Here is a 115,343-nt window from a genome sequence, read left to right as displayed (position 1 = left end):
TCGGCCGCGCCGGCTTGCAGCTTGCCGCATCCGGTCCCCATTTGCCCTCGGTCTCCAGCGGATAACCCGCGCGCAACGATGCAACGAAGCCGGCAGCGGTGAAATCCGCGCTGCCATTGCAGATGAATTGCGACAGCATGCGCCCGCCGCCGGAATACCCGGAACCGTAAAAGCGCTCCTCATCCACGCAGAACTTGCCTTTCACCATGGCAATTGCATCGCGAATGAAGCTCACCTCATCCAGCCCGTCGGGACGGGTGGTAACACCAGGAACATTCCAGGCATGGGTGCCGGGCAATTCGCCATTGAGGCTGCCCGCCAGCGCCACCACCATCAGGCCGTCGCGCTCGGCAAGCTTGTCCCAGCCGCTGCGGTTCAGCTGTCCGTGCGGATTGCTGTTGGAGCCGTGGAAATCGAACACCACAGGCACCGGTTTTTTTCCGTCATAGGCGGATGGAACGAAATAAACGCCTTCGCGTTTCTGACCACTGGAAAGAATGGAAAAATCATGCCTGCCCGGTTCCACGCCGGGTTGAGCAAGCTGACCGCAGGTCGAGGCCGACGCTGCGACACTCGCGCTCGCGCAGATCGCAAGACCCAGAAACAGGGTACGGGCGGAGCGGAACAGCCGGGCAGCCCGGCCAAGGGCAAAGTCTTGATGCATTGACACGCCTTTATTGGGCACGGTTTCCCCGACGATACGTCGGACGCGCGTGGAATGTAAGGGATCAACTGTCGCGGCGTGCGAATAGACTTCGTCTGTGTCTCGCATGCAGCATTTTCGCTGCCAATATCACAGGCGTTTATTCAATGAAATGCTAAAATTGCGCATAAAAGCCATGCAGACACGCATAGACTTTCAAAATATTAATCGGCCGTTTGCACACCGTGATCGGCGTGCGTGGCTTCTAGTCTCGATTTATACTGTCAGATGGCGACGCGCCTCGGGCGTATCCAGCGTTTCGGCAAGCCCCTCATGCACAATTTCGCCCCGGTCCATGATGTAGACATAGTCGGCAAGCTCACGGCAGAAATCCAGATATTGCTCGACCAGCAGGATCGCCATACCGGTTGAATCCCTGAGATATTTGATTGCGCGGCCAATATCCTTGATGATCGACGGCTGAATGCCTTCGGTCGGCTCATCGAGAACGAGGATTTTCGGCCTCGCCACCAGCGCCCGGCCGATGGCGAGCTGCTGCTGCTGGCCACCGGACAGGTCGCCGCCGCGTCTGCCCAGCATGGATTGCAGCACAGGAAACAGGCTGAAAATATCGTCGGGAATGAAACGCTCCTTGCGCGGGAGCGGCGCATAACCGCTTTCAAGGTTTTCCTGCACGCTGAGCAGCGGAAAGATTTCACGCCCCTGTGGCACGTAGCCGACACCGCGCTTGGCCCGGTGGTAAGGTGCCAGCCCATCCAGTGCTGCCCCTTCAAAGCTGATCGACCCGCCACTGATGGCATGCTGGCCGGTGACCGCGCGCAACAACGAGCTTTTGCCTACGCCGTTTCGGCCGAGAACACAGGTGATCTTGCCCATCTCCGCTTTCAGAGACACGCCCCGCAGGGCTTGGGCTGCGCCATAGTGGAGGTTGATGTTTTCGACGTTCAGCATGGTGCAACTCCATTGATGCTTTGGTGGGCGGCGCTACCCCCTCTGCCCTGCCGGGCATCTCCCCCACACGGAGGGAAATCAGATGCCGTTCCCGCTCGTCCCATCGCCTACTGGTCTTGGGGCAGGGTGTTAGCCGCTTGCCGATCTCCCCCCTTGTGGGGGAGATGCCCGGCAGGGCAGAGGGGGGTGAAGCCGCAGACGCTTCCATCACCGCCCCAGATAATTCTCGATCACCTTCGGATCGCTGGACACAAAATCGATCGACCCTTCGGCCAGCACCGAGCCCTCGGCAAGACACGTCACCTTCACGCCCAGCTCGCGGATGAAGCCCATGTCGTGCTCCACCACCACGACCGAGCGGGTCTTGGCGATTTCCTTCAGGAGTACGGCAGTTTCCGCCGTCTCCGCATCCGTCATGCCCGCCACCGGCTCGTCCACCAGAAGCAGCTTCGGCTCCTGCGCGAGCAGCATGCCGATTTCCAGCCACTGTTTCTGGCCGTGCGAGAGGTTGGCCGCGAGATCGCCGCGGCGGTGGCTGAGACGCACGGTGGCGAGGATTTCCTCGATACGCGCCTTGTCCTCCGCTGTCAGCCTGTAGAACAGCGTGGCGAAGACGCCGCGTTTGCGGTTCAACGCCAGTTCCAGATTGTCCCAGACGGTATGGCTTTCAAACACCGTTGGCTTCTGGAATTTACGCCCGATGCCCAGCTGGGCAATGTCCGCCTCGTCCTTTTTCGTGAGGTCGATGCTGTCTTCGAACAGCACCGTGCCCGTATCCGGCCGGGTCTTGCCGGTGATGATATCCATCATCGTCGTCTTGCCGGCGCCATTCGGACCGATGATGGCCCGCAGCTCGCCCGGCTCCACCACGAAGGACAGGGAATTGAGCGCCCTGAACCCGTCGAAGGAAACGGAAACACCGTCGAGATAAAGCAGGCTTTTGGTTCTGTTTTCGGAAACCGTGTTCATATCAGCCTCACTCCGCCGCCTGTTGCGCCGCTGTTGCAGCACTGTCATTGCCCGGTTGTCCGGCCGCACTTGCCGCCCGCGCAACACGCTTTTCGCGCCGGCCGACCAGATAATGCTGCACGGTGCCAACGATGCCCTTGGGGAAGAACAGCGTCACCGCGATGAACAGCCCACCCAGCGCAAACAGCCAGAATTCGGGGAAAGCGCCAGTGAAATAGCTCTTGCCGCCATTGACCAGCAGCGCGCCGATGATCGGCCCGATCAGCGTGCCGCGCCCGCCGACTGCGGTCCAAACCACCACCTCGATGGAGTTGGCGGGGGAGAATTCGCCGGGATTGATGATGCCCACCTGCGGCACGAACAGCGCACCGGCAATGCCCGCCATCATGGCCGAGACGACGAAGGTAAAGAGCTTGATGTTTTCCACCCGGAAACCGAGGAAGCGCACCCGGCTTTCGGCATCGCGCACGCCCACCAGCACCTTGCCGAATTTGGAATTGACGATGCCGGATGCAATCAGCAGCGAAAGCGCCAGCATCACGGCCGTCATCGCAAACAGCACGGCACGGGTGCCATCCGCCTGCACGGAAAAGCCGAGAATATCCTTGAAATCGGTGAGACCATTGTTGCCGCCAAAACCCATGTCATTGCGGAAGAAGGCAAGCAGCAGGGCGTAGGTCATGGCCTGCGTGATGATGGAGAGGTAGACGCCGTTGACGCGAGAGCGGAAGGCGAACCAGCCGAACACGAAGGCGAGCAGGCCGGGCACCACCAGCACCATCAGTGCTGCAAACCAGAACATGTCGAAGCCGTGCCAGAACCACGGCAGTTCCTTCCAGTTGAGGAACACCATGAAGTCAGGCAGCACAGGATGGCCGTAAACACCGCGCGTGCCGATCTGCCGCATCAGATACATGCCCATGGCATAACCGCCGAGCGCGAAGAAGGCGGCGTGGCCGAGCGAGAGAATGCCGCAATATCCCCAGACCAGATCAAGCGCCAGCGCCAGCAGCGCATAGGCCAGATATTTGCCGAGCATCGACATGATGTAGGTCGGGATGCGGAACGCGCTGTCAGCCGGCAACAGCAGATTGGAGGCGGGCACCAGCACGGCGATGGCCAGGATGATGCCGATGGCGATGGAAATGCGGCGATCGAGCGCGCGCAGGAGGAAGCCGGTAATCATGCTTCGATCGCCCTTCCCTTGAGTGCGAAGAGACCACGCGGCCGCTTCTGGATGAACAGGATGATGAGAACGAGCACGAGGATCTTGCCGAGCACGGCGCCCACCGTCGGCTCAAGGAACTTGTTGAGCACGCCGAGCGACAGCGCACCCACGAGCGTTCCCCAGAGATTGCCGACCCCGCCGAACACCACCACCATGAAACTGTCGATGATGTAGCTCTGGCCGAGATTGGGCGAGACATTGTCGATCTGCGACAGCGCTACCCCGGCAAGGCCGGCAACGCCGGAACCGAGCGCGAAGGTGAAGGCATCCACCCAGGGCGTGCGGATGCCCATGGAAGAGGCCATGCGGCGGTTCTGGGTCACAGCGCGCATCTGCAAGCCGAAGGCGGAGCGCTTCAAAAGCACCAGCAGCGCGAAGAAGACGGAAAGCGAGAAGCAGACGATCCACACGCGGTTCCAGGTGAAGTTGAGGTAACCAACGCTGAACGAGCCGGACATCCAGCTCGGGCTGCCGACCTCACGGTTGGTCGGGCCGAAGATGGAACGCACGCCCTGTTGCAGGATCAGCGAGATACCCCAGGTGGCGAGCAGCGTTTCCAGCGGTCGCCCGTAGAGATAGCGGATGACGCCGCGCTCCATGATGAGGCCGACGCAGGCTGTGACCAGAAAGGCGGCCGGCAGGGCAATCGCCAGTGACCAGTCGAACAGGCCGGGGAAATGGCTGCGGATCAACTCCTGCACCATGAAGGTGGAATAGGCGCCGATCATCACCATCTCGCCATGCGCCATATTGATGATGCCCATGACGCCGAAGGTGATGGCAAGACCGATGGCGGCCAGCAGCAGCACCGAGCCGAGCGACAGGCCGTACCAGACATTCTGTGCGTAATCCCAGAAGGCAAGGGAACTCTCGATGCTGGAAATCGCCTCGTCCACATCCGGCTTCAGGCTCGGATCAACCGTGGGCGTCGCCGCCATCAGAATGCTGATCGCATCGCGCCCGCCAAGCGCCTTGATGGTGGCGATCGCTTCTTTCTTCACCTCAAGGGGGCGGTCGGAGGAAAGCAGCGAGACAGCCCGCGCCTCCTCCATCCGCGTCCGCACCTCTTTGTCGGTTTCCTTGGATATGGCCGCTTCCAGCAATTCCAGATTTTCGGCACTGGGGGCTTTCAGAACCGCATCGGCGGCGGAAAGCCGCACCGAGCGTTCCGGACTGAGCAACGTCAGGCCGCCCATCGCGGCGCGGATGACGCGACGCAGATTGTTGTTGACCCTGATCTTGGTAACCGCCGCCTTCGGCGCTTCGCCAGCACTTTCGCCGGTCAGCGGATCGATGAGTGTGAAATTGGAACCCGACGGCTTGGTCATGAACACCAGATTGTCGGCCTTGCGCACGTAAAGATCGCCTGATGCAAAAGCCTCAAGCGCCGGCACCACCCGCGCGTCGCCGGTGGCAGCAATCTGGCCGATCAATGTTTCGGCCTGCTTGAAGTCAGCCGTGCCGAGCTGGTCGATCAGCGCCTTCGGATCGCTCTGCGCGAGGGACTGGGCGGCGATCCCCAGGGTGAGCCAGAGGAAGATGGCTCCGAGAAAAGATCGGATCGTCATGTCGGGTTCCTTGGAGCGGCGGTGTATTTTATCTGGCGATGAGTAAGTGGCTTACCCCCCTCTTCCCTGCCGGGCATCTCCCCCACAAGGAGGGAGATCGGCAAGACGCGCCTGCGTCGCTCTGTCTCTACAGATGAGAAAGGGCGGAGCCTTGCCGCGAGTCGATCTCCCCACCTGTGGGGGAGATGCCCGGCGGGGCAGAGGGGGGCATGCTTGTTCAGTTTCGAATGATAAAACCGCCCCCAACGAGGGGGCGGAAACCACTAACCCCTATCAGCTACCCTTGCCGCCGCACTTGCCCGTGGCGACGTTGAAGTTGCCGCAGGACATCGGCTTGCGCCAATCCGAAATCAGATCCTTCGAGTCAGGGAGATAATCCGACCATTCGTCACCCACGACCTGTGGCGTCTGCTGCACGATTTCGAACTGCCCATCGGCCTGGATTTCACCGATCAGCACCGGCTTGGTGATGTGATGGTTCGGCATGACGGTGGAGTAACCGCCAGAAAGGTTCGGCACGGAAACGCCGATGATGCTGTCAAGAACCGCGTCCGTATCGGTCGTGCCTGCGGTTTCGACGGCCTTAACCCAGGCGTTGAAACCGATATAGGCGGCTTCCATCGGGTCGTTCGTCACGCGCTTGTCGTTCTTGGTAAACGCATGCCAGGTTTTGATGAATTCGGCGTTGACCTCGGTATCGACAGACTGGAAGTAGTTCCAGGCGGCAAGGTGGCCGACCAGCGGCGCGGTATCGAGACCGGCAAGCTCTTCTTCACCGACCGAGAAGGCGACGACCGGAATGTCCTCAGCCTTGATACCCTGGTTCGCCAGCTCCTTGTAGAAGGGCACGTTGGCGTCACCATTGATGGTGGAGACAACGGCGGTCTTCTTGCCGGCCGAGCCGAACTTCTTGATGTCGGACACGATCGTCTGCCAGTCGGACTGGCCGAACGGGGTGTAGTTGATCATGATGTCGTCTTCCTTGACGCCCTTCGACATCAGGTAGGCCTTCAGGATCTTGTTTGTGGTCTGCGGGTAGACATAGTCGGTACCGGCCAGAACCCAGCGCTCGACGCCTTCGGTCTTGGCGAGATAATCGACGGCCGGAATGGCCTGCTGGTTAGGCGCTGCACCCGTGTAGACGATGTTGCGGGAGGATTCTTCACCCTCATACTGCACCGGGTAGAACAGCAGGGAATTCAGCTCTTCGAAAACCGGCAGCACGGATTTGCGCGACGAAGATGTCCAGCAACCGAAAACGGCGGCGACCTTGTCCTGCGAAATCAGCTGGCGGGCCTTTTCGGCAAACAGCGGCCAGTCGGAGGCCGGGTCGACCACGACGGCTTCGAGCTTCTTGCCGAGAACGCCGCCCTTCTTGTTCTGCTCGTCGATGAGCATCAGCATGGCGTCCTTCAGCGTCGTCTCTGAAATCGCCATGGTGCCGGAAAGAGAATGCAGCACGCCTACCTTGATCGTATCGTCGGCGGCAAATGCGCCATGGAAGGCGGTGGTGGACATGATTGCGCCGAGCAGCGCGGCGCTAAGCGTCTTGCGGAATGTCATCGGAAGAACCCCTCTCCTTGTTTAGCCCTCACGGGGCTTCAGCGGCATCGTTGACCGCTGCTGGAAGGGACTATCGATCTCGCGGGCAAGAAACCGTATACGTCAATTGACGTAGGCGGGGTGGCGAAAGCTGCAGGGGGTGTTGGGGAGAGGGAAATCCCGGCCGGGGCAACCGATGTGAAACCTGGCGTTTCAACTTGCTTCTTCTCCGGCAGGCAAGACGAGAGCAGCAGCGGGTCGAGGGTGCGAGGTCGGAGGCAGACTGAGAAGTCGTCCCTTAATCCGGCGCTTCGCGCCACCTTCTCCCCGGCAGGGGAGAAGAAACGATCAGCAACGCTTCACATCAGGCGTGCGGCTTGTCGTCCCGCTCTTCGTCGCGGATCGCATCGTCATGATACCAGGAGCCGAAATCGACATGCGGCTGACGTGCCTCGCGCTCCAGATCGCTCAGCCCGATGTTACGGAACTTTGAGAGCCCCGCGCGTCCGCCGACCGGAAATTGAAAGATCGTTGCCGTTTCACGATAAAAGCCAGTTGCCATATCGAACATCTCACTTTGTTTGCATCGAAGCACTTTGATTGTGAAGCAAACCCGTTAGCTCTGGTTTAGCTCCATCTGATTAAAAAAAAATCACGTTGCGAAAAATATAGGCATTAAATGGTCATTCAGCAAGAAAAACCATTCCGGAAGCGCCGGTTTTTGGGGCAAATGCCGATCCGTCGTTCGCAATCGAAAACATTGCACCGCAACAGGGCATTTTGAGCCATGCCACCCGCTATCTGTTAGGAATCACTGACGAAACATTAGGGTTCGATTTATTTGCCGCAGTGCAGCATGAGCGGTTAATGGCCATAGCAGCCCCCTCGGCCCTGAGCATGCCTGAAAGATTTTTCGAAGAATTCGCAAAACATCGCCAATCTGGCACGCGGCATGCATCTATATGGCCAGCCCTTGAACGCGAATGTGCTTCCGGTGGCGAAAGCCACGGCAAGCCTCAAGGCTTCGCATTGTTACCTATGAGAGGTTCGTAATGACTAAGTTCAAACTCGAGTACATCTGGCTTGACGGTTATAAGCCGGTCCCCAACCTGCGCGGCAAGACACAGGTCAAGGAATTCGATGAATTCCCGACGCTCGAGCAGCTGCCGCTTTGGGGTTTTGATGGCTCGTCCACGCAGCAGGCCGAAGGCCACTCTTCGGATTGCGTGCTGAAGCCCGTCGCGATCTATCCCGATCCGGCCCGCACCAACGGCGTACTGGTCATGTGCGAAGTCATGATGCCTGACGGCGTCACCCCGCATGCATCGAACAGCCGCGCGACCATCCTCGACGACGAGGACGCATGGTTCGGCTTCGAACAGGAATATTTCTTCTACCAGGACGGCCGCCCGCTCGGCTTCCCCGAGCAGGGTTACCCGGCTCCGCAGGGTCCGTATTACACCGGCGTCGGCTTCAAGAACGTCGGCTCGGTTGCCCGCGAAATCGTTGAAGAACATCTCGACCTCTGCCTCGAAGCCGGCATCAACCACGAAGGCATCAATGCCGAAGTGGCCAAGGGCCAGTGGGAATTCCAGGTATTCGGCAAGGGCTCCAAGCGCGCCGCCGACCAGATCTGGATCGCCCGTTACCTGCTGCTGCGTCTTTGCGAACAGTACGGCATCGACGTCGAATTCCATTGCAAGCCGCTCGGCGATACCGACTGGAACGGTTCGGGCATGCATTGCAACTTCTCCACCAAGTTCATGCGTGAAGTTGGCGGCAAGGAGTATTTCGAAGCCCTCATGGCCGCTTTCGCCAAGAACTGGCAGGAGCACATCGACGTTTACGGTCCGGACAACCACCTGCGCCTGACCGGCAAGCACGAAACCGCTCCGTGGAACAAGTTCTCCTACGGCGTTGCCGACCGTGGCGCCTCGATCCGCGTTCCGCACTCCTTCGTCAACAACGGTTACCGTGGTTACCTCGAAGACCGTCGTCCGAACTCGCAGGGCTGCCCTTACCAGATCGCTTCCGTCGTTCTGAAGACGATTGCAGAAGTGCCGCTCGCAAAGTCGGCTGCTGCCTGATAACCCAAGAAATGGCGTCGCCCGCAACCGGGCGACGCCATTTTTATGTCCACCGAACGGCCGGACCGGACAGGCGACTTTTCGCCCTCTGCCCTGCGTGGAATATTCTTGCCTATGCGCAAACTCGAAGACGTTGCGTGGCTTTGACCAACCGCATCGGCTTTTCCGAAACCGCGACACGGTTTTCGGTCCGATGCTCTAAAGCAAGAAGGTGAGCGATGGGCATTCTCAAAAAATTCTCTCTCGAAAACCGCATCGCCATCATCACGGGCAGCGGCCGCGGCCTCGGTTTCGAAATCGCCAGGGCCTTTGCCGAGGCTGGCGCCCATGTGTGGCTGACCGGCCGTAACGCCGAGGCGCTGAAACAGGCAGCAGGCACACTTCGGCAAGCCGGCGGAAAAGCCGATTATGCCGCTTTCGACATTGCCGATACCGCCGCCGGAACTGCCCTCGTCCACCGCATCATGGACGAATTCGGCCATCTCGATATCCTCGTCAACAATGTCGGCGCACGCGACCGCCGCCCGCTTTCCGAATTCAGCGACGAGGACGTGCTGGAGCTTATCCGCACCGACCTCACCTCCTCTGTCTCGCTGTCGCGAGATGCCGCGCAAGCCATGAATTCCAACGGTTACGGCCGCATCATCACCATCACCTCCATTCTCGGCCACATCGTCAGGCCGGGCGATGCGATCTATCCCGTTGCCAAGCAGGGGCTGACCGGGCTGATGCGCGCAATCGCTGTCGAATATGGCGCGCGCGGCATCACCAGCAACGCCATTGCACCCGGCATGTTCGCCACGGAAACCAATGCGGCCCTTGCCGAAAACCCTGACATGGTCGCATTCGCCAAACTGCGCGTGCCGCTGGAACGCTGGGGCAGACCGGATGAAATCGCCGGTGCAGCCCTGTTTCTGGCCAGCGACGCCTCCTCCTTCGTCAACGGCCATGTGCTGACGGTGGATGGCGGCATGTCGGTGCGGCTGTGAGAATGGCAAAACACCTTTTGCGGAAAGGGGCTGGATCCTAGGCATGGCCGCACGGCAACGCATCATCCCCGTCAGGCGCGAATATAACCGCTGGGTCGCCAACCAGACGCTGGAAGATTATGCGCTGCGCTTCACCGCCAAAAGCGCCCGGCAATTTTCGTCCAACCGCATCTCCCACACCGCCATCGGCGCTATTTCCTTTCTGGCGCTGGAAGCGATCGGCGGCGCGATCACGCTGTCATACGGCACCACCAACGCCTTTTACGCCATCATCGTCGCGGCCATTGCCATGCTTGCCGTCGGCCTGCCGATCAGCCGTTACGCCATCCGTCACGGCGTCGATATCGATCTCCTGACACGCGGCGCGAGCTTCGGTTACATCGGCTCCACCATCACCTCGCTGATCTACGCCGCCTTCACCTTCATGCTCTTCGCCATCGAGGCGTCGATCATGTCCGGCGCGCTGGAGCTGGCGCTCGGCATTCCGCTGTGGATCGGCTACATCATCTCCGCCGTCATGGTCATTCCGCTCGTCACCCATGGCGTGCGCCTCATCAGCCGTTTCCAGATCATCACCCAGCCCTTCTGGATCGTGCTGAACGTATTGCCCTTCATCTTCATCGCTTTGATGGACTGGGAAAAATACGACCTGTGGCGGGCGTTTTCCGGCATTCATCACGCCTCCGGTCCGCCGGGCACCGTGGCCCATTTCAATCTGGTGGAATTCGGCGCGGCGTCTGCCGTCATCCTCGCGCTGATGTCGCAGATCGGCGAACAGGTGGATTTCCTGCGCTTCCTGCCCGCCGAGGGACAGAGCCGCCTGCGCCATCGCATCGCGGTCTTTCTGGCCGGTGCTGGCTGGGTCGTCGTCGGCGTGCCGAAGCTGCTGGCCGGTTCCTTCCTCGTGGTCTTGACCTTCAGTTCCGGCGTCTCGGTGGACCGCGCCGCCGATCCGGCCCAGATGTACCTGACCGCCTTCGGCTACATGATCCCCAACCATACGGCGGCCATGCTGCTGATGGTCGCCTTCGTGGTGGTCTCGCAGTTGAAGATCAACGTCATGAACGCCTATGCGGGCTCGCTCGCCTGGTCCAACTTCTTTTCCCGCCTCACCCACAGCCACCCCGGCCGCGTGGTCTGGCTGGTCTTCAACGTAGTGATCGCGCTGCTGTTGATGGAACTCGGCATCTATCGCCTGCTGGAAGAAACGCTCGGCATTTTTTCCATCGTTGCCATGGCCTGGCTCTGCACCATCTCGGCCGATCTGTTCATCAACAAGCCGCTCGGCCTTGCCCCACCGGGCATCGAGTTCAAGCGCGCCCATCTCTACGATATCAATCCCGTCGGCGTCGGCTCCATGGCGCTTTCGGCCACCATTGCGCTGATGGCGCATTTCGGCACCTTCGGCGCACTCGCTGCCTCGCTTGCGCCCTATCTCACCCTCATCGTCGCCTTCATCGCCTCGCCGCTGATCGCCTGGGGCACGAAGGGCAAATTCTATCTGGCCCGCAAGCCGCGCCAGAAATGGCGCGAGCTGAGCGCCATCACCTGCTCCATCTGCGAACACCCGTTCGAGCCGGAAGACATGGCATGGTGTCCAGCCTATGCGGCGCCGATCTGTTCGCTCTGCTGCTCGCTGGACAGCCGCTGCCATGACATGTGCAAGCCGAAGGCCAAACTCAACTATCAGGTCGCGACGGTCGCAAAATCTTTCCTGCCCCACCAACTGGTGGCAAAACTCGCCACACGGCTCGGACGTTATGGCATGGCGGCGGCCATCGCCGTCACCGCCATTGGCGGCATATTGGCGCTCATCGCCCATCAGGTCGGCACCGCCTCGCCGGCAACGGCTGACGTGGTCAACCGCACCATCCTCATCGTATTTTTCGTCTTTGCCGTCATTGCCGGCATCGTCTGCTGGTTTCTGGTTCTTGCCCATGACAGCCGGGTGGTCGCGGAAGAGGAATCCTCACGCCAGAACACGCTGCTGTTGAAGGAAATCGCCGCACACAAGAAGACTGACGCCGCCCTTCAGGACGCCAAGGAAACGGCTGAGGCCGCCAACCGCGCCAAGAGCCGCTACGTGGTCGGCCTCAGCCACGAATTGCGCACGCCGCTCAACGCTGTTTTGGGCTACGCCCAGATCCTCGAACGCGATGAGACCATTCCCGCGCCGCGGCAATCGGCCATCAAGGTCATTCGCCGTTCCGCCGACCATCTCTCCGGCCTGATCGACGGGCTTCTGGATATTTCCAAGATCGAGGCTGGCCGCCTGCAGGTCTATTCCAACGAGATCAATATTCAGGATTTCCTCGACCAGATCGTCGATATGTTTCGCCCGCAGGCGCAGGCCAAGGGTCTGGAATTCCGGCATGAACGCGCCCATTCCCTGCCGCAATATGTCCGCACGGATGAAAAGCGTCTGCGCCAGATCCTCGTCAACCTGCTCTCCAACGCCATCAAGTTCACCGACGAGGGCAGCGTCACCTTCGATGTCGCCTATCGCAGCCAGGTGGCGAGCTTCACGGTGTCGGATACCGGGCGCGGCATTGCCGAAAAAGATCTTGCCCGCATCTACGAGCCTTTTCAGCGCGGCGAGGCCGAAAGCGTGCGCCCCATGCCGGGCCTTGGCCTCGGCCTCACCATCACGAGGCTTCTGACCAACACGCTGGGCGGCGAGATTTCCGTCTCCAGCGAAAAGGACAACGGCTCCACCTTCCGCGTCCGTCTCATGCTATCGGCCGTGCACCGGCCAAGTACCGCACCTGCGCCGGAAAAAACCATTCGCTCCTATTCCGGCCCACGCCGCACCATCGTGGTGGTTGATGATAACGAGGATCACCGCGAGCTGATGCGGCAGGTGCTTTCGCCGCTCGATTTCGTGGTGCTGACCGCCCAGAGCGGACCGGAATGCCTGACACTCATCGAAGGCGTGCAGCCCGACCTCTTTCTCATCGATATCTCCATGCCCGGAATGTCCGGCTGGCAGCTTGTGACGAAGTTGCGTGAAGCAGGCCAGACGGCTCCGCTCATCATGCTCTCGGCCAATATCGGTGACGGCACCGTAGCGGGTGCCGGAGAAGACAATCACAACGACGCCATCGCCAAGCCGGTCGACATCCGCCACCTGTGCGACAGGCTTGCGGTGCATCTCGGCCTGAAATGGATTTACGATACCGACCTTCCCCCGGCACCCATCCCCCAGCCGCCGGCGCAGATCGTTCATCCCGGCGCAATTCATATCAAGGATTTGCAGAGGCTCGGCGAAATAGGCTACATACGCGGCATAGAGGCGAAACTCGCCGATCTCGCCCGCAACACGGACAACCTGCCCTTCACGCAAGAGCTTGGCACCTATGTGCAGGCCTTCGATCTGGCCGGTTACGCCCATTTTCTAAAGCGGTTTGAAGAGAACGACAGGGGAGACGGCAAGGCATGAGCGGGCAAGGCGCAGCACTGCCGAGAGACATTGTATTGCTGGTGGATGACAGCCCGGAAGCGCTGGGGTTCCTCACCGATGCGCTGGAACAGTCAGGCTTTTCGGCGCTGATCGCCACATCCGGTCAGGCCGCGCTCAACATTGCCGAACGCATCACGCCCGATATCATCCTGCTCGATGCGGTCATGCCGGCCATGGACGGTTTCGAAACCTGCCGCCGCCTGAAGGCCAACGCCGCCGTGGCCCAGGTGCCTGTCATCTTCATGACCGGGCTGACGGAAACCGAACATGTGGTGCGGGCGCTCGAATCCGGCGGTGTCGACTATCTGACCAAGCCGATCAACATCGATGAGCTGCGCGCCCGTATCCGTGTGCATCTCTCCAATGCCCGCTCGGCGCAGAGCGCCCGCGTGGCGCTTGATGCCGCCGGACGCCACCTGCTTGCCGTGCGCGCCAACGGCGCGATCCACTGGTCCACACCACAGGCAACCCGGCTGGTCAACGCCGCCACCGGCCGTGATGATGGGCTGGAGATTGTCGTTACCCATATTTCCGGCTGGCTGGCCGACAGGACAACAGTGGATTCCGCCCGCGATGCACCGCTGACGATCACCGAGGCCGGGCGGCCCGCTTTGCAGCTCTCCTTCCTCGGCGCAATGGGACCGGACGAATATCTCTTCCGTCTGACAGCCGCCAACGAGAAATCCGACGACCACCTGCTAAAGGACCACTTTGCCCTGACAACGCGGGAATCGGAAGTTCTGCTGTGGATTGCCAAAGGCAAATCCAACCGCGATATCGGCGATATTCTCGGCCTTTCCGCCAGAACCGTAAACAAACATCTGGAACAGATCTACGTCAAACTCGGTGTCGAAAACCGCGCCTCCGCCGCCGTCAAGGCCGCGCATATTTTGCATCAGGGGTGACGGCTGCATCTGATGTGACACGGTTGGATAAACATATATTTTCCGCTTAAGCGTAGAGCATCGACTTATTCGCCGAGCGAGTGCAGCATATTTCTTCTCCCCTCGAGGAAAGAAACAAGCGGCAACGCCGCAATACAGTCCCCCCAAAAAACATCACCTTCCATCCAACCCAAACCCCGCGCAGGGAGGTTCCCATGGACCATTTCATTATTCTCTCCGGCTGCTCCGGCGGCGGCAAATCAACCCTGCTTGCCGAGCTTGCTCACCGTGGTTTCGCGACCGTCGAGGAACCGGGGCGGCGCATCGTGATTGAGGAAACGAGAAATAACGGCACCGCCCTCCCCTGGATCGACCTGGAAGCCTTTGCCCGCCGGGCGATCGCCATGGCGCTGGAGGACCGGCAAAAGGCGCCAACGGAAGGCTTCGTCTTCTTCGACCGCGGCCTGATCGACGCCGGCTCAGCACTTCATCATATTAGCGGCGATGGCTTCATCGAAACGCTGCGGCGCACGCACCGCTATAACCCGCTGGTCTTCCTCACCCCGCCCTGGCCGGAGATCTACCGAGGCGACAGCGAGCGCAAGCACGGTTTCGAGGCGGCAGTGGAGGAATATCAACGCCTGCTGCACGACTATGCCCGTCTGGATTATGAGACGATTGTGTTGCCGAAAGCCCCCGTCACGGAACGTGCCGATATCGTGCTGGAGAGGCTGGCGGCTGAAGCTGGCTGAAGGGGCGATCGGAGCCAAGTGTTTCGAGCCTTTCCCATCACCGTCACTCCGTCTTTGAGACGGAATCCGTCTGACGTGCGGCTCGGAAAGTATTGTAGCCCAAGGACTTGGGCTGGCTGGGTGCTGACGCCGGAAATGCCCCGCACCAGAAAGCAGAAAGCCCGGTCTTGCGACCGGGCCTCCATATTGCAGTCCAGTAGGACTTACGTCCCCTGCTGGATGTAGGTGAACTTGCCGTCCGGGCCCTTCTTCCACTCGTACATGACGTAACCGGGAAGCTTCGGGTCGCCCTTCTCGTCGAAGGAGATATCGCCGAGTGCGGTCGGGAAGGTGCCCTTCTTCAGAGCTTCGGCAACCTTTTCCGGCTCAACGGAACCGGCAGCCTTGGCAGCACCGGCAATCGCCTGCAGGGCGGCGTAGGAGTAGAGCGTGTAGGCTTCCGGGTTGAAGCCGGCGGCCTTGAACTTCTCTACCAGTTCCTTGTTTTCAGGACGCAGCGTCGGATCGGGACCGAAGGTGTTCAGCGTGCCTTCGACGGCGTCGCCGGCGATGGAGGCAAGTTCGTTCGAGACGATACCGTCGCCCGAGATGAGCTTCGCCTTCAGACCCTGGTCAGCCGACTGGCGGATGATCAGACCGGCTTCGGTGTGCAGGCCACCCCAGTAGATAACGGAAACGCCGGCTTCCTTCATCTTGGAGATCAGTGCGGAGAAGTCCTTGTCGCCGACATTGACGCCTTCATACATGGCTTCCGTCAGGCCGGCCGCATTGGCTGCCTTCTTGGTTTCGTCGGCAAGGCCCTGACCATAGGGGGTCTTGTCGTGAATGATGGCGATCTTGGCGTCCTTGTAGTGGTCGGCCAGATATTTGCCGGCAATGCCACCCTGCTGGTCGTCACGACCGCAGGTGCGGAAGGTGTTCCACAGGCCACGCTCGGTGAAAACGGGGTTGGTCGCAGCAGGCGTTACTTCGAGAATGCCGTTTTCGGCATAAACTTCGGAAGCCGGAATGGAGACGCCGGAGTTGAAGTGACCGACGACGAACTTCACGCCATCAGCAACGAATTTGTTGGCAACCGAGATACCCTGCTTCGGGTCGGAAACGTCATCGCCGAGAACGATCTTGATCTGCTCGCCGTTGATGCCGCCTGCAGCATTGATATCCTTCGCAGCCTGTTCAGCACCCTTCTGAAGCTGAGCGCCAAATGCGGCGTTCGGGCCTGTCAGCGGGCCGCCGACAGCGATCACGATATCGGCCCAGGCCGAACCGCTGAAGGCGACCATGGCGGTCAGCGCAACGGCGGAAAGAAGAGACTTCTTCATTACTATACTCCCAGTTCCTTTGGATGGGTTGACTACCAGGACCTGTTCAGTACCCACCTTAACCGAACAGGAAACGTTCCACTCACGCGAGTATCGTGCAGCCGGAGGAATCCGGCTGTCAATCTTTCTTTTTATATGAAAATGCCGACGTCCGATCGTAGAGCCAATAGTAGTTATTGACCATCTGGCTCGTCCTGCGCATGCGGAAACCGATGCTGGAAAAAGCCAGAAGAAGAACGACGTCAAACACGTAGTAGAAGCCGTTGATGAACGGCCCGTTGAAAAGCGCGAAATGCAGAAACCGCATCACGAGCCCCAAAGCCAGCGTATAGATCACCACACGCGGGAAATCGCCCCAGCCATCGGCGACGGATCTGCCCGTGCGCCACGCCGTCCAGAAACCAAGAAGAACAACCAGTGCGCGCAGAATATAACGCACGCCGCTATCGGTCTCGAATAAAAGGCCCTGCATCTTCTTTCCCCATCAGCGCCGGGATGCAAATGTCCGGCCCTGCCTTGTTTGTCGTCCCGCCGTTTTTCCGGCAGGCATTTTATTGTTTGCCACCGGCCATTTCCCCTTCGAAAACGGCCGGGCGCTGTTCGTTATCTTGCGCCGCAAAATTTCCGGCGCAAGTAAAATCTTTCAGTGCCGGCCGCCTTCGAGATAGGCCGCGCGTACCTGCGGATCAGCCAGCAATTCCCTGCCCGAACCGCTCATCGTCACCTTGCCGTTGACCATCACATAGGCGCGGTCGGAAAGCTTCAGTGCCGCAAAGGCGTTCTGCTCCACGAGGAAGACGGTCAGGCCCTCTTCCTGGTTGAGCTTCTTGATGGCCTCGAAGATGCCCTTGACGATCAGCGGGGCAAGGCCCAGCGACGGTTCGTCCAGAAGCAGCAGTTTCGGCCGTGCCATCAGCGCGCGGCCGATGGAGAGCATCTGCTGCTCGCCGCCGGAAAGCGTACCGCCACGCTGGCTCTGACGTTCTTTCAGCCGCGGGAACATGACGAAAATCTTCTCGACGTCCTCTTTGAAATATTTGAGGTTGTCGAGATTGGCGCCCATCTGCAGGTTTTCCAGCACCGTCATGCGCGGGAAAATCCGGCGGCCCTCGGGTGACTGGGCAATACGCTTGCGGGCGATGAGGTGCGTCGGCAGGCGGGTAATGTCTTCGCCGTCGAACGTCACCTGGCCAGTGCGCGCCTGCGGGCTGCCGCAGATGGTCATCATCAGTGTCGATTTGCCGGCGCCGTTGGCGCCGATAAGGCTGACGATCTCGCCCTTGTTGACCTCGACATCGACACCGGCCAATGCCCGGATGTTACCGTAATAGGTTTCGACACCCTGTACTTTGAGAAGCGGTTCACCGGACATCAGGCCACTCCTCCGTCGAGTTCTTCCGCAATCACGTCTTCCACTTCATCATCCTCGACACCCAGATAGGCGGCGATGACCTTCGGGTCGTTCTTCACATGGTCCGGCGAACCGTCGGAAATCTTCTGGCCGTATTCGAGAACCACGACGTGATCGGAAATCTGCATCACCACCGACATGTCGTGCTCGATCAGAAGCAGCGACGTGCCTTCGTCGCGGATACCGCGCAGCAGCGCATTGAGCGCCAGCGATTCCTTCGGGTTGAGACCGGCCGCCGGTTCATCGAGGCACAGAAGTTCCGGCCCCGTGCACATGGCGCGGGCAATTTCCAGACGGCGCTGCGCGCCATAGGGCAAATCGCCGGCCGGGTCGTCGGCGCGGTCGGTCAGATCGGCCTTGTCCAGCCAGTATTTGGCCTTATCGATCGAACTGTTGACCGCCCTCTTGTAGGCGGGCAGGCCGAGAAGACCGAGAATGGTGTAGCCCGATGCCTTCATAAGCGCATTATGCTGCGCCACCAGCAGGTTTTCCAGAACCGTCAGACCCGAAAACAGGCGGATGTTCTGGAAGGTACGCGCCACCTTCGCCTTCTTGGTGATCTCGAAATCCGGCAGGCGCTCCAGAAGATGCGCCTCGCCGTTTTGCTGACGCATGGTGATCATGCCCATCGTCGGCTTGTAGAAGCCGGTGATGCAGTTGAAAACCGTGGTCTTTCCAGCACCGTTCGGGCCGATCAGCGCCGTGATCTCGCCACGCTTCGCCTCAAAGGAGAAGTCATTGATGGCCATCAGGCCGCCAAACCGCATCGAGAGATGTTCGACCTTGAGGATCGTGTCGCCAGTTAGATTGGGTGTCATGTTTGTCGTTCCGGAAGCCATCAACCGTGACCTTCCTTGGTAAAGCTGCCCGAGACGGCCTTGCGTTCCCTGAGGAAGGCCGTCGGTTCTCGTGAGCCGACAAAGCCGCGCGGCTTGAACAGCATGACGATGACCATGGCGAGACCGAACAGCAGCATGCGGTAGAGTTCCGGCGTGAAATCAGGCCCGAAGACATGCTTCAGGAATTCCATTTCGCGCAGCAGCTCCGTGCCGCCGACCATGACGAGGGCGGCAATGGCGATGCCCGTGAGCGAACCCATGCCGCCGAGAACGACAATGGCGAGGATGACGGCCGATTCCAGGAAGACGAAGCTTTCCGGCGATACGAAACCCTGACGGGCGGCGAAGAACGAACCGGCGAAACCGCCAAACATCGCGCCTGTCGCAAAAGCGGTAAGCTTGGTGATAACGGTATCGATGCCGAGCGAGCGGCAGGCGATTTCGTCTTCACGCAACGCTTCCCACGCCCGGCCGATCGGCATGCGGCGCAGCTTGATGGTGACGTAAGCCGTCAGCATGCACAGAAGCAGGATCACGTAGAACAGGAAGATCTTGTAATAGGCCGACGACATCGTCAGGCCGAAGGCCTTGGCGAAATTGTTCGGCGCGCCGACATCGAAGGACCAGATGCCGAAGATAGACGCCTTGGCGATGCCGGAAATGCCGAAGGTGCCCTTGGTCACATCCGTCCAGTTCAACAGCACGAGACGGATGATTTCACCGAAGGCGAGCGTGACGATGGCAAGATAGTCGCCACGAAGTCTGAGCACCGGGAAGCCGAGAATGATGCCCCAGAAGCCTGCGAGAATGCCGGCCACCGGCAGAAGCACCCAGAAGGACAGGCCGAGATGGCTTGACAGCAGCGCGTAGGAATAGGCGCCCACCGCATAGAAGGCCACATAACCGAGATCGAGCAGGCCCGCGAGGCCGACGACGATGTTGAGGCCCCAGGCCAGCATCACATAGATCAGGATCTGGATGCCGAAATTGTCGACGAATTTCAGCGAGCCCTGAAAACCGAACAGCTGCACGGCGACGACGGGGTAAAGCAGCAGCAGGACAAGCGCGAGCTTCAGGAAGTGCTTGTGGAAAAAGCCTTTTTCCTCGGAGATTTCCAGAATGCCGCTTTTGGCCTTGGCAAGCTTGCGGCGATCCATCGACGGCCGGATGAAGCCGACCATCAGGAAACGGCCGATGGCGGCGACGCCGACGAAGATCGACAGAAGCCCCCAGCGGGTGCCCCAGATAAGCTGGTTGTTGATGTCCTGATAGGTGACGATACCGACGTATAGAATGAACATGCCGAGCGAGACGATGCCCGCAAAGATGCCTTCCTTCACCGCCGTTGCCATCAGGCTCGGGCTGGAAGTGTCGTTTTCGGAAGCGATATTGGTCATGGGATCACACCTTCTCGACTTCCGGACGACCGAGAATGCCGGTCGGCTTGAAGATCAGCACGAAAGCCAGGATGCCGAATGCCGCGACGTCCTTGTAGGCAATGGAGAAATAGGCGGACCAGAGAGATTCGATGAGGCCGATCAGGAGACCGCCGAGAACGGCACCCGGAAGCGAACCGATACCGCCGAGAACCGCTGCGGTAAACGCCTTGACACCCGGAATGAAGCCATCGTTGAACGATGCGACACCGTAATACATCAGATACATCGTACCGGCGACCGCCGCGAGTGCGGCACCCATGATGAAGGTGATCGAGATCGTCTTGTCGACATCCACACCCAGAAGGGCCGCCATCTTGCGGTCCTGTTCCGTGGCGCGCTGCGCCCGGCCGAGCGGAGTCTTGTTGACGATGTACCAGAAGGCGAACAGCAGCACCGACGTCACCGCCATGATGATGAACTGCTTCAGCGAGACGGTGATGGAGCCGAAATGGTAGCTGTCCGTCACCATTGACGGGATCGGCTTGTTACGCGGACCCTGTGTCACCTGGATGAAGTTGGACAGCGCGATCGACATGCCGATGGCGGTGATCAGCGGCGCAAGGCGGAACGAGCCTCTGAGCGGACGGTAGGCCACGCGCTCGATCACCCAGTTCCACAGGCCGGTCATCAGCATGGCGACGACCATCATCAAAATCAGAAGAAGCGCCACCGGAATACCGGCAAAAAACGATGTTGCGATCAGAAAAACGATCAGCGCGGCGAAACCGCCAAGCATGAAAATATCGCCATGAGCGAAGTTGATCATGCCGATGATGCCGTAGACCATCGTATAGCCAATTGCGATGAGGCCGTAGATCGATCCAAGAGTCAGCCCGTTGATGAGCTGCTGGATAAAATACTCCATGTCTTTCCCCTGGGCATGACCTCTAATGAGCCACGCCTCGTTTATGTTAATTATAGGGAGAACCTTTTCGATTAGCCCCCACCTGCAAAATGCATATCGTGTTCGCTAAAAATGTGAAGTCAAAAACGGGCGATCCTGCACAAAATTTGGAATTTCCACATTCGTTGCCGTTTTCCCGATCAGAATAGCCAGGATTTCGGCAGTAAGTGCTAAAAAATTGGCGTTCGAATGCTTATTTCAGTGTTGCCTGACGCATTGTTTGACGGGTGGCGGGCAAAAGAGTAGCGAAATAGAGGGGTAAAGGATCCCCGGCACGAAATGGCAACGGCAACAAGATGATCGACATATTGACGAAAGCGGCGCTGGACGCCGGGCAGGCAATCATGGCGGTCCATCGCGCCGGGCCACACGTATCGTACAAGGACGATTGCTCGCCCGTGACCGAGGCAGACCAGCGGGCGGAGGTGATCATTCTGCAGGCACTGGCTGCGCATTTTCCCCAAATCCCGGTCATTGCCGAAGAAGCGGTCTCGAACGGCATTCTGCCGGAGACAGGCACGGAATTTTTTCTGGTCGATCCGCTGGATGGGACCAAGGAATTCATTTCCGGCAAGGATGATTTTACCGTCAATATCGCCCTGATCAGAAACGGCGTGCCGGTTGCAGGCGTGGTTTATGCCCCCTGCCGCGGCCAGGCCTGGACCGGCAAGGACAACAGCGCCGAAAAGCTCGCAATATCAGGCGAAGGAGCGATCCTCGCGCGCCACCCCATCCGGGCACGCCAGCGCGGCGCCTCCCCCGTGGCGCTGATCAGCCGCTCGCACTGTACCGCGAAAACGGAAGCCTTCGTGGCCGAACACGGCCTGAAAGACTGCATTTCCGTCGGTTCCTCACTGAAATTCTGCATGCTGGCGGAAGGTGCTGCCGATATCTATCCCCGCTTCAGCCGCACCATGATGTGGGATACGGCGGCAGGCGACGCCGTACTGCGCGCCGCCGGTGGCAGAACGCTGGATTGCGAGGGCCGGCTGCTTGCCTATGAGGTGAGAGGCGATGGTGAGGATGCACTCGCCAACCCGGATTTCATTGCCGAGGGCGCAATGGCAGCGACGGTGGAAATTGCGACATAAGCCTGCGAGGAGACCGCTAGACCTCCTTCGGTGATCAGGCGTTTTTAGGCGTTCGCTTCGGTGTCTGCGGCTTACCCCCCTTTGCCCTGCCGGGCATCTCTCCCACAGGTGGGGAGATCGACTCGTGGCAAGGTCTCGCAGATCTCAATGTTTGAGAATGAAGCGACGGTAAAGCCGCTTGCCGATCTCCACCCTTGTGGGGGAGATGCCCGGCAGGGCAGAGGGGGGTAAGCCGCATACGCCGAGCCCCAAAATCAGTTCCTCTATATCGATCATACCGGCGTTGAACCGGTATCTCGGAAAATAATTTCATCCCCGCTCATCCCCGCCCCGCCCCGCCGCATCACAATCGCCGGCGAACAGCCACGGAGCGCGGAAGAGACATCATGACTGAACAGACGGCGAGACTTAGACTTCCTTATATCCTGCCCTCGCAGGCACAGAAACACGTCACCCACAACGAGGCGCTGCAGCGGCTGGACGCGATCGTCCAGCTGGTCGTCAAGGACGTGGTCGCCGCCCCGCCCGACAATGCGCCGGAGGGAGACTGCTTCCTGCTCTCGCTTGACGCCGCTGGCGACTGGGCGGGCAAGGGCGGGAAGCTTGCCTTCCGGCAGGACGGTGCATGGCTGCTGATAGCGCCGCAACCCGGCTGGACGGCATGGTTTGCCAGCGAGGGTAAACATCGCGTCCTACGGGACAGCGCATGGCGGGACGTGCCGCTGCCTGCCGCGGCGACCCTCGAAAGGCTTGGCATTGGCACACAGGCCGATACCACCAACCGTCTGGCGCTTGCCGCCCCCGCCAGCCTCTTCACCCACACAGAAGAGAACGGCGACCACCGCATGGCGATCAACAAGGCGGCAAAGGCCGATACCGCCTCGCTGCTGTTCCAGTCCGGCTGGAGCGGCCGGGCGGAAATGGGCCTTGCAGGCAATGACGGTTTTTCGATCAAGACCAGCGCCGACGGCATTTCCTGGCACACGGCCCTTTTGTGCAGCGGCGACGGCAGGGTCACGATGCCGAACCGGCCCGTGGTTCTGGCCAGCCTGCCTTCGGGCACGACGAGGCCGGTCAACGGCTCGGCTTCAGGGTTTTCCATGCTCTTCATCGACGAGGGTGGTTTCGTTCTCGGCGACGCGGTCGGCACAGGCGGCGGAAGGGAACTCGTCGTTCCCGTGAAAGGTCTCTATCTGGCCACCCTGTCGCTTGCCGTGGTGTCCTCCTCCGGGCACCGGGTTTCGCTTGCCGTCAACGGAGCGGCTGGCGGCCTCACTGTAGCGGGCAACGCCTCCAATGCCGGCACCTCGCAGTCGACGACCCTTATCCTCCCCCTCAATGCCGGCGATCGCCTGCGGCTGTTGCATGAGGGAGCCGCGGAATTCGCCCACGGCAGCGGGAAAACGTGCCTTTCGCTTGCGGCGTTGTGAGGAAAACAACCGATGGACGATAAAAAACACGATTTTTGGAAAAATTTTTTCCCGACAAAATAAGGCGACTCGAACAGATCGGGCGAAACCGTTCAAATTCTTAATAAATTGTCACGAACTGCTTAGGCAATTTTTAAAGGTACGGGGCTAAAGTTCCCGTCATATGGTCTTGAGTTTGTATAGAGTGTCCAATGACCGAAATGATACGCCCACGAGTTAAATATGTCATCGGCCCCGATGGCAGCCCTCTGACGATTGCGGATCTTCCGCCGTCAAATACCCGTCGATGGGTTATTCGCAGAAAGGCAGAGGTCGTCGCCGCCGTGCGCGGAGGACTGCTGAGCCTTGAGGAAGCCTGCGAGCGTTATACGCTCACCGTCGAAGAATTCCTGTCCTGGCAGTCGTCGATTGCCGATCACGGCCTTGCAGGCCTGCGCACCACGCGCATTCAGCAATATCGCCACTAAACCAGTGCGCCGGCGCGGCAACGCGCCCAAACCGAACTTCCAAAACGCCCCGTCGCATCGACGGGGCTTTCGGTTTGATTTTGGATTTCCCCTGAAAATTGCCAGACACAGCCGGTGACTGTCACCGGTTTGTGTCCACTGCGTTCGCTATCCCGCTGTTTCAATTCAGGCGCAGGCAGTTACAGTGGAAAAAACGAAAAGCAATGCGAAGGCAGAGATCATGGATATCAAGACAACCGAAACCGGATCGCGCGGCGAATATTCGGCAACCATCGACGGCCACAAGGCCGAGATGACCTATTCGCGCACCTCCCCTTCCCTCATCATCATCGACCATACCGGCGTGCCCGATGCACTGCGGGGCAAGGGTGTCGGCCAGGCGCTCGCCGCCCATGCCATCGATGAAGCGCGCAAGGGCGGCTGGAAAATCATTCCGCTCTGCCCTTTCTTCAAGGCTCAGACGCTACGCCACCCTGACTGGGCAGATGTTATCAAGGGGTAACTAGCCAGACCGGCTGAGGCTCGGGACAAAACCTCAAGTTTGTTTTTTAGCGAAAGCGGAGCCCACACGCTCCGTCACCCCGGCCAAGAGCCGGGGTCCAGCCAGCTCAAATCCTTGAGCTTAAGGGAATCTTCCGCCGCGCAGACGCGCGTCGGCTGGATGCCGGATCAGGCCCGGCATGTCGAAGGATAGGTTTCAGGCTGCCAGCAATCACGCCACCTTCAGCGGCGGTGTTCCTGCATGTATGCTCCTTCGAACTTCGGCCCGAAATTCCGGCGTATCCTCGGCGCCATGCACTGCCACGGCATGTTGAACCGCCGCTTCCATGAGCTCCTCCGGCGTATCGGCTGAGATGGCGATCGAGCATTTGCTGTCGCTCGGGAATTCGCGGCAATCGATATATTGGCGGGCCATTTGTTTCCTCCCCGCTTCTGGCCCACCCGCGTCCGCGCAGGGCGCGCGTGGGACAAGCCTCCGGCTCTTGGTCGGAACTTCACCAAATTACGCCTTTCCCCGGCCCCGGACAATCGAAAACGCAGGGATTCCCTGCGTCCCTGCCCCGCAAGAAACCGACCGGGCAAGGCGCTGCGGTGCGCCAAAGCAAAAGGCCGCCAACGAGGGGCGGCCTTCCAGAAAAAAGCATGGGCATCCCGTCATTGAAAGCCGCCTCCTGATCCACCGGCAGCCGTCAATGAGGACGATCCTTATATGATCTTGCGCCAATACCTAGGCGCGGGCGCGGATCGCTCCGTCGCGGTTTTCCAGTGCCGCCGCCTTTTCATATTCGGCCTGCACCTCTTCCAGAGAAGCCTCTGCGGCTTCCTGCTGGGTCTTCAGCTCCCGGATAGAGACCTGAAGATTGTCCGCACGCTGACGCGCGGCCTTGGCGAAGGTCGGATATGCGAAGTGGGTCGGATCGGTAATGCCGGACTTGCTCTCTTCCAGCGATATCTGATGCACCAGTTCCTTTGCCATCCGCTCAAACTCGGACATCATCTGCTGCAACTGGCTAAGTTGCCGGCGTTTTTCGTTAACCTGAAATTCTTTCAGGCGAACCAGGCTGTCACGCGACTTCATACGCAATACTCCATGGATAGCGAGACCCGGATCAAAAAGGCACTATGCCCCCTCGATCGGCCCGTTTAACCCGCCCGCTCAACCGGCCCGGTTAACCCGTTGTGCCGGAATGATTCCCAAAAGTTACCCGGCGTTAATAAAAAAACGCCGCCGTTAACCTTTCGTTTACGGGCATCGTTAATGATAAACACGATCATTTAAGGGTCGGTAAATGCCAGGTCCAAAAAAACGGGCCCGACGATGTAAGAGTCGATTGAATCACTTAGCGAGATATCCTCACGTTAAGCTTCAATTTTGGCGATGGTGGATTCACGTGCAAAAACAGCGAAATGCCAACTTTGCTTAATAAATTCGATACACCTTGCCAAAGGCAATTAGAATTTGTTAACCATTTGGTGGCAGCCTGCAAATCAGGCAACGTCTGGATCCGCATCGCGCGAGGCAATGATTTACCAATCTGCGGGCGGCAAAGGGGATAATTATGCGGGTTCTACTTATTGAAGACGACAGCGCAACAGCGCAGAGCATCGAACTGATGCTCAAGTCGGAAAGTTTTAACGTCTACACGACCGACCTCGGCGAGGAAGGCGTGGACCTCGGTAAACTCTACGATTACGACATTATTCTTCTCGATCTCAACCTGCCCGACATGTCGGGTTACGAGGTCTTGAGAACCTTGCGCCTTTCCAAGGTCAAGACACCCATCCTCATCCTCTCCGGCATGGCCGGCATCGAGGACAAGGTTCGTGGTCTCGGCTTCGGCGCAGACGACTACATGACAAAGCCGTTCCACAAGGACGAGCTTGTTGCCCGTATTCACGCAATCGTCCGCCGTTCCAAGGGCCATGCGCAATCGGTCATCTCCACCGGCGAGCTGATCGTCAATCTCGATGCCAAGACGGTTGAAGTGGGCGGCCAGCGCGTTCACCTGACCGGCAAGGAATATCAGATGCTTGAGCTGCTTTCGCTGCGCAAGGGCACGACGCTGACCAAGGAAATGTTCCTGAACCACCTTTATGGCGGCATGGACGAACCGGAACTGAAGATCATCGACGTCTTCATCTGCAAGCTGCGCAAGAAGCTCGCAAATGCCGCCGGCGGCGCAAACTACATCGAAACCGTCTGGGGCCGCGGTTATGTCCTGCGCGAGCCTGATGGAGCCACGGAATTTCTCGAAACCGCCTGATCCCCTTCAGGATATGGCAGTTTTTAAAAGACCCGCTGGCGACAGCGGGTTTTTTGTTGCGATTTCATGATTGGATAGTGCCATGGACCATTCTATCCCCACCCTCAGAACGGAACGCCTGATTTTGCGCCCGCAGATCATGGCGGATTTCCCCGCCTATAGAGACTTTATGGCGTCAACCCGCTCCATCGGCGTCGGCGGACCATATGACCTGCCGTCAACCTGGGGCGTTTTTTGTCACGATCTCGCCAACTGGCATTTTTTCGGCCACGGGGCGCTGATGATCGAAATTGGCGAAACCGGGCAATGTATCGGCCAGGTCGGCATCAATCACGGCCCGCTATTTCCCGAAAAGGAACTGGGCTGGCTGCTTTATGGCGGCCAGGAAGGCCACGGTTACGCTGCGGAAGCGGCCTCTGCACTGCGCGACTGGGCATTCGAGACCCTGAAATTGCAGACGCTGGTCAGCTATGTCTCGCCGCGCAACAGCAAATCTGCAGCAGTTGCACAGCGCCTGGGCGGTGTTATCGACCCATCGGCACCACGGTCTGATCCCGAAGACCTTGCCTATCGGTATCATCCGCAAAAAGTGACCTGAAGGATCGGGACGTCGCGCAACGGTTCATCGAGACGTCCCGAACACCTGTCTTAATGCATTTCCACGTTCAGGAAGCCGACAATCGCCTCCGCGATCTGCCGGTGGATGGCCAGGCGGTCCCTGCCCCCGCCGTCACGGCAGACGAAACCTTCCCCCGGTGAAAGCTCCTCGACGATTTTTTCGCCGTTTGGCTTGCATGTCTGCATGAAGCTGAAATGGCTGGCATCCGGTATTTCGCGATAAACCGTGGTCGCCTTTGGCAGATTGCGGGCGATATATTCCGAATCAGCCTTGATGGCGGCAATCTCGGGCGTTTCCACACCGGCGGCCAGAACCAGAACCGGTACATCGACACGTTTCAGTGTTTCCGGCAGGAAACCGGCGGCCGGGCCAGCGTCCAGCGCAATCACCGCGCGGATGCGAGCATCGCGCAAATCTATCGAAAGGCGTGGATCGGCCTTGCCACCGTTAACGATCCCGACCTTGGCCAGCAACCGTGGCGCCTTGCATTGCGGCAGAACCTTCTCCGCATTGCAGTCTTTTAGCGCGAGATCGGCGCTGTAGCGGGCGCCAGTCAGCTCCATAGCGGTCCAGCCTCCGAGAGAATGGCCGATGACCGCGATGCGTGCCCTGTCGATTTTTCCAGCGAGTTGATCGTTATCGAGCAACGCCGTCAACGTTCTGCTGATGTCGCGCGGGCGTTCCCATAACGGCACGATCTCCATCGCATTCTCTTCAGTGAATGATTCGCCCGCGTGATCCGGCGCGGCCACGATATAACCCTGCTGAACAAGCTCACCGGCGATCCAGTTCAGATTGCGCCAGCTTCCGCCAAATCCGTGTGACAGCAACACCAAAGGACGGGAACCGGCCAGAAACGACGCATCAGCTTGAACCTCGAGACCATAAAAGGCAGCATTTTCGCCCACCGTCTCAGTTTTTCCCGATGGTGCGGACGGATACCACAATGACAGGTTCAGCATTCGCGTGCCCGAATCATCGGACAATTCCAGCTGTCTGAAACCAATAGCGTTCTCCGCCATCACGGGCGCAGCGGTGGAGAGGATGGCGATGGCGACCACAAGAAAATAGCGCATGTGAAGCTCCAAAAATTGATCTTGGATCAACCCTTGGTTCAAACCGCCACCGTCCGAGACCTCGAACAGGTTTCAGGACGCCCTGAAACGCGATTGAGACGGCACGGTGGGAATGCGCAGTACTAAACCCCCACCACCCGCTCGAAAAGCCGGATGGGATTGCCCCGGAATGTCGAATCGCGAAACAGGCGGAAGCCGAAACGGGCGGCGATGACGAGCGAGGGGGTGTTGAGCGGGTCGATCATGCAGACGGTCCGCTGCGAAATTCCGCTGCGATCAAACCACCCTGTTGCCGCCGCCACCGCCTCGGTCGCGACGCCCTTGCCGTTCAGATCAGCATCGATTTTCCACATCGCTTCTGGCACGCCATCGAAATCGGTGCCGTTTCCACGGCGCATATGGGCAAAGCCCACCTCGCCGACGATACGCCCGGAGCTTGCCTCCTCCACGACAAAGGGACCGAAGCCGAAGACCGACCAATGGCCGATGAAGCGTAAAAGACGGGCAAAGGCGATTTCGGGGTCCAGCGGCGTAATCGATGTGACCCCTTCGATGGGCCGGACATCCGCGCTCCAGAACGCACAATAAAGCGCTTCATCCGTGATGGCGTGCGGCCGCAGGACGAGGCGCGCGGTTGTCAGACGTGTCATGAACCTCTTCCCCAAAAGCAAAAAAGGCCGGCGCGTCGGAAAACGCTACCCGGCCCTTTCACAAAACTACCTCTGCAACTGAACGATCACGCGGCAACCGTCTTTGCGGTAAATACGATGCGATCCTCATGCACCTTGTATTCCACGGCCATATCGGCCTCCTCCGCCAGAAGCAGCGTGTAATAGGGCTGTACGGAATGTGCGTCGACCGCCTCTTCCAGCCTGCCTTCGTAGATCTCGGCGAATTTGGCCGGAATGCGCATCATCTTGCCCTTGACGGTGATTTCGAATTTGGCGTCACCCTCCGGATCTTCCAGCACCACATCCACATTACCCCCGCGCGGGATCGCGCTGTAGGACACGAGAAAGAGGTTGAGCAAAAGTTTGACACGATTTTTCGCGACGATGGCGCGTGGGCCGTTCCAGGTCACTTCGGCCTTCTTTTCGGCGGCAGCGAAATCCTTGGCGGCTTTTTCAGCCTCGCCGGTATCGATCGAAGCGCCAGCGGAGCCGGACGCGCCGAAAGCAAGGCGGGCGAACTTCAGCCGCACGGATGCGTTAAGAGCGGATGTGCGGATGAGATCCAGCGCATCGTCATCGGTGCCGCCCTCGTCCAGCAATTCGAGGCCGTTATTGATGGCGCCGACAGGAGAGATCACGTCATGGCACACACGACTGCACAGAAGAGCTGCCAGATCGGGACCGGACAGCGTGATATTGAGTTTGCTCGTCATAAAATTCTCTCCTGCGCAAGGGAGGCGCGGACGGTGTGGAAATTGTTAAGCCATAATGACACCATATTTGGTAAACCGATTGTTAATAGGATGGTTTCAAAATGCCAAATGCCTTAACAGGCCACCCTGGAGCGCCCTGCGTCCGTTCGGATGTATAAAGGATGCTCTGGAACTTTGAATCTTCGCATGGGCCCTGCCGAAAATCGATTCGGATTTTCGGGCTGATGCACCAACAAACAGACGGACGGACATGACGATGCGCCTTACGAAAACCCGCACCATTGCACGCCTCGGACTGGGAAAGATTTTTGCGCTCCTTGCCAGCCTTTTGATGTGGGCCGCACCGGCCTCGGCCCAGAACAGCGATCAATATTCTTTTCAGGAAGTCGTGGATGCAGGCCACGGATTCTTCGGTGAAACCACCGGCGGCCTCGCCAAGGTGGTGGAACGCGCCTTCCAGCAATACGGTCTTCCGAACGGTTATATTCTGGGGCAGGAAGGCTCCGGCGCTTTCGTCGCGGGCCTCACCTATGGCGAAGGCACGCTTTATACCAAGAATGCCGGCCAGCATCCCGTCTTCTGGCAAGGCCCGTCGCTCGGCCTCGATTACGGCGGCCAAGGCACCCGCGCCATGATGCTGGTCTACAACCTGCCTTCGGTCGATTCGCTTTATCGCCGTTACGGCGGCGTCAGCGGCTCCGCCTTCATCGTCGCCGGCGTCGGCATGACTTATCTGAAAAGCAGCGATGTCACGCTGGCACCCATTCGCACCGGCATCGGCGCGCGCCTCGGCATCAATGTCGGCTACCTGAAGCTTACCCAGGAACCGACCTGGAACCCCTTCTGACGCTGAGATGGGGAGGCACTCTTGCGGCTCCCCGCGCAATTGCCTTGGCGATACCCCTCCCAACGGTTGCAATAATAGCGTAACGTGCTCTCGCGCTCCTCTTTCCGAATGCGCGCGTATCTGAGTTTCGGAGACTGTCTCGCGTGATTGAATATGCCATTCTTTTCGGATTGGGTTTTCTCACCGCAACCCTGCTGGCCTTGCTGATCGCGCCCGCGATCCATCGCCGCATCGTTGCCTATACGGAAAACCGGCTGCGCGCGACAATGCCCATCAGCCCCCAGGAAGTTCGCGCCCAGAAGGACATGGCACGCGCGCTCTATGCCGCCGAAAACGCCAAGGTTCGTCAGGAACTGGACACCGAACGGGAAAAGAACACCTCGCTCCGCCTCGCCAACGAGGCAGCATCCAGCGATGCCTATCGCCTCGGCGAGCAGAACCGCGGCCTTTTGCTGAAAATCGAGGAATTGACGCTGGAAATCGGTGAATTGCGAGGCGCACTCGACGCCAGCGAGGAACGCGCGAGCGCAATACAGGCAAACCTTCTGGAGCAGGAACAGGCCGCAAATGCGCGTGCCGGCCAGATGTCTGAGATCACCGCTCGCCTCACCAATCTGACCCGCGAGCTGGATGATTCGAAAATCCTCGCCGCCACCCGCGATCTGGAGGCCGAGCAGGCAAAACAGACCGCCTCGCGTTTCCGCAAGGAGGGCGAAACGGCGACCCGCGAATTGCAGGATGTCGCTGCCCGCAACAAGGAGGCCATGACAGCGGTTGCGCGCGAAAGCCGCAAGGTCACCCGGCTGGAAGAACAGATCGCCAGTGTCATGGCAAAAAATGCAGATCTCGACACCATGCTGACCCTGCGTAATCAGGAGGTTGCCCGCCTGAAGGAACAGCTTGCCGCAACCGGCGGCCGCGCCGACGACATGATCATCCGTCTGCCCAACCCCGCCGTACTGAACGGGGAAACCGCAAGCCAGCCGCAAAAGGCGCCCGTCCTGCCCGAAATCGCGCCCGTGGTCGCGGCAGACATTCCACCGGTCTCAACCGCCATGGAACCGGCAGCGACGGCGCCGGAAGGTCTGGAGCAGGAGATCGAGGATATCCGCAATCAGGGAACGGCACTCACCGAACGCCTTCTGAATGTGCGCGGCACCGGCAACGACGAACCGATCCGTCGCGAAATCGCCCGCATCGCCGCCCAGATGATCGCGCTCACCGCAGCGCAGGAGGGCGAGAAATCGCCGATCCCGGGGCTGCTTGCGAAGGCCAGCGCCTCGACCGGCCGTGAGAGCCTTGCGAAGCGGGCGAGTGTGTTGATGGAGAAGCGGAAGGGTTGATACCTCTACGCCTTTGCGTATGCGGCTTCACCCCCCTCTGCCCTGCCGGGCAGAGGGGGGTGAGCCCCACGCGCAAAGGGTAAACCTAAACCCGCCCTATCGCCCCCGCCATCTGATAAAGCGCCAGCCCCGAAGCCGTCCCCGCATTCAAACTGTCCAACTGCGGCGACTGCGCAATCCGGGCGGTATGGAACCGAGACAGTACCGATTGCGGCAACCCCTCGCCTTCCGTGCCGATGACCAGCGCCATGCGATCCGAACGTGGAATATCGCGAATCTCGGTCTCGCCATTCGGCGAAAGGCTCCAGATCGCAAAACCGGCCTGCGAAAGCCGCTCCAGCATCTGCACCGCACCACCGCCGCGATGATAGGGAACCGAGAGAACGGAACCGACGGACACCCGGAGCGCCTTGCGATAGAGCGGATCGCATGAAGTCTCGTCCAGAAACACCGCATCGGCATAAAAGGCCGCGGCGTTGCGGAACATCGCACCCAGATTGTCGTGGTTGGAAATGCCGCAGCCCACCAGCACCAGCGACGAGGCGGGAAGCGCGTCCGTCAACCCGTCCAGCGTAATGTCACGCACCCGGCGGCCGAGCGCCAGAATGCCGCGATGCAGGTGAAAACCGACAATGCCATCCAGCACCGGCGCTTCCGCCACATAGACCGGCACATCGGGCGGAAAATCGGCAAGGATATCCGCGACGCCGGAAAGCCGGTTCTTGAGGATGAGAATGCTTTCCGCCGCAAAGGCACCACCCGCCTTGTGGGCGGCGGCCAGCATGCGCAACACAACCGTGCCTTCCGCGATGAAACGGCCCTGGCGACCGGTGAGATCACGCTCGCGAATATCGCGAAAGGCGGCAATGCGCGGATCGGCCGGGTCTTCGACCGGGATCAGAGCCCGACCGTCCAGGAGCGCATGCGCGCCCGCCGGATCAATATCCTCACTGGGCATCGACCGTCACATCGGCGAGAAACCGGCCGGCCGCGACGTTGAAGACCAGCGCCTTGCGGGTGCCGTTGGCAAGCTTGCCGTAAAACAGCATGTCACCGCCGGAATAGCTGACATTGTCGATTGTAAAGCCCTGCGGCAGGCTGGCGGTCACGGCAAGCGGTCCGTTGCCGGTGGGAACCGCCAGATTTTCCGGTACGCTCTGCGTTACAACGGTTTTCGATGGTCCTACCGCCTTGTAGACAACCGCGCCGAACACAGCCATAAGGCTGATGAACATCACGGAGCCCGACACGATCTGCAAACGGATCATCTTGCGGCGAACTTTATCCATGGCCGGATCAAGCGGCTTGTCTTCCTGTTCGTCTTGCTCGATGTGCGTCATCGGGTTCCCTAGAATGCTGATTGATCGGAAAAATAAGAATGAACGACCCCTTTAAACAAGGCGGAGACGCAAGGAAAGTCCTGATTGCCGGCGAAGACGCCGAAGGCCGCATCGATGTGTGGCTGGCGGGCGAAGTTGGCGGCGATCTGTCGCGCAGCCGCCTGAAAGCCCTGATCGAGCAGGGTGCCGTTTTATTGAACGGCACGCCGGTGACCGAGCCGAAAAAGAAGGTGCACCCGCACGACCGCGTCGAGATCGTCATGCCGGAGCCGGAAGACCCCGAACCCAAGGGCGAGGATATCCCGCTCGATGTGGAATATGAGGACGACGACCTGATCGTGCTCGTCAAACCCGCCGGTCTCGTCGTGCATCCCGGCGCCGGCAACTGGACCGGAACGCTGGTCAACGCCCTCATCTATCATTGCGGCGACAGCCTCTCCGGCATTGGCGGCGTGAAGCGCCCCGGCATCGTGCATCGGCTGGACAAGGAAACCTCCGGCGTCATGGTCGTGGCGAAAAACGACAATGCACACCGCCATCTCGCCGCGCAATTTGCCGATCACGGCCGCACCGGCCCGCTGGAACGCGCCTACAAGGCCGTCGTCTGGGGCCGACCGCGCACGCTGCGCGGCACCATTGACGCCGCACTCGGCCGCGGCGCCGACCGCACCAAACGCGCCGTCAAGCGCGAGGACACGGACGATGCCCGCGAGGCGATCACCCATTACGAGGTTATGGAACGTTTCCATGAAAAGGCGGACGCGTCCTGCCTCGCCTCGATGGTGGAGTGCCGCCTGGAAACCGGCCGCACCCACCAGATCCGCGTGCACATGGCCCATATCGGCCATCCGCTGATCGGCGACCCCGAATATGGCGCTGCCTTCCGCACCAAGGCGAACCTGCTTGAGGAACCGGCAAGAAGCACCGTCAACCGCTTTCCGCGACAGGCGCTGCATGCCTATCTCCTGGCCTTCGAACACCCCCGCACCGGCGAGGTGATGGAATTCGAAACAGACATGCCTGATGATATGGAAGAACTGCTCATCGCCCTGCGGAGCTGAAAATGCCGCACGGCGAGGTCAAAAAAACCACGCCGTGCATCTTGCCGGAAGCCACGGAAAATAAAAAGAGATTAGCGGATAGCGATATTCCCCACATGGTCTTTCTTGTAGACCGCCCCAATTCCGCTTCAATCGTCGCACCTCTTCGAACCCCGGAAAGCTTGAAATCGTCACCGCGAATGCCGTGGCCGGACCTCGGGCTTGCCGAAAGACAGACGTTGCAAGGAACGCCGTTTTATCCGCAGAGCTGAACGGAACCGGCATGACGACGGGATCTATCGCGCATGAACACCGATGAACGCCAGTTTATCTTTCAGGAATTACGAAGCGTCGAAGGCTATATCGACCCACCCGACGCGCTTGTCTTCAAGGCGCTGCTGCAGGCGCAGACAAGGGACGGCCTGAAGGGCGGCATGGCGGAGATCGGCGTCTATTATGGCCGCTCCTATTTTCTGCTGCGCAAATTCGCGCAGCCGCAGGAAAAGGTTCTGGGCGTCGACCTGTTCGAACTCGACCCACCCTCGGACGGAAGCCTCGACCAATATGAGCGCCTGATGGAAAACGGCAGGCGGTTGGGTTTTGCGATGGATGAGGACTTGATCATCAAGGGCGACAGCACCCGGCTCGCACCCACCGATATAACGTCGCGGACTGGTCCCGTCAGGTTCTTCAGCATCGACGGCGGGCACCACCTGCACCATGTGCTGGCGGACGCGAAACTGGCGCTGGAGGTGATCGCCCCGCACGGCGTCATCGTCTTCGACGATACCTTCAACCCCGCATGGCCGGAAGTGACCGTTGGCGTCGCCGATTTTCTGCGCACCCACGGCCACAGCCTCGCCTGCTTCGCCATGACGAAATACAAGACCTATGTCTGCCGCCGGGAATTTCACGCTGTCTACGCGGACGCGATTGCCTCTGGCCCCGACTTGCAGACACTCGATCATGTCGAAACGGAGTTTCTCGGCTCCCGCGTCGTTCGCCTGCACAACCCCACCCGCAGGCGCGTCATGTATGAGTTGATGGTGCGCTCCGGTCTCGGTGGTTTTTCGGAACGAATTTACCGTTCGAAAGTTAAACAGGTCAAAGAAGGTGTCGCCGGGACATAACGCATGTGTGAACGCTGTGTTCGCTTGAAACGCGGCGGGTGCATACATATTTGTTACGTGGGTTCGTGCGGGGTCGGTAACGACCCGCCACTAGCGGTGTGCCTTGGGCGAGTAATCGCCAGTCGATGAGGGTGCCGTTCCAGACCATAGATAAGGGGGTGCTTTATGGCCCGCAATAGTTTGCCTACAATTACGGCCGGCGAAGCCGGTCTCAACAGATATCTCGACGAAATCCGTAAATTCCCGATGCTGGAGCCGCAGGAAGAGTACATGCTTGGCAAGCGTTACGCCGAGCATGGCGACCGCGACGCCGCTCACAAGCTCGTCACCAGCCACCTGCGCCTTGTTGCAAAGATTGCCATGGGTTACCGCGGTTACGGCCTGCCGATTGGCGAAGTCGTGTCCGAAGGCAATGTCGGCCTGATGCAGGCGGTGAAGAAGTTTGATCCGGAACGCGGTTTCCGTCTGGCCACCTACGCCATGTGGTGGATCAAGGCTTCGATCCAGGAATATATCCTGCGTTCGTGGTCGCTGGTGAAGATGGGTACGACTGCCAACCAGAAACGGCTGTTCTTCAACCTGCGCCGGCTGAAAGGCCGTATCCAGGCGATCGACGATGGCGATCTGAAGCCGGAACACGTCAAGGAAATCGCCACCAAGCTGCAGGTTTCCGAGGAAGAAGTGATCTCGATGAACCGCCGCCTGCATGGCGACGCATCGCTGAATGCGCCCATCAAGGCATCCGAAGGCGAATCCGGCCAATGGCAGGACTGGCTGGTGGACGACCATGAAAGCCAGGAAGCCGTGCTGATCGAGCAGGACGAGCTGGAAACCCGCCGCCGCATGCTGGCCAAGGCCATGGGCGTGCTGAACGATCGTGAACGCCGCATCTTCGAGGCCCGCCGCCTTGCCGAAGATCCGGTGACGCTGGAAGAACTCTCATCCGAGTTCGATATCAGCCGCGAACGCGTGCGCCAGATCGAGGTTCGCGCCTTCGAGAAGGTTCAGGAAGCGGTGCAGAAGGAAGCCCTCGAAGCCGCCCGCGCGCTGCGCGTGGTGGATGCGTAAGGCTCGGTCTTTTTAAGAGGGTGGGGCTGAACTTATCGGCTACGTCATCCTCGGGCCTGTCCCGAGGATGACTGCGGAGTAATTGGCTCGACTGCCATCCCCCCTCACTCCCCTTGGTGTCCGGCGTGACGAAAGAGTGAGGTTCTTTGCCAGTAAATTTCTCAGCCCGCAGATCGCGAGATCTGCGGGCTTTTTATTTGCAGGACATAAGGAAGAAATGAGGGGACCGGCCTTAGCCGATCCCCCACACCAATCACTGACCGGTCGCGGGCTTTGCAGCCGCCCATTCGCGTAGCGCCGTGTCGAAGGCGGCGATGCCGTCATTGCCCTTTTGCAAGGTCAGAAGCGCACGGCGGCCGTTGCGGTAGGAAACCGGGATGTCGATCCAGTTGCGGCTCTTCAACAGCTCCAGATTGGTCTTCATCGCATCCGGGAAGTCGTTAAGCGCGATCATGTGGAAATCGTCGGTGATCTTGGCCGGAACCGCGATCAGGGCGTTACCACGATCCTGCTCCGTGCTCTTCATCGCGATCCGCTGGACGCTGTCGATCGCGCCGCCTTCGAAGCCGGGCGAAACCGAGAAGACGATCTCGATCAGATGGCTTGCCGGAAGCGAAGGATCGGTGTTGCGCTTGAAGGTGATGAGCGCGCTGAGGCCACGGCCGGGAACCGTGATCTGGCCCTGCACCGTTGCGGACGGACGACCCTCATTGTCGTTCTCCTGCTGCAAGGACCAGGAAACGCTGCCCTGAATGGCGGTCGGAACCGTCTGGCCCAGCACTTCCTCGTAGAGGAACATGCGGTCGCCCGTGGCGGCAGCGGCCGCAGCAGGCGGCTGTGCCGGCGGCGTACCAGTCGGAGTACCCGCAGCCGTATTGGCCGGAGCCTCGCCTGCAGGCGGCGGCGCGACATTCTGCTCATAGACCGACTGGCCTTCCGCCGTGACGGGCTGGCCATTGGCGCCCGGCGCCGGCCCCTCGTCGCGCTCGGTCCCGTCGGCCAGAAGCCGCTGGGTGAACTTCGTGCCGGTGACGGACCCGTCATCGGCATGCGGCTGCGCCTGATGGTTGGTAGGGTTTGTCGTCGGCTGCTGCCCGCTGGCAGGCGGCTGCTGGGCAGCTGGCGGTGTGGATGTCGGCGTCTGCGCCGTATTGGCTGGAGGCGTCTGGGTGCCGCCATCCTTCTGTGCCGATTGCACCAGGCCACCGACCATGTCGTTCAGCGCATCACGGTTCAACCAGAGCGCATAACCACCACCGGCAAGAAGCCCGGCGCCCACAAGCGCAAGTACCAGCGAGGCATAATTCCGGCGCGGCTTCTTCTTGACCATGTAAGCGGGCGTCGCGGTACCAGCACCGAGAGCGGGCATTTCGTTCGTCGTTGCCCGGCTGGAAGATGACGCGCCGTCATAACCGATCAGCTCGTCCAGATCGTCCCAGGGCGTGCGCTCCTTGTTGTCCTTGGAGGCACGGTCATCGAAGGGATCGTTATCGGCGCGCGGCAACGCAGGCGTGGCCTTCGGCGGGATCGCGAGATCCGTATCCTCGAAATAGGACGAGAAGTCCTCGACGACAGCAGCCTTTTTCGGGGCCATGTCTTCGGTTTGCCGGGGTTCGGAAAAATCGTCGTGCCCGCCAAAAATCGGATCGTGATCGGCAGCAGCGCGGTAACCGGCATGCTCGTTCCCGTCGCGCCGCTCCGGCTCGAAGCTGACATCCGGGGCCTGATAGTGCTGCGCGGAATAACCGGCGACGACGGAATGGTCGTCCCTCTCGTGGTGCACTTCGGCCTCGGCAGCCGGGCGAACATCCTCGTCCTGCGCTTCTTCGAGCTTGCGCCAGTCATCCTCGTCAACCGGCTGCGCCCAATGGGGCGGCACGGAATCATCGGCATGGGGGGCCGCCGCTTCAGGCGCGATATCGTCAACGCGCTCGTCCTCCGGCTGATAGGCCGGCTCTTCATGCGCGCGGGTGAAATAGGTACCGGCTTCCTCGTGAGGACCGGCTTCATGAACCGGCGCGACACGGGGCGGTTCGGGTGCGTCGTAAAGCTCCTCCGGCTCACGCGCGCCGTAATGCTGCTCCTCATGCGGGATTAAAGCGGCGACGGGTTCTTCGGGGAGAGGCTCCTCTTCGCGGGCGGGTTCTTCATAAACCGGCTCTGGCTGGACAGGATAAACCGGCTCCGAATGTGCGGGCACAACCGGAGCAGGCTCTTCCTCCACCGGCTCGTACCGCTCGGCGGCATGAACGGCAGGCTCTTCGGCAACGTCCTGCGGATGATAGACAGCATCCACCTCTTCCGCCACGGGGGAGAAAGCATCATCCTCCTCCAGTGCCGGCAAGGCCTCGGCATATTCACTGTCCACCTCGGCTATGGCGGCGTCCAGCTTGGCGATCTGCCGGCGCAACAATTCTTCCGGCGGACGTGGCTTCATATTCTCGAGCTGGCGCACAACCGCACTGCGCGCCTTGTCGTAAACCTTCGCCCGGTTTTCGGGAGTATTGTTCGCCAAGCCATCCACGGCCTTGCGAATGACTGCTACAAAATCCGCCATAAGCACTTTCTCGTCGTGACCGGCGACGTACCGGCCCGATATGGTTTATGAATCTAGATCGCCGAGGACATTAGTCCTCAAACGGATCAGTCACAAGTATGGTGTCGTCACGCTCCGGACTTGTCGACAGAAGCGCGACAGGCGCCCCGATCAGTTCTTCCACCTGACGGACATATTTAATTGCCTGAGCAGGCAAATCCGCCCATTTTCGGGCGCCGACGGTAGATTCTTTCCAGCCTTCCAGCGTGACATAGATCGGCTCGACACGAGCCTGCGCACCCTGGCTTGCGGGAAGATGATCGATTTCCTGCCCGTCGAGCTTGTAGCCGACGCAGATTTTCAGCTCGTCCAGACCGTCGAGAACGTCAAGCTTGGTAAGCGCGATGCCGGTGATGCCGTTGGTGGCGACCGACTGGCGCACCAGCGCTGCGTCAAACCAGCCACAACGGCGCTTGCGGCCGGTGACGGTGCCGAACTCATGGCCCTTTTCGCCCAGGAACTGGCCGATTTCGTCATGCAGCTCGGTCGGGAAAGGACCTTCGCCAACGCGGGTCGTATAGGCCTTGGTGATGCCGAGAATATAACCCAGCGAACCCGGACCCATGCCCGAACCGGCAGCGGCCTGACCGGCAACCGTGTTGGAAGAGGTGACATAGGGGTATGTGCCGTGGTCGATATCGAGCAGCGAGCCCTGCGCGCCTTCGAACAGGATGCGCGCACCGGCGCGGCGCTTCTTGTCGAGCAGCAGCCATACGGTTTCGCTGAACGGCAGGATGCGTTCTGCAACCGAGCTCAACTCTTCCATGATGGTTTCGTGCGAAACTTCAGCAGCGCCGAAGCCGCGACGCAGCGCATTGTGATGCGTCAGGATGCGATCGACCTTGGCGGACAGCGCCTCCATGTCGGCCAGATCCATGACGCGGATGGCGCGGCGGCCGACCTTGTCTTCGTAGGCCGGGCCGATGCCGCGGCGCGTGGTGCCGATCTTGGTGCCGCTGTTGGAGGCAGCGTCTTCGCGCATGCCATCAAGTTCGCGGTGCAGGGAAAGAATGAGCGTGGCATTGTCTGCAATGCGCAGGTTTTCCGGCGTAACCTTTACGCCCTGCACTTCCAGACGGCCGATTTCAGCGATCAGCGCATGCGGATCGACCACGACGCCGTTGCCGATGACGGCGAGCTTGCCCGGACGCACGACGCCGGAAGGAAGAAGCGAAAGCTTGTAGCTGATGCCATCGATGACAAGAGTATGGCCGGCATTGTGGCCGCCCTGATACCGCACGACGACATCTGCCCGCTCGGACAGCCAGTCGACAATCTTGCCTTTGCCTTCGTCGCCCCACTGCGAGCCGACCACCACAACATTCGTCATTTCTTGCTTTCCTGCTCATGGCGCTTGCGCGCCCGATAACCCGATGGGAAACCCAAACCCGCGAATGTATACTGCGTTGTTTTACGGAAAGCGACCCTGTTTCTTATGGTGAATTTTGCTTTTTCCGTGACAAAACGTCGAATTCCGCATTATCTCGCCCCGTGGGGGGACAAGCGCGGACGCAAGGCCGCTATTCACCCCTTAGCCTTTTTCCCGCCCCTTGAAGAAGCGAAACATCAGCGTGCCTTCGAAAGCCTATCTCGCCCTCATCATCGCCACGCTCTGCTGGGGTGGCAATACCGTTGCCGGAAAGCTCGCCGTCGGCCACATCAGCCCCATGGCGTTTACCTTCCTGCGCTGGGTTTTGGCCGTCGCCATCATCTTCGCCATTTCCGTGCCGCAGCTCATCAAGGACTGGCCGGTGGTGAAAAAACGCCTGCCTTACTTCTTCGCGCTCGGCAGTGTCGGTTACACCGCTTTCAACGTCTTTCTTTATACCGCGCTTCAGCACACCTCCGCCATCAATGCCGCCGTCATCCAGGCCGGCATTCCCATGGTCATATTCGTGCTGAACTTCATCCTGTTCCGCACTCGCGTGCTGTTCGGCCAGATCGCCGGTTTCTGTCTCACGATTGCCGGCGTGGCGCTTCTTGCCTCGCATGGTGATCCGGTCTCGCTGCTGCAACTGGAGATGAATGCCGGCGACGCCATCATGCTGCTGGCGGTGCTGGTCTACGCCATCTACACCGTCATCCTGCGCTGGAAACCAATCGTGGACTGGCGCACGCTGATGGCGATCCCAGCCTTTTTCGCTCTCCTAACCTCAGTCCCGCTGGTCTTTTGGGAAATCTCACGCGACAACGTCGTCTGGCCCGATCAGAAGGGTTGGGCGCTGGTGGTCTATGCCGCCATCTTCGCGTCGCTCATCGCCCAGATCCTGTACATCAAGGGCGTGGAGCAGATCGGCGCCAACCGCGCCGGCCTTTTCATCAACCTCGTCCCCGTCTTCGGCACGCTTCTCTCCGTCATCGTCCTCAGCGAAACCCTGCATCCCTACCAGATCGCGGCGCTGGTGATGGCGCTGGCCGGCATTGCCGTGGCGGAACGAAAAAAATCGCCGGCTTCCTGATCCCGTAAGGTCTGGAAAACCGGCGCAGTCTGGCAGGCATGAAAAGTTCGAGTTAGAGCGCGGTTTCGCGCTCAACCGGAGAGAAAGCGGCGTTGCCGAGCACGATATCGCCCTTGTCGGTACTCACAATAAGCACCTTTTCGAGCGATCCGTCATCATCAAGCAAAAAGGCAAGGCGCAGTGCTGCGGAAGACCAGCCGGCACCGGCCAGTGCCGTGCGCTTGATCGCGGCACAATCGCCACAATCATTGGCGCTTACCGAAGGCGTTGCCGGAACATCGGCTGAAAAGCCGGAGAAATAATCATCGAGTGCGCCCATGGTGGCGTTCACATCGCGGTTGACGCGCAGCAGTTCATCGCGGCGTTCGCCGGTCAGCGGCGCGGCAATCGTCGAAACGCACTGGCCGGCGGACAGAACGCAGCCATCGAAACCGCCGGGCGCCGAAATACCGATCTGTGTTACGGCGCTCTTTTCGGCTGCGGCAAAGCTGCGGGCAAAACCGGCGGCACCAGCCGCATCGGCATGAGTGGACATGGAAGCAATGGCAATTCCGCAGATGGCGGCAGCAATAATCTTCTTCAGCATTTTCATACCCCGTTTGACGATCCGCCGGCTTGTGCCGGTCTCGATTTCTGTTTTCCGCAGCGGCCCCGTCCTTGCAGGTTGTCCGCTCCTTGTCTGTGATCCCACAATGGCACAGCACTGTTTTCAGCCGCTTTAAGCCGATTGCTACAATTTTATCGGTTTTCATTTTTGTACAGCGGGCAGGCTCTCCGGAAACATAGCCCGCGCCCGTCGCCCCGAAACCGAGGCAACGCTTAGAAGCGATAAAGGGGCCGCATCGCTGCGGGAGTATCAAATGGTGTAGTAGGGTTTTGCAGACGATGCGGCCCCGGCTTCAACATGTGACCCGCCCGCCAAACCGGTTCCTGTTTGGAGGATGAGCACATGCCGGCCGCCTCAACCGTGACATCGGGAAACTCCCCGGTTTTGGCCGCCTGCCCCGCCCACCTTGCGCCGCGCGCACGCTGGATGAACGGGATGGGATAAGCATAAGCGGCTTTGTGAGACCGGGGATGTGCGGGGATGCCGGCAATGCCATGCCCGGAAAAAAACGCCACTCACCCCATGGTTTTGCCGCATCCCGGACACAGGAATTTTCAGCGGGTTAACAAGCGCTTGATCGGCGGCATTTGAATTAACCTTGTCTTAAAACCCGACGTTAATGGTTAGCAATTTAAGAATAGCGGAACGAAAGGGTTCCGCGATGCGTGGCGTATTTGCCGTTGTTTTACTGATGACTGTTCTGGCTGGTTGCGCAACCGCACCGTCGCAGGTCACCAATGCCTGTGCGATTTTCGAGCAGCGGAACGGCCTCTTCAACAATTGGCGACGTGACGCGAGGGCAGCCGAACGGGAGTTCGGCGTGCCGGTGCCGGTGATGATGGCAACGATCTACACCGAATCCGCCTTCCGCCCCTATGCCCGCCCGCCGCGCACCAAACTCTTCGGCTTCATTCCCTGGACGCGCCAGTCCACCGCTTACGGTTATGCCCAGGCGCTGGACGGTACATGGGAAGTCTACAAGCGCGAAACCGGCCGCTGGTCGGCAAGCCGCACGGATTTCACCGACGCGATCCATTTCGTCGGCTGGTATCACGCCAAGAGCCGCCGCGAAAACGGCATTGCGCTGAACGATCCCTATAACCTCTACCTCGCTTATTATTCCGGCCATGCCGGTTACGCCAAGGGAAGCTGGCGCAACAATTCCGCCGTCCAGAAAGCCGCCCGCCGCTCCGCCAACATGGCCCTGCGTTACGAGGCGCAGTTGCAGCAATGCGGATATCGCTAAGGCGGGGGTAGCAGGATCGTTCTGCCTGGATGCGATGCGGAAAGGCGGATCACCTACCTTCACCGTCACCCCGGACTAGATCCGGCATGACGGTGAGGAAGGAGGCCGGGCAGAAAGCTACCCTCCATAAGGCGCTAGAAACTCCCGCACCGCCTCGATCTCGTTCGAACGGATTTCATGCCCGCCCGGATGCCACACCGTTTTCACCGTGCCGCCCTGCGCTTCAAGGCTCTTTTCCAGCGCCTTCGTCAGCGGCACCGGGCAGATAGGATCGCGTTCTCCGGCCGTGATCAGCACCCGGCGCGAGGATTTGGCCGCAGCCGCCTGCGGCTCGAACGGGATGAGCGGATGCATAAGCACGGCGGCATCAAAAAGCTCCGGCTGTTCGATCAGCACATTTGCGAGAATATTCGCGCCGTTGGAAAAACCGAGACCGATAACCGGACCAGCCTGATAGTGCTCCCGGTTGGCCTTGACGAAATCCGCCAGCTTGGCTGTTGCCCGCTCTAGATCGGCCATGTCGTAAACGCCCTCACCCGTGCGCCGGAAAAACCGCGCAGCGCCATGTTCGGCGACATCGCCGAGCGGCGAGACAATCGTGGCATTCGGCAACAGGCCCGAGCCGAAATCGAAGAACTGATTTTCATCACCGCCGGTGCCGTGCAGCACGACGAAAAGCGGTGCACCCGCAACGCCGGCACGGGATTTATGGAAATATGCATCTTTGGTCATTGGATAATCCTTTCTGAAAGGAGAAATTCAGCGATACCGAACTCACTCTGCCGCAAGGCATTGGGCATCACATGTCGAGCGAGAGGTTTCAGCGTGTCGTCTTCTCCCCGGACGGGGAGAAGAAAAGAGTGGCTAACGTTTCGCCAAAGGATGGCCAGGTCCGATAGGGTTAAACCGCCTTCTCGTCACCCAGCGGCTCCAGCTGCTTTTCCAGCTGGGCGCGCAGATGCGCGTGCTGGGTCGGCAGCTTCAACGCCTCGCCGAGATGCGCCGTGTCCTCGTCGCGGTCGAAACCGGGCTCATTGGTGGCCACTTCGAACAGCACGCCGCCGGGCGTGCGGAAATAGATCGCCCAGAAATAATCGCGGTCGATCACCGGGGTCACCTGATAGCCCGTATCCATCAGCGCCTTGCGGACTTCGAGCTGCTTTTCGCGGTTTTCGACCGCAAAGGCGATGTGGTGCACCGAACCCGCGCCGAGGCGCGCGCCGGAGATGTTCGGCATGGTTTCGATGTCGATGACATCAGCACCGTTGCCGCCGGGCATGCCGAGACGCAGCACGCCATCCTGGCGGTCCACTTCCTCATAACCCATGAACTTCAAAAGCTCGGCGGTCGCCCCTTCGTCACGGAGGCGCAAGGAGGCGCCCTGAAAACCGTGGATCGCCTGATCGGCACTGACCCCATTGCCGGTCCACTGCGCACGGGCATCATCCTTGACCTCGACCAGCGCGAAACCATCACCATCGGGACCTGCAAAATGCAGGCGCTTGTTGCCGAATGCCTCGTCAGCCTTCAGACCGTCCACGCCCGCCTTGGAAAGACGATCCTGCCAGTAGCCGAGCGAGCCTTCCGGGACGGAAAACAGCGTTGTGCCCACTTCGCCGGTGCCGGGACGACCACGGGCAATGTGCGGGAACGGAAAATAGGTCATGACGGAGCCGGGCGTGCCGACCTCATCGCCATAATAGAGATGGTAGACATCCGGCGCATCGAAATTGACCGTCTTCTTCACCCGGCGCAGGCCGAGCGTATCGGTGAAAAAGCCGTTGTTCTGGCGTGCACTACCGGCCATTGAGGTGACGTGGTGCAGGCCCTTGATCTGATTCAACATGATAAACCCCTTTTCGCCCTGGCGGCCCGTCAATCGGGCCAGCCGTGTTCATGGCGTGAAGATGGGGTAAGAAGTGCTGCGGGCATAGACCGGCAACAGGAACGGATTGTTCCCGATTGGTGAACGATAAAACCGACTGTTCAACCCAGTCGATAGAGGCATGCCTCAATGATCGTCGGCGAGGCCCATGCTCCAGTAACCGACGGCGCGCAGCGATGCCTTGGGGAAGGCGATCTCATCAGTGAGGAAGGATTTCGCCGCCCTCGCCTCGGACTTCTCGCAGGCGACGAAAACATGCAGGCCGTCATGCTCGCCCGTCCAGGCATGGCCGCGCAACGCCTGTTCGATAAGGCCCGATGTGCCGGCGGGCTTGCCGCGCCGATAAAGCCATGTCCATTCGACATTGGCGGCGCAGATGATCTCCTGCCGTTCCGCCTCGTTGTCGATCTCGGCATAGACGCTGAGCGTCTTGCCAACAGGCATTTCCGCCGCCATGCGCAGCATCACCGGCAGCGCGGTCTCGTCGCCGGCAAAGACGTAACGCTCCGCTTCCGGGCAAGTGCCGCTCGGACCGATGATGCCGAGAACGTCGCCCGGCTTTGCCGTCGCGCCGAAATTTGCGCCCGGCATGTCATCGCCCTCATGCATGACGAAATCGATATCCACCTCACCGCGGCCGACATCGCCGGAGCGGATGGTATAGACGCGCCGCGTCAGAAGATCGTCGCCCGCCGGCCAGACGATCGCGCCGGTGGGCGCGAGGTAAGGCCAGACCGCAGCGCGCGCCTGATCGGGAACGAGCAGCAGACGAACATGCATGCCGCCGGTGACAAGCCTTTCAATACCGCTTTCGACGGACACCACGAGACGGCGCATATGCGGCGTCAGATTATAGGCGCGGGCAACCTTGCCGACGAAGAGATTGGGTAGCTCGCGCTGATAGGCGCCGTGTCCGCTCCAACGGAAATCGAGTCCCGTCTTGCCGGAAAACTCAACGATATGCTCAGCCACCATGGCCTTGACCGACGTCAATATATGTTCCGAAACGCAGCTTACCCGGGCGGCGAACCGGCCACCTTCGGCGCTGAAGCTGCCATGGCCATATTCCGCCTTGAAACGCACCGTCGTCCCTTCCCGCTCCATCTCCATATGCTCCGAAAAATGATCCTCGAAAGCATCGACGATCGATGCGGGATCGGGCAGCGAGACAGAGGTTTCTGCAGACAGGAGAGACACGGGCACAAATCCTTCACTTTGTAGTCGAGTATTCTTAAACCGGACCCGACTGCGCTGTAAAGATGTTTGCTGCACTCCCCGTCATGCCCGTCTTGAGCCGGCATGACGGAGGAGGCTGGAAGGTTGCTTAAGCAGTTTCCGGCAATTGCCAGTCGATAGGCTCGCGGCCATGGGATACCAGGAAGGCGTTTGCCTTGGAAAAATGGCCATTGCCGAAAAAGCCGTTATGGGCCGAAAGCGGCGAAGGGTGCGGCGAGCGCAGCACGAGATGTTTTTTCTGGTCCACGAAAGCCGCCTTCTTCTGGGCATAGGAACCCCAGAGCAGGAACACCACATGCTCGCATTCGTCATTGACGGCGCGGATGACGGCATCGGTGAACTTTTCCCAGCCCTGCCCCTGATGCGAGGCAGCGCGCGATTCTTCCACCGTCAGCACGCTGTTGAGCAAAAGCACGCCCTGTTTCGCCCAGCTTTCCAGAAAACCGTGACTGACGGGGCGGATGCCGAGATCGCTCTGCAATTCCTTGTAGATATTGACGAGCGAGGGCGGAATGCGCACGCCGGGCTGCACCGAAAAGCAAAGCCCATGTGCCTGGCCAACCCCATGATAGGGGTCCTGCCCCAGAATGACGACCTTGACCCTGTCGAGCGGGGTCAGATCCAGCGCCCGGAAATATTCGGCACCCTTGGGAAAGATGTGCTTGCCAGCAGTTTTTTCGGCAAGCAGGAAATCTTTGAGCTTCTGCATGTAGGGGCTGGCGAATTCGGTGGAAAGAACACGTTTCCAGCTGTCTTCGAGTTTGACGCCTGCCTCTGCCATGATGTGCCTCTTTGTTACTTGAACCGGTTGCCGCGCTGCAGCACTTCGATCTTGTAGCCATCCGGATCGCAAATGAAGAAATATTTCGCGAAAGGCTGACCTTTATGGTCGGCTTCGATGATCTTGCCCGGAGACAGGCCAAGCTCGATGAAACGCTGATGTTCGGCATCCACATCGGCAACGCTGACCGCGAGATGGCCGTAGCCGTCACCCAGCGCATAGGGCACTTCGCGACCCCGGTTGACAGTCAGCTCCAGCTCGAAATCGCCTTCGGCATTGCTGAGATAGATCAGCGTGAAATTTTCGAACTCGGCACGTTCCGCAATCTCAAGCCCGAAAGCCTGCTTGTAAAACTCCACCGAACGCTTTTCTTCCAGCACCCGGACCATCGAATGGATCAGCTTGGCCATGGTGTTTTCCTTCTGCTTCTTATCTCGTCGTCGTCCGGTTGTGCTCCGGACATTGCGGACCAAGGGGATAAAGACAGAGGGCCGCGCTTTCAACCCTAAAGACGGATTAAGGAGCAGGGGAAACCGCCCGATCACGGCAAATGTGATGGCGAAACAGTTGGCGCATGACCTGGGCACGCGGGCTTTCCGGTCAAAATGGCCCTCACATTTCGCCCCGCCGCTCTATCCTGAGTAGAGAACTCATGATACCGGCATATCCATGCGCCTTCTGTACCTCTGTCTTGGCTGGCTTATGGTCGCGACCGGCATCGTCGGCGCGTTTCTTCCCGTTTTGCCCACCACGCCATTTCTGCTGCTGGCGCTCTGGTGCTTTTCCCGCTCCTCACCGAAACTCGAGGCGTGGCTTCTGACCCACCCCCGATTCGGCCCGTCGCTTCGGCAATGGCGCGAACGCGGCGCAATTGCCCGCAAGGCGAAGATTGCGGCCCTGTCGGCCATGTGTGCGAGTTATGCTGCCTTCTGGTTCCTGAGCGACCCGCCGGCTCTGCGCGCGGCAATCGTTGCCGCCGTCATGCTCGGCTCTGCACTCTTCATCGTCACCCGGCCGGAAAGCTGAGGCGACATCACCTTTAGAGCCTTGTCGCATTTCCTGACGGAAAACCGGGTTCCACTTTTCCTGGAAATACTCTAGCGATGCCTCGACTGCGGCAGCACATAAGGAATATGCCGCGCCGGCAGCCGTCCGACGACGCCGCCAATGCCATAGACCCTTGCAATCGTCTCGTCGCTGATCGTATCCAGCGATGGACCGCTCGCCGTTACCCGGCCGCCATGCATGACGATAAGTTGATCGGCAAATTCTGCCGCAAGGTTGAGATCGTGCAGGATGGCAAGCACGAGACCGCCGCCAATAGCGAAATCCCGCGCCGTTTCCAGCACCGCGATCTGGTGGCCGATATCGAGACTGGCCGTCGGCTCATCGAGAAAGAGAGCCCGCACCTCGCCGTTTTCCACGGGATAGGGCACCTGGGCGAGAGCGCGGGCAAATTGCACGCGCTGCTGCTCGCCGCCAGACAGCATGTTGTAGGAGCGCTGCTCGAACCCGCGAAGCCCGGCCCTGGCGAGCGCCCGGCGGGCCTGCTCTTCCGGCGCGCGCGACCCTTGCGCGACAGCGCCCATGCGCACGATTTCGAGCGCGGTGAAAGGAAAGGCAAGCTGGGTATTCTGCGGCAGCACGGCACGGATGCGCGCAAGCTGAACCGGCGTAAACAACGGCAGGGCAACATCGTTATAGGTCACTGAACCGGCCTCGGCACGCATCTCGCCGGACAGAACCTTCATCAGCGTCGATTTGCCGGCACCGTTCGGACCGATAATGACATTGACCTTGCCGGGCTTCAGATCGACGCAGACCTCGTCGAGCAGACGGCGGCCGGAGCGGATGAGGGTGAGGTTTTCGGCCTGGATCATGACATGTTCCGCATGGAAAATCCGCCGCGGCCAAGCAGCAGGAACAGGAAGACCGGCGCGCCGATCAGCGCGGTGACCACGCCGATGGGCAGTTCCGCCGGTGCCGCAACCGTGCGGGCAAAACTGTCGGCGAGAAGCAGAAGTGCGGCCCCGCCAAGTGCAGAGGCCGGCAGCAGGAAGCGGTGAGATGGGCCAATGGCAAGCCGCAGCAGATGCGGCACGACGATACCGACAAAACCGATGGAGCCGGCAGCCGCCACGCTTGCCCCGCAGGCAGCGGCAACGGCCAGAATGACGACTCGCTTCAGCCGCTGCACGGGAATGCCCATGTGAAAGGCCGCCGCATCGCCAAGGATCAGCGCATCCAGCCCCCTTGCGACAAATGGAATGATGGCAAGCACGACGATGATGAAGGGCAAAGTGGCGAGAACCTTGGCAGGGGTGGCCCCACCAAGCGAACCGAGAGACCAGAAGGTGATGTCGCGAAGCGCCCGGTCATCGGCAACAAAAATCATCAGGCCGGTCAGCGCACCGCTGATCGCCGCAACCGCAATGCCGGCCAGAATAAGCGTCGTCGTGGAGGTGGCGCCATCCCTTGTGGCAATGACGTAAAGCAGCCAGGTGTTCAAAAGCCCGCCGAAAAACGCCATCAGCGGCAGAAAATGCGGGCCGAAAAATACGGCGACCGTTGCGAGCGCACCTTCCCCAAGAGAGATTGCCGCAACCGCAAAAAGTGCTGCACCCGAGGTGACACCGACAATGCCGGGATCGGCCAGCGGATTGCGGAAAAGACCCTGCATCATGGCGCCCGAGACGCCAAGCCCAGCACCGATCAACATGCCGAGCGCCGTGCGCGGCAGTCGCACCGCCTCGAGAATGACTTTATCACGCGCATCGAGTTGATCCGCGCTGCCAGTCAGATAGGCCCAGAGTTCGGAAATGCCGACACCCGTGGGCCCGCTGACGAGCGACACGCCGCAGGCAAACATCAGGATGCCAACGAGCACGGCAAGGGTAACGACCCCCTGACGGGATCTGTCACCGGCAACCCTGCCCTCCGTGGAACTCAAGGCAGCAAGGCTCACGGCTTCACCACATCAGGGTAGAGCTTGTGCGCCAGTTCACGACCGGCGGCGGGCGTGCGCGGGCCAAAACCGATGAGGTAAAGCCCGTCCATGCTGATCAGCGCCTTCTCAGCAGCAGCCGGCGTGGACTGGAACGCGGGCAGCGCGAAAATCTCATCCGCCTTGCCGGCATGGTCGCCGCGCGCCATGGTCAGCACCACATCGGGCGCGGAGGCGATGACCGCCTCATCCGTCAACGGCTTGTACCCGCTGATTTCCTGCGCGGCATTGATGCCGCCGGCCATTTCGATGATCGCCGCCGCTTCGGTGCCCTTGCCCGCCGCCATGATGCGACCGCCGGCGCTGGAGAGCACGAAGAGCACACGCTTCCTGTTCTTTTCCGGCACGGCTGAGACGTCCTTGGCGAGCACATCAAGCCCGGCTTTGGTTTCCGCGGCCAACGCCTTTGCCTTGTCGGCAAGACCAACTGCCGCACCGACATCTTCGATCTTCCTGGGGATGGCGTCGCCGCTCGGCGGGGTATCGACGGTGACGAAAGGCACCGCACTGGCCTTGAGGATGGCAACGACATCCGCCGGGCCGGACCCGTCTTCAGACAGGATGAGATCGGGCTTCTGCGACAGAATGCCCTCCGACGAGAGCGCCCGCATATAGCCGATATCGGGCTTGGACAGCACGTCCGCCGGATAGCTGCTGGTGCTGTCACGCGCAACGATGCGGTCGCTCGCGCCAAGCGCATAAAGGATTTCCGTTACCGTACCGCCGACTGCAACGATGCGTTTCGCCTCCGGATTGCCCTTGTCCGAAGCTCTAGCTCCGGGCGCGGCAACGGCGATGACGGCGGGCACGAGGGCGGCGAAAACGAACGAGCGAAGGCTTAAATTCAACATGACGCTATCCTGAAACACAAGCTGGCACGGGCGGATACGGGATTGCCCATCTTATTTAACTTGAGTTATTTGCACATGTTTATAGAAGGCGCAATCGATAAGTGGAGTAAAATTGTTCGCTTTATCGTCAGCCTCTTTCCATCCACGCTTCGGCTGGATATCCTGACTGCAACTGTAAACTTAAAGGGAGACTTCCATGTTTATCGCAATGAACCGTTTTCGCGTCGTACCGGGCTATGAGGATACCTTTGAATCCATCTGGCGCGAGCGTAAATCGCACCTGAGCGAGCTGCCGGGCTATATCGAATTTCACATGCTGAAAGGCCCGAAGGCGGATGACCACACGCTCTATGCATCGCACACCGTCTGGGCCACCAAGGACGATTTCCTGAGCTGGACCAAATCCGAACAGTTCCGCGCCGCCCATGCCAAGGCCGGTGAGAACCGTGGCAAGGTCGAATATCTTTCCAGCCCGCATTTCGAAGGTTTTGACGTCATCATCCACGAAGACAAGAATGGCGAACGCCGTTCGATTGCCGCCTGAGGCTCGCCTATGAGCATTGCAGCACAAAAGACCGATGACCGGCAGGCCCGCGCTGTCGCAGCACTTGCCGAAAAGCCTGATGGCATCGTGGAAGCCATTGCCGCCAAGGCAGAGGTGACATCAGCCGAAGTTCTGGCGATCCTGCCGCAAGGCGCGGCCGTTTCGGCTGGTTCCGATCAGTTCGACGCGATCTGGAACGAGATGCGCGGCTGGGGCGAAGTCCTGATGATCGTCCAGACCGGCGATATCGTGCTGGAAGTGCCGGGCGACCTGCCAGAGGGCAGCGAAAGCCACGGCTGGTTCAACATCCACGGTGACAGCCCCATCGGCGGCCACATCAAGAAGGACAATTGCACTGGCATCACCTTCGTCGATCGCGGCTTTCATGGCCGACGCTCCTGTTCCGTCTGGTTCATGAATGCCGCCGGCGGCGCCATGTTCAAGATTTTCGTCCGTCGCGACGAAAACAAGGAACTGCGTGGCGATCAGCTGGCCAAGTTCGAAGCGCTGCGGGACAGTTTCCGTGGCTAAGTGAATGGGAGGCTGCTGGTGTGGCCTCCCTCCTTCCTCATCAATCCGCGATGGCTCAGCCCCACTCGTGAGGAAACATTCACCGGTTCATCGCCCGTTCAGTGCCGTTTTTTATCATCCGCTGAAATTCGATCAGCAGCACGGAGCAAGCACCATGAACGACCGCCAGCCACTTCTTTCGCGCCGGAATTTCGCAGGGCTCCTCGCGCTTGCACCGCTTTTTGCAGCGGGCGGTGCGGCTGCCGCAACCGCAAGCCTGCGCGGCAGCGTTTCCTATCGCGAGCGGATCGCCCTGCCGCCGGGCGCGACTGTTACGGTGCGCCTCATCGATGTCTCGCTGGCGGACGCGCCTTCGCAGACGATCGCCGAAACCACCATACGCCCGCGTGGGCAGGTGCCGGTACCCTTCGTTTTGCGTTATGACGACCGCGACATCCGTGGCCGCCGCTCCTATGCGCTCAGCGCCGAAATCCGCGAGGGCGACCGGCTGCTCTTCACCACCACGCGCCGTTACTCGGTTCTGGCCGGTGGGCGTGACGACACCGATCTCGTTCTGGAACGGGTGGCGGCGGCTCCAGGCAGGCCGGAGCCGCAGGCTGGCATTGAGGGGCGCTGGCTGGTGCAGGAAATCCGTGGCGAAAGGGTTCGCGGCCGCCGCGAGGCAACGCTGGAAATTTCCCGCGAGGGCCGCGTTTCCGGCAATGCCGGCTGCAACGGCATCGGCGGCGAGGTGAAGATAAGCCGCAACCGCGTCGATTTCGGCCGGATGATTTCCACCCAGATGGCCTGCGCTCCTGACATCATGCGCCAGGAAAGGCAGTTCATCGAAGCGCTTGAAGGCGCCCGCTCCTTCCGGCTCGAACCGCGCCGCGGCTCGCTGGAGCTGATCGACGGCCGCGGCCGCCCGGCCATGCGCCTGCGCCGCGCCTGAGAGCGGTAACGGCAGGCGGCAACGCCTGCCGCCGCCGTGCTGGCCGTGGAACATTCCATGTCGCTTCCGGCACGGCGCGGCCCCTTTTCCCGTCTTATGACTTTGCTGCACTCGTCTTGGCGCTTTGCTCCGCCACAGAGCTGCGCTATGGAACGCGCCAACTGCGCCGGTTCAAAGTCTTTGAGGGAAAACGAATGACAACCTATGTTCTGACAGTAGCCTGCAAATCGACCCGCGGCATCGTCGCCGCGATTTCCGGTTATCTGGCGGAAAAGGGCTGCAACATCGTCGACAGTTCGCAGTTTGACGACCTCGAGACCGGCAAGTTCTTCATGCGCGTTTCCTTCATCTCCGAAGAGGGCGTGTCGATGCAGGCCATCACCGAGGGCTTTCAGCCGGTGGCGGAAAAATTTGGTATGGAAGCCCGCATCTATAGCGACGGCCAGCGCATGAAAACACTTCTGATGGTGTCCCGCTTCGGCCATTGCCTCAACGATCTGCTCTACCGCTGGAAGATCGGCGCGCTGCCGATCGATATCGTCGGCGTCGTCTCCAACCATTTCGAATATCAGAAAGTGGTGGTCAACCACGATATTCCCTTCCACCACATCAAGGTAACGAAGGAAAACAAGCCGCAGGCCGAAGCGCAGCTGATGGACCTGATCGAGACCAGCGGCACCGAACTGGTGGTGCTGGCGCGTTACATGCAGGTGCTGTCCGATAACATGTGCCGCAAGATGTCGGGCCGGATCATCAACATCCACCACTCCTTCCTGCCATCCTTCAAGGGCGCCAACCCCTACAAGCAGGCCTATGACCGCGGCGTAAAGCTGATCGGCGCGACAGCCCATTACGTCACCGCCGATCTGGACGAAGGCCCGATCATCGAGCAGGACACGGTGCGCGTCACCCATGCCCAATCTGCCGAAGACTATGTCTCTCTTGGCCGTGATGTGGAAAGCCAGGTACTGGCACGCGCCATCCATGCCCACATCCACCACCGCACTTTCATCAACGGCAACCGCACCGTAGTCTTCCCGCCAAGCCCGGGCAGCTACGCTTCGGAACGGATGGGCTAAGACGCCACGAAAACAACGCGGAATTATTTTTACCGACCGGCAACCGAGCATCCCATGTGACCGTTTCTTCACTGTAGCCCAACAGCGAGGTCTCTCACATGAAAAAACTCGTCATTGCCGGCGCCGCGTTTCTCATCGCGGCGGGGTCCAGCTTCGCCCAGCAGCCGCCACCACCGCCGGGACCAGCGGACGCTGGTTCAAGGGCGGATGCGCCGCCACCACCTCCTCCGCCCGGCCCTGGTGGTCCGAGGGAAGCAGGCTGGCGGGACGGCCCGCATGGCAAGAGAATGCCACCCCCGCCCTCCAAGGCAGCGCATTTCAGGATTGAAGACGGCGAGCGCAAAATCGACGTCAAATGTGCCGATGACGAGCCGATGAAGGCCTGCGCTGACATCATGATGCAGATTATCGACAAGATGAACGAATAGGACCGCGAGTCTCATCCAAGGGGACAGCGCAGCAGTGCCGCCTCAGGAAAACTCTACCCGGGCCCTTAAGCCCCGCCCTCCCGCGCCGTCCTCCAGCATCAGTCGCCCGCCGAACAGCCCGGCGATCTCCTCGATGATCGCAAGGCCGAGGCCGGCGCCGGGGGCGGCGTTGGCTTCGCCGCGGGCGAAGCGCTGGCGCACCATGGCGCGTTTTTCCGTGGGTATACCGGGGCCGTTATCTTCCACTTCCAGCCAGACGGCACCCGCTTGCCTGCCGACGCGCACGGTGACTTCCGCACCACGCCCCGCGTAGTTGATGGCATTGGAAACGAGATTGCCGATCAGTTCACCGATAAGGAGCGGCTCGGCGAGAATTGTCGCTTCGCCCTCGCCTTCGAAACCGAGATCGATGCCGGCGTCGGCCGCGCGTGGCACGAAATCTGCCGTCACGTTTTGCGCCACCGCCACGAGGTCGATCTCGGAAAAATCGTGTTTTTCGCTCGAACCGGCGGCATCGATATTGGCCATGCGCAGCAACTGGGCGAGGATGTGTTCGGCATGGGCCACCGAAGCGCCGCCCTTGCGGGCCGCCGCCTGCGCGTCTTCGAGACTTGCGGCGCGGGCGGAAAGCGCAAGCTGGGTGCTGATGATGGCAAGCGGCGTGCGCAATTGATGGCTGGCATTACCGGTGAAATGCCTGAGCGCATCGAGCGCCGATTGCAGCCGCACCATGAAGGAATTGACCGTTTCCACCAGATTTTCCACCTCCACCGGCACGGATTGCCGGATTGGATGCAGGTCGTTGGGGCTGCGCTCGGCAATCGCTTCGCTGAGCCGGTAAAGCGGCCGGAGCGAAATCGTCACGGCGATCCAGACGATGATCGCCGCGCCCACGATCATGAACAGCAGGCGCAAGGCCGAGCGCAGGATGATGGCTTGCGCAAGCTGGCTGCGAGCGATCGTCGTTTCAGCCACCGTCACGGAAAAGGGCACGGAATTGATGCCGGTGGAAGCAAACCGGCGGATCGCGGCGATGCGGATCGGCTCGTCACGAAACACGGCATCGCGATAGGCAGGCGTTTCTCCGGCCGGATTCTCCACCGTCGGCAGGTTCTGGTAACCGGTGAGAAATTGCCCGTTTGGCCCGTCGACACGATAAAACACCCGGTCCTGTGCCGCCGATGTCAGCATTTCCAGCGCAACATAGGGAATATCGACCTCCAGCGAGCCGTCTTCGGCCACCACCACCCGCTCGGCAATCGCAAGCGCGGAACCTGACAGCACCCGGTCGGAGACGACATTGGCCGTATTGACCGCCTCGCGCCAGGTATCAGTGAGCGCAACGCAGCCGATGATGGCGGTGGAGATGAGAAGCCAGCCTAAAAGACGCCGCCTGAGCGAATAGGCGGCCTGTCTCATTCAGCCATCTCCGGCAGCTTTTCCAGATAATAGCCGATGCCACGCGCCGTCTTCACCGTCAGCCCGTGGGGGGCAAGCCGCTTGCGCAGCCGGCTGACATATTGCTCGATGGCGTTGCCTGATATCTCGTCGTCGAAACCGGTCAGCGATTGCACGATCGCCTCCTTGGCAACCACCTTGCCCGCCCGCATGAACAGCACCTCGAGCAGCGCCACTTCACGCGCCGGAATATCGAGCGGGCGCCCATCGGCTGAAAAGGTGCGGGATGTGAGGTCGAACAGGACTTTGCCGAAGCCGAGCGTAGAAGAGCGCAGGCCGGCATTGCGACGCAGCAGCACCCGCACCCTCGCTTCAAATTCGGTGATGTCGAAGGGCTTGATCATGTAGTCGTCGGCGCCGAGATCGAGCCCCTTGACCTTCTCCTCCGGCGTGCCACGCGCCGTCAGGATCAGCACCGCCGCCTTGTCCTGGCGCGAGCGCATGGAGCGCAGCACCTCGATCCCGTCCATTTCCGGCAGGTTGAGGTCGAGAATGACGAGATCGAAATTTTCCGCCGCAATCGCCGCGTCGGCGGAAGCGCCGTCTGAAACGACATCTACCGCATAACCGCTGCCGCGCAGAAGCGCACACAGCCCTTCCGACAGCACCTGATTGTCCTCGACCAGCAAAATACGCAATTCTTCCTCCCGCAACATTGCCGAGCTTATCCAAGCCCTTGGCGCTTGTGAATGGCAAGCGCGTGCGGCATGATCTTTTCCATGCGTATCGCCGTTTTTCTCTGTCTCTGTCTTTGCATGGCCTCACCGGCACTTGCACAAGTCGCCGTTTTCCCTGCACCATCAGGCAAGGCGGATGCGGAAACGCTGGTGGTTTATTCCTCGCTGGACGAACCGCTGGCCACGCCGATGATCGAGGGTTTCCAGAAGGCCAACCCCGATATCGCCGTCCATTACGAGGACATGCTGACCGGCGAAATCTATGATCGCATCGTGAAAGAAACCGATGCGGGCAAAAAGACCGCCGATTTCGCCTTTTCATCCGCCATGGATTTGCAGGTGAAGTTGAGCAATGACGGTTACGCCCAGCGCTCCGACCTTGCCATGAGCGCGCGCTGGCCCACCTGGGCCAACTGGCGCAACACCGCCTATGCGCTGACCTTCGAGCCGGCGGTGTTCGTGTATCACAAGCCGAGCTTTACCACCGAAAAGCCGCCCGCGACCCGTGCCGAATTCGTCGATTATCTTGAGCGCCACGCCAAGGAAGTGCATGGCCGCATCGCTACCTACGACATTGAGCGCTCCGGCGTCGGCTTCCTGTTCATGTCGCGCGATCAGGAGCAGTTCGGCGACATATGGAGCGTCATCAAGGCCATGGGCGCGGCCGGCGTGAAGGTCTATTCCACGTCATCCGCCATTCTGGAGCGTGTCTCCGACGGGCGCTTCGTGCTGGGCTACAATATTCTCGGTTCCTACGCGGCCGACTGGGCCTCGCGCCATCCCGATGTCGGTATCGTGCTGCCCAAGGACTATACCGTGGTCATGTCGCGCATCGGGCTGGTGCCGGAAGCCGCCGCCAATCCGGCGCTCGGCCGCCGCTATCTCGAATTCTTCATGTCCAAGGAGGGCCAGACGATCATGGCCCGGCAATTGCAGATCCCCGCCGTCAGCCCTGACGTGGCGGGCGAAAACACCGCCAACACCATGCAGGCGATCCACGGCGCACAATTGCGCCCCGTGCCCGTCAGCCCGGGCCTGATGGTCTATCTGGATCAGGTCAAGCGCAGCCGCCTGATCGAGCGTTGGAACGAGGCGCTACGCTCGCAATAGTAGACGGCAAGCACAAATTAATAGAGAGTAAATGCGCAAGGACTTGCGGTGCGTCAGTTAGATGACAGCTTTTTATGATGCTCTGCAATCCTTCTTCATTCCGTGGAGGCGGAAGAAGATGCGGGAGGAAATCTTGAGGACCGTAGAGCTCCGCGCTGCCCTGGCAGCGTCAGTATAAGCACGGCCTGAAACTCCCTTCCGCATAAACGAAAAACGACGCCCAAAAAGGGCATCCTGAGGAGGGTTTTCTAAGTGAAACATTTTCTTATCGGCACATTTCTGGCAGGCGTGATCGCGCTTCCGGCGGTCGCAGCGGACTACACCATCATCGCGCCGGCCAATCCCGGCGGCGGCTGGGACCAGACCGCTCGTTCCCTGCAGACCGTGCTGCAGGAAGAAGGCATTTCCAAGAGCGTTCAGGTGCAGAACGTGCCAGGTGCCGGCGGCACCATCGGTCTTGCACAGTTCGCCAGCCAGCAGAAGGGCAACCCGAACGCCCTCATCGTCGGCGGTTACGTGATGGTCGGCGCGATCCTCACCAACAAGGCGCCCGTCACCCTCAAGGAAGTGACGCCAATCGCCCGCCTGACCGGTGAATATGAAGCAATCGTCGTTCCGGCATCCTCGCCGCTGAAAACCATCGGCGACCTCGTCGACCAGCTCAAAAAAGATCCGGGCAGCGTGTCCTGGGGCGGCGGCTCGGCCGGCGGCACCGATCATATCGCTGTTGGCCTGATCGCCAAGGCGGCCGGCGTCGATCCGACCAAGATCAACTACATCGCCTATTCCGGCGGCGGCGAAGCGCTTGCCTCGATCCTCGGCTCGCAGGTCACTGCCGGCATTTCGAGCTACGGCGAATTCGAAAGCCAGGTCAAGGCGGGCACGTTGCGCCTGCTGGCCGTTTCCAGCGAAGAGAAGCTGGAAGGCGTTGACGCGCCGACGCTCAAGGAAAGCGGCCTCGACGTCGTCGTGCAGAACTGGCGCATGGTCGCTGCTCCTCCCGGCCTGACGCCGGAACAGGAAAAGGCCGTCAGCGCCGATATCGAGAAGCTGGCGAAATCCGCAAAGTGGCAGGAAACGCTGAAGACCAAGAGCTGGATGGATACTTATCTTTCCGGTGACGAGTTCAAGGCGCAGCTTGCCAAGGACACCGACGCCACTGCCGCCATCCTCAAAGAAATCGGACTGGTAAAATGAGCCAGGGTTCCAACCCTTCACAACATCAAGAGCGCCGCCCTGACTGGGCGGCGCTGGCGATCGCCGTAGCCCTCGTCCTTATCGCCTGCGTGATCTTCTGGGACAGTGCGCGTCTCGCCAGCGTCACCGGCTACTCGCCGGTCGGTCCGGCAACGGTCCCCTACGCCATCGCCTTCTGTCTTGTCGGCCTTGCGCTCTGGACGGCCATCGAAGCCTGGCGCGGTGATTTTCCTGAACGGGACAAACAGGAAGTCGCCCCGGTCATATGGGTCGTCGCCGGCCTTGCCGCGCAGATGCTGTTGCTGAACGTCGCCGGTTTCTCCATCGCCACCGGTCTCCTGTTTGCGTTTACGGCGCGCGCCTTCGGCAAACGCAAGCTCTGGTATTCGATCCCCATCGGCATCGCTCTGAGCTTCGTCATCTGGATCATCTTTGCGCGGCTGCTGCAGCTTTCTCTGCCTGCCGGGCCTCTGGAACGGCTGTTGTTCTAACAGCCATTCCGACCAAAATTCGAGATCACAGGAAACCGCCGGCGCGCGATGACGCAAACGCCAGCCGTTCCGCCCGCCCATCTGCTCGACTTGGGGGACATCTGTCCATGAGTACGTTTGAATTCCTGCTGCACGGTCTTGAGGTTGCTGCCCAACCCATGAACCTGCTCTATGCGCTGATCGGCGTGACACTCGGCACTGCCGTCGGCGTTCTGCCCGGCATCGGGCCGGCGCTGACGGTCGCTCTGCTTCTGCCCGTTACATACCGGCTTGATCCCGCCGGTTCGCTCATCATGTTCGCCGGCATCTATTATGGCGGCATGTATGGCGGATCGACCACCTCGATCCTGCTCAACACGCCTGGCGAAAGCGCATCGATCGTGACTGCGCTCGAAGGCAACAAGATGGCCCGTGCGGGCCGCGGCGGCCCGGCACTTGCCACCGCCGCCATCGGCTCCTTCGTCGCTGGTCTCATCGCCACAGTCGCTCTCGCCTTTGTTGCACCCTATATCGTCAAGCTGGCGCTGGTTTTCGGCCCGCGCGAATATTTCGCGCTGATGGTGCTCGCTTTTGTCACCGTCTCCTCGGCTTTCGGAGACTCGGCACTGCGCGGCCTTACCTCGCTGTTCATCGGCTTCGCGCTCGCCATCGTCGGTATCGACCAGTTGACCGGCCAGACCCGCATGAGCTTCGGCATTCCCGACCTTCTCGACGGCGTGGAAGTGACGACGCTTGCGGTGGCCATGTTCGCCATCGGCGAGACGCTGTTCATCGTTGCGCAGGGCCAGAGTGGCGACGAGAAGGTCGAAGCGGTCAAGGGTTCGGTCTGGATGAGTGCGCAGGACTGGGCGCGTTCCTGGAAACCCTGGTTGCGCGGCACATTGATCGGTTTCCCCATTGGCGCCATGCCTGCCGGTGGTGCTGAAATCGGCACCTTCCTTTCCTATGCCACCGAAAAGCGGCTCAGCAAACATCCGGAAGAATTCGGCCATGGCGCCATCGAAGGGGTTGCCGGTCCGGAAGCCGCCAACAATGCCTCCGCTGCCGGTACGCTCGTGCCCCTCCTGACGCTCGGCCTGCCGACGACGGCAACCGCTGCCATCATGCTTGCCGGTTTCCAGCAGTTCGGTCTTCAGCCTGGCCCGCTGCTGTTTGCCACCAATCCGCAGCTGGTCTGGGGCCTTATCGCCAGCCTGTTCATCGCCAACCTGATGCTGCTGGTGCTCAATCTGCCGCTCATCGGCCTGTGGGTGAAGCTGCTGACCATCCCGAAACCCTGGCTCTATGCCGGCATCCTGCTGTTTGCGACGCTCGGCACCATCGGCGCCAACCCGTCCGTGTTCGAACTCGGCATGCTGCTCGCCTTCGGTATCCTTGGTTACATCATGCGCATCTTCGGTTATCCGATCGCGCCCGCCGTGGTCGGCCTCATCCTCGGGCCGCTTGCCGAACAGCAGCTTCGCCGTGCACTCGCCATCGGCCAGGGCGACCCGACCGTGCTGCTCACCTCACCGATTGCCGTCGGCCTGTTCCTTGTCGCAGCCGCCGCCTTCATCGTCCCGCTCATCATGCGCATCCGCGGCCGCGGCGAGGTGCTGACGCAGCTTGCCGCCAACGAGGACTGATAACAAAAGCCTCCCAAGGCAACTGGCCCCGTCTCCTTCCGGATGCGGGGCCCTTTTTATTCACGGCAACGGGATGTGTGGCACAGGCACGGCCGTGATAGTATTCCTGTCCAACGCAGGAGAAAAACATGCGCAAGATCGCGATCATGCTGGTTCTGGGCCTTGCCGGCTGCGCCACCGCGGCACCCGACGTGCAACCCATTCCGGGCAGCATCACCTATGGCGGACAACCCCACACCAAATTGACCAAGTCACCCATCGGCAGCACGCTCAGCCACGAATTCGTCATGGGCGACGGCCGGCTGGCGATTGAAACCTACCGCATCCAGCCTGACCGGTCGCTGAAACTGGAAAGACGCGAGATCGTCGGCGACTGGCCGCCGAATTGAAAAAAGATACGGCCCCTGATGTGGCTCCGGGGTTTGCTTCCGGTGCCACACACATTTCCCGCTCACGGCAATTCAGAATTATTCTAAAACATATTTTTGATTTCCGCATACCTTGCCAATAAAGCTGACAGCGAACATCAAGTTACGCCTGCGGGATCCGCTTCCGCAGGGTCAAGAACCATATTGCAAGGGACATATCCGTGGCCATCAACTTCACCTTCCCCGTTCGGCTGCTGGCAGCAGCGGCCTTCAGCCTTGGCGCGTTGACCGCAGGCGCTGAGGAAATGACGATCAAGCACGCGCAGGGCGAGACCGTTCTGAAAGCCGCGCCGAAAAAGGTTCTGGTTCTGGATATCCCCTCGCTCGACAATCTCGATGCGATGGGCGTCGAGCCAGCTGGTGTCCTTGGTTCCAACCTGCCGACCTATCTCCAGAAATATGCCGATGGCAAATATCTGAAGGTCGGCACGCTGTTCGAACCCGATTACGAGGCGATCAATGCGGCAGAAGCCGATCTCGTCATCGTCGGCGGCCGTTCGCGGGCGAAATATCCCGATGTTGCGAAGATCACGCCCGCCATCGACATGTCGATCGATTCCAAGGAATTCATCGCGAGCGTCAAAGCCAATATCACCAAGCTCGGCGATATCTTCGGCAAGCATGAAGAAGCAAAGAAGCTCGACGCCTCCATTGACGAGAAGGTCGCAAAGCTGAAGGCCATCGCGCCGAATTCCGGCACGGCGATGATCCTCGTCACCAATGCCGGCAAGGTCGGTGTTTACGGCCCAAGCTCGCGCACCGGCTGGCTGCACACGGAAATCGGCTTCAAGCCGGTCGCTCCTGATATCGATGACCGCTTCGACCGGGGCGATGTCGTGTCCTTCGAATATCTGGCCGAGGTCAATCCCGAATGGCTGTTCGTGATAGACCGCGATGCCGGCATCGGCCGCGCAACGGACCCAGGCAAGGCCGCCGCCCAGGTGCTGGACAACGAACTGATCCACCAGACCAACGCCTGGAAGAAAAAGCAGATCGTCTATCTCGACCCGCAGGCGGCCTATATCGTCAGCAGCGGTTATACGGCGCTCACCACCTTGCTTGATCAGGTCTACGAGGCCGTGTCCGAGAAGAAGTCGTAAAAACTGCCTTCGCGACGTCATCCCCGGGCTTCTCCCGAGGATGACGAAGGAGAGGTTCAGTCCTCCGGGCAATCTGCGAGGTCGAAGCGAGCCATCACCATTTTCGAAAAACCACTGACGTGAAATCCCTGTCCCTCATCCTCGCCCTCCTTCTGGCGCTGACACTCGCCATCGTCAGCCTGTTCGTCGGTGTGAGCAACGTCTCGCTGGCGACGCTTTTTGCGCCGGATACGAGCGCGGATGCACTGCGCGTGCTCCTCGTCAGCCGCATTCCGCGCACGCTGGCGCTCATACTGGCGGGAAGCTCGATGGCGATTGCCGGTCTCATCATGCAGATGCTGGTGCGCAACCGCTTCGTGGAGCCTTCGACGGCTGGCACCACCGAATCCGCCGGCCTTGGCCTGCTCACCGTCACCCTGCTTGCCCCGGAAACGCCGATCTTCGGCAAGATGTTGGTGGCCGCCGCTTTCGCGCTGGCGGGAACCGCACTTTTCCTGCGTATTCTACGGCAGGTGCCACTGCGCGATGTGCTGCTGGTGCCGCTGATCGGCATCATGCTGGGCGGCGTCATTTCTGCCGTCACCACTTTCTTCGCCTATCGTTTCGATCTGCTGCAATCGCTCGGCGCGTGGATGACCGGGGATTTTTCCGGCGTGCTGCGTGGCCGCTATGAATTGCTGTGGATCGGCTTCGTTTTCGCCATCGCCGCCTATCTCGCCGCCGACCGTTTCACGGTGGCAGGCATGGGGCGCGACTTCACCACCAATCTCGGACTGAACTATCGCCGGGTGATGGCGCTCGGCCTCACCATCGTCTCGCTGGTCAGTGCCGTCGTCGTCGTCACGGTGGGTATGATCCCCTTTCTCGGCCTGATTGTGCCGAATGTGGTCAGCCTGATGATCGGCGACAATATGCGCCGTTCCGTGCCCTGGGTGGCGACGCTTGGCGCGGTCTTCGTTCTTGCCTGCGACATCATCGGCAGAACGGTGCGCGCGCCCTATGAGATACCGATCGGAACCGTGGTCGGCGTCATCGGCAGCGCGCTGTTCCTCTATCTCCTGCTCCGGAAACGCCACCATGCATGAGAGACATCCCGACCGGCGCGCGAAACTCGTGCTGCTGATGCTTCTCGCACTGGCGCTCATCTCCATGGCTGCCTTCATGACGCTCGGTGCAAAGGGCAGTTGGAGCTTCATCCTGCCGTTTCGCGGCATCAAGCTTCTGTCGCTGCTGTTGGTGGCCTATGCCATCGCCGTTTCGACGGTATTGTTCCAGACGGTCACCAACAACCGCATTCTCACCCCTTCGGTGATGGGTTTCGATTCGCTCTATGTGCTGGTGCAGACGGCGCTGATCTTCGTGTTTGGCTCGGCAACCGTGGTGATGATCGATCCGCAGCTGAAGTTTCTTGCCGAAACCTCGCTGCTCGTCACCTTCTCCGCCCTGCTCTACCGCTGGCTTTTCGTCGGCGCGGAACGCAGCCTGCATCTTCTGGTGCTGGTCGGCATCGTCTTCGGCGTGTTCTTTCGCAGCCTCTCGGGCTTCATGCAGCGCGTACTGGACCCCAATGAATATGCGGTGCTGCAGGATGTGCTGTTCGCCAGCTTCAATTCCATCGATCCCACCCTTCTTGCGGTATCAGCCATCATCGTCGGCGTGGTGACGATTATCGGGTTGCGGCTCCTGCACACGCTCGACGTCCTTTCGCTCGGCCGCGCAACGGCCATCAGCCTTGGCGTGGACTACAAGCGAACGGTGACGATCATCCTCGTGCTGGTCTCCGTTCTCGTTGCCGTTTCCACCGCACTCGTCGGCCCCGTCATGTTCTTCGGGCTGCTGGTTGCGGCGCTGGCCCATTATCTCACAGGCAACGGCAAACATGCCTATGTGCTGCCGGCTGCAATCCTCATCGCCATCATCTGCCTGGTCGGCGGTCAGGTGGTGCTGGAGCGGATCTTCGCCTTCAACACGGCGCTTTCCATCATCATCGAATTTCTGGGCGGCATCGTCTTTATCGGTCTTATTCTCAAGCGGGGTGCGCGATGATCATCGCCAGTCAGATCAGCAAATCCTATGGCGACACGGTTGTTGTCGATGGCGTCTCCATCGCCATTCCGGCAGGCGGCGTCACCTCCATCATCGGGCCGAACGGGGCGGGAAAATCCACGCTGCTCTCCATCGTGGCACGGCTGATGTCCATGGATGCGGGAACCGTGACGGTGGACGGGCTGGATGTGACCAAGACCCCTTCCGACACGCTGGCAAAACGGCTCTCGATCCTCAGGCAAGACAACCACATCTCGTCACGCCTGACGGTGCGCGATCTCGTCGGTTTTGGACGTTATCCCTATTCCAAGGGCCGTCCCACCATCGAGGACAAGGTCCATATCGACCGGGCGCTGGAATATCTCCATCTCGAAAGCCTTTCCGGCCGCTTTCTCGACGAGCTTTCCGGCGGCCAGCGTCAGCGCGCCTTCGTGGCCATGGTTCTGTGTCAGGACACGGACTATGTGCTCCTGGACGAGCCGCTCAACAATCTCGACATGAAACACGCCTCAAGCATGATGAAGATCATGCGCCGCGCCGCCGACGAGCTGAAGAAGACCGTGGTTCTGGTGCTGCACGACATCAACTTCGCCTCCTGGTACTCCGACACCATCATCGCCATGCGTGATGGCCGAATCTGCCGCCAGGGACCGGCGGAACAGATTATCCGTCCGGAGGTTCTGCGGGAAATCTACGACATGACCATCAGTGTCAACGACATAGACGGTCGACGCATCTGTCTGTTTTATGAGTGAGATACGACGATTGCAGAGGTTTTTTGCCATTGCCGTCCGAGCGACGGAACAGGGCAACCGGCCAGGGCGTTAATCGGGGGAGATTTTGCCAAACGGCATTCCGTCCGCAACGTCAGGAGACATCGATGAAGACGCACAAGACGAAGAACGACCTGCCTTCCAACGCCAAATCAACGGTGATGGGTATTCTGAACGAATCGCTCGCTTCGGTGATCGACCTTGCACTGGTGACCAAGCAGGCGCACTGGAACCTGAAAGGCCCTCAATTCATCGCCGTGCACGAACTTCTCGACACCTTCCGCGCCCAGCTCGACAATCACGGCGATACCATTGCCGAACGTGTGGTGCAGCTTGGCGGCACGGCGCTCGGTAGCCTGCAATCCGTCTCTTCGACGACCAAGCTCAAGGCCTATCCGACCGATATCTACAAGATCCACGATCATTTGGACGAACTGATCGCCCGTTATGGCGACGTGGCCAACATGATCCGCAAGGCTATCGATGATTCCGACGAGGCCGGCGACCCGACGACAGCGGATATCTTCACCGCCGCCTCGCGCGATCTCGACAAGGCGCTGTGGTTCCTCGAGGCGCACGTTCAGGAAAAGAGCTGAGCCGCAACGCGGCTACTGCCACCACACACACGAAAGCGCCCGAGATGCCCGGGCGCTTTTTTTATGAAATGGCGCAATCAGTGCCGACGTAAAACCGCAAGACCGATGTCGCGCAACATCTCATGATCGAGAATGCCGCGCTGGGCGCTACGGATCAAAACCGCCGCGCACTCGTTGGCGACGTGGCTACAGCGATCTTGAAGGCACTCGAAACATACGCCGTCGAAAATATTCTGCAGATCGGTGATCTGCTGGGGCGACAATTGTGCGCCGACTCTTTCAAAAGCTGCATACGACAAGGCTCATCCTCCCGATGATGACATGCCAAGTATCGTTTCTTTTTTTGTGGACATGAAATTTGTACACCCGAACGAATCACTTGTCGAATCAGATTTTAACCAAATGTAAACAGGTTATTTTTTGGCCATCCGGCCGGTTGTGTGCTTTTACAACCCAAATAAAGGCCAGCCGAAACAATACCTTCGCCCCCAACACACTTTTTTACGACGCATCGGCCCGGCCGTTTTGAATAAACCCACAGGCCAGACGGATTTCCACCGAAACCGCAAAAGAAACTGTTGCATTCCAAAAACGATTGAGCGATATAGCACCCGTCGCCACGCTTTGGCGGCCCGCGGTCCAGCGAACTACCCCGGACCAGCGGTTTTTGAGCGGGTGTAGCTCAGGGGTAGAGCACAACCTTGCCAAGGTTGGGGTCGAGGGTTCAAATCCCTTCGCCCGCTCCAGTTTTCCCTGGAAAACGTCGGGATTGTCAAAGCGCTTACGGGCACCGCCCTGATTTTGCCGCCGGTCCCAGATAGCTCCCCTTCAACCGAAGCCTACCCGCATGTTCTGGGCCGATCTCACGCCCAACCATGGTCCCGTGCCCTAGACACCGAACTTATTCGCTTCGAGAAGGCGTTTGCGGACGCGCAAGACATGACAGCCGATTTGAGATGCCCATTAGAATTATTCAGTATTAAATACTATTATTATTTAATATAATGGTACAGTATCTTATTATAAGATACGTAATTACTAATAATACATAATTATTTCTTAAATTTATAAGTATAATCGTCATCGGAAAATCGCATGATGCCGAAATATGACCCATGAAGGGCTCGATTTTATTGTGGGAGCCATAACGATGAGAAATATTCCCGTTGTCGGAAAGTTTTTGACGGTATTTGCGCTATTCGGCGTATGTGCAATCCTGATTGCGGCCTACTCCGCCATACAGATCAAATCGATCGATGGAAGTTATAGTGATCTTATTGCTCGTGACAGCGCAGCGGCCTTGAATTTGGCGCTCGCGAACAAGGAACTGCTGAACGGGCGTGCGGCTCTGGCCGATATGATGATCGCCTTTACGGAACAGGGTAATGCCGCTGCCGAAGCTGAGGTGAAGGCCACACGCGACAAGTTCATGGTATCGATGGATGGAGCCATCGCCAATATCCCCGAAGACAACCGCCTGCGCGTACTCAAGGACGACGTGACGACGCTCTATAACGTGACGTGCAAGAACGCCTGGCACCTGGGCCGAACCGCATCAACCGTGGATGAGGCACTTGCGTCGCAAAAAGCGTTTGGCACCGAGTGCCAGCCAGTCTTTGCCAAGATCGGCGCGAAACTTACACAGATAGCCACTGATATTTCGAACCGTAGCGCCAAGCAGAGCGATGATCTGAGCGACATAAGCCAACGGACTGCACTGATTACCGTCGCGGCGGTCGTCCTCGGCTTCATCACCGTCGTCGTCATCGGATATTTCGCGATCAGCAGCTGGCTTGTCACGCCGATCCGGGGTCTTGTCGGCACGATGCAAACGCTTGCGGAGGGTAACCTGTCCGTCAAGGTCGAGGGAACGGACCGGCGCGACGAGGTCGGCACGATGGCAAAGGCCGTTGAGGTCTTCAAGGATAACGAATTGAAGGCCCGCCGGCTGGAAGCGGATGCGGCGCAGGTGCGTAACCAGTCCGAGGCAGAGCGTCAAAGAACCGCCGAAATTGATCGCAGGCGCGCCGCCGAAATGGCGGAAGCGACCAGCGGCCTTGCCGAAGGTCTGAAGCATATGGCCAATGGCGACCTGTCCTACCAGCTGAAAACGCCTTTCTCCGCAGAATTCGAAAGCCTGCGTGCGGACTTCAATATCGCCGTAAACCAGCTTAGCAAAACACTACTGTCCGTTGCCGATGTCACGGCCACGATCGACAACGGCTCTCGCGAGTTGAGTTCGAGTGCGAGCGACCTGTCGCAACGCACGGAAACCCAAGCCGCATCGCTGGAAGAAACAGCCGCAGCGCTCGACCAGATAACCAGCAACGTCAGCAATTCGACCAAACGGACTGAGGAGGCCCGGATCGTGGCGGTCGAGGCCAACAGATCCGCGCAGACATCCGGTCAGGTCGTGGCAACTGCGGTCGATGCCATGAAGCGCATAGAAAGCTCTTCAAGCCAGATTTCCAACATCATAGGCGTCATCGACGAGATTGCCTTCCAGACCAATCTTCTGGCACTCAACGCCGGCGTCGAGGCGGCCCGTGCGGGCGAGGCAGGCAAGGGCTTTGCGGTTGTGGCACAGGAAGTGCGTGAACTGGCCCAGCGCTCGGCGCAAGCGGCCAAGGAAATCAAGGAGCTTATCCGCAACTCCGCCGACGAAGTGCAGAACGGCGTGAAACTCGTGACCGCAACCGGCGACGCCCTGAAGATCATTGAAAGTCACGTCATCGCCATCAATGCACAACTCGACGCCATCGCGACATCCGCAAGGGAACAATCGGTCGGGTTGGCCGAGGTCAACAGCGCGGTAAACCAGATGGACCAGGTCACGCAGCACAATGCCGCGATGGTCGAAAGGGCGACGGCCTCCAGCGCATCGCTTGCCGGTGATGCCGAAAAACTCCGCCAGATCGTCGGCCAGTTCAAGCTGGATGGCGCAATGGCCAGCACCAGCACGGCTCGATCCGCATATAAGCCTTCAGCGCCGGTGCGCGTTGCGGACAACGCACAGCCGAGACCATCTCCTGCGCGTCGCATGATCGGCCAGGTGGCCGCAGCGCTCGGCGTATCCACGGCCTCGAAAGATCAGACTTGGGGCGAATTCTGATCCACTCTCTCAGAAGACACCCGGATAGCTTATCCGGGTGTCTTAAGGTTATCTATATCAGTGAAAACCGCTCCTCCGTCATGCCGGCTAGACCCGGGTGACGGCACCAGGAGGAATTCCACCCACACCCGTTGGCAACTGTCAGGCAGCCGCGTCCCATACCGGTGCAAGCCCGTCCGGCGAGACGATACGGCCATCCGGTCGAGCAAGAGCACGGATCGCATCCGTCTCAGCGACCGACAGCGTGAAATCGAAGATCGCAAGGTTTTCGTCAACACGGGCTTCGCTCACCGTCTTCGAAAGCGCAATCACACCCTGCTGCTGCACGAGCCAGCGCAGCACCACCTGCGCCACCGACTTGCCCCGGCTTGCGGCGATGTCCTTTAGAACCGGATCGGCAAAAACCTTGCCGTCGGCCATACCGTAATAACCCGTCACCGACATGCCGGCAGCCTTGGCCGCCGCGATCACCATATCCTGATCGATATAGGGATGGTATTCGATCTGATTGGTGACGATCGGTGCCTTTGACAAACTGACCGCCTCATCCATCAGCGCCGTACTGAAGTTGGACACGCCGATATGGCGAACCTTGCCGGCGTCGCGAACAGCGTTCAGCACGCCGATCTGCTCGGCCAGCGTTACCGCTTCGTTCGGCCAGTGCAGAAGCAGGAGATCGACATAATCGGTCTTCAGTTTTTTCAGGCTCTCATCGACGGAGGCAAGAAAGGCATCGTGCCTGTAGTTCTCCACCCAGACCTTGGTGGTCAGGAAGATATCGCTGCGTGCCACGCCGGAACCGGCAATGGCTTCGCCGACTTCGGCCTCATTACCGTAAATCTGTGCGGTATCGATATGGCGAAAGCCGGCCTTCAGGGCATGCGGAACGATCCGAAGAACATCGGGGCCGGGAATACGGAAGGTACCGAAGCCAAGCACCGGGATCGATGCGCCGTTGGCGGTGACATCAAACATATATTTTCTCCTTTTAGGGTACGCCCGGCCAGCCCTTAGGCAGTGGCCGGGATTTATATGAAAAACTCAGGCAGTCTTCAGCGAGAGCGAGGCGCGACGGTCGAGTGCACTGCTCCAGAGGGTCAGAATGAGGGCAATAGCGACAAGGATGGCGCCGACCCATGGGGTTGCGGCAAGGCCCATCGGCGATTCCACCACCAGACCGCCAAGCCACGCACCAATCGCGATGCCGAGATTGAAGGCGGCGATATTGAGCGCCGAGGCGACATCGACAGCGCCGGGGCGGTGTTCCTTGGCCAGCTGCACCACATAAAGCTGCAGGCCGGGAACGTTGGCAAAGGACAGGAAGCCGAGCGCCACCAGCGTGATCAGGGTCAGAACCGGCGAAACGGCGGTGAAGGAAAAGACCAGAAGCACGATGGCTTGTGCCAGAAAGAGGCCGATCAACGCCTTGACCGGATTGTGGTTGGCGATTTTGCCGCCACCGATGTTACCGGCGGCAATGGCGATGCCGTAGAGCACAAGGATCAGGCCGACGCTCTTTTCGGAGAAGCCCGTGACGTCCTGAAGGATCGGCGCCAGAAAGGTGAAGGCGACGAAGGTGCCGCCGTAACCAAGTGCGGTCATGGCGAAAACGATGAGCAGTCGGCCGGAACCCAGCACCCGCACCTGATCGAGAAGGCTGGCGGGCGGCGCTTTCTTCAGCGTTCCCGGCAACAGGGCCGCGATACCGGCAAAGGCGATGACACCAAGACCTGCAACCGCCCAGAAGGTGGCGCGCCAGCCAAAAATCTGCCCGATATAGGTACCGATCGGCACGCCGGTGACGATGGCGACGGTCAAACCCATGAACATCATGGCAATCGCCGAGCCACGGCGGTTTTCCGGCACGAGATCGGCGGCGATGGTGGCGCCAACGGAGAAGAACACGCCATGGGCGAAGGCGGAAAGCACCCGCGCGACCAGAAGCGTCTCATAGCTTGGCGACACGGCGGCTGCGACATTACCGACGACGAACAGCGCCATCAGACCCAGCAGCAGCGGCTTTCTTTCGATCTTGCCGGTCAGCGCAGTCAGGATCGGCGCACCGAAAGTGACACCCAGCGCGTAAACGCTGACGATAAGGCCGGCAAGCGGCAGGGTAATGTGGAGATCTGCGGCGACCGTCGGCAAAAGACCGACGATGACAAACTCCGTGGTTCCGATCGCGTAAGCCGCGATCGTCAAGGCAAATATGGCCAATGGCATGACGAGTACCTCTTCGCCCGGAGCGGGATCGCGGGCGTTATGGACAGCGGGTACTGTCCGGTTGGATCAACTGTGTGATTGCAATATGGGCGAAGGGGACTTGCTTGATAATCAGCAAGATTGGATAAAGGCCTTTGAATTAATTTCACAAGTGGTGCAGCGATGGACAACAGGGCCGGAGAAATGGAAGTCTTCGTCGCGGCAGCCGAGCTGGGGAGTTTTTCCGCAGCCGGGCGCAGGCTCAAGCTTTCACCCTCGGCGGTGAGCAAACTTGTCACCCGCATTGAAGACCGCCTCGGTACCCGCCTTCTCGCTCGCTCCACCCGCGTGGTGACGCTGACGCCGGAGGGGGAAATCTATCTTTCTCGGGCAAGGCGCATTCTGGCCGACATCGCCGATACGGAGCAGATCGTAGCAGGCGGCGGCAAGGTGGTGCCGCGGGGGCTATTGCGTGTCAACGCCACGCTGGGCTTCGGCGAAAGGTATCTTCTGCCGCTCGCACCGGAGTTTTTATCTCTTTATCCGGAAATCGAGCTGGATATCTCGCTGACCGACGGCGTCATCAGCCTGATCGAGGAGCGCACCGACATAGCGATACGATCCGGCGGGATGGCGGATTCGTCCCTCAAGGCAAGAAAGCTGAAAGAGGTCCGACGGATCATCGTCGCCTCCCCTGCCTATATCGAAAAACATGGCATGCCGGAAAAGCCGCAGGATCTGGCCCAACACAATTGCATCAGCTTCAATTTCAGTCGCAGCCTCAACGAATGGCCTTTCCGTGATCCCGGCACGACTGAAGTCTACCGCCTTCCCGTGACCGGCAACGCCTCGGTCAACAGCGGCATGGCAATGCGTAGGCTGTGCCTGACGGGCCTTGGGCTGGGAAGGGTCGGAGAGTTTCATGTCGAGCCGGATATCGAGGCCGGTCTGCTCGTGCCGGTGCTGGAGGATTACAATCCGGGCGACATGGAGGTGATCCACGCCGTTTATGCCGGACATGATCACCTGGCCGCCCGCGTACGCGCCTTTATCGATTTTGTCGCGGCAAAGGTCGGGCGGTGACTAGCCGCCTCAGACGAGGCTGTGAACCATCTTCGCCAGCCAGTCCACGAAAACACGGACCTTGTTGGTGACGTGCCTCGTCTGTGGGTAGACCACATAGATCGGCATCGGTTCGCGCCGCCATTCCGGCAGAACCGGCACAAGCTCGCCACGCGCAAGCGCGTCCTTGACCATGAAAACGGGCAGCTGCACCATGCCCATGCCCGCCAGCGCGGCGTTGAGATAGGTGCGGCTGTCATTCACCGACACGACATAGTTGGGCGTAATCTCGACGCTGCGAAGCCCGTTGTCGAATGAGATCGGCATGATCTGGCCCGTGGTGGCATTGAAATATCCCACGGAATGATGTCCGTTTTCGAGATCTTCCGGCTGTTGCGGCATGCCGAAACTCTCGATGTACAGGGGAGAGGCGAAGGTTTCGAATTTCAGCTCGCCGACCTTGCGCGCTATAAGGGATTGATCCCGCAAGGTGCCGACCCGCAGCGCGCAATCGACATTCTCCGCGATATAATCGACCAGACGGTCGCCGACGCCGAGATCGAGCCGGATTTGCGGATAGCGCTGGTAAAATTCGCAAAGATGTGGAATAACCACGAGGTCCGCGAAGACACCGGCCATTTCCACCCGCAACCGGCCAGACGGCTGCACCTGCGCGCTGGACATGCTGCCATCAAGCTCTTCGATTTCCGACAGAATCTGCGAGGCCCGCTCATAATAGAGAGCGCCGTCCGTCGTCAGCATCACCCGCCGCGTTGTGCGGTTGAGAAGCGTGGTATGTAAATGCGCCTCCAGCGCCTGGACCATGTTGGTGACGGTGGTTTTGGGCATGTTCAGCGCGGTCGCGGCGCGGCTGAAATTGCCGGTTTCGACGACGCGAGTGAATACCCGCATGGCGGAAAGCTGATCCATGTCGCTATTATCCGTTTTTTTGGAATAGTGTTTTCATTTTGACGTACTTGATCGTTTTCTCCCGAACAATAATATGAATTTCAGATTTTGCAAATATGGTGAGCTGCTGATGGCGGCGCACGGGACCGGATCAAATGAAAGCGCACTGGGAAAATATAGAAGGCTGTGGGGGCTCGGCGTCCCAGCTTTCCGTGCGCCGATATGAAAGTGCCGGCCTGTGCACCAACCCGCCCGTGGTCCTTTATTTGCGCGGCGGCTCGTTTCTTGAAAAGGGCGGCAATTGCCCGGAGCTTCCGGTGGCACGCGCGCTCGCTGAAAGCGGCGCGATCGTCGTCGAGGCCGACTATAGCAAGTCGTCCGGCAACGAGTTTCCGATGGTGATCGATTGTGCCTTCGAAGCGCTGGATCATCTGAGCCGGGACCGCAAGCATTATGGCGGCGCAAAATCGCTGCTGTTTGTGGCCGGCGAAGAGGCTGGTGGCAATGTGGCGGCTGGGCTTGCGCTGAAGGCGCGGGACCGCATGCCGGGCAAGCTTGCCGGTCAAATACTTCTGTCGCCCATGATCGACCCGATGATGACGACGGAATCCTTCCGCGATGCGGACAGGATCGGCATGCGCCAGCGCTGGGCAGATGGCTGGAGCCATTACCTTGCCAAGGCCTGCGGGTTTTTTCACCCCTATGCCGCGCCCTGCCAGTGTACGCGGCTGAACCGGGTGGCGCCGGCGCTGATCTTTACCGCCGAGGACGACCCTCTGCGCGACGAAACGGTCGGTTATGCCGACAGGCTCATCGCCTCCGGTGTCAGCGTCCGGCAGCATGTTTTCCCCGCCGGTATTGGCTGGACGGGGCTTTATCAAGGAAAGGGCGGCGGATGGGTCCCATCCGTCTGTTCGGAGTTCAAGACCTTCGTTGACCACATAAAACACTGAAATCGCATTTTGAGCATGTCCAGTAAAAGTGCGTAGCGGTTTTACGCCCGGACCATGCGACAAAACACACAGATAGAGAAACTGATCGGCTCCTGATCCGAGCCAAGGAGAAACCCATGACGCTGACCACAAAGCGCCGGGCCCTGACGGGCGCCGGTATCGGGCTTGCTATGTCCGTTGCAGCCGCAGCACTCATTTTCGACCTGCCCACCAGCCGTGATGCGACGGCAGCTTCCACCCCGGCTGAAACGCCGGCTATCCCAGTCACCGTCGCCAAGGTGGAAAGCCGCGATGTGATGCGCTGGGAAGAATTTTCCGGCCGTCTCGAAGCCGTCGACCGCGTGCAGATCCGCTCCCGCGTCGCTGGCCAGATCAAGGCCGTGCATTTCCGCGAAGGCGCGCTGGTGAAGGAAGGCGACCCCCTCTTCACCATCGATCCGGCCCCCTATCAGGCAGCCGTTGCAGGTGCTGAAGCCCAGGTCGCCTCCGCCGAAGCCAAGGTCAGCCTTGCCAAGACGGAACTCGACCGTGGCCGCAGGCTTTCCGACAATCGCACGATCTCCCAGAGCGATCTCGACCAGCGGCAAAGCTCGTTTGCGGATGCCGAAGCCCAGCTTCGCGCCGCCCGCGCGACGCTGACAACGGCTCAGCTCGATCTTGGTTACACCGAAATCGTTGCACCGGTTTCCGGCAGGGTCGGCCGCATCGAAATCACCGCCGGCAACCTCGTTGCCGCCGGCTCGACATCGCCTGCCCTGACGACGCTGGTTTCGGTCAACCCGATCTATGCCAGCTTCAACGCCAGCGAAGGAACGGTAGCGAAAGCGCTTTCCGAGCTGCCGAAGACAACCGACGCCCTGCCCGCGCTCGAACAGATCCCGGTGGAAATCGGCACGCTTTCGGATGAAGGCACGCCGATCAAGGGCACCCTGCACCTCATCGACAACCAGGTCGATTCCGCCAGCGGCACCATTGGTGTGCGTGCGGTCTTCGAAAATCCTGATGGCAGGCTCATTCCCGGCCAGTTCGTGCGGGTGCGCATGGGTGAACCGAAGCCGGAAAACCGGATAGTCATCAGCGACCGCGCCATCGGCACGGATCAGGACAAGCGGTTCGTCTTTGTCGTCGATGCCGAAAACAAGGTGAGCTATCGCCAGATCAAGCCCGGCGCACCGGCTGACGGCCAGCGCATCATCGACAGCGGCCTTGCCGCCGGCGATACGATCGTCGTCAACGGCCTGCAGCGCATTCGCCCCGGTGCAACCATCGCACCGCAGGCGGAAGACAAGGTCGCCGCCTCGCAATAACGCCGTCCCGCCTCCGGCGAGACGCATTTCACAAAGAACCGGCCCTCACCGGCGGCCATGATGCCGCCGGAACGGTCCTTGCATTTCCAAATCTACCCGGAGAGGGGACTGGATATGAATATTTCCAGATTTTTTGTCGACAGGCCGGTCTTCGCCGGCGTGCTGTCGATCCTGATCGTGGTCGCAGGCCTTCTCGGCATGCGCGCCCTGCCGATTTCCGAATATCCGGAAGTCGTGCCGCCATCCGTCGTCGTCCGCGCCACCTATCCCGGTGCGAACCCGGCCGTTATCGCCGAAACCGTCGCCACGCCGCTTGAAGAACAGATCAACGGCGTCGAAGACATGCTCTATATGGGCAGCCAGGCGACATCGGACGGCGTGCTGACGCTGACCGTCACGTTCAAGCTGGGCACCGACCCGGACAAGGCGCAGCAGCTGGTGCAGAACCGCGTGTCGCAGGCCGAACCGCGCCTGCCCGCGGAAGTGCGCGCACTCGGCATCACCACCGTCAAAAGCTCGCCCGACTTCATCATGGTCGTCAATCTCGTGTCGAAGACCGATGCCTATGACATCACCTATCTGCGCAACTATGCGACGCTGAACGTCAAGGATCGCTTGGCCCGTATCGAAGGCGTGGGTCAGGTGCAGGTCTTCGGCGCGGGTGACTATTCCATGCGCGTCTGGCTGGATCCGCAAAAGGTGGCCGAACACGATCTCGCCGCCAGCGACGTATCCGACGCCATCCGTCAGCAGAACGTCCAGGCCGCAGCCGGCGTTATCGGCGCATCGCCAAGCCCCAACGGCGTCGACCTGCAGCTCAACGTCAATGCCCAGGGCCGTCTGACGACTCCGGAGGAATTCGGCAACATCATCGTCAAGAGCGGCGCGAACGGCCAGATCACCCGTCTTCGCGATGTCGCCCGCATCGAACTCGGCGCTGCCGACTATACGCTGCGCTCGCTGCTCGACGGCGAACCCGCCGTGGCGATCGCCGTATTGCAGGCTCCCGGCTCCAACTCCATCGAAATCGCCGACAATGTCCGCGCGACAATGGACAATCTGCAACTGGCGATGCCTGATGGCGTGAAATATGAAATCGTCTACGACACGACGAAGTTCGTTCGCTCGTCCATCGAAAAGGTCGTTGATACGCTCCTCGAGGCCGTTGGCCTCGTGGTACTTGTGGTCATCCTGTTCCTCCAGACCTGGCGCGCCTCGATCATTCCGCTGATCGCCGTTCCGGTGTCGATCATCGGCACCTTCGCCGTCATGTATGCCTTCGGTTTCTCCATTAACGCGTTGACCCTGTTCGGCCTCGTGCTGGCCATCGGCATCGTGGTGGATGACGCCATCGTGGTGGTGGAAAACGTCGAGCGAAACATCGAAAACGGGCTTTCTCCGCGTGATGCCACCTACAAGGCGATGCGCGAAGTCTCCGGGCCGATCATAGCAATCGCGCTTGTGCTGGTCGCCGTCTTCGTCCCGCTAGCCTTTATCTCCGGCCTTTCCGGCCAGTTCTACCGGCAGTTCGCGCTGACGATCGCGATTTCCACCGTCATTTCGGCGATCAATTCTCTGACGCTGTCACCCGCTCTTGCGGCCCTGCTGCTGAAAGAGCACGACGCACCGAAAGACTGGCTGACCCGCTTCATGGACCGGATTTTCGGCTGGTTCTTCCGTGGATTCAACCGCGCCTTCGGGGCCGCCTCCAACGGTTACGGGAAAACCGTAGGCGGGCTGGTAACGCGCAAAAGCCTCGTCATGATCGTCTATATGGCGCTGGTGGCTGCCACCTACGGCATGTTCAGCGCGGTCCCAAGCGGGTTCGTACCGGCGCAGGACAAGCAATATCTCATCGGCTTCGCCCAGCTTCCGGACGGCGCAACGCTTGACCGCACGGAAAGCGTCATCAAGCGGATGAGCGATATCGCCATGCAACAGCCGGGCGTCAGCCACGCCATCGCCTTCCCCGGCCTGTCGATCAACGGCTTCACCATCGGCTCCAATTCGGGCATCGTCTTTGCAGTTCTCGACGACTTCGAAAACCGCAAGACGCCGGAACTGTCAGGCGGCGCCATCGCCATGCAGCTGAACCAGAAGTTTGCCGGCATTCAGGATGCCTTCATCGCCATGTTCCCGCCGCCGCCGGTTAACGGTCTCGGCCAGACGGGCGGCTTCAAGCTGCAGATCGAGGACCGTGCCGGTTACGGCTACCAGACGCTTGACGAAGCGGCCAAGGCGGTCATCGCCAAGGCATACCAGACACCGGAACTGGCAGGCATCTTCTCCAGCTTCCAGATCAACGTGCCGCAGCTCTTCGCCGATCTCGACCGCGCCAAGGCCGAGCAGCTGGGTGTTTCGGTCAGCGACGTCTTCCAGACGCTGCAGATCTATCTGGGCTCGCTTTATGTCAACGACTTCAACGCCTTCGGGCGGACATACAGCGTGCGTGTGCAGGCAGATGCGCAATTCCGCGCCCATGCCGAAGATATCGGCCGCCTGAAGGTACGCTCGTCCACCGGTCAGATGATCCCGCTTTCCACGCTGTTGAAGGTAGATGCAACAACAGGACCGGAGCGCACAAACCGTTATAACGGCTTCCTTGCAGCCGATATCAACGGCGGTCCGGCACCGGGCTTCTCCTCTGGACAGGCGCAGGCAGCGATCGAGAAAATCCTTGCCGAAAACCTGCCAGCCGGGATCGAATACGAATGGACGGACCTGACTTACCAGCAGATCCTTGCCGGTAATTCCAGCCTCGTGGTCTTCCCGCTGGCGCTGCTGCTCGTCTATCTCGTATTGGCTGCGCAATATGAAAGCCTGACCCTGCCGATCGCGATCATTCTGATCGTTCCGCTCGGCGTTCTCGCCGCATTGACAGGCGTCTGGCTGACGGGAGGGGACAACAACATCTTTACGCAGATCGGCCTTGTCGTCCTTGTCGGACTATCGGCAAAGAACGCGATCCTGATCGTGGAATTCGCCCGCGAGCTGGAATTCGAAGGACGAACGCCGCTTCAGGCCGCAGTCGAGGCAAGTCGCCTGCGCCTCCGCCCAATCCTGATGACCTCACTCGCCTTCATCATGGGCGTGGTGCCTCTGGTCATCTCCACCGGTGCGGGTGCGGAAATGCGCGCGGCCATGGGTGTCGCAGTGTTCTCCGGCATGATCGGGGTGACGTTCTTCGGCATCTTCATGACACCGGTATTCTACGTGCTGGTGCGCAAGCTGTCGGGTAACCGTCCTCTCATCCAGCACAAACAGGAAGAACCTGCCAATTCGGACTACAAGCTCGAAAAGGCCGGCTGAGACCTGATCCAATCCACCGCAAACTTCGACGAAAGCCCGCCGCGCATCTAACGATGCGCGGCGTTTTTGTTGGTGGGAACGTCCATGTGCATCGCCTGAAACAGAATCTGTTTCAATGACTTAAGCAGCAAGCACATACATGTTGCGCCGCAATAAAGAAATAACGAATACACTATATCCGCATAGGGCAGCAGATACGCAAAGGAACAATGCTATTTTATGCTTTCCATTTTGTGGTAATTTCAAGAACAGGGTGATTCGGGCTAAATGATTTAGTTCAGGGGTGACATGATGGAGCAGGAATACGAGAACTGGGCGACAACCATTGCCTATTCGATAGTAATGCATGAAGGTCTGGATCTAGCGCTTGCCGCGCAGAATCTGGACAGAGGCAAGACCAGAAACAACCGTGAACGGCTGATGGAAGCCATCCGCAAATCTCTGCTGGAGGCCCGTTCGCGCAGCCATCTGACGGTAGCGCAGCGGCTCTGAAGTCTGTCGCCGTATCCGATGCTGCCACAGGATCAGGTTGGAAGCAGATCGGTCCTTATCGCGGCTTTCAGCGGCAGGTGGTCCGAGGCAATGCGCGCCAGCGCACTGTCATGCGCTTCCACCTGCTCGATCAGCCCTTCGCGGTTGGCGATGATCCTGTCGAGCGCAAGCACCGGCAGGTTGGATGGAAAACTGGGCACTGCTGGCGGCAGGGCGCCGAATGCATCCCTCAGAGTATTGAGCGACGAGCCATTGCCGAGACGCCATTCGTTCAGGTCTCCCATGAGGATGGTCGCGCATTCGTTTCGCGCTTCCAGAAGACCGATAAGCGCCTTTGCCTGCTGGGCACGGGAATGCCTCAAAAGACCGAAATGCGCGGCGATTATTCGCAGTGCGCCACCGCTTTTCAAATCCAGTTCCACCACCAGCGCGCCGCGCGGCTCCAGCCCCGGCAATTTCAGCGTATGAACATCCCGCACCGCACCTTCCTTGAACAACAGGACATTACCGTGCCATCCATGCGCCTTCACACCCGCCAGAACAGGCACGGGGACAAGCCCGCTTTCCCGCTCCAGCCGGGCAAGATCGAGCAGGCCCGTGCGCTCGCCGAAACGGCTGTCCGCCTCCTGTAGCGCGATGATATCCGCGCCGATTTCCTGAATGACGCGGCTGGTACGATCAGGATCGAACCTGCGGTCGCGGCCGACGCATTTATGGACGTTGTAAGACGCGATGACCGGGAAGGAGTGATCTCTCTCCACCTGCCCGGCATTCTTCCGTTGGTGGCGGTCGCGCAGCGACTGCATGACGAAGGCGGGCAGGCTGCTGTTTTTCGCCAGTGCCGTTTTTCCACGCTCCAGCAAACTGTTTTTCTTCACGCTGCGACGCCTCCGATGCGCAAATTAAAAGTTTTAGAGCGTTTCCGACGCATGGCGCTCTAAAGATACGGCGAAGCGAGCCACAGGACGCGCTCCACAAAACGGACAACGAATGGCCGCGCATTCAGTTCGCTCAGTCGCACGGGTAAAGCGGTTGCCCGTGCTTCCCGGATGCGGTTTCCGATGGTCGCGGCGAATTCCTCATCCATAACTTCCAGATCGACTTCGAAGTTCAGCCGCAATGAACGAGGGTCCAGGTTGGAAGAACCGATGTAGCTCCAGCGCTCGTCGATCACCAGAAGCTTGGAATGATTGAAGGGCCCTGTCGCCCGCCAGATGCGGCAGTAATTCTTCAACATCTGGTCGAATTGCGCCGTCATCGCCCTGTCCACAAGCACCAGATTGTTGCTTTGCGGCACGATGATATCCACCACGACTCCCCGCCTCGCTGCGGTAATGAGCGCTGAAATAAGCTCCCGATCGGGGAGAAAATAGGGCGACATGACGAGAATGGAGGAGCGAGCAACGGAAAACGCCCCCATCAGCATCTTGTGATTGGTCTCTATGCTCTTATCCGGCCCCGAGGAGGAAACGCGCGCAACGAGCTGTGAACCCGGCACACCATCGGGAATGGCGATATCCCAGACCGGCGTGTGCAGAAGCTCCCCCGTCGTGAACCTCCAGTCCTCCGCCGCAATCGAGAAAAAATCAGAGACAACCGGCCCGCTGATCTTGAAATGAGTGTCGTGCGCCTGTTTTTCGCCGCCGAATTCAAGGGTGAAGCCCTCGCGGATATTCATGCCGCCGCTAAAGGCGAGGCGCCCGTCCACCACGAGGATCTTGCGGTGGGTGCGCAGATTGGCATAGGGCAGCCGCAGCCCCATGATGACATTGCCGTTGAACACATCGGCAACGATGCCTTTTTCCCGGAGCGTCGGCAGGATGCTCGGCACGGAATAGCGCGCGCCCACGGCATCCACCAGCACCCGCACCTCCACGCCCCGGAACTTCGCCCTTTCCAGCGCCGCGACAAAACGGGCGCCGATCCTGTCATTGTCGAAAATATATGTTTCGAGGATGATCGACCGCTTCGCCTCGCCTATCGCCTCCAGCATGGCGGCATAGGCCGCGTCGCCGGTGACAAGCGGCTCGATGCGGTTACCGGTCGTCAGTGCGTGGCGCGTCACCCGGTCGCCGAGCGTCTTCATCGCCTCGAAACGGCGTCCGAACCGCGCGGCAATCACCTCGCCGCTCGCATCCAGGCGCGCCACGCGATCCATGATCTCGTCCTGCATGAAAGACCGCTGCTGCCTGATACTGGACCGGCGAATCCGGTTGATGCCGGCAATCGCATAAATGACTGCACCGACGATCGGCGACAGAACGATGACGCCCACCCAGCCAAGCGCGGAGCGGACCTCTTCCTTCGTCATCGTGGCATGTACGGCCGCCACGGTTCCCATCAAAATGGAAAGAGCGGCAAGGATATGAGGCCAATAGGCGATGACGAGATCGAGCATGATGCAACTATAGGGCATCGTGCCGAAAAGTGTACCGCGGTTTTGGGAAAACCCGATGCGTAAACAAAAAGGTAGGGCAGTTCGCCGATCCCGCAATAACGGACCGGCACCGGAAAGGCCAAGAAGACCGGACGCCCATCGTTTTACGGGATAGACCCTTGCGGGATTAACGGTGGAAAGTGACGATGCGATATGTCATGAGAGCGCATCTTGATCTGTGAGCAGGGGCACTTGCGGGCTTCTGTGGCGTTTGAAAGCAAGAAGGCCGTGATGCAGGAAAATACCCAGGGCGCCGTCATCGTCATTTCCAGCCACGTCATGCGTGGATCGGTCGGCAACCGTGCCGCAGTCTTCGCGCTGGAGACCCTTGGCTATCCGGTATGGGCGGTGCCCACAATCGTTTTGCCCTGGCACCCCGGCCATGGCCCGTCCACCCGGATGCGCTTTCAGGACGACGACTTCGACAAGGCCATGACCGACCTCGAAAACGCCAAATGGATCGGCGAGGTCAAGGCTGTCCTGACCGGTTATTTCGGCAGCGCGGCGCAGGTGCGCTCCGTCGCAAGGCTGATCCGCAATCTCAAGGAAAAAAACCCGTCGCTGATTTATGCCTGTGACCCGGTCATGGGCGATCTGGGCGGACTATACATTCCCCTTGAGACTGCCGAAGCCATCCGCGATCACCTCATTCCGCTTGCCACCGTCGCCACGCCAAACCGTTATGAACTGGCCTGGATGAGCGGCGCCGAGCTTGAGACCAACAATGCCATCATGGATGCCGCGCTCGCACTCGGCCCGCCGAAAATGCTGGTCACCTCAGCCGTGTCGATGATGGCGGGCGGCACGGGAAATCTCTATTTGAGCGGCCGGCACGCGCTGATGGCGGAACACCGCGCCATAGAAGACGCACCGAACGGTCTCGGAGACCTGATGGCGGCGCTGTTCCTTGCCCGGCTGCTGGAAGGCATGGACGACGAGAAGGCGCTGCAACTGGCCACCGCCAGCGTGTTCGAAATTCTGGCGCGAACCAAAAAACGCGACATGAACGAATTGACGCTGGAGACGGATTCTTCAAGTCTCTCCACACCCATGGCGATGGTGCAGATGCGCCATCTCTTGCATCCTTCGCGCAGCAAGCGCAAATAGCGGCTAAAGGATTGGTCTTCAACGCACCGAGTTCTTCTCTTGATCTTGGTCCAAGCACAACGGTACTGCGATAGATGAAAGATTTTCCGGAAAACCTTCTCAACGGCTACAAGAACTTCATGAGCGGCCGCTATGCCGACGAGCGCGAAAGATACCGCGTTCTGGCTGATACCGGACAGAAACCGCAGACCCTGTTCATTGCCTGTTGTGACTCCCGTTCGGCGCCGGAAACGATTTTCGACTGCGGACCGGGAGAACTTTTCGTCGTGCGGAACGTCGCCAACATGGTGCCGCCCTTTGAGCCTGACGGTCAGTACCACGCCACATCAGCCGCCATCGAATATGCCGTGCAGGTTCTGAAGGTGAAGGACATCGTCGTCATGGGCCATGGCCGCTGCGGCGGCATTCAGGCCGCACTCGACCCCAATCTTGAACCTCTGTCACCCGGCGACTTCATCGGCAAATGGATGAACATGGTGAAATCCGCCGCCGAGCAGATCCAGAGCAACGACGTCATGACCGCTTCCGAGCGCCAGACGGCGCTGGAGCGCGTTTCCATTCGCAACTCCATCGCCAACCTGCGCGGCTTCCCCTTCGTCAAGGCGCAGGAAACCGCCGGCAAGGTGAAGCTGCATGGCGCCTGGTTCGATATCTCGACCGGCGAATTGTGGGTGATGGACGGCAAAACGGGCGACTTTCGCCGCCCGGACCTGTGATTGTCGAAACCTTCTCAAAGCTTCGTCACCCCGGACGTGATCCGGGGCCAAGCGCGATCAAGTCTTTGATTGCTTAGGGTTTTTTCACGGCGCAGACGCGCCGTGACTGGATGCCAGAACTAGTCCGGCATCACGGAAGTGGACGTTCCAATTGGGATAAAGCGGCCTTATTGGCCGTCAATCGCCTTGCCGATAAACGCAATCGCCTGCTGATAAACGCTTGCAGCGTTCCAGCCCTGAATGGCCGCGTAATTCGTCTGCCCCTGCTGATAACCCGCACCGCGCTGCCAGCCGTGGCCGACAAGGAAGTTGGCCGTGGAGGCCAGCGCATCGGCGCGCGAACCGACGAGATCAATGCGTCCGTCGCGGTCGAAATCCACGCCGTAGCGCACAACGTTCAACGGCAGGAACTGCGTCTGGCCGATTTCGCCATGGGCAGCACCCTTGGCGTTAACGTTCAGCGATCCGCTGCCGACGAGCTTCAGGGCCGCATAAAGCTGCTCGGTAAAATAATCCGAACGGCGGCAGTCGAAAGAAAGCGTCGCCACGGCGGACAGCGTGTGCTGGTTGCCCATGAAGCCGCCAAATCCGGTTTCCATGCCCCAGATGGCGAGCAGCGGGCCGGCCGGCACACCATAGGCCTTTTCAATCGAGGCGAAGAGAGCCGCATTGTTCTTCTTCATGGTCTTGCCGCGCGAGATGATCGTCTGGCCGCCACGCTTCTGCATGAACTGGTCGAAGGACAGCTTGAAGCTGTGCTGGCCGCGATCGGCGCGGATGGTCGCCTGATTGTAGGAGACGCCGGAGAAGGCACGATCAAGCACCGAGGCGCTGACACCGCGGCTCGCCGCTTCCTGCTTGAAGGCACCGACCCAGGCGTCGAACCCTGCCGAAGTGTTGCCGCATTGCGCAGCCACAACCGGCGTCGCCGCCAAAACCGAGACCATGGCCACACCAGCCAGAATTGCCTTCATTGCCCGCATCAAAATCTGCCTTCGATATCCTTTGGGGAATTTATCCCGAGAACCAAAACGTCGCTGCTGTATGGGCTCGGGTGCCAAATTGCTTTTTGGCCGCCTAAATTGCCTTTTGGCAGCAAGGCCTGCAAATAAACTGGCCGTGATGATAGCCAATTGGAAAACCCGCCTGCCCCACACAGAACAGACGGGTTATACTTAACGAACCTTAAAAAATCGTATCAAGCCGCCGCCTTGCGGGGCTTGATGAGACCACGATTGACCAGAAGTTCGGCGATCTGGATGGCATTGAGGGCAGCGCCCTTGCGCAGATTGTCCGAAACAACCCAGATGTTGAGGCCGTTTTCAACCGTCGCATCCTCACGGATACGCGAAATATAGGTCGCATCCTCGCCGGCGGATTCAACCGGGGTGATGTAGCCGCCATCTTCATGCTTGTCGATCACGAGGCAACCCGGCGCTTCGCGCAGGATATCACGCGCCTGATCGGCGGTGATCTCGTTTTCGAACTCGATGTTGACCGATTCCGAATGACCGATGAAAACAGGAACGCGCACGGCCGTGCAGGTTACCTTGATCTTCGGATCGAGCATCTTCTTGGTTTCGGCCAGAACCTTCCATTCTTCCTTGGTATAGCCGTCTTCCATGAAGACGTCGATATGCGGGATGACGTTGAAGGCGATGCGCTTGGTGAACTTCTTCGTTTCGACCGGATCGGCCACGAAGACGGCGCGTGTCTGCTGGAACAGCTCGTCCATGCCTTCCTTGCCAGCGCCGGAAACGGACTGGTAGGTGGAGACAACGACGCGCTTGATCTTGGCAAAGTCATGCAGCGGCTTCAGCGCGACAACGAGCTGGGCCGTGGAGCAATTCGGATTGGCGATGATGTTCTTGCGGGTGAAGCCCGAGATCGCGTCGGCATTGACTTCCGGAACGATCAGCGGAACGTCCTGGTCGTAGCGCCATGCAGACGAGTTATCGATGACGACGCAACCCTGCTGGCCGATCTTCGGCGACCACTTCTTGGAAATCTCGCCGCCGGCCGACATCAGGCAAATATCCGTGTCGGAAAAATCGTAGTTTTCGAGGTTGGAAACCTTCAGCGTGCGGTCGCCATAGGAGACTTCCGTGCCCTGCGAGCGGGAGGAAGCGAGCGGCACGACTTCATCTGCCGGAAAACCACGTTCGGCCAGGATGTTGAGCATTTCGCGACCGACATTGCCGGTGGCGCCTACAATTGCAACTTTGAAACCCATGATCAAGCTCTCTTTCTGTCTCTCCTCTTTTGGGTGAGGTGGGGAACCCGCATCGCATTGCGGCTTCCTCGATCCCCAGCCAAACCGGGGAGAGAGCGGTGGCCAGAGACGTCAGACGGTTTTAATCGTCGTTTTGGCCGTAATTCGGATAGAATAAGAAAGACGCGGATCATCGCCGGCGGATTGTGCCGGTCCTTCCATGACAATCATGTCTGCAACATGCCTGCGCAAGGTGATGCTCCTTCTTCGCGAGAAGCTATTAGAAGGTTTGGTGTTCGTGTCAAGAAAAAAGGCACGTTGCGAGCGACCCGGCGCACAAGCGCAAATGCCACCTCGCGACATTTTTGCACGTTATGCATTAGACTAAAGTCATAATCCGAAAGCATCGCTCTCATTGGGGTTAATTTTCTGTCACTCTAACATTACGCGCATTGCACCCTTACGGGGGAGTCCGGAGGAGAGACAGGGCTCTGCAATGCGCTCATTTGACATCTGTGGAGGACAGACAATGGCAAACGTAGCAGCCGTGAGCGGCGCCGCCCGTCCCATGACGGGTGAGGAGAAGAAGGTGATTTTCGCCTCTTCTCTCGGAACAGTCTTCGAATGGTACGATTTTTATCTGTACGGCTCGCTCGCGATCTATATCGGCGCGAACTTCTTCAGCCAATATCCGGAAACGACACGTAACATCTTCGCGCTTCTGGCATTTGCCGCCGGCTTCCTCGTGCGCCCCTTCGGCGCCCTGGTGTTCGGCCGTCTCGGCGACATTGTCGGCCGTAAATACACCTTCCTGATCACCATTCTCATCATGGGCGTTTCGACATTCCTCGTCGGCGTCCTGCCCGGTGCATCGCAGATCGGCATCGCAGCCCCGATCATCCTGATCATCCTGCGCATGCTTCAGGGTCTGGCGCTTGGCGGCGAATATGGCGGTGCTGCAACTTATGTGGCCGAACACGCGCCCAACGGTCGCAGAGGCTATTACACCTCATGGATCCAGACGACGGCGACGCTCGGCCTCTTCCTGTCGCTGATGGTCATTCTCGGCGTGCAGTTCGCACTCGGCAAGGAAGCCTTCGCCGCCTGGGGCTGGCGTATTCCCTTCCTCGTTTCGGTTCTGCTGCTTGGCGTATCGGTCTGGATTCGTCTGAAAATGAACGAATCTCCTGCCTTCAAGAAGATGAAGGAAGAAGGCAAGACCTCCAAGGCACCGCTCAGCGAAGCCTTCGGCCAGTGGAAAAACGCAAAGATCGCCCTGCTTGCCCTCGTCGGCGCCGTCATCGGTCAGGCCGTCGTCTGGTATACGGGCCAGTTCTATGCACTGTTCTTCCTGCAGAGCATTCTGAAGGTGGACGGCCAGTCGGCCAACATCATGGTCGCGGCGGCCCTCATCCTCGGCACGGGCTTCTTCGTGCTCTTCGGCTGGCTTTCCGACAAGATCGGCCGCAAGCCGATCATCATGGCGGGTCTCGTTCTCGCGATGCTGACCTACTTCCCGCTGTTCAAGGCGCTCACATGGGCGGGCAACCCGGCACTGGCGCAAGCGCAGGCCAGCGTTCGCGCCACCGTGACCGCTGCTCCGGGCGACTGCAAATTCCAGTTCAACCCGACAGGTACGGCGAAATTCACCACATCCTGCGATATCGCCACCTCGTTCCTGACACGCAACTCCGTTCCCTATGACGTCGTTGCTGGAGCGGCTGGAACGCCGGCAAGCGTCAAGATCGGCGACGCCACCATTGCGAGCTACGACGCAATCGCAGCCGGTGCGGATGCTGCCGCAAAAGACAGGGCCTTCCAGAAACAGGTCAACATCGCGCTGCATGACGGCGGCTACCCGCTGGTGCGCGGCGTAGCACAGGTGCCGGACGCTAAACTGGATGCCTTTATTGCCGCCAACCCGGAACTCAACCTCAATGCGGAAGCCGTTCGCGCAGCCGACAAGAAGATGGTGGCGACCGACAAGCTGGTGGCCGACAAGTTGCTGACGCCGGCCGAGACCGCCGGAGCGGCGGAAATGGCCGTCTACAGCATTGCCGGTGGTGGTACCTTCGCCATGGTCGCCGATCCGGCTGCCGTGAACTGGGTCGTCATCATCGCGGTCCTGACCGTCCTCGTGATCTACGTGACGATGGTCTACGGCCCGATTGCGGCCCTGCTGGTCGAACTGTTCCCGACCCGCATCCGCTACTCCGGCATGTCGCTGCCCTACCATATCGGCAACGGCTGGTTCGGCGGCCTGCTGCCCGCCACCGCTTTTGCGATGAGCGCGGCGAAGGGCGATATCTATTACGGCCTCTGGTACCCGATCGTTTTCGCAGGCATCACGCTGGTCATCGGCCTGCTGTTCCTGCCGGAAACCAAGGATCGCGACATCCACACCATGGAGTGAGCGGTTTCGCTCCCGACGATAGAGACCCGGCGCTGACGCGCCGGGTTTTTTATTGCCGCAGTACCGCCAGTGCCCGAACTGGCCTTTCGCAGGCTGTCAATCCGCCGCAGGTAGAAACCGCCAAAAACAAGACAAAAACGCTCGAAATAGGCTATGACGCCCTATCGTGCGGAAAAGGGAGAGCCATTTTGAAAATCGGGACGCCTAAGGAATTATATGATGGCGAGGCGCGCGTCGGCATGACGCCCGACAGCGCGCAAGGCCTGCAGAAACTCGGATATGATTGCATCCTCGAAACAGGCGCGGGCAAGGCGGCGGGATTTTCCGACGACGCCTATCGCGCAGCCGGTGTCACCATCGTCGATAGCGCCGATGCGCTTTATACCGGTGCCGACATCATCGCCAAGGTTCGTCCGCCGGAAACGTCGGAGATTGATCGCCTGTCTTCGGACAAGACGCTGATCTCGTTCTTCTATCCCGCACAGAACAAGGACCTTCTGGAGCAGGCGAAGGAAAAGGGCGCAAATGTCATCGCCATGGACATGGTGCCGCGCATTTCCCGCGCCCAGAAAATGGACGCGCTGTCCTCCATGGCCAACATCGCGGGTTATCGCGCCGTCATTGAGGCCGGCAATAATTTCGGCCGCTTCTTCACCGGTCAGGTAACTGCCGCCGGCAAGGTGCCGCCCGCCAAGGTGCTGGTCATCGGTGCCGGCGTTGCCGGTCTTGCCGCCATCGGCACGGCAACCTCGCTTGGCGCCATTACCTATGCCTTCGACGTGCGCCCGGAAGTGGCCGAACAGATCGAATCCATGGGCGCCGAATTCGTCTATCTCGATTTCGCCGACCAGAGCCAGGATGGCGCAGCGACCGGCGGTTACGCCGCCCCCTCGTCGCCGGAATTCCGCGAAAAGCAGCTTGAGAAATTCCGCGAGCTGGCACCGCAGATCGATATCGTCATCACCACGGCGCTGATCCCCGGCCGTGACGCCCCGAAGCTGTGGCTGGCGGACATGGTAGCGGCAATGAAGCCGGGTTCGGTCATCATTGACCTCGCCGCCGAGCGCGGCGGCAATTGCGATCTCACGGTGCCCGACCAGCGCGTCGTCTCGGACAATGGCGTCATCGTCATCGGCTATACGGATTTCCCGAGCCGCATGGCGACGCAGGCCTCAACGCTCTATTCCACCAACATCCGTCACATGATGACCGATCTGACGCCCGCAAAGGACGGCAAGGTCGTTCACAACATGGAAGACGACGTCATCCGCGGTGCGACCGTCACCTATCAGGGCGACATCACCTTTCCGCCACCGCCACCGAAGATCCAGGCCATCGCCGCGCAGAAACCCAAGGAACGAGCAAAAGAGCTTACGCCTGAGGAAAAGCACGCCAAGGAACGGGCCGAGTTCAGGGCGCAGACGAAAAGCCAAGTCGGTCTGCTCGTCATCGGTACGGCGGCCTTGCTTCTCGTCGGCCTTTACGCGCCGGCAAGCTTCATGAGCCATTTCATCGTCTTCGTGCTCGCCTGCTTTATCGGCTTCTCCGTCATCTGGAATGTCAGCCACTCGCTGCACACGCCGCTGATGGCGGTGACGAACGCGATTTCCGGCATCGTCATTATCGGCGCGCTGCTGCAGATCGGTTCCGGCAACTGGCTGGTGGTGATCCTTGCCTCACTTTCCGTCCTGATCGCGACGATCAACATCGTCGGCGGTTTCCTTGTGACACGGCGCATGCTCGCCATGTTCCAGAAGTCCTGAGCCGTGTAGGGGACACATAATGACCATTGGTATCGTTTCCGCGGCCTATGTTGCCGCAGCCGTTCTATTCATCCTCTCCCTCGGTGGTCTTTCCGGGCAGGAAAGCGCCAAGCGCGCCGTCTGGTACGGCATAACAGGCATGGGTCTTGCCATTGTCGCCACGGTCTTCGGACCTGATGTCGGCAACTGGTTCATCGTACTTCTGATGCTGGCGGGTGGCGCCGTTCTCGGCTACTTCGTCGCAAACCGCGTGCAGATGACCGAGATGCCGCAGCTTGTTGCAGCACTTCACTCCTTTGTCGGTCTGGCCGCCGTCTTCATCGGCTTCAACGCCCATATCGAGGAAGCGCATGTCGCCTCGCTCGATGAGACGGCGCGTTCCCTGTTGACAGGCTTTTCCGCCCTCCTCGCCCACAAGACGCCGGTAGAACTGGCAATCATGAAGGTCGAGGTCTTCCTCGGCGTCTTCATCGGCGCCGTCACCTTCACCGGTTCCGTCGTCGCCTTCGGCAAGCTTGCCGGCAAGGTGGACGGCAAGGCGAAGAAGCTTCCGGGCGGACACGTCCTCAATGCCGGTGCCGCGATCCTATCGCTCGTCCTGCTCATCATGTATTGCAACGGTGCTGGCGCATGGACGCTGGTGCTGATGACGCTTGCCGCCTTCTTCATCGGCTATCACCTGATCATGGGTATCGGCGGTGCAGACATGCCTGTCGTCGTCTCGATGCTGAACAGCTATTCCGGCTGGGCGGCGGCCGCCATCGGCTTCACGCTCGGCAACGATCTCCTGATCGTTACCGGTGCGCTTGTCGGCTCCTCGGGTGCGATCCTGTCCTACATCATGTGCAAGGCCATGAACCGCTCCTTCATCTCGGTCATCCTCGGTGGCTTCGGCGGCACGACGGGTCCGGCGATGGAAATCGAGGGCGAGCAGGTGGCAATCGATGCCGAAGGCGTGGCATCAGCGCTGAACGACGCTGACAGCGTCATCATCGTGCCCGGTTACGGCATGGCGGTGGCACAGGCACAACAGGCCGTTTCCGAACTGACCCGCAAGCTGCGCGCCGACGGCAAGACCGTGCGTTTCGCCATCCACCCGGTTGCGGGTCGTCTTCCCGGCCACATGAACGTGCTGCTCGCCGAAGCAAAGGTGCCCTACGACATCGTGCTGGAAATGGACGAGATCAACGACGATTTCCCCAATACCGACGTCGTCATCGTCATCGGCTCCAACGACATCGTCAACCCGGCGGCACAGGACGATCCCAACTCGCCCATCGCCGGCATGCCGGTTCTGGAAGTATGGAAATCCAAACTGGTCATCGTTTCCAAGCGCGGCCAGGGCACGGGCTATTCCGGCATCGAGAACCCGCTGTTCTACAAGGACAACACCCGCATGTTCTACGGCGATGCGAAGAAGTCGATCAACGATCTTTTGCCGCTGATCAAGTAATGAAAAAGGGCGTTTCCGGGAGACCGGAAACGCCCTTCTTACTGACGTTAAAAGAAAGCTCCGCCGTCATCCTCGGGCTTGTCCCGGTTGCAGATCCTCGGGACAAGCCCGAGGATGACGGCGCGCAAATAGCTGATCGTGAGTTAAGGGTATCAACCGGCCGCAGAGACCGCTCTCAAAGCACCCGGTAACGCCGGTTGAAATACATCAGTGCTTCGTCGCCCTCATTGATCTTCATATCGACGACATCGCAGATCAGGATATCGTGCGTGCCGCCATCATGTGCCTCGCGAATGCGGCAATCGAAGGAGACCAGTGCGTCTTCCAGAACAGGCGCGCCGGTTTCGAGCACGCCCCAGCTTCCGGCAGCGAAACGTTCTTCCGCCGGTGTCTTGCCGCCGAACAGGGTGCTCAGCACCTCGTGCTTGGAAGCAAGCGTGTTGACGCAGATGACGCCATTGCCCTTCACCACATTATAAGCGGAAGAGCCGCGGTTGAGGCAGACGAGAAGCGTGGGCGGATTGTCGGAAACGCTGCAAACGGCGGTCGCTGCAAATCCCGCACGGCCTGCCGCACCGTCCGTGGTGACGATGTTGACTGCCGCACCGAGCCGCGCCATTGCATTTCTATAATCGAGGCTGCGTTCCTGTGCAGTCTTCGTCTCCATTTCCGCTTCCTTTTCAAGAGACATCATCCGCATCTAAACCATCCTTCCTTAACAGGCCCTCAAGCCAGAACACAGGCGTCTTCGAACGCAAGTCGCGGCAGGCGGTCGAACAGCTTCGACGGATCGCCGTAACCAAGATTGATGAGGAAATTGGATTTCCACGTCGTACCCGCAAAAAATTCCGCATCCACCTTTCCCTTGTCGAAACCGGACATGGCTCCGGTATCAAGCCCGAGCGCGCGGGCGGCAAGGATGAGATAACCGGCTTGCAGCGTGGCATTGCGGAATGCCGTTTCCTCGGCCATCGCCGCACTGGAGGTGAACCAGGAACGCGCATCGGCATGGGGAAACAGCACCGGCAGCTTCTCGTAAAATTCGCTGTCGATGGCAGCGATGACCGTGACGGGTGCTGCCATGGTCTTTTCCAGATTGCCCGAAGAAAGCGCCGGCCTCAATTTTTCCTTGGCTTCCGGGCTGCGCACGAAAACGAAACGCGCCGGCGAGCAATTGGCCGAGGTCGGCCCCATCTTCGTCAGGTCATAAAGCGCTGTCAGCGTCTCATCCCCGATTGGCTTGTCCGTCCAGCCGTTGTGGGTGCGTGCCTCGGTGAAAAGTGTTGCCAATGCAGCGTCGTCCAATGCTCTCGTCATTTTACTCTCAAATCCCGTCAGAATGTTTGTGTTGCCGGTAGCAGAAACTGCAAAAGCCGCGCGTTGAAAAGGTCAGACTCGGTGATATTGACCGCATGCGCTCCGAAATCGAGAAGGAAAAGCTCGCTTTGCGGCAAACCTTCCGCAAGACGCAGCGACCGGGTATAGGGCACCAGAAGATCGTCCTTGGTTGCCACTACCAGAACCGGATTGCCGATCTCGCCGAGGCGCGCGTCGATATCAAAGGCCCGGAGCGCCGCGATGCGCCGAAGCACATTCGCCCTGCCCTGAAAATGCGCGACGCCATGCGCATCGTCACGTGCCAGCCGCTCCTGATGCTCTGACATCCAGGCCGCCGGATAAAGAAACAGCGGCTGGGCTTTCACGAAAGCCTCGACACCGGATTTTTCCAGAAGCTCGATCCGCACATCGAAGCAGCGCCCGGAATGCGGATCGGCCTTGCTCCAGGCATTGATAAGAACAAGCCTTTCGATGAGGCCTGGCTTGCGAAGCGCGATATCGAGTCCGATCAGACCGCCAAGCGCATGGCCCATGAAGTGAAATTTTTCGAGGTTCAGCGCCGAGACGATCTCAAGCACATCATCGGCCATCGCCGATATGCCGCCATCTGCCGGCACCTCGCCGCCGGTCCGGCCAGTTCCGCGATGGTCATAGGTAACGATCCGGAAATGGCTGGAAAGGGCCTCGATCTGCGGCGCCCAATAGGCGCCCGATCCACCCAGCCCCGATGACAGCAGGATAGTGGGCGCCTCAGGCTCGGCCCGGCCATGAACCTCGAAATGCATCATTTTGCCGTTTCGCCTTACTTGCCGATATGTGCGACGGTGGCGATTTCCACCAGTGCATCAGGCTTTACGAGGCCACACTGGATGCAATAACGCGCGGGCTTGTCGCCGGGGAAATATTCGGCATAGACCGTGTTCACGGCCTGGTAATTCGCCCAGTCGGTGATGAAGATGTGGTTCATCGTCACGTCCTCCATCGTGCCGCCGGCGGTCTCAATAACGGATTTGATGGTTTCCAGAACATGGCGTGTCTGGGCGCTGGCATCGCCCACATGCACGACATTATTGTCCTTGTCGAATGGCAGCGTTCCGGAAACGTAAACCACGCCATCGGCAAGGGTTCCCGGCGAAAAAGGGGCGATGGGTTTGCTTGTACCGGCAGGCACGACGATCTTCTTCGGCATTTCATTCTCCTCTTTGTGTTTGGGGATCAATCCCTGACGGGTGCGGCCTGCGAGATGACGCCGCAGAAATCATTGACAGTTGCCACCCAGCCGAAAAATTTCTCGACATTGTAGACCGTCGCCTGCTGGATGTAGTCCGGGCCCAGATGATGCGTGGCATCCTCCAGCATCACCCCAAAATATTCGAGATGGAAAGCGTCGCGCAGCGAGCTTTCGACGCAGACATTGGTGGCGATGCCGACGAACACCAGATTGCGGATGCCGCGGGCGCGCAGGACGCTGTCCATATTGGTGTTAAAAAAACCGCTGTAACGCGTCTTCGGCACCAAGATATCGCCGGGCTGGGGCTGCAACTCGTCAACGATGGCATAGTCCCATGTGCCCTTGGCCAACAGCTGGCCCTGCAATTCCGGCCTTTTGCGCATCGTCTTCAGCGCGTTGGACTTGTGCCAGTTGGGCGAACCCGGCCCACCGGCCTCGACATAATCCTTGTCCCAGCCATTCTGGAAATAGATGACCTGAACACCCGCCGCCCGCGCTGCATCCAGCGTCTTCTTGATGTTGGCGATGGTGCCCTTGGCGCCGGAAATATCGAACCCGGCAAGATCGACGTAACCGCCCTCGGTCGAATAGGCGTTCTGCATGTCGACCACGACAACGGCGGTCTCGCTGGGCTTGAGGGTAATCGGCTCCGGCCTTGCGGGAAGTGTGACACTTTCCGAACGGCTTTCCGGCCCCTTGTAACCCGCCACGACGGCTTCACTCATTCCGCTGCCTCCAGTTCGGCCAGCACATGCTGGCGGCTCTTCATCAGCGGCTGTACATATTTGCCGAATTTTTCGACGCCTTCGAGAAAATCGTCAAAGGTCAGCATCACGCCACCCGTTCCCGGCACTTCACTCATTTCATCCAGCATCGCCGCCACTTCCTCATAGGAGCCAATCAGCGTTCCCATGTTGATGTTGACCGCCGAGACCGGATTGGACATGTGCCGGACATTGGTATCAGAGCCGGACTTGGTGTCGACAGAACTCTGCAGGCCGAGCCACTTGATCGCGTCCTCATCCGCGCCCGCCTTGTAATGCTCCCACTTCGCCCAGGCATCCTCGGATTTTTCTTCCGCGAGAATCATGGTCAGCACGACGGATTTAACCTCGCGACCAGACTTTTCCGTTGCCGCCAGAAGTCGCTCATTGGTGGGTGCAAAAGCCTTTGGCGTATTGACGCCGACGCCGAAGCAGAAGCTGTAATCGGCGAACTTGGCAGAAAACGCCATGCCGGAATTGGAGGAACCGGCGCAGATGAGCTTCACATCCCCCTGCGGCACCGGCTTCATGCGGCAATCATCCATCTGAAAGAACTTGCCCTTGAAGTCCGACTGCCCTTCCGTCAGCAACTCTTTCAGCACGGAGGTATATTCGCCGAGATATTCATAGCGATCACCGAAATAATCGTCGCCCGGCCAAAGGCCCATCTGGCTGTATTCAGGACGCTGCCAGCCGGTAATAAGGTTGATGCCGAAACGCCCGCCGGAAATGGAATCGATCGTCGTCGCCATGCGCGCAACGATGGCCGGCGGCATGACCAGCGTGGCCGCGGTGCCGAACAGCTTGATCTTGGAGGTCACGGCGGCGAGGCCCGCCATCAGGGTGAAGGATTCCAGATTATAGTCCCAGAACTCGGTCTTGCCGCCAAAGCCGCGCAGCTTGATCATCGACAGCGCGAAATCGAAGCCGTATTTTTCCGCCTTCAGCGTGATTTCCTTGTTCAGGTCGAAGCTTGGCTTGTATTGCGGCGCGTTCTCGGAAAGGAGCCACCCATTATTCCCGATCGGTATAAAAACACCAACTTCCATCTTGCTGTTCCCTTTTTTGGCATCAGGCGTTTTCCTGATTTGAAGAAAGAGTAGCAGGTTCCGTGCCAGACGAAAAAAAATAATTTTATCAATTGGATAATTTTTTGGAGGCGAATTTCTTTTTACCAAAAGATAAAAATTTTATCATTTGGTAAATTAATATGCCTGTTTATTCGGCAAATATCGAACGCAATGTGCGGGAAATGAGCGGCTCTCACAGTGGTTCTGAAGCGTTGCACGACAGCCGAAAACCACTCCTCCGTCACGCCGTACTTGATCCTGTATCCAGCCGCGGCCCGTCCGCGCCGCCAATAGAGCTCCACGCGATCAAGCACTTGATCGCACTAGACCCCGGACCAAGCCCGGGGTGACGGCGTGAGGATGCTAAGACGAGGTCAGCACGAATGTGCAACGAGGCATTTCACGCGCTGTGAAGACAACCAGCGACAAGCTATGCCAAAACTTCAACCGAGGCGTTGCTGCGCGTAGGCATGCACGGCCCTGAAGGCGGCTTCGGCGCCGGCGACGACCCGCTCCTCTTCTTCGATGGTCAGCGAAATTTCATCGAGCGCGGCCGTAAAGGTACGCCAATGCAGGCCGCGCCCTTCCGGAGCGCCGGCCAGATGGCGCGCGCCGAATTCTTCGGTGAGGCCAAGCCTGGCTGCATCTTTCAGAAGGAAAGCCGCGCCGAGGTTCGAGCCTTCGACCACATAAAGCCAGCCCATGGCCTCAGGTAGATCGAACGGCGTTTCGCTGGTAAAGCGCGGCTCGTTTGTTTCAGGAATGGCGTGTCCCAGATCGGCAAGGTCCTGCTCTATCATGGAGAGACGGCGACGACCCTTAAGATCAGGCAGCAGGCCATCAAGCGTTTCATTGGAGAAAAACGCATCGAGGTCCCGATGGAAAAGATATTGCGTTTCCACGAATTTGCCGAAGTTCTCCCGGCTCTCGAACGGCTTCGCTGCCATGATGAAAGTATCGAGACCACCATGCGCGCCACGCGTGGCAGCCCTCAGGCGCTTCACGCGGCTCTGCTCGATCTCTTCCACAGGCGCTGATGGCTCGACAATGGTCATGACGCTTCCCTTTATCCCATATTCAGATTGCCTGATAAAAATCTTTACTTAAACAGTCAAATTTATTTTAGCATTTTTCCTGTGCATCGCTAAAAAATGGCATTCGCGTAAACCGGTGTAAACATTCCATGCCCCCACCGGGCGCAACACAGATCCTGAGGCAGCTTTAGAAGCCAATTCCCCCCGTTCCAGCCTCCCGAACAATCATTCTGTAATTACCGCTTTACAACTAACATGTCAGTGTGCCATCAATCTGCAGCCACCTTGGAGGAGCATCTTAATTGACCCAGAAATTCGGCCTTTCGGCAGCACTGACGACCCCTTTCAAAACTGACGGAACCGTCGATACAGACGCCATGATCGCGCATGCCCGCCGTTGCCTTGCAAATGGTTGCGACAGCGTGACACTCTTCGGCACCACCGGCGAGGGATGCTCCGTCGGCAGCCGCGAACGGCAGTTCATTCTCTCCCGCTTCATTGAGGCAGGCATTGCGCCTTCCCGTCTGGTCACCGGCGTTCTCGTGGATTCCATCGAAGATGCGGCCGACCAATCTGCCGAGGCCCTGAACGCAGGTGCCCGCAATATTCTTCTGGCCCCACCATCCTATTTCAAGAATGTCAGCGATGACGGCCTGTTTGCCTGGTTCTCGGCGGTTTTCGAAAAGATCGGCAAGGGCGCGCGCGACATTCTCGTCTATAACATCCCTTCCGTGACCATGGTAACACTGTCGGTCGAACTGGTGGGGCGGCTGAGACAAGCGTTTCCGGGCATCGTCACCGGCGTGAAGGACTCCTCAGGCAACTGGAGCCACACAGAGCGCCTGCTGAAAGAACACGGCGATCTCGCAATTCTGATCGGCGATGAGCGTGATCTGGCCAAGGGCGTTCGCCTGGGCGGTCAGGGAGCCATCTCCGGCGTTGCCAATTTCCTGACGCAGGAAGTCCGCGCCATGGCCGTTGACGGCAAGGACGATGCGCGCATCGTCGATCTTGTTGTGGAACTTCTGAAATTTCCGGTTACGCCCGCCGTCAAGGTGCTGGTATCACACACGACTGGGGAAAATATCTGGTCTGATGTGCGCGCGCCGCTCGTTGCCATTTCACCGGAGGGCCGGCGGCAGATCGAAGGCGCATTCGACGCGCTGTTTCGCAAACAGGCCGCCTGAACAGACCTTGAAAGGTTGAGCATGGACGATACCGGCGAACAGACATTGCGGGAACGGGCGTATGAAAGCTTTACGCATCACCTTCTCTCGCGCGACGTTCGCCCTGGGCAATTCATCTCGCAACGCCGCCTCGTGGAATTGACGGGTCTGCCGCTGGGCGCGATCCGGGAAGCAATTCCGAGGCTGGAGGCGGAAGGTCTGATCAAGACCGTGCCGCAGCGGGGATTGCAGGTCGCCCATATCGACATCAACCTCATCCGCGAGGCGTTCCAGTTCCGGATCTTTCTCGAGAAGGAGGCCGTGGCACTCTTTACGCGTTCGGCCTCGGACGAGACCATCGCCAAGCTGTTGAAACAGCACCGCGATATCGTCGAGGCGACGGAAAACGGTGGGGAATCGCCGGAGCTGGACCAGCACGCGCAGCAGGTGGACTGGGGCATGCACGACGCCTTCATCGATAGCCTCGGCAATTCGATCATCTCGAACGCCTACAGGGTCAATTCCATCAAGATGCGCCTCATCAATCAGGAGCGCTTTCGCATCGCAGGCCATGTCAAATCGGTGATGAAAGAACACCTCGCCATTCTCGAAGCCATTGAGAAGCGATCTGTCGAAGACGCCGTGGAGCGGCTGACCGCCCATATCCGCAACGCAAGGGACAGGGCGCTGGCAGTATAGGGCAATTCCGGTAGGGCAGAAGAAAGGTCCTGGCCGGAATTGCATGAAAATAAGCAACAAGCCGGAGGTGAGGAGAATTTCCGGCTAACTGGAGGAGAACTGATATGACGCATTCATTGCTCAACCCCACGCGTCGCGCCTTTCTGGCAGGCACGGCAGCGATCGGTGGCAGCGCGGTGCTCGGCATCCGCCCCGCATCGGCGGCGGTGAACTGGAAAAAACACGCCGGCACCACGCTTGAAGTCAACCTGGTCAAAAGCCCGCGCAGCGAAACGCTGATCAAATATCTGGGCGAATTCGAGGAACTGACCGGCATCAAGGTCAATGCCGAAGCAACGCCTGAACAGCAGCAGCGCCAGAAGGTGGTAATCGAGCTTTCCTCCGGCAAGCCGAGCTTCGACGTCGTTCATCTGAGCTACCACGTGCAGAAGAGACAGTTCGAAAAAGGCAAGTGGCTGGCCGATATCAGCGGCTTCCTGAAGGACCCGTCGCTGACCGATCCGTCCCTCGTCGAAAAGGATTTTGCCGAAGCCGGCATGCTGTTTGCCAAGGATAGCGACGGCGTGCTGCGCTCGCTGCCATTCTCGGTGGATTACTGGATCGTCTACTGGAACAAGGAACTCTTCGAAGCCAAGGGCCTGAAATACCCTGAGACCTTCGAGGAACTGGTGACGGCAGCGGAAAAGATCACCGATCCCGCAACCAACACCTACGGTTTCGTCGCCCGCGGCCTGAAAAATGCCAACACCCCGGTCTGGACTTCGTTGATGCTGGGCTACGGCGCAAAGCCGATCGGGGCGGACGGAAAGGTCGACACCGAATCCAAGGAAGCGGTCGAGGCCGCGAAACTCTATCAACGCTTGATGACCAAAGCCGCCCCTCCCGGCGTTTCCGGCTTCAACTGGGCCGAAGCGCAGTCTGCCTTCCTTCAGGGCAAGATCGGCATGTGGTTCGATGGCGTCGGTTTTGCACCGCCGATCGAAAACCCGGAAAAATCCCGCGTTGTCGGCAAGGTCGGTTACGGTGTCATGCCGAAGGGCCCGGCAGTACAGGCGGCCGGCACCTTCGGCGATGGCCTCGGTGTCGTCGAAGCCAGCAGCAAGAAGGAAGCGGCCTACCTCTTCTGCCAATGGGCGATTTCGCACGACATGGGCGCGCGCCTGCTGCAGGCGGGTGCAGGCGTTCCGTTCCGCCAGTCCATCCTCGAAGACCAGAAGGTGCGTGAGGGCGTGAAGATGCCGGCCGCCTGGCTGGATGCGGTCGTCGGTTCCGGCAAGGTCTCGCAGCTTGCCCTGCCGGTCATCATTCCGGTCACGGAATTCCGCGACATCTACGGCGTCGGCCTCACCAACATGATCGGCGGCGCCGACCCGGCAGCTGAGCTGAAAAAAGCGACGGAACAGTTCGCACCCGTTCTGGCGCGTAGCGAGGGATAATGGCCTCCGTGAGCATCGAAAACACCAAAACAGGCGTCAGCCGGAAAGAAGGGAGCAGGCCCGCAAGGCTTGCTCCCAACTACTGGCCTTTCGTCATACCGGCACTTGTCGTCATCTCGGCGGTGATCGTTTTTCCGTGGGTCTTCACCCTGTGGATGAGCGTGCATCGCTGGACGCTCGGACAGGAGCAGAGCTTTATCGGTTTCGATAACTATATAAGGCTCGCAAGCGACGTGAGGTTCTGGGAATCGCTCTGGCACACCCTCATCTATACCGTGCTGTCGGTCGTCGCTCCGCTGTTTCTGGGAGCATTGGCGGCGCTGGTTTTCGATGCGCAGTTTCCGCTGCGCGGTTTTCTGCGCGGCGTGTTCGTGATGCCGATGATGGCGACCCCGGTCGCCATCGCGCTCGTCTGGACCATGATGTTCCACCCGCAGCTCGGCGTTCTGAACTATCTCTTGTCCTTCATCCATATCGGACCGCTGGAATGGATCTACAACCAGTCCACCGTCATCCCCTCGCTGGTGCTGGTGGAAACCTGGCAGTGGACGCCGCTCGTCATGCTGATCGTGCTCGGCGGACTGGCTGCAGTACCCCGCGAACCCTATGAGAGCGCCGAAATCGACGGTGCCAACGCCTGGCAGAAGTTTCGTTACCTGACCATGCCGATGATCGCGCCGTTCCTGATGATCGCCGTCATCATCCGTTCCATCGATGCCGTCAAAAGCTTCGACATCATCTACGCGATGACGCAGGGCGGCCCTGGCACGGCCTCGGAAACCATCAACATCTACCTCTATAACACGGCGTTTTCCTACTACGACATCGGTTACGGCTCGGCCATGGCCGTCGTCTTCTTCATCATCATCGTGGCGCTGTCCTTTGTGCTTTTGATGGTGCGCCAGCGTGCGCAATGGAACGAGATGGAGGATCGCTGATGGCTCGCCAATTGCTCAAACGTAAAAACCTCGACCGCATCGGCCTGTTTTTCGTGGCGCTGGTGATGATTTCGCCTGTCATCCTGTTCTTCATCTGGATGATTTCGCTATCGCTGAAATATGAAATCGACAACGGCGCCTATCCGCCGATCCTCATCCCCGAGCGTTTCGCATGGTCGAACTATGTGAAGGTGTTCGAGGAGAATAATTTCTTCCTCTATTTCTGGAATTCGGTGCTCGTCACCGGTGCGGCCACCATTCTGGCGCTGGTGATCGGCGTGCCTGCCGGTTACGGCATCGCCCGGCTAAAGGCGGAAAAGTCGGCTGTCGTCATCATGATCGCCCGTATGACGCCCGGCCTCTCCTTCCTCATTCCGCTATTCCTGCTGTTCCAATGGCTGAACCTGCTCGGCACACTCTGGCCGCAGATCATCATCCATCTCGTGGTGACGGTTCCGATCGTGGTCTGGATCATGATCGGTTATTTCGAAACCACACCGAAGGAACTGGAAGAAGCGGCAAGCATCGATGGCGCATCCTCCTGGCAGGTGTTCCGGCTGGTGGCCCTGCCGATTGCCAAGCCCGGCATCGTCGTTTCCTTTATCCTCGCGGTCATCTTCTCGTGGAACAACTTCGTCTTCGGCATCGTGCTGGCCAGCCGTGAAACGCGCACCCTGCCGGTGGCGGTCTACAACATGCTGTCCTTCGAACAGGTGAGCTGGGGACCGCTTGCCGCAGCCGCGCTGATCGTGACGCTGCCGGTGCTGCTGCTCACCATGTTCGCGCAGAAACAGATCGTGGCGGGCCTGACCGCCGGCGCCGTCAAGGGCGGCTGAATCAACCAATTAAAAATACGGGAACCAAAAACATGGCACCGGTCAATATTCTAAACGTCCAGAAGCGCTTCGGCGCGGTCAACATCATCCACGGCATCGATATCGATATCAAGGATGGCGAATTCGTCGTGCTGGTCGGCCCGTCCGGCTGCGGCAAATCCACCCTGCTGCGCATGATTGCGGGCCTGGAAGAAGTCAGCGACGGCGAAATCCACATCGGCGCGCGTGAGGTCAGCAACCTGCCCGCCCGCGACCGCGATATCGCCATGGTCTTCCAGAACTACGCCCTTTATCCGCACATGACGGTGAAGGATAATATGGGCTTCGCGCTGAAACTGAAGAAAGTGAGCGCCGACGAAACCAAGGCGAAGGTCGACAAGGCCGCCGCCATTCTGGGGCTGGACAAGCTGCTCGACCGTTATCCGCGCCAGCTTTCCGGCGGCCAGCGCCAGCGTGTAGCCATGGGACGCGCGCTGGTGCGCGATCCGCAGGTCTTCCTGTTTGACGAACCGCTGTCAAACCTCGACGCCAAGCTGCGCGTGCAGATGCGCGGCGAGATCAAGGCCATGCACCAGCGCATCGGCACCACCACCATCTACGTCACGCACGACCAGGTGGAAGCCATGACCATGGCCGACAAGATCGTGGTGCTGCATGACGGCGTGATCGAGCAGATCGGCGCGCCGCTCGAGCTTTACGACCGCCCGGCCAACCTCTTCGTTGCCGGTTTCATCGGTTCGCCTGCGATGAATTTCATTCGTGGACGCGTCGAAGAAGGCGTGTTCCGCACCGTGAAGGGCTTAAGCCTTCCCCTGCCAGCCAACAGCGACATTGCCGCACTGGGCGGCCGCGACCTCGTCTACGGCGTGCGCCCGGAACATATCCGTGCAGCAAGCGGCGGTATCGAAGGCCGGGTCGAACTGGTCGAAGGCACCGGCTCGGAAATCTATGCCAAGCTGAACTGCAAGGGCGACGAGATTGCCTGCCTGTTCCGTGAGCGGCTGGACGTGCGGTTCGGCGATAGGATCCATATCGCCATCGACCCGGAAATGGTTCACCTTTTCGACAAGGCAACCGGCAAGCGCATCTAAGGCGCATGCCGAGTAAGATTGCGTAAGACAAAGACATAGGGTGACGGGCATGGACAGCCAACACGAGAGCCGCAAACATGTGCTGTGCGTGGGTGCAGCCGTGCTCGACACCCTGTTTCGCGTCCATGACATGCCAAAGGGCGAAGGCAAGGTCCTGCCTTACGAAATGTTGCAGATCGCCGAGGGCATGGCATCCAGCGCAGCCTATGCGGTGCACCGCATGGGCGGGCGCGCCAGCCTTTGGGGTGCGGTGGGCGACGACGAGACCGGCACCCGTATCCTGCGCGATCTCGCCGAAAGCGGTATCGACACCACAGGCATGACAGTCGCCGCCGGCGCACGCTCGGCACTCTCCACGATCATTATCGATGATCGCGGTGAAAGGCTGATCGTGCCTTTTTATGATCACAGGCTGCATGAGAAAAAGCGCTCCTGCACACCAGCGGACCTCGCCGCTTACGACGCCGTGCTGGTGGATGTGCGCTGGCCGGAACTGGCGCGCGATGTTCTTGATGTGGCACGCGCACTCGGCAAACACGCCATTCTCGACGGCGACGTCGCGCCGGTCGAAACCCTCCAAAAGCTCGCACCCGCCGCAACCCACATCGTTTTTTCCGAACCCGCCGCCGCCCGGCTGACGGGGCTTGAGACGGTAGAGGACATGCTGCCTGTGCTGCACGCCCGCTACCCGCAAACCTTCATCGCCGTCACCGCCGGACCGGCAGGCTGCTGGTGGACGGAAGCTGGCGATCCCACTGTCCATTTTCAGGAAACGATGCAGGTCAAGGCGGTGGATACGCTGGCGGCAGGCGACATTTTCCACGGCACCTTTGCGCTTGCAGTTGCCGAAGGCATGGAAAGCCGCGCCGCCATCCGGCTCTCCTCCGTTGCGGCTGCACTGAAATGCACCGTCTTCGGTGGTCGCATCGGGGCGCCCACACGCGAAGAGACCGAGGAAGCCATGCGGCAATGGCTGGAGCGGGAGCGTGAACGGGGACCGGCGCTACGCGCCTCCTGAGCGCATCCATTGCCCGCATAAAACTATTCCATTTTTGCGATGCCGTTTCCCGGCGAACTAGGCTAACGTCAAGTCAGAGCAAAGCTTTTCGCACGCCGCGCTTGTTTCACCTTGAGCCTGCATTCCGCAAAAGTGATCGCCCGATGCATCAGACGACCCGCCCGAGACTGCGCGATATCGGCTTTAAGCCGGGCCGGTTCCAGACTGGCGCGCTCAATGCCATCACCGATGTCAAAGGTGTGCTTGTCGGCCACTCCACTGTGATCGAAGGCGACACGATCCGCACCGGCGCAACCGCGATCCTGCCGCATGGCGGCAATCTTTTTCAGGACAAGGTGCCTGCGGGTTTTGCGGTCTATAACGGCTTTGGCAAATTTGCCGGCTCGACACAGATCGAGGAACTTGGCGAACTCGAAACGCCTGTCATCCTCACCAATACGCTTGCAACCGGCCGGGCAATCGAGACGATCAACCGCCACACACTGGCGCAGCCGGGTAACGAAAAAGTGGTGTCGATCAATGCGGTCGTCGGAGAGACCAACGATTCCCGCCTCAACGACATCCGCGCCGGTCGCCCGACCATCGAGGAAATCTCCACCGCGCTGAAAAACGCTGCCACAGGCCCGGTGGCCGAGGGCGGCGTTGGAGCCGGGACCGGCACGGTGGCTTTCGGCATGAAGGGCGGCATCGGAACCGCATCCCGCATCGTCACCGTCGCGGGGGAGGCGTATACGCTCGGCGTTCTCGTGCAGTCCAATTATGGCGGCCATCTTCTCGTCTGTGGCAAACCCTATGTGAGCCCGGAGCACAAGGACAAGGACGGCTCGATTGTCATCATCATCGCAACCGATGCGCCGCTGTCGTCGCGCAATTTGAAGCGCTTGGCCGCTAGGAGCTTCGGCGGCCTCTCGCGCACCGGTGCGGCACTGAGCAATGGTTCCGGCGATTACGCGCTGGCATTTTCGACCAACGAGCGCCTTCGCCGCACGCCCGCACGCCGTAAGGCAGTTACAGACTATCCTGAGCTCTCCAACGATGCGATCTCGCCGCTCTTCGAAGCCGCAATAGAGGCAACCGAGGAGGCGATCCTCAATTCGCTCTGCGCGGCAACAACAACATCAGGCTTCAACGCTGGAACCGGCAAGGCCGCAACGGTTGAGGCCATTTGCATCGATACCCTTAAAACCCTTCTTTCAGCCTGACTTTTCCAGACGGAGTTTTCATGACTAGCCAATCCGGTCGCATCGTTTATCTCAACGGCGAATTCCTGCCCGAGGCGGAAGCCCGCCTTTCCATCTTCGACCGCGGCTTCCTGTTCGGCGACGGCATTTATGAAGTCACCTCCGTTCTCGAAGGCAAGCTGATCGACAGCGACCTGCACATGGCGCGGCTGGAACGCAGCGCCCGCGAAATCGACGTGCCGCTGCCGGTCACAACAAAGGAAATCGTCGAGGCCGAACGTCGCCTGATTGCCGACAACAACCTCGTCGAGGGCATGATCTACCTGCAACTGACGCGCGGCGCGGAAGACCGCAACTTCCTGTTTTCCGCCGATTTGAAGCCGACGCTGGTGATGTTCACGCAGGCCAAAAAACTCGTCGGCACCGCCGTGGAAGAGGCCGGCATTGCGGTCAAATCCGTTCCCGACCAGCGCTGGGCGCGCCGTGATATCAAGACCGTCTGCCTGCTGCCGCAGGTCATGGCAAAACGCATCGCCAAGGCTGAAGGCTGCGATGAGGCGTGGATGATCGAGGATGGTTTCGTCACCGAAGGCGCATCCTCCACCGCCTATATCATCACCGGCGACAGGAAGATCATCACCCGCGGCAACAGCAACAAGACCCTGCCCGGCTGCACCCGCCTTGCCGCCCTGCAACTGGCCAAGGAGGCCGGTTTCACGCTGGAAGAACGGCCTTTCACGCTGCAAGAGGCGATGAACGCAGACGAAGCCTGCCTGACCAGCGCCTCCAACTTCGTGGTTTCGGTGACGAAGATCGATGGCAAGCCGGTGGGTGATGGCAAACCAGGCGCGATGGTAAAACGCCTGCGCGCTCTCTATCTCGAAAACGCCCACCGCACCGCGATCTGACCAGGATCAATCTTCGAGAACCGCCCATATGCGCTCGACAACGGGACGGCGGTTCTCCTTGGAACGATAAAGCCGGATATCCACGGCAATATCGAAGCTTTGATCGGCGGCACGCACCAGCGCGCCGCTATCCAGCTCATGCCGCATCAGGCTTTCCGGCACCCAGGCAACACCCCATCCCGCCATCGCCATGGCTTTCAGCCCCACCGACATGCTGCCCTCATGCACCCGCTCGAATTTCGGCAGGCGCGCACTCAGGAGATCGCGCAACAGCGGCCCGAAGAACGATGCTTTTTCGTAATCCAGATAGGCAAAGGGTTTTTTCGCGCTTTCCGTCAGGCTGTGCAGCGGTGCGCCATCCTCTGCGGGGGCGGAAACGGGAATGATGTTTTCCGCGCCAAGCACGCGGAATTCGAAGGTCTGCGCATCGAGCAGCATCGGCACTTCGGGGTGAGCGTAGGTCAGAAGGAAATCGCTCTGCCCGTCCACCAGCGAATTGAGGTTCTCCTCCATGCTGCCGGAATCAGGCCGCAGAACCGAAAACAGCGGTCCCGCCTTCTCGTTCACCTGTTTCAGCCAGTCCGGAAAGAAGGTGAAAGACAGCGTGTGCAGCGCCGTCAGCCGCACTGTTCTGGCATCCTCGCCGTCTTCCTGCAACAGGGTGCGACGGGCGTGGTAAAGCTGCTTCAGGGTTTCCTGCGCCACCGGAACGAACTTCACCCCGGCCTCGGTCAGCCGTGAGGGATAGGAAGCTCGATCGACCAGCGTCGCGCCCACCCAGGCTTCCAGCTGCTTGATCCTCCGGCTGAAAGCGGATTGCGTCACATGCCGCTCTTCCGCCGCCTTCGAAAAATTGAGCGTTCCGGCCAGCGCCAGGAAATCCTCGAGCCATTTGACTTCCAAGGGCCTGTTCTCCCACAAAGATGTTGAACCGGCCTTTAGCTGGAACAAGGGTCTTTATTAGGAGCAATAGCAGCTGATTGAAACCCTCTTAAAGGCTTCTTGAATATTCGATCATTCGCGCCCGGCTCGCCACAAGCTCTATTCGGCTGTCGCTCAATTGATTGAGACAGATGCGCTTCGTCCACGGCCCGTCCAAGAGCGTGAAGAGGAAGCGACCATTGCCGAGCGCCGTCAAAGGCATGGAGCGGCGCGTGGGACCGATGCCCATGGTCAGCGACGAACCGGAAATCGTAAATTCCGCCCCTTCGGTAGAGCGCCAAGATCCGGAAAGCTCATCGGGCACCGCATGGTCGCCAACCGGCAGGAACCGACGAGCGGCGTGGCCTGCCTCGCCGACGATCGCGTCGCCCTCGAGCCTCAGAAGCATCGGAGAGGATGCGGAGCGCGATGACACCCAGCCATCGGCATCTTCATAAAGCGTGTCGTCGCCATCGATGAAGGTCGAGGTACTGCCCTTGATCTCCAGCCACCACGGTCCGCTTTCGGTGACATAGAGGCCTTCCGGCAGGCTGTCGGCGGGTTTGGGTAAAGGCAGACCGGTCAGGGCCGCCATGCTTTCCAGCGCAATCTTGAAGCCGTTGGTATCCTCGCGGTTCGATACCACGACGAAACCCGTGCCGTTTTCCGGATCGAGAAGGAAGTACGTCTTGTAGCCAGGATGCGAACCGCCATGACCGACGAAACGTCTGTCGCCGAGATGTGACCAGCGCAGGCCGAGACCATATTCGCTCATCCGTCCATCGGCGAGCCGCCGCTCGGTGGAAAGCCCGTCCAGAACGCCGGCAAAGCTGCCCTCTCCCCGCATCAGCCCCTGCAGCCAGCGGGTCAGCGCTTCGGCACTGCCGGCAAGACTGCCGGAAGCGGAAATATGCAGGCCCGCCGCCGAAAGTTGCCAGTTGCTCTCAGCCTTCCAGTAACCCGGCACCAATCCGTCCACCGGATCGTTCCAGACGTCCGGCGCCTTCAGGAAAACACCGAACGGTCCGGCAATTTGCGTCTGCACGAAATCGTCAAAACGGAAACCATGGCGCTCCAGCGCCGCCTCGACCAGACGATAACCGGTATTCGAATAGGAAACCTCGCTGCCGGCCGGAAAGTTCAGCCGGGTCAGCCGCGACAGATAGTCTAGAAGCGGGCCGGCCTTCGTTTCGGTGTAGACGGAAAGACCAAGCAGCGAGAGGCATTCGCGCGTGTCCGGCAACCCGCCGCTCATATCCAGCGCCTGCCCGACAGTGACGTCGCGGAGTGGCGATTGCAGCTCCGGCAGATGCTTTCCGAGCGGATCGTCAAGCCCGATCAGATCGGAATGGGCAAGCACCATGGCGCAGAAGGCATGTTTGGTGACGGATGCGTAACGCACCACGCTTTTCGGCGTGAACGGCGCAAACGTCGAAAGGCTCTCAACCCCGCCCGCATGGGCAAAACGGATGCCATTGAGATCGAAACCGATCACTGCTCCGCCTGGCTCGTTGCCGGCCCATTGCGAGACGAAACTCTCGGCAAGCGTTGAAGCGGCGTTCCAGTCGAATTGCTGTGACATTGTTCGGTCTCGTGTCTTCGTGGGTCTTGTGGGAAGCCTCATACCGCTGCCGCGACCTTCTCCCCGGTGGGAAGAAGAAGCGAGCAGCATCCGCTCGATCTATGTGCGACGTGGGCTCAAGCCGGCTCTTCCAACCGGATACTCAGGCTGCGCAACTCTTCGGTATGCGGGTGTTTCGTGCGGCCTTCGCGTAGATCGCCTGCATTCAGCTGCTCGACCATTTCACCATTCAGCATCACGCCCACCTGTGGGCACAGATGCGCGATAACAGCCAGATTGTGGCTGACGAGGATATAGGTGAGGTTGCGCGCCGCCCGCAGATCCTGCAACAGGTTCAGGATTTCCGCCTGCACTGAAACATCGAGCGCCGAAGTCGGCTCATCGAGCAGCAGAACCTGCGGATCGGCAATCAAAGCACGCGCAATCGCCACGCGCTGACGCTGACCGCCTGAGAGCTGGTGCGGATAACGGAAGCGCACAGCCTGCGGCAGGGCCACATCCGATAGCGCCTGCTGGATGCGTTTTTCGATATTGTCCATGCCGTGCACCAACGGCAATTCGCTGAGAATGCGGTCGATGGTCTGGCGCGGATGCAGCGAACCATAGGGGTCCTGAAACACCATCTGCACCTGCCGGAAGAATTCCGGCGTGCGCTTCAGCGGCGCATCCTTGCCGGCAAAGGCAATGCGGCCTTCCCAGCTTTCATTAAGGCCGGCCATGGCGCGCAGGATGGTGGACTTGCCCGAGCCGCTTTCGCCAACTATGCCGAAGCTGCCGCCCTTTTCGACCGAAAAGGACACGCCCTTCACCACTTCACGGTGGCCGAACTTGATACGGAGATTTTCGACGTCGATCATAGGCTGGACCACGCTGCATCACGGTTGAGAACGGGAAGACGCTCGCGCGGATGCGTCAGCGAGGGAATGCAGTTCAAGAGACCCTGCGTGTAAGGATGCTGTGCTTTCAGGAGTTCGGAAGCCTTCAGTTCCTCCATCACCCGGCCGGAATACATGACAGCCACGCGGTCGCAGAAATGCGAGACTAGCGGCAGGTCGTGGCTGATGAGGATGAGACCCATGCCGCGTTCAGATACCAGCTCCTCGATCAGCCGCAGGATTTCCGCCTGCACCGTGGCATCGAGAGCACTCGTCGGTTCGTCGGCGATCAGAAGCTCGGGATCGGGCGCCAGCATCATGGCGATCATGACACGCTGGCCCATGCCGCCGGAAACCTCGTGAGCGTAGGACGAAGCGACCTGGCGCGGATTGCGGATCTTCACCTGATCGAGCAGAGCGATTGCCGCCTCCATGGCCGCACGCTTGCTGCCGCCCTTGTGGGCGCGCCAGGCTTCCGCGATCTGTGCACCCATGGTCTTGACCGGGTTCAGCGAATATTTCGGATCCTGAAGGATGAAACCTGCCCGTTTTCCTCGGATCTGGCGCATCTGCTTTTCACTGGCGGAAAGCACGTCGATACCGTCGAAGGAGAGCTTGTCGGCCCTGATATCAGCATTGGAGGGCAGAAGCTTCATCAGCGCGCGCGCCGTGAGGCTCTTGCCCGAACCGGATTCACCGACGATGCCGAGCTTTTCTGTTCCGAGCTTCATGGAAACACCGCGCACCGCCTCGAAGCGGCTGGTGCGGGTCTGGAACGCGATCTTCAGATTTTCGATTTCGACCAGCATGGCTCAATGTCCCTTCGGGTCGAGCACGTCGCGCAGACCATCGCCAAGGAAGTTGAAGGCGAGCGAGACGAGGAAGATGGCGATGCCCGGAATGGTGGCGACCCACCATTGTTCGAAGATGAAGCGCTTGGCCGTCGCAATCATCGCACCCCATTCCGGCGAAGGCGGCTGCGCGCCCATGCCGAGGAAGCCGAGGCTTGCGGCGGTGATGATGATCGAGCTCATGTCGAGCGTGATGCGCACGATGAGGCTCGGCACGCAGAGCGGCGCGATGTGACGGGCGATGATGCGCCAGGCGGAAGCGCCTGTCAGCCGGTAGGCCGCAACGAAATCGCTGCCGCGAACCGTCATGGTTTCGGCGCGAGCGAGACGCGCATAGGGCGGCCAGGCGGTGAGCGCAATGGCGAGAATGGCGCTTTCGACGCCAGGCTTCAGCGCCGCGACGAAGGCAAGCGCCAGGATGAGGCGCGGGAAGGCCAGGAACACATCGGTCACCCGCATCAACACCGTATCGACGATACCGCCGAAATAACCGGCGATGCAGCCGATGGCGAGACCGATCGGCGCAACGAGAACGACGACGGCAATGACCATGCCAAGCGTGACGCGACCACCATAAAGAATGCGGGAAAGAATGTCGCGACCCAGCTCATCCGTGCCGAACCAGTGCTCGGCACTCGGGAAGGCAAGGCGGTTGCCGAGGTTCTGCGCGGCCGGATCGTAAGGCGCGATGAACGGCGCCAGCAGCGACAGCGCAATGAAGACGATGATGATCGTGAGACCGACCACCGCCAGCGGATTGGACTTGAGGTTCAGCCAGATGCGGTACCGGTTTCCCCAGGCAGCCTGCCTGCGGGAATGCGGCGTCTCATCCAGAGCCCAGTTTCTGAAAGTTGCTAACATCATCGAACGCGGGGATCCATTACTCGGTAAAGTACGTCTGCGAGCAGGTTGAGGCCGACATAGATCAGGCCGATCAACAGGGTCGCTCCGACGACAGGGTTCATGTCCGCGTTCATGAGCGAGACGGTGAGATATTGGCCAAGGCCCGGCCAGCTGAAGACGGTTTCCGTCACCACGGCACCTTCCAGAAGGCCGGCATAGGTGAGTGCGAGAACCGTGACGAGCTGTACGGCAACCGTCGGGAAGGCGTGCCCCCAGATGACGGTCATTGCCGAAAGCCCCTTGGCACGGGCGGTAATGACATATTCGCCCTTCAGCGCATCGATCATGAAGGCGCGTGTCATGCGGGTGATATAGGCCATGCTGAAATAGGCAAGGATGCAGACGGGCTGCACCATATGGGCGATGGCGTCGTAAAACGCGTCCCAGTCGCCGGCAAGCAGCGTATCGACCGTCATCAGGCCCGTGACCGGCGAGATCATGCCGTCATAGATGATGTCCTGCCTGCCCGGTCCGGGTGCGACGCCAAGCGTGGCGTAAAATACCAGCAGCGAAATCAGCGCCAGCATGAAGACAGGCACGGAATGGCCGGCAAGGCAGACGACGCGGATGATCTGGTCCGTCAACTTACCCTGCTTCACGGCGGCCCATACGCCGAGCGGAATGCCGATCAGCGCAGCGAGAATGAGTGCTGCCGTAGCAAGCTCGAAGGTGGCGGGGAAAACGCGCTTGATATCGATCCAGACCGGGTTGCGGGTCAGAATGGAATTGCCGAAATCACCGTGCAGCACTTGCGACACATAGTGGAAAAACTGAACGACCAGTGGCTGGTCCAGGCCCATTTCGGCCCGAACCCGCACAATGACGTCTTCAGGCGCGTTGTCGCCGACTGCCGCAATGACGGGATCGACAGGCATGACGCGCCCGATCAGGAAGGTGATGACCATCAACCCGAACAGCGTCAGAATGACGCTGCTCAGTGTCGACGATATGCTTTTGACGCGCTTGTTCAATGTTACGCTTTCTTAGCATCGTGGTAGGAATTGCCCTCGGAGAGAACGCCGAGTTCAAAGCCGGAAACGCCCTTACGGAACGCGGCCGTCTTCGTCGTCTGGAACATGAAGACGAAGGGGCTGTTTTCCATGTGCTCGCGCTGCAGCGCTTCATAAAGCTCGATGCGCTTTGCCGGGTCCTTCTCGTCACGGGCGGCTTCTGCCTTCGCGGCAAAGTCGTCGTTCTTGAAGCGCGAACGCCACAGGAAGGGCTTGGACTTGGCGTCGTCGCCATTGTCCTTGTTGATGTTGAAGACATCGGCATTGGAATGCGGATCGAAATAATCCGTGCCCCAGGCGGAAAGCGCCATCTGGTGTTCGCGGCCGCGCATCTTGGTCAGAACCTGACGGTTCTCGGCAGATTGCAGACGCACCTTGATGCCGATATCGGCAAGATTTGCCTGGATGGCCTGCGCCAGATCCGGGTAAGGCTGGGCGGAATAGTGATCCATGGTGATTTCGAAACCGTCGGCAAGACCGGCTTCCGCCATCAGCGCCTTGGCCTTTTCGACATCGCGCTGGTACGGCGTGTCGTTGACGGCGCCGGGGAAACCTTCCGGCTCGAAGCTCTGGTGAACCTTGTGCGTCAGCGGCACAATGTTTTCCTGCATGCCCTTGTAGTCCAGCGCCCATTTGATGGCCTGCCAGACCTGTGGCTTGGCAAGGTTCTCATTGCCCTGATTGAGCGAGATCAGCACCAGCGAGGCGATGCTCTTGCGCTGCAACTCGATGTTGGCGTCGTTCTGGACGGTACGCAGCTGTTCCGAAGTCAGGTCGCGGGCAATGTCGATATCGCCCTTCTGCAACATCAGAAGCTGGGAAGACGGATCGGTGACATGGCGCAGGATAACGCGCTTGATGTTACCCTTGTAGGGGCCATTCGGGTTGACGGTGAGCGCTACGCTCTCGCTCGGCTTCCAGGCCTGCAACATGAAATCGCCGGAACCGGCGCTGTTTTTCTGCAGCCAGCCATTGCCGAGGTCTTCGCCCGAGGCATTTGCCAGCACGGCCTTCTTTTCAACGATCGCGCCGATATTGGCGGAGAGGCAATAGAGCAGGAACGAGATTGCGGTCGGCTTTGCCGTCGTCAGCTTCACTGTCTTTTCGTCGGCGGCAACGATGGTCGTTTCGGCATTGTCAGGCGTGAAGCCGAACTGGCCGATGATGAAGGCCGGGCTCTTGTTCATCTTGATGGCGCGCTGCAGAGAAAAGGCCACGTCTTCCGCGGTCACTTTCGCACCGCTCGAGAAGGTCGCATCGTCACCGATCACAAAGGTGAAAACCTTGCTTTCCGCATCGGCTTCCCAGGACTTCGCGATGACCGGATCGACCTTGGTGGAATCTTCACGGTTCGCCCGCACCAGCTTCTGGTACATGTTGGACATGATTTCACCGCCGACGGCTTCGAAACCCTCATGCGGATCAAGGCTCGTCATGTTGTCCAGCTGCTGCGCGACCACCAGAATATCCTTGGGTGTCGCAGCAAATGCCGGAATGTGCGCATAGGACAGGAACGGTACGGCAGCGCCGGCAATCAGCAGGTTGCGTCTTGAAATCATCGAAAATCCCCTTTCGGACCTTATTTTTCGGAAACGGTATGGGTTCGCCCCAATCCAGTCATTTTTTTTATGTTTTCCCGCGATTACCACGAGCAAACGAGGCGCGACCAATTCCAAATTTGGCAGAGCCTATGCACGGATTGCATTTGCTCCGACCTTGACCTTTCATCTACCAATTCTCAAAAGTCTGACGACCGCGCGCCCGCGCCCCGCCCGTATCCAAAGGTGAATGACCATGACCGATGAAAAAACCGTACCCGTCTTCGACGGCCACAACGACGTGCTTCTGCGGTTATGGCGATCGGGCAATACCTCTCCCGAAACGCTTCTCATCGAGGGTGATACGGTCGGCCACATCGACCTGCCGCGCGCCCGGAAGGGCGGGTTGGCCGGTGGCCTCTGCGCCATCTACGTCCCCTCGCCCAGCATGGAGAAGGACGCGAACGGCGACTTTACGACACCGGCTGAAGCGGACGCGCTGAAGGCGACGCTTGGCATGGCGGCCCTGCTGTTCCGCGCCGAGAAACAATCAGGCGGTACGCTGAAAGTCTGCCGCACGGCCGCCGATATCCGCAGCGCGATGGCAGAGGGCGCCTTTGCCTCCGTCTTCCATATCGAGGGCGCAGAAGCGATCGGCGCCGATCTGGATGCGCTGCATGTTCTCCACGAGGCTGGCCTTCGCACGCTCGGCCCGGTCTGGAGCCGCCCGAACATCTTCGCCTACGGCGTTCCCTTCCGCTTCCCGTCGACACCGGATATCGGCCCCGGCCTCACCGATGCCGGAAAACGGCTGGTAAAGACCTGCAACGAACTGAAGATCATGGTCGACCTGTCGCACATGAACGAGCAGGGTTTCTGGGACATCGCGAAGATTTCGGACGCACCACTGGTGGCGTCCCATTCCAACACCTATGCGCTGTGCAACCACAGCCGCAACCTGACGGACCGCCAGCTGGACGCTATCCGCGACACAGGCGGTCTTGCCGGCATCAATTTCGGCGTTCTGTTCCTGCGCCAGGACGGCGTGAAGAACCCGGCTACCGACCTTGGCGAACTGGTCCGCCATGTCGACTATATCGTCAACCGCATCGGCATCGATCACGTCGCACTCGGCTCGGATTTCGACGGCACCACCATTCCAGCAGCCATGAAGGATGCGGCCGATCTGCAATTGCTGGTCACAGCCCTGCGCAACGG

General features: G+C 59.7%; 111 protein-coding genes and 1 tRNA gene (2 of these 112 running past the window's edge). 57 read left to right on the top strand and 55 right to left on the bottom strand.

The genetic code is table 11. The features are described from left to right. The 7 genes from J5276_RS02195 to J5276_RS02165 all read right to left on the bottom strand — a co-directional run. Positions 1–664 carry the 5' portion of a PHB depolymerase family esterase gene (locus tag J5276_RS02195; protein WP_065702617.1) on the bottom strand. The gene continues 590 nt to the left of window position 1, outside the view, so 664 of the gene's 1,254 nt are visible here — the first part of the coding sequence; its start codon is at positions 662–664; its stop codon lies beyond the left edge, outside the window. A 255-nt stretch (positions 665–919) separates the two neighbouring features. Beyond that, a complete protein-coding gene (gene urtE / locus J5276_RS02190) occupies positions 920–1,615 on the bottom strand; it encodes an urea ABC transporter ATP-binding subunit UrtE (RefSeq protein WP_112154307.1) in 696 nt (231 codons plus the stop codon). Between the two features lie 207 nt (positions 1,616–1,822). After that, the gene (gene urtD / locus J5276_RS02185; RefSeq protein ID WP_003513917.1) at positions 1,823–2,584 is read right to left on the bottom strand and encodes an urea ABC transporter ATP-binding protein UrtD; all 762 of its coding nucleotides are present in this window, start codon (positions 2,582–2,584) and stop codon (positions 1,823–1,825) included. A 7-nt stretch (positions 2,585–2,591) separates the two neighbouring features. Further along, a complete protein-coding gene (urtC, locus tag J5276_RS02180) occupies positions 2,592–3,770 on the bottom strand; it encodes an urea ABC transporter permease subunit UrtC (RefSeq protein WP_003513919.1) in 1,179 nt (392 codons plus the stop codon). Next, positions 3,767–5,380, bottom strand: a complete 1,614-nt coding sequence (gene urtB / locus J5276_RS02175; protein WP_025594332.1) for an urea ABC transporter permease subunit UrtB — start codon at positions 5,378–5,380, stop codon at positions 3,767–3,769. The genes urtC and urtB overlap by 4 nt, the downstream gene beginning before the upstream one ends. 273 nt (positions 5,381–5,653) lie before the next feature. Next, positions 5,654–6,943: an urea ABC transporter substrate-binding protein gene (gene urtA, locus J5276_RS02170; protein ID WP_111784103.1), complete on the bottom strand. Its 1,290-nt coding sequence runs from the start codon at positions 6,941–6,943 to the stop codon at positions 5,654–5,656. A gap of 343 nt (positions 6,944–7,286) precedes the next feature. Further along, entirely contained in the window at positions 7,287–7,493 is a 207-nt protein-coding gene (locus J5276_RS02165; protein WP_162632864.1) for a DUF2735 domain-containing protein, read from the bottom strand. A gap of 481 nt (positions 7,494–7,974) precedes the next feature. On the opposite strand from J5276_RS02165, the gene J5276_RS02160 reads away from it, so the two are divergent. From J5276_RS02160 to J5276_RS02140, 5 genes are all read left to right on the top strand, one after another. After that, positions 7,975–9,009, top strand: coding sequence for a glutamine synthetase beta-grasp domain-containing protein (locus J5276_RS02160; protein ID WP_003510168.1), 1,035 nt, complete (start codon positions 7,975–7,977; stop codon positions 9,007–9,009). Positions 9,010–9,227: 218 nt separating this feature from the next. Further along, positions 9,228–9,998, top strand: coding sequence for an SDR family oxidoreductase (locus tag J5276_RS02155; RefSeq protein ID WP_112154308.1), 771 nt, complete (start codon positions 9,228–9,230; stop codon positions 9,996–9,998). Positions 9,999–10,041: 43 nt separating this feature from the next. Continuing rightward, positions 10,042–13,437: an ATP-binding protein gene (locus J5276_RS02150; protein WP_112154309.1), complete on the top strand. Its 3,396-nt coding sequence runs from the start codon at positions 10,042–10,044 to the stop codon at positions 13,435–13,437. After that, entirely contained in the window at positions 13,434–14,363 is a 930-nt protein-coding gene (locus J5276_RS02145; protein WP_003513933.1) for a response regulator, read from the top strand. The genes J5276_RS02150 and J5276_RS02145 overlap by 4 nt, the downstream gene beginning before the upstream one ends. A 194-nt stretch (positions 14,364–14,557) precedes the next feature. Then, positions 14,558–15,094, top strand: coding sequence for an AAA family ATPase (locus J5276_RS02140; RefSeq protein ID WP_112154310.1), 537 nt, complete (start codon positions 14,558–14,560; stop codon positions 15,092–15,094). Between the two features lie 203 nt (positions 15,095–15,297). Here the strand turns inward: J5276_RS02140 and J5276_RS02135 are convergent, their stop codons facing one another. From J5276_RS02135 to J5276_RS02110, 6 genes are all read right to left on the bottom strand, one after another. Then, positions 15,298–16,416: a branched-chain amino acid ABC transporter substrate-binding protein gene (locus tag J5276_RS02135; RefSeq protein ID WP_003513936.1), complete on the bottom strand. Its 1,119-nt coding sequence runs from the start codon at positions 16,414–16,416 to the stop codon at positions 15,298–15,300. Between the two features lie 118 nt (positions 16,417–16,534). Further along, positions 16,535–16,888 (bottom strand): DUF6867 family protein, encoded by a 354-nt coding sequence (locus J5276_RS02130; protein WP_003513938.1) that lies wholly within the window; start codon positions 16,886–16,888, stop codon positions 16,535–16,537. 171 nt (positions 16,889–17,059) lie between these two features. Further along, on the bottom strand, positions 17,060–17,788 hold the full coding sequence (locus J5276_RS02125; protein WP_003513939.1) for an ABC transporter ATP-binding protein: 729 nt from the start codon (positions 17,786–17,788) through the stop codon (positions 17,060–17,062). Further along, a complete protein-coding gene (locus tag J5276_RS02120) occupies positions 17,788–18,666 on the bottom strand; it encodes an ABC transporter ATP-binding protein (RefSeq protein ID WP_019565106.1) in 879 nt (292 codons plus the stop codon). Before J5276_RS02120 ends, J5276_RS02125 begins: the two co-directional genes overlap by 1 nt. Further along, positions 18,666–20,018: a high-affinity branched-chain amino acid ABC transporter permease LivM gene (gene livM / locus J5276_RS02115; RefSeq protein ID WP_370647612.1), complete on the bottom strand. Its 1,353-nt coding sequence runs from the start codon at positions 20,016–20,018 to the stop codon at positions 18,666–18,668. Before livM ends, J5276_RS02120 begins: the two co-directional genes overlap by 1 nt. Before the next feature lie 49 nt (positions 20,019–20,067). Continuing rightward, a complete protein-coding gene (locus J5276_RS02110) occupies positions 20,068–20,970 on the bottom strand; it encodes a branched-chain amino acid ABC transporter permease (RefSeq protein ID WP_003513958.1) in 903 nt (300 codons plus the stop codon). A gap of 335 nt (positions 20,971–21,305) precedes the next feature. On the opposite strand from J5276_RS02110, the gene cysQ reads away from it, so the two are divergent. From cysQ to J5276_RS02090, 4 genes are all read left to right on the top strand, one after another. After that, a complete protein-coding gene (gene cysQ, locus J5276_RS02105; protein WP_112154312.1) occupies positions 21,306–22,100 on the top strand; it encodes a 3'(2'),5'-bisphosphate nucleotidase CysQ in 795 nt (264 codons plus the stop codon). A 386-nt stretch (positions 22,101–22,486) separates the two neighbouring features. After that, positions 22,487–23,530, top strand: a complete 1,044-nt coding sequence (locus J5276_RS02100) for a DUF2793 domain-containing protein (protein WP_112154313.1) — start codon at positions 22,487–22,489, stop codon at positions 23,528–23,530. Positions 23,531–23,721: 191 nt separating this feature from the next. Beyond that, positions 23,722–23,997 (top strand): DUF1153 domain-containing protein, encoded by a 276-nt coding sequence (locus J5276_RS02095; protein WP_003513963.1) that lies wholly within the window; start codon positions 23,722–23,724, stop codon positions 23,995–23,997. Between the two features lie 220 nt (positions 23,998–24,217). Further along, positions 24,218–24,499 (top strand): GNAT family N-acetyltransferase, encoded by a 282-nt coding sequence (locus J5276_RS02090; RefSeq protein WP_003513965.1) that lies wholly within the window; start codon positions 24,218–24,220, stop codon positions 24,497–24,499. 210 nt (positions 24,500–24,709) lie between these two features. Here the strand turns inward: J5276_RS02090 and J5276_RS02085 are convergent, their stop codons facing one another. Beyond that, positions 24,710–24,913 carry a DUF1059 domain-containing protein gene (locus J5276_RS02085; RefSeq protein WP_003513967.1) on the bottom strand — a complete coding sequence of 68 codons (204 nt, stop codon included), beginning with the start codon at positions 24,911–24,913 and terminating at the stop codon, positions 24,710–24,712. A gap of 312 nt (positions 24,914–25,225) precedes the next feature. Next, a complete protein-coding gene (locus J5276_RS02080) occupies positions 25,226–25,576 on the bottom strand; it encodes a flagellar export protein FliJ (RefSeq protein WP_013636730.1) in 351 nt (116 codons plus the stop codon). Positions 25,577–26,057: 481 nt separating this feature from the next. Here J5276_RS02080 and ctrA point away from each other — a divergent pair, with 481 nt between their 5' ends. Both ctrA and J5276_RS02070 read left to right on the top strand, forming a co-directional pair. Then, a complete protein-coding gene (ctrA, locus tag J5276_RS02075; protein WP_003491823.1) occupies positions 26,058–26,762 on the top strand; it encodes a response regulator transcription factor CtrA in 705 nt (234 codons plus the stop codon). An 82-nt stretch (positions 26,763–26,844) separates the two neighbouring features. Continuing rightward, the gene (locus tag J5276_RS02070; protein ID WP_112154314.1) at positions 26,845–27,360 is read left to right on the top strand and encodes a GNAT family N-acetyltransferase; all 516 of its coding nucleotides are present in this window, start codon (positions 26,845–26,847) and stop codon (positions 27,358–27,360) included. A 50-nt stretch (positions 27,361–27,410) separates the two neighbouring features. Here J5276_RS02070 and J5276_RS02065 read toward each other — a convergent pair whose 3' ends face one another. The 3 genes from J5276_RS02065 to chpT all read right to left on the bottom strand — a co-directional run bounded on the left by J5276_RS02065 (position 27,411) and on the right by chpT (position 29,841). After that, entirely contained in the window at positions 27,411–28,457 is a 1,047-nt protein-coding gene (locus J5276_RS02065) for an alpha/beta fold hydrolase (RefSeq protein WP_162632863.1), read from the bottom strand. Positions 28,458–28,579: 122 nt separating this feature from the next. Continuing rightward, complete coding sequence (locus tag J5276_RS02060; RefSeq protein WP_013636733.1) at positions 28,580–29,107, bottom strand: GNAT family N-acetyltransferase; 528 nt, start codon at positions 29,105–29,107, stop codon at positions 28,580–28,582. Between the two features lie 86 nt (positions 29,108–29,193). Next, positions 29,194–29,841: a histidine phosphotransferase ChpT gene (gene chpT / locus J5276_RS02055; protein ID WP_003513974.1), complete on the bottom strand. Its 648-nt coding sequence runs from the start codon at positions 29,839–29,841 to the stop codon at positions 29,194–29,196. A 250-nt stretch (positions 29,842–30,091) separates the two neighbouring features. On the opposite strand from chpT, the gene J5276_RS02050 reads away from it, so the two are divergent. Continuing rightward, on the top strand, positions 30,092–30,688 hold the full coding sequence (locus J5276_RS02050) for a DUF1134 domain-containing protein (RefSeq protein ID WP_003513975.1): 597 nt from the start codon (positions 30,092–30,094) through the stop codon (positions 30,686–30,688). Positions 30,689–30,831: 143 nt separating this feature from the next. After that, complete coding sequence (locus tag J5276_RS02045; RefSeq protein WP_080797820.1) at positions 30,832–32,031, top strand: hypothetical protein; 1,200 nt, start codon at positions 30,832–30,834, stop codon at positions 32,029–32,031. Positions 32,032–32,116: 85 nt separating this feature from the next. On the opposite strand, the gene J5276_RS02040 is transcribed toward J5276_RS02045, so the two are convergent. Further along, positions 32,117–32,989 (bottom strand): RNA methyltransferase, encoded by an 873-nt coding sequence (locus J5276_RS02040; RefSeq protein ID WP_013636735.1) that lies wholly within the window; start codon positions 32,987–32,989, stop codon positions 32,117–32,119. Continuing rightward, positions 32,979–33,371 carry a hypothetical protein gene (locus tag J5276_RS02035; protein WP_013636736.1) on the bottom strand — a complete coding sequence of 131 codons (393 nt, stop codon included), beginning with the start codon at positions 33,369–33,371 and terminating at the stop codon, positions 32,979–32,981. Before J5276_RS02035 ends, J5276_RS02040 begins: the two co-directional genes overlap by 11 nt. A 38-nt stretch (positions 33,372–33,409) precedes the next feature. Here J5276_RS02035 and J5276_RS02030 point away from each other — a divergent pair, with 38 nt between their 5' ends. From J5276_RS02030 to rpoH, 4 genes are all read left to right on the top strand, one after another. Next, positions 33,410–34,432 (top strand): RluA family pseudouridine synthase, encoded by a 1,023-nt coding sequence (locus J5276_RS02030; RefSeq protein ID WP_003513979.1) that lies wholly within the window; start codon positions 33,410–33,412, stop codon positions 34,430–34,432. A gap of 2 nt (positions 34,433–34,434) precedes the next feature. Further along, positions 34,435–34,683, top strand: coding sequence for a hypothetical protein (locus J5276_RS02025; protein ID WP_019565095.1), 249 nt, complete (start codon positions 34,435–34,437; stop codon positions 34,681–34,683). 33 nt (positions 34,684–34,716) lie between these two features. Further along, a complete protein-coding gene (locus tag J5276_RS02020; RefSeq protein ID WP_065702607.1) occupies positions 34,717–35,541 on the top strand; it encodes a class I SAM-dependent methyltransferase in 825 nt (274 codons plus the stop codon). 165 nt (positions 35,542–35,706) lie between these two features. Next, a complete protein-coding gene (gene rpoH / locus J5276_RS02015; RefSeq protein ID WP_003491840.1) occupies positions 35,707–36,609 on the top strand; it encodes an RNA polymerase sigma factor RpoH in 903 nt (300 codons plus the stop codon). A 253-nt stretch (positions 36,610–36,862) separates the two neighbouring features. Here rpoH and J5276_RS02010 read toward each other — a convergent pair whose 3' ends face one another. Together J5276_RS02010 and J5276_RS02005 are read right to left on the bottom strand one after the other, a co-directional pair. Beyond that, positions 36,863–39,166 (bottom strand): hypothetical protein, encoded by a 2,304-nt coding sequence (locus J5276_RS02010; protein ID WP_162632862.1) that lies wholly within the window; start codon positions 39,164–39,166, stop codon positions 36,863–36,865. Between the two features lie 70 nt (positions 39,167–39,236). Continuing rightward, positions 39,237–40,535 carry an adenylosuccinate synthase gene (locus J5276_RS02005; protein WP_003513983.1) on the bottom strand — a complete coding sequence of 433 codons (1,299 nt, stop codon included), beginning with the start codon at positions 40,533–40,535 and terminating at the stop codon, positions 39,237–39,239. Positions 40,536–40,776: 241 nt separating this feature from the next. On the opposite strand from J5276_RS02005, the gene J5276_RS02000 reads away from it, so the two are divergent. Beyond that, on the top strand, positions 40,777–41,664 hold the full coding sequence (locus J5276_RS02000; protein WP_162647831.1) for a DMT family transporter: 888 nt from the start codon (positions 40,777–40,779) through the stop codon (positions 41,662–41,664). Between the two features lie 52 nt (positions 41,665–41,716). On the opposite strand, the gene J5276_RS01995 is transcribed toward J5276_RS02000, so the two are convergent. Further along, positions 41,717–42,250, bottom strand: coding sequence for a transglutaminase-like cysteine peptidase (locus J5276_RS01995; RefSeq protein ID WP_026330751.1), 534 nt, complete (start codon positions 42,248–42,250; stop codon positions 41,717–41,719). Positions 42,251–42,932: 682 nt separating this feature from the next. Here J5276_RS01995 and J5276_RS01990 point away from each other — a divergent pair. Beyond that, a complete protein-coding gene (locus J5276_RS01990) occupies positions 42,933–43,517 on the top strand; it encodes a transglycosylase SLT domain-containing protein (protein ID WP_013636743.1) in 585 nt (194 codons plus the stop codon). 117 nt (positions 43,518–43,634) lie between these two features. Here the strand turns inward: J5276_RS01990 and J5276_RS01985 are convergent, their stop codons facing one another. From J5276_RS01985 to J5276_RS01965, 5 genes are all read right to left on the bottom strand, one after another. Further along, positions 43,635–44,249 (bottom strand): alpha/beta hydrolase, encoded by a 615-nt coding sequence (locus J5276_RS01985; protein WP_013636744.1) that lies wholly within the window; start codon positions 44,247–44,249, stop codon positions 43,635–43,637. 169 nt (positions 44,250–44,418) lie between these two features. After that, positions 44,419–45,363, bottom strand: coding sequence for a VOC family protein (locus J5276_RS01980; RefSeq protein WP_112154357.1), 945 nt, complete (start codon positions 45,361–45,363; stop codon positions 44,419–44,421). 165 nt (positions 45,364–45,528) lie between these two features. Then, entirely contained in the window at positions 45,529–46,605 is a 1,077-nt protein-coding gene (locus tag J5276_RS01975) for a siderophore-interacting protein (protein WP_112154317.1), read from the bottom strand. Between the two features lie 121 nt (positions 46,606–46,726). Next, on the bottom strand, positions 46,727–47,419 hold the full coding sequence (ung, locus tag J5276_RS01970) for a uracil-DNA glycosylase (protein ID WP_025594362.1): 693 nt from the start codon (positions 47,417–47,419) through the stop codon (positions 46,727–46,729). A 14-nt stretch (positions 47,420–47,433) separates the two neighbouring features. Beyond that, positions 47,434–47,829 (bottom strand): VOC family protein, encoded by a 396-nt coding sequence (locus J5276_RS01965; RefSeq protein ID WP_003514001.1) that lies wholly within the window; start codon positions 47,827–47,829, stop codon positions 47,434–47,436. Positions 47,830–48,088: 259 nt separating this feature from the next. Here J5276_RS01965 and J5276_RS01960 point away from each other — a divergent pair, with 259 nt between their 5' ends. Next, positions 48,089–48,445, top strand: coding sequence for a YbaN family protein (locus J5276_RS01960; RefSeq protein ID WP_003514002.1), 357 nt, complete (start codon positions 48,089–48,091; stop codon positions 48,443–48,445). Between the two features lie 71 nt (positions 48,446–48,516). On the opposite strand, the gene J5276_RS01955 is transcribed toward J5276_RS01960, so the two are convergent. Genes J5276_RS01955 through J5276_RS01945 form a run of 3 tightly spaced genes read right to left on the bottom strand, consistent with a single transcriptional unit; the run spans position 48,517 to position 51,274 of the window. After that, entirely contained in the window at positions 48,517–49,299 is a 783-nt protein-coding gene (locus J5276_RS01955; protein WP_065702604.1) for a heme ABC transporter ATP-binding protein, read from the bottom strand. Next, positions 49,296–50,384: an iron ABC transporter permease gene (locus J5276_RS01950; RefSeq protein WP_112154318.1), complete on the bottom strand. Its 1,089-nt coding sequence runs from the start codon at positions 50,382–50,384 to the stop codon at positions 49,296–49,298. Before J5276_RS01950 ends, J5276_RS01955 begins: the two co-directional genes overlap by 4 nt. Continuing rightward, positions 50,381–51,274 carry a hemin ABC transporter substrate-binding protein gene (locus J5276_RS01945; RefSeq protein WP_003514008.1) on the bottom strand — a complete coding sequence of 298 codons (894 nt, stop codon included), beginning with the start codon at positions 51,272–51,274 and terminating at the stop codon, positions 50,381–50,383. Before J5276_RS01945 ends, J5276_RS01950 begins: the two co-directional genes overlap by 4 nt. Before the next feature lie 196 nt (positions 51,275–51,470). Between J5276_RS01945 and J5276_RS01940 the strand changes: the two genes are divergently transcribed. The 5 genes from J5276_RS01940 (at position 51,471) to J5276_RS01920 (ending at position 54,787) form a co-directional block, all read left to right on the top strand. Next, positions 51,471–51,818: an antibiotic biosynthesis monooxygenase gene (locus J5276_RS01940; protein ID WP_111790602.1), complete on the top strand. Its 348-nt coding sequence runs from the start codon at positions 51,471–51,473 to the stop codon at positions 51,816–51,818. A gap of 9 nt (positions 51,819–51,827) precedes the next feature. Further along, on the top strand, positions 51,828–52,349 hold the full coding sequence (hutX, locus tag J5276_RS01935; protein WP_111790601.1) for a heme utilization cystosolic carrier protein HutX: 522 nt from the start codon (positions 51,828–51,830) through the stop codon (positions 52,347–52,349). Positions 52,350–52,503: 154 nt separating this feature from the next. Further along, positions 52,504–53,280, top strand: coding sequence for a YbaY family lipoprotein (locus tag J5276_RS01930; protein ID WP_112154319.1), 777 nt, complete (start codon positions 52,504–52,506; stop codon positions 53,278–53,280). A 194-nt stretch (positions 53,281–53,474) separates the two neighbouring features. After that, a complete protein-coding gene (gene purU / locus J5276_RS01925; RefSeq protein WP_045017750.1) occupies positions 53,475–54,359 on the top strand; it encodes a formyltetrahydrofolate deformylase in 885 nt (294 codons plus the stop codon). Positions 54,360–54,457: 98 nt separating this feature from the next. Then, positions 54,458–54,787 (top strand): hypothetical protein, encoded by a 330-nt coding sequence (locus J5276_RS01920; protein WP_003514020.1) that lies wholly within the window; start codon positions 54,458–54,460, stop codon positions 54,785–54,787. A 42-nt stretch (positions 54,788–54,829) separates the two neighbouring features. Here J5276_RS01920 and J5276_RS01915 read toward each other — a convergent pair whose 3' ends face one another. After that, entirely contained in the window at positions 54,830–56,206 is a 1,377-nt protein-coding gene (locus J5276_RS01915) for a sensor histidine kinase (RefSeq protein WP_065702599.1), read from the bottom strand. Continuing rightward, on the bottom strand, positions 56,203–56,883 hold the full coding sequence (locus J5276_RS01910; protein ID WP_025594373.1) for a response regulator transcription factor: 681 nt from the start codon (positions 56,881–56,883) through the stop codon (positions 56,203–56,205). Before J5276_RS01910 ends, J5276_RS01915 begins: the two co-directional genes overlap by 4 nt. A gap of 69 nt (positions 56,884–56,952) precedes the next feature. Here J5276_RS01910 and J5276_RS01905 point away from each other — a divergent pair, with 69 nt between their 5' ends. From J5276_RS01905 to dps, 10 genes are all read left to right on the top strand, one after another. Next, positions 56,953–58,032, top strand: coding sequence for an ABC transporter substrate-binding protein (locus J5276_RS01905; RefSeq protein WP_019565081.1), 1,080 nt, complete (start codon positions 56,953–56,955; stop codon positions 58,030–58,032). A 252-nt stretch (positions 58,033–58,284) separates the two neighbouring features. After that, positions 58,285–59,229, top strand: coding sequence for a tripartite tricarboxylate transporter substrate binding protein (locus tag J5276_RS01900; protein WP_003514032.1), 945 nt, complete (start codon positions 58,285–58,287; stop codon positions 59,227–59,229). Next, the gene (locus tag J5276_RS01895) at positions 59,226–59,720 is read left to right on the top strand and encodes a tripartite tricarboxylate transporter TctB family protein (protein WP_013636754.1); all 495 of its coding nucleotides are present in this window, start codon (positions 59,226–59,228) and stop codon (positions 59,718–59,720) included. Before J5276_RS01900 ends, J5276_RS01895 begins: the two co-directional genes overlap by 4 nt. Positions 59,721–59,827: 107 nt before the next feature. After that, positions 59,828–61,345 (top strand): tripartite tricarboxylate transporter permease, encoded by a 1,518-nt coding sequence (locus J5276_RS01890; protein WP_003514036.1) that lies wholly within the window; start codon positions 59,828–59,830, stop codon positions 61,343–61,345. Positions 61,346–61,473: 128 nt separating this feature from the next. After that, positions 61,474–61,734: a hypothetical protein gene (locus J5276_RS01885; RefSeq protein ID WP_003514037.1), complete on the top strand. Its 261-nt coding sequence runs from the start codon at positions 61,474–61,476 to the stop codon at positions 61,732–61,734. 200 nt (positions 61,735–61,934) lie between these two features. Then, a complete protein-coding gene (locus tag J5276_RS01880; RefSeq protein WP_112154320.1) occupies positions 61,935–62,873 on the top strand; it encodes a siderophore ABC transporter substrate-binding protein in 939 nt (312 codons plus the stop codon). 119 nt (positions 62,874–62,992) lie between these two features. Next, positions 62,993–63,958, top strand: coding sequence for an ABC transporter permease (locus J5276_RS01875; RefSeq protein ID WP_013636757.1), 966 nt, complete (start codon positions 62,993–62,995; stop codon positions 63,956–63,958). After that, positions 63,951–64,919, top strand: a complete 969-nt coding sequence (locus tag J5276_RS01870; RefSeq protein ID WP_112154321.1) for an iron chelate uptake ABC transporter family permease subunit — start codon at positions 63,951–63,953, stop codon at positions 64,917–64,919. The genes J5276_RS01875 and J5276_RS01870 overlap by 8 nt, the downstream gene beginning before the upstream one ends. Then, positions 64,916–65,674, top strand: a complete 759-nt coding sequence (locus J5276_RS01865) for an ABC transporter ATP-binding protein (protein ID WP_112154322.1) — start codon at positions 64,916–64,918, stop codon at positions 65,672–65,674. Before J5276_RS01870 ends, J5276_RS01865 begins: the two co-directional genes overlap by 4 nt. A gap of 125 nt (positions 65,675–65,799) precedes the next feature. Continuing rightward, complete coding sequence (gene dps / locus J5276_RS01860) at positions 65,800–66,288, top strand: DNA starvation/stationary phase protection protein Dps (protein ID WP_003514046.1); 489 nt, start codon at positions 65,800–65,802, stop codon at positions 66,286–66,288. A gap of 77 nt (positions 66,289–66,365) precedes the next feature. Here the strand turns inward: dps and J5276_RS01855 are convergent, their stop codons facing one another. Beyond that, positions 66,366–66,587 carry a hypothetical protein gene (locus J5276_RS01855; protein WP_013636760.1) on the bottom strand — a complete coding sequence of 74 codons (222 nt, stop codon included), beginning with the start codon at positions 66,585–66,587 and terminating at the stop codon, positions 66,366–66,368. A 372-nt stretch (positions 66,588–66,959) separates the two neighbouring features. Between J5276_RS01855 and J5276_RS01850 the strand changes: the two genes are divergently transcribed. Both J5276_RS01850 and J5276_RS01845 read left to right on the top strand, forming a co-directional pair. Beyond that, a tRNA-Gly gene (locus J5276_RS01850) sits at positions 66,960–67,034 on the top strand. Positions 67,035–67,438: 404 nt separating this feature from the next. After that, complete coding sequence (locus tag J5276_RS01845; protein WP_174005748.1) at positions 67,439–69,400, top strand: methyl-accepting chemotaxis protein; 1,962 nt, start codon at positions 67,439–67,441, stop codon at positions 69,398–69,400. A gap of 141 nt (positions 69,401–69,541) precedes the next feature. Here the strand turns inward: J5276_RS01845 and J5276_RS01840 are convergent, their stop codons facing one another. Both J5276_RS01840 and J5276_RS01835 read right to left on the bottom strand, forming a co-directional pair. Continuing rightward, positions 69,542–70,375 carry an aldo/keto reductase gene (locus tag J5276_RS01840; protein WP_112154324.1) on the bottom strand — a complete coding sequence of 278 codons (834 nt, stop codon included), beginning with the start codon at positions 70,373–70,375 and terminating at the stop codon, positions 69,542–69,544. A gap of 66 nt (positions 70,376–70,441) precedes the next feature. Beyond that, entirely contained in the window at positions 70,442–71,623 is a 1,182-nt protein-coding gene (locus tag J5276_RS01835; protein WP_013636763.1) for an MFS transporter, read from the bottom strand. Between the two features lie 162 nt (positions 71,624–71,785). On the opposite strand from J5276_RS01835, the gene J5276_RS01830 reads away from it, so the two are divergent. Next, positions 71,786–72,685: a LysR family transcriptional regulator gene (locus J5276_RS01830; RefSeq protein ID WP_013636764.1), complete on the top strand. Its 900-nt coding sequence runs from the start codon at positions 71,786–71,788 to the stop codon at positions 72,683–72,685. 9 nt (positions 72,686–72,694) lie between these two features. On the opposite strand, the gene J5276_RS01825 is transcribed toward J5276_RS01830, so the two are convergent. Next, positions 72,695–73,594, bottom strand: a complete 900-nt coding sequence (locus tag J5276_RS01825) for a LysR family transcriptional regulator (RefSeq protein ID WP_003514057.1) — start codon at positions 73,592–73,594, stop codon at positions 72,695–72,697. A gap of 134 nt (positions 73,595–73,728) precedes the next feature. On the opposite strand from J5276_RS01825, the gene J5276_RS01820 reads away from it, so the two are divergent. The 4 genes from J5276_RS01820 (at position 73,729) to J5276_RS01805 (ending at position 79,634) form a co-directional block, all read left to right on the top strand. After that, positions 73,729–74,526 (top strand): alpha/beta hydrolase fold domain-containing protein, encoded by a 798-nt coding sequence (locus J5276_RS01820; protein WP_065702594.1) that lies wholly within the window; start codon positions 73,729–73,731, stop codon positions 74,524–74,526. A gap of 116 nt (positions 74,527–74,642) precedes the next feature. Next, positions 74,643–75,833, top strand: a complete 1,191-nt coding sequence (locus J5276_RS01815) for an efflux RND transporter periplasmic adaptor subunit (RefSeq protein WP_003514060.1) — start codon at positions 74,643–74,645, stop codon at positions 75,831–75,833. Between the two features lie 114 nt (positions 75,834–75,947). After that, complete coding sequence (locus tag J5276_RS01810; RefSeq protein ID WP_019565072.1) at positions 75,948–79,142, top strand: efflux RND transporter permease subunit; 3,195 nt, start codon at positions 75,948–75,950, stop codon at positions 79,140–79,142. Positions 79,143–79,430: 288 nt separating this feature from the next. After that, positions 79,431–79,634, top strand: a complete 204-nt coding sequence (locus J5276_RS01805; protein WP_019565071.1) for a hypothetical protein — start codon at positions 79,431–79,433, stop codon at positions 79,632–79,634. A 32-nt stretch (positions 79,635–79,666) separates the two neighbouring features. Here J5276_RS01805 and J5276_RS01800 read toward each other — a convergent pair whose 3' ends face one another. Continuing rightward, a complete protein-coding gene (locus J5276_RS01800; protein ID WP_013636769.1) occupies positions 79,667–80,512 on the bottom strand; it encodes an endonuclease/exonuclease/phosphatase family protein in 846 nt (281 codons plus the stop codon). 59 nt (positions 80,513–80,571) lie between these two features. After that, positions 80,572–82,032, bottom strand: coding sequence for a phosphatidylserine/phosphatidylglycerophosphate/cardiolipin synthase family protein (locus J5276_RS01795; protein ID WP_112154325.1), 1,461 nt, complete (start codon positions 82,030–82,032; stop codon positions 80,572–80,574). A gap of 270 nt (positions 82,033–82,302) precedes the next feature. Between J5276_RS01795 and pdxY the strand changes: the two genes are divergently transcribed. Together pdxY and J5276_RS01785 are read left to right on the top strand one after the other, a co-directional pair. Further along, positions 82,303–83,178, top strand: a complete 876-nt coding sequence (gene pdxY, locus J5276_RS01790; RefSeq protein ID WP_026330745.1) for a pyridoxal kinase PdxY — start codon at positions 82,303–82,305, stop codon at positions 83,176–83,178. A gap of 74 nt (positions 83,179–83,252) precedes the next feature. Next, positions 83,253–83,894 carry a carbonic anhydrase gene (locus tag J5276_RS01785; protein ID WP_003514071.1) on the top strand — a complete coding sequence of 214 codons (642 nt, stop codon included), beginning with the start codon at positions 83,253–83,255 and terminating at the stop codon, positions 83,892–83,894. 167 nt (positions 83,895–84,061) lie between these two features. Here the strand turns inward: J5276_RS01785 and J5276_RS01780 are convergent, their stop codons facing one another. Then, complete coding sequence (locus J5276_RS01780; RefSeq protein WP_038492118.1) at positions 84,062–84,877, bottom strand: lytic transglycosylase domain-containing protein; 816 nt, start codon at positions 84,875–84,877, stop codon at positions 84,062–84,064. A 215-nt stretch (positions 84,878–85,092) separates the two neighbouring features. Continuing rightward, complete coding sequence (locus J5276_RS01775; RefSeq protein WP_003514078.1) at positions 85,093–86,127, bottom strand: aspartate-semialdehyde dehydrogenase; 1,035 nt, start codon at positions 86,125–86,127, stop codon at positions 85,093–85,095. A gap of 508 nt (positions 86,128–86,635) precedes the next feature. Between J5276_RS01775 and J5276_RS01770 the strand changes: the two genes are divergently transcribed. From J5276_RS01770 to J5276_RS01760, 3 genes are all read left to right on the top strand, one after another. Then, positions 86,636–88,519, top strand: a complete 1,884-nt coding sequence (locus tag J5276_RS01770; protein WP_003514082.1) for an MFS transporter — start codon at positions 86,636–86,638, stop codon at positions 88,517–88,519. 188 nt (positions 88,520–88,707) lie between these two features. Then, positions 88,708–90,282, top strand: a complete 1,575-nt coding sequence (locus J5276_RS01765) for a Re/Si-specific NAD(P)(+) transhydrogenase subunit alpha (RefSeq protein ID WP_111783495.1) — start codon at positions 88,708–88,710, stop codon at positions 90,280–90,282. A 19-nt stretch (positions 90,283–90,301) separates the two neighbouring features. Next, positions 90,302–91,735: an NAD(P)(+) transhydrogenase (Re/Si-specific) subunit beta gene (locus J5276_RS01760; RefSeq protein WP_003514086.1), complete on the top strand. Its 1,434-nt coding sequence runs from the start codon at positions 90,302–90,304 to the stop codon at positions 91,733–91,735. A 175-nt stretch (positions 91,736–91,910) separates the two neighbouring features. On the opposite strand, the gene rutF is transcribed toward J5276_RS01760, so the two are convergent. The 7 genes from rutF to J5276_RS01725 form a co-directional block, all read right to left on the bottom strand. Beyond that, positions 91,911–92,435, bottom strand: coding sequence for an NADH-dependent FMN reductase RutF (gene rutF / locus J5276_RS01755; protein ID WP_013636774.1), 525 nt, complete (start codon positions 92,433–92,435; stop codon positions 91,911–91,913). 26 nt (positions 92,436–92,461) lie between these two features. After that, positions 92,462–93,052: a malonic semialdehyde reductase gene (locus J5276_RS01750; protein WP_112154326.1), complete on the bottom strand. Its 591-nt coding sequence runs from the start codon at positions 93,050–93,052 to the stop codon at positions 92,462–92,464. 17 nt (positions 93,053–93,069) lie between these two features. After that, positions 93,070–93,861 carry a pyrimidine utilization protein D gene (rutD, locus tag J5276_RS01745; protein ID WP_162632860.1) on the bottom strand — a complete coding sequence of 264 codons (792 nt, stop codon included), beginning with the start codon at positions 93,859–93,861 and terminating at the stop codon, positions 93,070–93,072. A gap of 14 nt (positions 93,862–93,875) precedes the next feature. Next, complete coding sequence (gene rutC / locus J5276_RS01740) at positions 93,876–94,262, bottom strand: pyrimidine utilization protein C (RefSeq protein ID WP_003492069.1); 387 nt, start codon at positions 94,260–94,262, stop codon at positions 93,876–93,878. Positions 94,263–94,288: 26 nt separating this feature from the next. After that, the gene (gene rutB, locus J5276_RS01735; protein WP_003514094.1) at positions 94,289–95,029 is read right to left on the bottom strand and encodes a pyrimidine utilization protein B; all 741 of its coding nucleotides are present in this window, start codon (positions 95,027–95,029) and stop codon (positions 94,289–94,291) included. After that, positions 95,026–96,117, bottom strand: a complete 1,092-nt coding sequence (gene rutA / locus J5276_RS01730) for a pyrimidine utilization protein A (protein ID WP_003504013.1) — start codon at positions 96,115–96,117, stop codon at positions 95,026–95,028. Before rutA ends, rutB begins: the two co-directional genes overlap by 4 nt. Positions 96,118–96,581: 464 nt before the next feature. Continuing rightward, positions 96,582–97,193: a biliverdin-producing heme oxygenase gene (locus J5276_RS01725; RefSeq protein WP_112154327.1), complete on the bottom strand. Its 612-nt coding sequence runs from the start codon at positions 97,191–97,193 to the stop codon at positions 96,582–96,584. 281 nt (positions 97,194–97,474) lie between these two features. Between J5276_RS01725 and J5276_RS01720 the strand changes: the two genes are divergently transcribed. The 9 genes from J5276_RS01720 (at position 97,475) to J5276_RS01680 (ending at position 106,445) form a co-directional block, all read left to right on the top strand. Further along, positions 97,475–98,359 (top strand): dihydrodipicolinate synthase family protein, encoded by an 885-nt coding sequence (locus tag J5276_RS01720; RefSeq protein ID WP_111783468.1) that lies wholly within the window; start codon positions 97,475–97,477, stop codon positions 98,357–98,359. 21 nt (positions 98,360–98,380) lie between these two features. Then, on the top strand, positions 98,381–99,037 hold the full coding sequence (locus J5276_RS01715) for a GntR family transcriptional regulator (protein WP_003504009.1): 657 nt from the start codon (positions 98,381–98,383) through the stop codon (positions 99,035–99,037). Between the two features lie 104 nt (positions 99,038–99,141). Then, complete coding sequence (locus J5276_RS01710; RefSeq protein ID WP_003514099.1) at positions 99,142–100,473, top strand: ABC transporter substrate-binding protein; 1,332 nt, start codon at positions 99,142–99,144, stop codon at positions 100,471–100,473. Then, complete coding sequence (locus J5276_RS01705; RefSeq protein ID WP_112154328.1) at positions 100,473–101,411, top strand: carbohydrate ABC transporter permease; 939 nt, start codon at positions 100,473–100,475, stop codon at positions 101,409–101,411. Before J5276_RS01710 ends, J5276_RS01705 begins: the two co-directional genes overlap by 1 nt. Continuing rightward, positions 101,411–102,247 (top strand): carbohydrate ABC transporter permease, encoded by an 837-nt coding sequence (locus tag J5276_RS01700; protein ID WP_003504003.1) that lies wholly within the window; start codon positions 101,411–101,413, stop codon positions 102,245–102,247. Before J5276_RS01705 ends, J5276_RS01700 begins: the two co-directional genes overlap by 1 nt. Before the next feature lie 32 nt (positions 102,248–102,279). Beyond that, a complete protein-coding gene (locus J5276_RS01695; protein WP_112154329.1) occupies positions 102,280–103,338 on the top strand; it encodes an ABC transporter ATP-binding protein in 1,059 nt (352 codons plus the stop codon). A gap of 49 nt (positions 103,339–103,387) precedes the next feature. Continuing rightward, the gene (locus J5276_RS01690; RefSeq protein WP_112154330.1) at positions 103,388–104,356 is read left to right on the top strand and encodes a sugar kinase; all 969 of its coding nucleotides are present in this window, start codon (positions 103,388–103,390) and stop codon (positions 104,354–104,356) included. Positions 104,357–104,499: 143 nt separating this feature from the next. Next, complete coding sequence (locus J5276_RS01685; protein WP_112154331.1) at positions 104,500–105,558, top strand: P1 family peptidase; 1,059 nt, start codon at positions 104,500–104,502, stop codon at positions 105,556–105,558. A gap of 20 nt (positions 105,559–105,578) precedes the next feature. Continuing rightward, positions 105,579–106,445 carry a D-amino-acid transaminase gene (locus J5276_RS01680; protein WP_111795901.1) on the top strand — a complete coding sequence of 289 codons (867 nt, stop codon included), beginning with the start codon at positions 105,579–105,581 and terminating at the stop codon, positions 106,443–106,445. 6 nt (positions 106,446–106,451) lie between these two features. On the opposite strand, the gene J5276_RS01675 is transcribed toward J5276_RS01680, so the two are convergent. The 7 genes from J5276_RS01675 to J5276_RS01645 form a co-directional block, all read right to left on the bottom strand. Beyond that, positions 106,452–107,348, bottom strand: coding sequence for a LysR substrate-binding domain-containing protein (locus tag J5276_RS01675; protein WP_111795900.1), 897 nt, complete (start codon positions 107,346–107,348; stop codon positions 106,452–106,454). A gap of 88 nt (positions 107,349–107,436) precedes the next feature. Then, positions 107,437–108,948 carry a serine hydrolase gene (locus J5276_RS01670; protein WP_112154332.1) on the bottom strand — a complete coding sequence of 504 codons (1,512 nt, stop codon included), beginning with the start codon at positions 108,946–108,948 and terminating at the stop codon, positions 107,437–107,439. A gap of 116 nt (positions 108,949–109,064) precedes the next feature. Next, positions 109,065–109,805, bottom strand: coding sequence for an ABC transporter ATP-binding protein (locus J5276_RS01665; protein ID WP_111790581.1), 741 nt, complete (start codon positions 109,803–109,805; stop codon positions 109,065–109,067). After that, positions 109,802–110,632: an ABC transporter ATP-binding protein gene (locus J5276_RS01660; protein WP_003503986.1), complete on the bottom strand. Its 831-nt coding sequence runs from the start codon at positions 110,630–110,632 to the stop codon at positions 109,802–109,804. The genes J5276_RS01665 and J5276_RS01660 overlap by 4 nt, the downstream gene beginning before the upstream one ends. A 3-nt stretch (positions 110,633–110,635) precedes the next feature. Then, on the bottom strand, positions 110,636–111,538 hold the full coding sequence (gene nikC / locus J5276_RS01655) for a nickel transporter permease (protein ID WP_003514116.1): 903 nt from the start codon (positions 111,536–111,538) through the stop codon (positions 110,636–110,638). Beyond that, positions 111,535–112,548, bottom strand: a complete 1,014-nt coding sequence (locus tag J5276_RS01650; RefSeq protein WP_003514118.1) for an ABC transporter permease — start codon at positions 112,546–112,548, stop codon at positions 111,535–111,537. Before J5276_RS01650 ends, nikC begins: the two co-directional genes overlap by 4 nt. 2 nt (positions 112,549–112,550) lie before the next feature. Beyond that, on the bottom strand, positions 112,551–114,146 hold the full coding sequence (locus tag J5276_RS01645; protein ID WP_003514121.1) for an ABC transporter substrate-binding protein: 1,596 nt from the start codon (positions 114,144–114,146) through the stop codon (positions 112,551–112,553). Between the two features lie 235 nt (positions 114,147–114,381). Here J5276_RS01645 and J5276_RS01640 point away from each other — a divergent pair, with 235 nt between their 5' ends. Then, positions 114,382–115,343: the 5' portion of a dipeptidase gene (locus tag J5276_RS01640; protein ID WP_112178638.1), read on the top strand. The gene runs 79 nt beyond the window's last position; only the first 962 of its 1,041 coding nucleotides appear in the window; its start codon is at positions 114,382–114,384; the stop codon falls past the right edge of the window.

The organism is Agrobacterium sp. S7/73 (assembly GCF_019355535.1).
Lineage (GTDB): Bacteria > Pseudomonadota > Alphaproteobacteria > Rhizobiales > Rhizobiaceae > Agrobacterium > Agrobacterium tumefaciens.
The sequence above is the reverse complement of the archived record's forward strand: the minus strand, read 5'-3'. Positions and strand labels throughout refer to the sequence as shown.

Bases quoted from the DNA above. Each gene is read 5' to 3' on its own strand.
- J5276_RS02025 (WP_019565095.1), top strand. From the start codon at position 34,435: ATGCCGCACGGCGAGGTCAAAAAAACCACGCCGTGCATCTTGCCGGAA.
- J5276_RS02065 (WP_162632863.1), bottom strand. From the start codon at position 28,457: ATGCGCTATTTTCTTGTGGTCGCCATCGCCATCCTCTCCACCGCTGCG.
- J5276_RS01930 (WP_112154319.1), top strand. From the start codon at position 52,504: ATGAACGACCGCCAGCCACTTCTTTCGCGCCGGAATTTCGCAGGGCTC.
- urtA (WP_111784103.1), bottom strand. From the start codon at position 6,943: ATGACATTCCGCAAGACGCTTAGCGCCGCGCTGCTCGGCGCAATCATG.
- J5276_RS02160 (WP_003510168.1), top strand. From the start codon at position 7,975: ATGACTAAGTTCAAACTCGAGTACATCTGGCTTGACGGTTATAAGCCG.
- J5276_RS02010 (WP_162632862.1), bottom strand. From the start codon at position 39,166: ATGGCGGATTTTGTAGCAGTCATTCGCAAGGCCGTGGATGGCTTGGCG.
- J5276_RS01825 (WP_003514057.1), bottom strand. From the start codon at position 73,594: ATGGATCAGCTTTCCGCCATGCGGGTATTCACTCGCGTCGTCGAAACC.
- J5276_RS01845 (WP_174005748.1), top strand. From the start codon at position 67,439: ATGAGAAATATTCCCGTTGTCGGAAAGTTTTTGACGGTATTTGCGCTA.
- hutX (WP_111790601.1), top strand. From the start codon at position 51,828: ATGAGCATTGCAGCACAAAAGACCGATGACCGGCAGGCCCGCGCTGTC.
- urtE (WP_112154307.1), bottom strand. From the start codon at position 1,615: ATGCTGAACGTCGAAAACATCAACCTCCACTATGGCGCAGCCCAAGCC.
- J5276_RS02020 (WP_065702607.1), top strand. From the start codon at position 34,717: ATGAACACCGATGAACGCCAGTTTATCTTTCAGGAATTACGAAGCGTC.
- J5276_RS02100 (WP_112154313.1), top strand. From the start codon at position 22,487: ATGACTGAACAGACGGCGAGACTTAGACTTCCTTATATCCTGCCCTCG.
- J5276_RS02085 (WP_003513967.1), bottom strand. From the start codon at position 24,913: ATGGCCCGCCAATATATCGATTGCCGCGAATTCCCGAGCGACAGCAAA.
- J5276_RS02165 (WP_162632864.1), bottom strand. From the start codon at position 7,493: ATGTTCGATATGGCAACTGGCTTTTATCGTGAAACGGCAACGATCTTT.
- nikC (WP_003514116.1), bottom strand. From the start codon at position 111,538: ATGATGTTAGCAACTTTCAGAAACTGGGCTCTGGATGAGACGCCGCAT.
- J5276_RS01770 (WP_003514082.1), top strand. From the start codon at position 86,636: ATGGCAAACGTAGCAGCCGTGAGCGGCGCCGCCCGTCCCATGACGGGT.
- J5276_RS02035 (WP_013636736.1), bottom strand. From the start codon at position 33,371: ATGACGCACATCGAGCAAGACGAACAGGAAGACAAGCCGCTTGATCCG.
- J5276_RS01870 (WP_112154321.1), top strand. From the start codon at position 63,951: ATGCATGAGAGACATCCCGACCGGCGCGCGAAACTCGTGCTGCTGATG.
- J5276_RS01990 (WP_013636743.1), top strand. From the start codon at position 42,933: ATGCGTGGCGTATTTGCCGTTGTTTTACTGATGACTGTTCTGGCTGGT.
- J5276_RS01920 (WP_003514020.1), top strand. From the start codon at position 54,458: ATGAAAAAACTCGTCATTGCCGGCGCCGCGTTTCTCATCGCGGCGGGG.
- livM (WP_370647612.1), bottom strand. From the start codon at position 20,018: ATGGCAACGGCGGTGAAGGAAGGCATCTTTGCGGGCATCGTCTCGCTC.
- J5276_RS01995 (WP_026330751.1), bottom strand. From the start codon at position 42,250: ATGCTGAAGAAGATTATTGCTGCCGCCATCTGCGGAATTGCCATTGCT.
- rutD (WP_162632860.1), bottom strand. From the start codon at position 93,861: ATGATGCATTTCGAGGTTCATGGCCGGGCCGAGCCTGAGGCGCCCACT.
- J5276_RS01760 (WP_003514086.1), top strand. From the start codon at position 90,302: ATGACCATTGGTATCGTTTCCGCGGCCTATGTTGCCGCAGCCGTTCTA.
- urtC (WP_003513919.1), bottom strand. From the start codon at position 3,770: ATGATTACCGGCTTCCTCCTGCGCGCGCTCGATCGCCGCATTTCCATC.
- J5276_RS01680 (WP_111795901.1), top strand. From the start codon at position 105,579: ATGACTAGCCAATCCGGTCGCATCGTTTATCTCAACGGCGAATTCCTG.
- J5276_RS02050 (WP_003513975.1), top strand. From the start codon at position 30,092: ATGACGATGCGCCTTACGAAAACCCGCACCATTGCACGCCTCGGACTG.
- J5276_RS02155 (WP_112154308.1), top strand. From the start codon at position 9,228: ATGGGCATTCTCAAAAAATTCTCTCTCGAAAACCGCATCGCCATCATC.
- J5276_RS02125 (WP_003513939.1), bottom strand. From the start codon at position 17,788: ATGTCCGGTGAACCGCTTCTCAAAGTACAGGGTGTCGAAACCTATTAC.
- rutF (WP_013636774.1), bottom strand. From the start codon at position 92,435: ATGCGGATGATGTCTCTTGAAAAGGAAGCGGAAATGGAGACGAAGACT.
- J5276_RS01660 (WP_003503986.1), bottom strand. From the start codon at position 110,632: ATGCTGGTCGAAATCGAAAATCTGAAGATCGCGTTCCAGACCCGCACC.
- ung (WP_025594362.1), bottom strand. From the start codon at position 47,419: ATGGCAGAGGCAGGCGTCAAACTCGAAGACAGCTGGAAACGTGTTCTT.
- J5276_RS02005 (WP_003513983.1), bottom strand. From the start codon at position 40,535: ATGACGAATGTTGTGGTGGTCGGCTCGCAGTGGGGCGACGAAGGCAAA.
- J5276_RS02070 (WP_112154314.1), top strand. From the start codon at position 26,845: ATGGACCATTCTATCCCCACCCTCAGAACGGAACGCCTGATTTTGCGC.
- dps (WP_003514046.1), top strand. From the start codon at position 65,800: ATGAAGACGCACAAGACGAAGAACGACCTGCCTTCCAACGCCAAATCA.
- J5276_RS02145 (WP_003513933.1), top strand. From the start codon at position 13,434: ATGAGCGGGCAAGGCGCAGCACTGCCGAGAGACATTGTATTGCTGGTG.
- J5276_RS01780 (WP_038492118.1), bottom strand. From the start codon at position 84,877: ATGCGGGCAATGAAGGCAATTCTGGCTGGTGTGGCCATGGTCTCGGTT.
- cysQ (WP_112154312.1), top strand. From the start codon at position 21,306: ATGATCGACATATTGACGAAAGCGGCGCTGGACGCCGGGCAGGCAATC.
- ctrA (WP_003491823.1), top strand. From the start codon at position 26,058: ATGCGGGTTCTACTTATTGAAGACGACAGCGCAACAGCGCAGAGCATC.
- chpT (WP_003513974.1), bottom strand. From the start codon at position 29,841: ATGACGAGCAAACTCAATATCACGCTGTCCGGTCCCGATCTGGCAGCT.
- J5276_RS01705 (WP_112154328.1), top strand. From the start codon at position 100,473: ATGGCCTCCGTGAGCATCGAAAACACCAAAACAGGCGTCAGCCGGAAA.
- rutC (WP_003492069.1), bottom strand. From the start codon at position 94,262: ATGCCGAAGAAGATCGTCGTGCCTGCCGGTACAAGCAAACCCATCGCC.
- J5276_RS01785 (WP_003514071.1), top strand. From the start codon at position 83,253: ATGAAAGATTTTCCGGAAAACCTTCTCAACGGCTACAAGAACTTCATG.
- J5276_RS02040 (WP_013636735.1), bottom strand. From the start codon at position 32,989: ATGCCCAGTGAGGATATTGATCCGGCGGGCGCGCATGCGCTCCTGGAC.
- J5276_RS02150 (WP_112154309.1), top strand. From the start codon at position 10,042: ATGGCCGCACGGCAACGCATCATCCCCGTCAGGCGCGAATATAACCGC.
- J5276_RS02080 (WP_013636730.1), bottom strand. From the start codon at position 25,576: ATGAAGTCGCGTGACAGCCTGGTTCGCCTGAAAGAATTTCAGGTTAAC.
- J5276_RS01830 (WP_013636764.1), top strand. From the start codon at position 71,786: ATGGACAACAGGGCCGGAGAAATGGAAGTCTTCGTCGCGGCAGCCGAG.
- J5276_RS02095 (WP_003513963.1), top strand. From the start codon at position 23,722: ATGACCGAAATGATACGCCCACGAGTTAAATATGTCATCGGCCCCGAT.
- J5276_RS01890 (WP_003514036.1), top strand. From the start codon at position 59,828: ATGAGTACGTTTGAATTCCTGCTGCACGGTCTTGAGGTTGCTGCCCAA.
- J5276_RS01965 (WP_003514001.1), bottom strand. From the start codon at position 47,829: ATGGCCAAGCTGATCCATTCGATGGTCCGGGTGCTGGAAGAAAAGCGT.
- J5276_RS01670 (WP_112154332.1), bottom strand. From the start codon at position 108,948: ATGTCACAGCAATTCGACTGGAACGCCGCTTCAACGCTTGCCGAGAGT.
- J5276_RS01810 (WP_019565072.1), top strand. From the start codon at position 75,948: ATGAATATTTCCAGATTTTTTGTCGACAGGCCGGTCTTCGCCGGCGTG.
- J5276_RS01815 (WP_003514060.1), top strand. From the start codon at position 74,643: ATGACGCTGACCACAAAGCGCCGGGCCCTGACGGGCGCCGGTATCGGG.
- J5276_RS01940 (WP_111790602.1), top strand. From the start codon at position 51,471: ATGTTTATCGCAATGAACCGTTTTCGCGTCGTACCGGGCTATGAGGAT.
- J5276_RS01715 (WP_003504009.1), top strand. From the start codon at position 98,381: ATGGACGATACCGGCGAACAGACATTGCGGGAACGGGCGTATGAAAGC.
- J5276_RS02110 (WP_003513958.1), bottom strand. From the start codon at position 20,970: ATGGAGTATTTTATCCAGCAGCTCATCAACGGGCTGACTCTTGGATCG.
- J5276_RS01700 (WP_003504003.1), top strand. From the start codon at position 101,411: ATGGCTCGCCAATTGCTCAAACGTAAAAACCTCGACCGCATCGGCCTG.
- J5276_RS01865 (WP_112154322.1), top strand. From the start codon at position 64,916: ATGATCATCGCCAGTCAGATCAGCAAATCCTATGGCGACACGGTTGTT.
- J5276_RS01775 (WP_003514078.1), bottom strand. From the start codon at position 86,127: ATGGGTTTCAAAGTTGCAATTGTAGGCGCCACCGGCAATGTCGGTCGC.
- J5276_RS01805 (WP_019565071.1), top strand. From the start codon at position 79,431: ATGATGGAGCAGGAATACGAGAACTGGGCGACAACCATTGCCTATTCG.
- J5276_RS02135 (WP_003513936.1), bottom strand. From the start codon at position 16,416: ATGAAGAAGTCTCTTCTTTCCGCCGTTGCGCTGACCGCCATGGTCGCC.
- J5276_RS02140 (WP_112154310.1), top strand. From the start codon at position 14,558: ATGGACCATTTCATTATTCTCTCCGGCTGCTCCGGCGGCGGCAAATCA.
- J5276_RS01665 (WP_111790581.1), bottom strand. From the start codon at position 109,805: ATGATCGACGTCGAAAATCTCCGTATCAAGTTCGGCCACCGTGAAGTG.
- J5276_RS01885 (WP_003514037.1), top strand. From the start codon at position 61,474: ATGCGCAAGATCGCGATCATGCTGGTTCTGGGCCTTGCCGGCTGCGCC.
- J5276_RS01710 (WP_003514099.1), top strand. From the start codon at position 99,142: ATGACGCATTCATTGCTCAACCCCACGCGTCGCGCCTTTCTGGCAGGC.
- J5276_RS01955 (WP_065702604.1), bottom strand. From the start codon at position 49,299: ATGATCCAGGCCGAAAACCTCACCCTCATCCGCTCCGGCCGCCGTCTG.
- J5276_RS01835 (WP_013636763.1), bottom strand. From the start codon at position 71,623: ATGCCATTGGCCATATTTGCCTTGACGATCGCGGCTTACGCGATCGGA.
- J5276_RS01905 (WP_019565081.1), top strand. From the start codon at position 56,953: ATGATCTTTTCCATGCGTATCGCCGTTTTTCTCTGTCTCTGTCTTTGC.
- pdxY (WP_026330745.1), top strand. From the start codon at position 82,303: ATGCAGGAAAATACCCAGGGCGCCGTCATCGTCATTTCCAGCCACGTC.
- rutB (WP_003514094.1), bottom strand. From the start codon at position 95,029: ATGAGTGAAGCCGTCGTGGCGGGTTACAAGGGGCCGGAAAGCCGTTCG.
- rutA (WP_003504013.1), bottom strand. From the start codon at position 96,117: ATGGAAGTTGGTGTTTTTATACCGATCGGGAATAATGGGTGGCTCCTT.
- urtD (WP_003513917.1), bottom strand. From the start codon at position 2,584: ATGAACACGGTTTCCGAAAACAGAACCAAAAGCCTGCTTTATCTCGAC.
- rpoH (WP_003491840.1), top strand. From the start codon at position 35,707: ATGGCCCGCAATAGTTTGCCTACAATTACGGCCGGCGAAGCCGGTCTC.
- J5276_RS02090 (WP_003513965.1), top strand. From the start codon at position 24,218: ATGGATATCAAGACAACCGAAACCGGATCGCGCGGCGAATATTCGGCA.
- J5276_RS02030 (WP_003513979.1), top strand. From the start codon at position 33,410: ATGAACGACCCCTTTAAACAAGGCGGAGACGCAAGGAAAGTCCTGATT.
- J5276_RS02120 (WP_019565106.1), bottom strand. From the start codon at position 18,666: ATGGCTTCCGGAACGACAAACATGACACCCAATCTAACTGGCGACACG.
- J5276_RS01695 (WP_112154329.1), top strand. From the start codon at position 102,280: ATGGCACCGGTCAATATTCTAAACGTCCAGAAGCGCTTCGGCGCGGTC.
- J5276_RS01645 (WP_003514121.1), bottom strand. From the start codon at position 114,146: ATGATTTCAAGACGCAACCTGCTGATTGCCGGCGCTGCCGTACCGTTC.
- urtB (WP_025594332.1), bottom strand. From the start codon at position 5,380: ATGACGATCCGATCTTTTCTCGGAGCCATCTTCCTCTGGCTCACCCTG.
- J5276_RS01820 (WP_065702594.1), top strand. From the start codon at position 73,729: ATGAAAGCGCACTGGGAAAATATAGAAGGCTGTGGGGGCTCGGCGTCC.
- J5276_RS01690 (WP_112154330.1), top strand. From the start codon at position 103,388: ATGGACAGCCAACACGAGAGCCGCAAACATGTGCTGTGCGTGGGTGCA.
- J5276_RS02060 (WP_013636733.1), bottom strand. From the start codon at position 29,107: ATGACACGTCTGACAACCGCGCGCCTCGTCCTGCGGCCGCACGCCATC.
- J5276_RS01685 (WP_112154331.1), top strand. From the start codon at position 104,500: ATGCATCAGACGACCCGCCCGAGACTGCGCGATATCGGCTTTAAGCCG.
- J5276_RS01725 (WP_112154327.1), bottom strand. From the start codon at position 97,193: ATGACCATTGTCGAGCCATCAGCGCCTGTGGAAGAGATCGAGCAGAGC.
- purU (WP_045017750.1), top strand. From the start codon at position 53,475: ATGACAACCTATGTTCTGACAGTAGCCTGCAAATCGACCCGCGGCATC.
- J5276_RS01895 (WP_013636754.1), top strand. From the start codon at position 59,226: ATGAGCCAGGGTTCCAACCCTTCACAACATCAAGAGCGCCGCCCTGAC.
- J5276_RS01795 (WP_112154325.1), bottom strand. From the start codon at position 82,032: ATGCTCGATCTCGTCATCGCCTATTGGCCTCATATCCTTGCCGCTCTT.
- J5276_RS01750 (WP_112154326.1), bottom strand. From the start codon at position 93,052: ATGACGAGAGCATTGGACGACGCTGCATTGGCAACACTTTTCACCGAG.
- J5276_RS01915 (WP_065702599.1), bottom strand. From the start codon at position 56,206: ATGAGACAGGCCGCCTATTCGCTCAGGCGGCGTCTTTTAGGCTGGCTT.
- J5276_RS01985 (WP_013636744.1), bottom strand. From the start codon at position 44,249: ATGACCAAAGATGCATATTTCCATAAATCCCGTGCCGGCGTTGCGGGT.
- J5276_RS02130 (WP_003513938.1), bottom strand. From the start codon at position 16,888: ATGCAGGGCCTTTTATTCGAGACCGATAGCGGCGTGCGTTATATTCTG.
- J5276_RS01960 (WP_003514002.1), top strand. From the start codon at position 48,089: ATGCGCCTTCTGTACCTCTGTCTTGGCTGGCTTATGGTCGCGACCGGC.
- J5276_RS01980 (WP_112154357.1), bottom strand. From the start codon at position 45,363: ATGTTGAATCAGATCAAGGGCCTGCACCACGTCACCTCAATGGCCGGT.
- J5276_RS01945 (WP_003514008.1), bottom strand. From the start codon at position 51,274: ATGTTGAATTTAAGCCTTCGCTCGTTCGTTTTCGCCGCCCTCGTGCCC.
- J5276_RS01840 (WP_112154324.1), bottom strand. From the start codon at position 70,375: ATGTTTGATGTCACCGCCAACGGCGCATCGATCCCGGTGCTTGGCTTC.